112 protein-coding genes, 1 tRNA gene and 1 pseudogene (1 of these 114 only partly in view) are annotated in these 111,180 nt (G+C 63.7%); 59 read left to right on the top strand and 55 right to left on the bottom strand.

Translation table 11 applies throughout. From position 1 onward, the window contains the following. Positions 1-566: the final stretch of a glycosyltransferase family 4 protein gene (locus DTX69_RS07715; protein ID WP_456073057.1), read on the top strand. It extends 694 nt beyond the left edge of the window; 566 of the gene's 1,260 nt are visible here — the last part of the coding sequence; its start codon lies off the left edge, out of view; its stop codon occupies positions 564-566. Positions 567-585: 19 nt separating this feature from the next. Further along, positions 586-2,799: an amylo-alpha-1,6-glucosidase gene (locus DTX69_RS07710; protein ID WP_284735616.1), complete on the top strand. Its 2,214-nt coding sequence runs from the start codon at positions 586-588 to the stop codon at positions 2,797-2,799. On the opposite strand, the gene DTX69_RS07705 is transcribed toward DTX69_RS07710, so the two are convergent. Continuing rightward, complete coding sequence (locus DTX69_RS07705) at positions 2,796-3,239, bottom strand: MerR family transcriptional regulator (protein WP_119300949.1); 444 nt, start codon at positions 3,237-3,239, stop codon at positions 2,796-2,798. The two genes, DTX69_RS07710 and DTX69_RS07705, sit on opposite strands and share 4 nt — an antisense overlap. A 48-nt stretch (positions 3,240-3,287) precedes the next feature. On the opposite strand from DTX69_RS07705, the gene DTX69_RS07700 reads away from it, so the two are divergent. The 4 genes from DTX69_RS07700 to DTX69_RS07690 are packed head-to-tail and all read left to right on the top strand — an operon-like array spanning position 3,288 to position 4,582. Then, entirely contained in the window at positions 3,288-3,653 is a 366-nt protein-coding gene (locus DTX69_RS07700) for a mercuric transporter MerT family protein (protein ID WP_119300948.1), read from the top strand. Between the two features lie 10 nt (positions 3,654-3,663). Then, entirely contained in the window at positions 3,664-3,939 is a 276-nt protein-coding gene (locus tag DTX69_RS30585; RefSeq protein ID WP_284735615.1) for a heavy-metal-associated domain-containing protein, read from the top strand. 3 nt (positions 3,940-3,942) lie between these two features. Continuing rightward, positions 3,943-4,185, top strand: coding sequence for a GDCCVxC domain-containing (seleno)protein (locus DTX69_RS30580; protein WP_284735614.1), 243 nt, complete (start codon positions 3,943-3,945; stop codon positions 4,183-4,185). After that, the gene (locus DTX69_RS07690; protein WP_119300947.1) at positions 4,178-4,582 is read left to right on the top strand and encodes a hypothetical protein; all 405 of its coding nucleotides are present in this window, start codon (positions 4,178-4,180) and stop codon (positions 4,580-4,582) included. The genes DTX69_RS30580 and DTX69_RS07690 overlap by 8 nt, the downstream gene beginning before the upstream one ends. On the opposite strand, the gene betA is transcribed toward DTX69_RS07690, so the two are convergent. The 3 genes from betA to betI form a co-directional block, all read right to left on the bottom strand. Then, the gene (gene betA / locus DTX69_RS07685) at positions 4,579-6,246 is read right to left on the bottom strand and encodes a choline dehydrogenase (protein ID WP_119300946.1); all 1,668 of its coding nucleotides are present in this window, start codon (positions 6,244-6,246) and stop codon (positions 4,579-4,581) included. The genes DTX69_RS07690 and betA overlap by 4 nt on opposite strands. Before the next feature lie 135 nt (positions 6,247-6,381). Continuing rightward, entirely contained in the window at positions 6,382-7,836 is a 1,455-nt protein-coding gene (betB, locus tag DTX69_RS07680) for a betaine-aldehyde dehydrogenase (RefSeq protein WP_119300945.1), read from the bottom strand. Beyond that, positions 7,824-8,429, bottom strand: coding sequence for a choline-binding transcriptional repressor BetI (gene betI / locus DTX69_RS07675; RefSeq protein ID WP_119300944.1), 606 nt, complete (start codon positions 8,427-8,429; stop codon positions 7,824-7,826). Before betI ends, betB begins: the two co-directional genes overlap by 13 nt. A gap of 306 nt (positions 8,430-8,735) precedes the next feature. On the opposite strand from betI, the gene choX reads away from it, so the two are divergent. The 4 genes from choX to DTX69_RS07655 all read left to right on the top strand — a co-directional run bounded on the left by choX (position 8,736) and on the right by DTX69_RS07655 (position 12,668). After that, positions 8,736-9,665 carry a choline ABC transporter substrate-binding protein gene (gene choX / locus DTX69_RS07670; protein WP_119300943.1) on the top strand — a complete coding sequence of 310 codons (930 nt, stop codon included), beginning with the start codon at positions 8,736-8,738 and terminating at the stop codon, positions 9,663-9,665. 145 nt (positions 9,666-9,810) lie between these two features. Beyond that, positions 9,811-10,671: a choline ABC transporter permease subunit gene (gene choW, locus DTX69_RS07665; RefSeq protein WP_119300942.1), complete on the top strand. Its 861-nt coding sequence runs from the start codon at positions 9,811-9,813 to the stop codon at positions 10,669-10,671. 10 nt (positions 10,672-10,681) lie between these two features. Then, positions 10,682-11,911 carry a choline ABC transporter ATP-binding protein gene (gene choV / locus DTX69_RS07660; RefSeq protein WP_119300941.1) on the top strand — a complete coding sequence of 410 codons (1,230 nt, stop codon included), beginning with the start codon at positions 10,682-10,684 and terminating at the stop codon, positions 11,909-11,911. A gap of 61 nt (positions 11,912-11,972) precedes the next feature. After that, positions 11,973-12,668, top strand: a complete 696-nt coding sequence (locus DTX69_RS07655; protein WP_162916871.1) for an HAD family hydrolase — start codon at positions 11,973-11,975, stop codon at positions 12,666-12,668. Between the two features lie 27 nt (positions 12,669-12,695). Here the strand turns inward: DTX69_RS07655 and DTX69_RS07650 are convergent, their stop codons facing one another. Then, complete coding sequence (locus DTX69_RS07650; protein ID WP_162916869.1) at positions 12,696-13,184, bottom strand: Lrp/AsnC family transcriptional regulator; 489 nt, start codon at positions 13,182-13,184, stop codon at positions 12,696-12,698. 129 nt (positions 13,185-13,313) lie between these two features. On the opposite strand from DTX69_RS07650, the gene DTX69_RS07645 reads away from it, so the two are divergent. Then, positions 13,314-13,901, top strand: a complete 588-nt coding sequence (locus tag DTX69_RS07645) for an isochorismatase family protein (RefSeq protein WP_284735640.1) — start codon at positions 13,314-13,316, stop codon at positions 13,899-13,901. Beyond that, positions 13,902-14,471, top strand: coding sequence for a cysteine hydrolase family protein (locus DTX69_RS07640; RefSeq protein WP_119300937.1), 570 nt, complete (start codon positions 13,902-13,904; stop codon positions 14,469-14,471). A gap of 2 nt (positions 14,472-14,473) precedes the next feature. Here the strand turns inward: DTX69_RS07640 and DTX69_RS07635 are convergent, their stop codons facing one another. Genes DTX69_RS07635 through DTX69_RS07625 form a run of 3 tightly spaced genes read right to left on the bottom strand, consistent with a single transcriptional unit; the run spans position 14,474 to position 17,135 of the window. Then, the gene (locus DTX69_RS07635) at positions 14,474-15,370 is read right to left on the bottom strand and encodes a PhzF family phenazine biosynthesis protein (RefSeq protein WP_119300936.1); all 897 of its coding nucleotides are present in this window, start codon (positions 15,368-15,370) and stop codon (positions 14,474-14,476) included. After that, positions 15,370-16,512: an aminotransferase class I/II-fold pyridoxal phosphate-dependent enzyme gene (locus DTX69_RS07630; protein WP_119300935.1), complete on the bottom strand. Its 1,143-nt coding sequence runs from the start codon at positions 16,510-16,512 to the stop codon at positions 15,370-15,372. Before DTX69_RS07630 ends, DTX69_RS07635 begins: the two co-directional genes overlap by 1 nt. Next, positions 16,509-17,135 carry a helix-turn-helix transcriptional regulator gene (locus tag DTX69_RS07625; RefSeq protein WP_119300934.1) on the bottom strand — a complete coding sequence of 209 codons (627 nt, stop codon included), beginning with the start codon at positions 17,133-17,135 and terminating at the stop codon, positions 16,509-16,511. The genes DTX69_RS07630 and DTX69_RS07625 overlap by 4 nt, the downstream gene beginning before the upstream one ends. A gap of 125 nt (positions 17,136-17,260) precedes the next feature. On the opposite strand from DTX69_RS07625, the gene DTX69_RS07620 reads away from it, so the two are divergent. Both DTX69_RS07620 and DTX69_RS07615 read left to right on the top strand, forming a co-directional pair. Further along, positions 17,261-17,842, top strand: coding sequence for a TetR/AcrR family transcriptional regulator (locus tag DTX69_RS07620; protein WP_119300933.1), 582 nt, complete (start codon positions 17,261-17,263; stop codon positions 17,840-17,842). A gap of 29 nt (positions 17,843-17,871) precedes the next feature. Then, positions 17,872-18,597: an oxygen-binding di-iron domain-containing protein gene (locus tag DTX69_RS07615; RefSeq protein WP_119300932.1), complete on the top strand. Its 726-nt coding sequence runs from the start codon at positions 17,872-17,874 to the stop codon at positions 18,595-18,597. A 61-nt stretch (positions 18,598-18,658) separates the two neighbouring features. Here DTX69_RS07615 and DTX69_RS07610 read toward each other — a convergent pair whose 3' ends face one another. The 3 genes from DTX69_RS07610 to bmt are packed head-to-tail and all read right to left on the bottom strand — an operon-like array spanning position 18,659 to position 22,253. Next, entirely contained in the window at positions 18,659-19,399 is a 741-nt protein-coding gene (locus DTX69_RS07610) for an SIR2 family NAD-dependent protein deacylase (protein ID WP_119300931.1), read from the bottom strand. 4 nt (positions 19,400-19,403) lie between these two features. Continuing rightward, positions 19,404-21,164, bottom strand: coding sequence for an arginine--tRNA ligase (gene argS / locus DTX69_RS07605; RefSeq protein ID WP_119300930.1), 1,761 nt, complete (start codon positions 21,162-21,164; stop codon positions 19,404-19,406). A 30-nt stretch (positions 21,165-21,194) separates the two neighbouring features. After that, positions 21,195-22,253 carry a betaine--homocysteine S-methyltransferase gene (bmt, locus tag DTX69_RS07600; protein ID WP_119300929.1) on the bottom strand — a complete coding sequence of 353 codons (1,059 nt, stop codon included), beginning with the start codon at positions 22,251-22,253 and terminating at the stop codon, positions 21,195-21,197. Positions 22,254-22,405: 152 nt separating this feature from the next. Between bmt and DTX69_RS07595 the strand changes: the two genes are divergently transcribed. After that, positions 22,406-23,185: an SDR family oxidoreductase gene (locus DTX69_RS07595; RefSeq protein ID WP_119300928.1), complete on the top strand. Its 780-nt coding sequence runs from the start codon at positions 22,406-22,408 to the stop codon at positions 23,183-23,185. A gap of 72 nt (positions 23,186-23,257) precedes the next feature. Here the strand turns inward: DTX69_RS07595 and DTX69_RS07590 are convergent, their stop codons facing one another. From DTX69_RS07590 to DTX69_RS07570, 5 genes are all read right to left on the bottom strand, one after another. Continuing rightward, positions 23,258-24,175 (bottom strand): glycosyltransferase family 2 protein, encoded by a 918-nt coding sequence (locus tag DTX69_RS07590; protein WP_162916867.1) that lies wholly within the window; start codon positions 24,173-24,175, stop codon positions 23,258-23,260. Positions 24,176-24,448: 273 nt separating this feature from the next. Continuing rightward, positions 24,449-25,627 (bottom strand): aminotransferase class V-fold PLP-dependent enzyme, encoded by a 1,179-nt coding sequence (locus DTX69_RS07585; protein ID WP_119300926.1) that lies wholly within the window; start codon positions 25,625-25,627, stop codon positions 24,449-24,451. A 24-nt stretch (positions 25,628-25,651) separates the two neighbouring features. Continuing rightward, positions 25,652-26,281 carry a LysE family translocator gene (locus DTX69_RS07580; protein ID WP_119300925.1) on the bottom strand — a complete coding sequence of 210 codons (630 nt, stop codon included), beginning with the start codon at positions 26,279-26,281 and terminating at the stop codon, positions 25,652-25,654. Between the two features lie 12 nt (positions 26,282-26,293). Further along, positions 26,294-26,923, bottom strand: coding sequence for a LysE family translocator (locus tag DTX69_RS07575; RefSeq protein WP_119300924.1), 630 nt, complete (start codon positions 26,921-26,923; stop codon positions 26,294-26,296). 8 nt (positions 26,924-26,931) lie between these two features. After that, complete coding sequence (locus DTX69_RS07570; RefSeq protein WP_119300923.1) at positions 26,932-27,561, bottom strand: LysE family translocator; 630 nt, start codon at positions 27,559-27,561, stop codon at positions 26,932-26,934. A gap of 176 nt (positions 27,562-27,737) precedes the next feature. Between DTX69_RS07570 and DTX69_RS07565 the strand changes: the two genes are divergently transcribed. The 7 genes from DTX69_RS07565 to DTX69_RS07535 all read left to right on the top strand — a co-directional run bounded on the left by DTX69_RS07565 (position 27,738) and on the right by DTX69_RS07535 (position 34,202). Continuing rightward, on the top strand, positions 27,738-28,121 hold the full coding sequence (locus tag DTX69_RS07565; RefSeq protein ID WP_162916865.1) for a c-type cytochrome: 384 nt from the start codon (positions 27,738-27,740) through the stop codon (positions 28,119-28,121). 146 nt (positions 28,122-28,267) lie between these two features. Beyond that, positions 28,268-28,588: a ribbon-helix-helix domain-containing protein gene (locus DTX69_RS07560; RefSeq protein WP_119300921.1), complete on the top strand. Its 321-nt coding sequence runs from the start codon at positions 28,268-28,270 to the stop codon at positions 28,586-28,588. A 110-nt stretch (positions 28,589-28,698) separates the two neighbouring features. Beyond that, complete coding sequence (locus tag DTX69_RS07555; RefSeq protein ID WP_119300920.1) at positions 28,699-29,094, top strand: VOC family protein; 396 nt, start codon at positions 28,699-28,701, stop codon at positions 29,092-29,094. A 50-nt stretch (positions 29,095-29,144) separates the two neighbouring features. Beyond that, positions 29,145-29,654: a hypothetical protein gene (locus tag DTX69_RS07550; protein ID WP_162916863.1), complete on the top strand. Its 510-nt coding sequence runs from the start codon at positions 29,145-29,147 to the stop codon at positions 29,652-29,654. Positions 29,655-29,669: 15 nt separating this feature from the next. Then, a complete protein-coding gene (locus tag DTX69_RS07545; RefSeq protein ID WP_119300918.1) occupies positions 29,670-31,241 on the top strand; it encodes a GMC family oxidoreductase in 1,572 nt (523 codons plus the stop codon). Positions 31,242-31,591: 350 nt separating this feature from the next. After that, positions 31,592-32,416, top strand: coding sequence for a sulfotransferase (locus DTX69_RS07540; RefSeq protein WP_162916861.1), 825 nt, complete (start codon positions 31,592-31,594; stop codon positions 32,414-32,416). A 187-nt stretch (positions 32,417-32,603) separates the two neighbouring features. Continuing rightward, positions 32,604-34,202, top strand: a complete 1,599-nt coding sequence (locus tag DTX69_RS07535; RefSeq protein WP_119300916.1) for a lipopolysaccharide biosynthesis protein — start codon at positions 32,604-32,606, stop codon at positions 34,200-34,202. Here DTX69_RS07535 and DTX69_RS07530 read toward each other — a convergent pair whose 3' ends face one another. The 3 genes from DTX69_RS07530 to DTX69_RS07520 all read right to left on the bottom strand — a co-directional run bounded on the left by DTX69_RS07530 (position 34,203) and on the right by DTX69_RS07520 (position 39,337). Next, the gene (locus DTX69_RS07530; RefSeq protein ID WP_119300915.1) at positions 34,203-35,411 is read right to left on the bottom strand and encodes a hypothetical protein; all 1,209 of its coding nucleotides are present in this window, start codon (positions 35,409-35,411) and stop codon (positions 34,203-34,205) included. Between the two features lie 300 nt (positions 35,412-35,711). Continuing rightward, positions 35,712-36,488 (bottom strand): alpha/beta hydrolase, encoded by a 777-nt coding sequence (locus DTX69_RS07525; RefSeq protein WP_162916859.1) that lies wholly within the window; start codon positions 36,486-36,488, stop codon positions 35,712-35,714. A 287-nt stretch (positions 36,489-36,775) separates the two neighbouring features. Further along, positions 36,776-39,337 carry a GcvT family protein gene (locus DTX69_RS07520; RefSeq protein ID WP_119300913.1) on the bottom strand — a complete coding sequence of 854 codons (2,562 nt, stop codon included), beginning with the start codon at positions 39,335-39,337 and terminating at the stop codon, positions 36,776-36,778. Between the two features lie 292 nt (positions 39,338-39,629). Here DTX69_RS07520 and DTX69_RS07515 point away from each other — a divergent pair, with 292 nt between their 5' ends. Beyond that, positions 39,630-41,192 (top strand): trimethylamine methyltransferase family protein, encoded by a 1,563-nt coding sequence (locus DTX69_RS07515; protein WP_119300912.1) that lies wholly within the window; start codon positions 39,630-39,632, stop codon positions 41,190-41,192. A gap of 128 nt (positions 41,193-41,320) precedes the next feature. Further along, the gene (locus tag DTX69_RS07510; protein WP_162916857.1) at positions 41,321-41,941 is read left to right on the top strand and encodes a hypothetical protein; all 621 of its coding nucleotides are present in this window, start codon (positions 41,321-41,323) and stop codon (positions 41,939-41,941) included. A 3-nt stretch (positions 41,942-41,944) separates the two neighbouring features. On the opposite strand, the gene DTX69_RS07505 is transcribed toward DTX69_RS07510, so the two are convergent. Continuing rightward, complete coding sequence (locus DTX69_RS07505) at positions 41,945-44,659, bottom strand: AMP-binding protein (protein ID WP_119300910.1); 2,715 nt, start codon at positions 44,657-44,659, stop codon at positions 41,945-41,947. On the opposite strand from DTX69_RS07505, the gene DTX69_RS07500 reads away from it, so the two are divergent. Together DTX69_RS07500 and DTX69_RS07495 are read left to right on the top strand one after the other, a co-directional pair. Next, positions 44,658-46,016 carry an MFS transporter gene (locus DTX69_RS07500; protein ID WP_119300909.1) on the top strand — a complete coding sequence of 453 codons (1,359 nt, stop codon included), beginning with the start codon at positions 44,658-44,660 and terminating at the stop codon, positions 46,014-46,016. The genes DTX69_RS07505 and DTX69_RS07500 overlap by 2 nt on opposite strands. Positions 46,017-46,104: 88 nt before the next feature. Next, positions 46,105-46,722, top strand: a complete 618-nt coding sequence (locus DTX69_RS07495; RefSeq protein WP_162916855.1) for a hypothetical protein — start codon at positions 46,105-46,107, stop codon at positions 46,720-46,722. Here DTX69_RS07495 and DTX69_RS07490 read toward each other — a convergent pair. Then, the gene (locus DTX69_RS07490; RefSeq protein ID WP_119300907.1) at positions 46,703-47,455 is read right to left on the bottom strand and encodes a substrate-binding periplasmic protein; all 753 of its coding nucleotides are present in this window, start codon (positions 47,453-47,455) and stop codon (positions 46,703-46,705) included. The two genes, DTX69_RS07495 and DTX69_RS07490, sit on opposite strands and share 20 nt — an antisense overlap. 236 nt (positions 47,456-47,691) lie before the next feature. Here DTX69_RS07490 and DTX69_RS07485 point away from each other — a divergent pair, with 236 nt between their 5' ends. Further along, positions 47,692-48,447 (top strand): hypothetical protein, encoded by a 756-nt coding sequence (locus DTX69_RS07485; protein WP_162916853.1) that lies wholly within the window; start codon positions 47,692-47,694, stop codon positions 48,445-48,447. Between the two features lie 6 nt (positions 48,448-48,453). Here the strand turns inward: DTX69_RS07485 and trmFO are convergent, their stop codons facing one another. Further along, positions 48,454-49,824, bottom strand: coding sequence for a methylenetetrahydrofolate--tRNA-(uracil(54)-C(5))-methyltransferase (FADH(2)-oxidizing) TrmFO (gene trmFO / locus DTX69_RS07480; RefSeq protein WP_119300905.1), 1,371 nt, complete (start codon positions 49,822-49,824; stop codon positions 48,454-48,456). Between the two features lie 190 nt (positions 49,825-50,014). On the opposite strand from trmFO, the gene DTX69_RS07475 reads away from it, so the two are divergent. Genes DTX69_RS07475 through DTX69_RS07465 form a run of 3 tightly spaced genes read left to right on the top strand, consistent with a single transcriptional unit; the run spans position 50,015 to position 50,983 of the window. Then, the gene (locus DTX69_RS07475) at positions 50,015-50,413 is read left to right on the top strand and encodes a RidA family protein (protein WP_119300904.1); all 399 of its coding nucleotides are present in this window, start codon (positions 50,015-50,017) and stop codon (positions 50,411-50,413) included. Beyond that, on the top strand, positions 50,413-50,688 hold the full coding sequence (locus DTX69_RS07470) for a PilZ domain-containing protein (RefSeq protein WP_119300903.1): 276 nt from the start codon (positions 50,413-50,415) through the stop codon (positions 50,686-50,688). The genes DTX69_RS07475 and DTX69_RS07470 overlap by 1 nt, the downstream gene beginning before the upstream one ends. Positions 50,689-50,704: 16 nt before the next feature. Beyond that, positions 50,705-50,983: a PilZ domain-containing protein gene (locus tag DTX69_RS07465; RefSeq protein ID WP_162916851.1), complete on the top strand. Its 279-nt coding sequence runs from the start codon at positions 50,705-50,707 to the stop codon at positions 50,981-50,983. On the opposite strand, the gene DTX69_RS07460 is transcribed toward DTX69_RS07465, so the two are convergent. Further along, positions 50,980-52,620, bottom strand: coding sequence for a BCCT family transporter (locus tag DTX69_RS07460; protein ID WP_119300902.1), 1,641 nt, complete (start codon positions 52,618-52,620; stop codon positions 50,980-50,982). The two genes, DTX69_RS07465 and DTX69_RS07460, sit on opposite strands and share 4 nt — an antisense overlap. A gap of 238 nt (positions 52,621-52,858) precedes the next feature. Here DTX69_RS07460 and DTX69_RS07455 point away from each other — a divergent pair, with 238 nt between their 5' ends. Further along, the gene (locus DTX69_RS07455; protein WP_162916849.1) at positions 52,859-53,125 is read left to right on the top strand and encodes a PilZ domain-containing protein; all 267 of its coding nucleotides are present in this window, start codon (positions 52,859-52,861) and stop codon (positions 53,123-53,125) included. Between the two features lie 72 nt (positions 53,126-53,197). After that, a pseudogene (locus DTX69_RS07450) lies at positions 53,198-53,958 on the top strand (IS5 family transposase). A gap of 16 nt (positions 53,959-53,974) precedes the next feature. Here the strand turns inward: DTX69_RS07450 and DTX69_RS07445 are convergent. Both DTX69_RS07445 and DTX69_RS07440 read right to left on the bottom strand, forming a co-directional pair. Continuing rightward, complete coding sequence (locus DTX69_RS07445) at positions 53,975-54,394, bottom strand: GFA family protein (protein ID WP_162916847.1); 420 nt, start codon at positions 54,392-54,394, stop codon at positions 53,975-53,977. Positions 54,395-54,404: 10 nt separating this feature from the next. After that, positions 54,405-54,620, bottom strand: a complete 216-nt coding sequence (locus tag DTX69_RS07440) for a DUF1127 domain-containing protein (protein WP_119300898.1) — start codon at positions 54,618-54,620, stop codon at positions 54,405-54,407. A gap of 108 nt (positions 54,621-54,728) precedes the next feature. On the opposite strand from DTX69_RS07440, the gene gcvA (DTX69_RS07435) reads away from it, so the two are divergent. Next, the gene (gene gcvA / locus DTX69_RS07435) at positions 54,729-55,691 is read left to right on the top strand and encodes a transcriptional regulator GcvA (protein WP_119300897.1); all 963 of its coding nucleotides are present in this window, start codon (positions 54,729-54,731) and stop codon (positions 55,689-55,691) included. A 62-nt stretch (positions 55,692-55,753) separates the two neighbouring features. Here the strand turns inward: gcvA (DTX69_RS07435) and DTX69_RS07430 are convergent, their stop codons facing one another. The 5 genes from DTX69_RS07430 to DTX69_RS07410 form a co-directional block, all read right to left on the bottom strand. Then, on the bottom strand, positions 55,754-56,710 hold the full coding sequence (locus DTX69_RS07430; protein WP_119300896.1) for a DMT family transporter: 957 nt from the start codon (positions 56,708-56,710) through the stop codon (positions 55,754-55,756). 39 nt (positions 56,711-56,749) lie between these two features. Further along, positions 56,750-57,388 (bottom strand): glutathione S-transferase family protein, encoded by a 639-nt coding sequence (locus DTX69_RS07425; RefSeq protein ID WP_162916842.1) that lies wholly within the window; start codon positions 57,386-57,388, stop codon positions 56,750-56,752. A gap of 24 nt (positions 57,389-57,412) precedes the next feature. Further along, positions 57,413-58,336: a nucleoside hydrolase gene (locus DTX69_RS07420; protein ID WP_162916840.1), complete on the bottom strand. Its 924-nt coding sequence runs from the start codon at positions 58,334-58,336 to the stop codon at positions 57,413-57,415. Continuing rightward, positions 58,326-61,247 (bottom strand): excinuclease ABC subunit UvrA, encoded by a 2,922-nt coding sequence (gene uvrA, locus DTX69_RS07415; RefSeq protein ID WP_119300893.1) that lies wholly within the window; start codon positions 61,245-61,247, stop codon positions 58,326-58,328. The genes DTX69_RS07420 and uvrA overlap by 11 nt, the downstream gene beginning before the upstream one ends. 213 nt (positions 61,248-61,460) lie before the next feature. Then, positions 61,461-62,168 carry a hypothetical protein gene (locus DTX69_RS07410; protein WP_162916838.1) on the bottom strand — a complete coding sequence of 236 codons (708 nt, stop codon included), beginning with the start codon at positions 62,166-62,168 and terminating at the stop codon, positions 61,461-61,463. Positions 62,169-62,241: 73 nt separating this feature from the next. On the opposite strand from DTX69_RS07410, the gene DTX69_RS07405 reads away from it, so the two are divergent. Beyond that, positions 62,242-62,511 (top strand): hypothetical protein, encoded by a 270-nt coding sequence (locus tag DTX69_RS07405; protein WP_119300891.1) that lies wholly within the window; start codon positions 62,242-62,244, stop codon positions 62,509-62,511. Positions 62,512-62,515: 4 nt separating this feature from the next. On the opposite strand, the gene DTX69_RS07400 is transcribed toward DTX69_RS07405, so the two are convergent. Both DTX69_RS07400 and DTX69_RS07395 read right to left on the bottom strand, forming a co-directional pair. After that, complete coding sequence (locus tag DTX69_RS07400; RefSeq protein ID WP_284735613.1) at positions 62,516-63,337, bottom strand: IS1 family transposase; 822 nt, start codon at positions 63,335-63,337, stop codon at positions 62,516-62,518. 87 nt (positions 63,338-63,424) lie between these two features. After that, positions 63,425-63,500, bottom strand: a tRNA-Ser gene (locus DTX69_RS07395). Between the two features lie 308 nt (positions 63,501-63,808). On the opposite strand from DTX69_RS07395, the gene DTX69_RS07390 reads away from it, so the two are divergent. Further along, complete coding sequence (locus DTX69_RS07390) at positions 63,809-64,606, top strand: hypothetical protein (protein WP_119300889.1); 798 nt, start codon at positions 63,809-63,811, stop codon at positions 64,604-64,606. On the opposite strand, the gene DTX69_RS07385 is transcribed toward DTX69_RS07390, so the two are convergent. Continuing rightward, a complete protein-coding gene (locus DTX69_RS07385; protein WP_119300888.1) occupies positions 64,603-64,836 on the bottom strand; it encodes a histone H1 in 234 nt (77 codons plus the stop codon). The genes DTX69_RS07390 and DTX69_RS07385 overlap by 4 nt on opposite strands. Before the next feature lie 194 nt (positions 64,837-65,030). Here DTX69_RS07385 and DTX69_RS07380 point away from each other — a divergent pair, with 194 nt between their 5' ends. The 3 genes from DTX69_RS07380 to DTX69_RS07370 all read left to right on the top strand — a co-directional run bounded on the left by DTX69_RS07380 (position 65,031) and on the right by DTX69_RS07370 (position 67,031). Beyond that, positions 65,031-65,855 (top strand): phosphatase PAP2 family protein, encoded by an 825-nt coding sequence (locus DTX69_RS07380; protein ID WP_119300887.1) that lies wholly within the window; start codon positions 65,031-65,033, stop codon positions 65,853-65,855. A 124-nt stretch (positions 65,856-65,979) separates the two neighbouring features. After that, positions 65,980-66,465 carry a single-stranded DNA-binding protein gene (gene ssb / locus DTX69_RS07375; RefSeq protein ID WP_119300886.1) on the top strand — a complete coding sequence of 162 codons (486 nt, stop codon included), beginning with the start codon at positions 65,980-65,982 and terminating at the stop codon, positions 66,463-66,465. Positions 66,466-66,530: 65 nt separating this feature from the next. After that, positions 66,531-67,031, top strand: coding sequence for a GAF domain-containing protein (locus tag DTX69_RS07370; RefSeq protein ID WP_119300885.1), 501 nt, complete (start codon positions 66,531-66,533; stop codon positions 67,029-67,031). Positions 67,032-67,043: 12 nt separating this feature from the next. Here DTX69_RS07370 and DTX69_RS07365 read toward each other — a convergent pair whose 3' ends face one another. From DTX69_RS07365 to DTX69_RS07350, 4 genes are all read right to left on the bottom strand, one after another. After that, a complete protein-coding gene (locus tag DTX69_RS07365; protein ID WP_119300884.1) occupies positions 67,044-68,885 on the bottom strand; it encodes a glycoside hydrolase family 15 protein in 1,842 nt (613 codons plus the stop codon). Further along, positions 68,885-69,934: a glucose 1-dehydrogenase gene (locus tag DTX69_RS07360; RefSeq protein ID WP_119300883.1), complete on the bottom strand. Its 1,050-nt coding sequence runs from the start codon at positions 69,932-69,934 to the stop codon at positions 68,885-68,887. Before DTX69_RS07360 ends, DTX69_RS07365 begins: the two co-directional genes overlap by 1 nt. A 72-nt stretch (positions 69,935-70,006) precedes the next feature. Further along, a complete protein-coding gene (cydB, locus tag DTX69_RS07355; protein ID WP_119300882.1) occupies positions 70,007-71,017 on the bottom strand; it encodes a cytochrome d ubiquinol oxidase subunit II in 1,011 nt (336 codons plus the stop codon). Beyond that, positions 71,014-72,408, bottom strand: a complete 1,395-nt coding sequence (locus DTX69_RS07350; RefSeq protein ID WP_119300881.1) for a cytochrome ubiquinol oxidase subunit I — start codon at positions 72,406-72,408, stop codon at positions 71,014-71,016. The genes cydB and DTX69_RS07350 overlap by 4 nt, the downstream gene beginning before the upstream one ends. A 128-nt stretch (positions 72,409-72,536) precedes the next feature. Here DTX69_RS07350 and DTX69_RS07345 point away from each other — a divergent pair, with 128 nt between their 5' ends. Beyond that, positions 72,537-73,241, top strand: coding sequence for an aspartate/glutamate racemase family protein (locus DTX69_RS07345; protein ID WP_119300880.1), 705 nt, complete (start codon positions 72,537-72,539; stop codon positions 73,239-73,241). A 13-nt stretch (positions 73,242-73,254) separates the two neighbouring features. Further along, positions 73,255-74,127 (top strand): carbon-nitrogen hydrolase family protein, encoded by an 873-nt coding sequence (locus DTX69_RS07340; protein WP_162916837.1) that lies wholly within the window; start codon positions 73,255-73,257, stop codon positions 74,125-74,127. Between the two features lie 700 nt (positions 74,128-74,827). Here DTX69_RS07340 and DTX69_RS07330 read toward each other — a convergent pair. Continuing rightward, positions 74,828-75,064, bottom strand: a complete 237-nt coding sequence (locus tag DTX69_RS07330) for a hypothetical protein (RefSeq protein WP_119300878.1) — start codon at positions 75,062-75,064, stop codon at positions 74,828-74,830. 278 nt (positions 75,065-75,342) lie between these two features. Here DTX69_RS07330 and DTX69_RS07325 point away from each other — a divergent pair, with 278 nt between their 5' ends. The 3 genes from DTX69_RS07325 to DTX69_RS07315 all read left to right on the top strand — a co-directional run bounded on the left by DTX69_RS07325 (position 75,343) and on the right by DTX69_RS07315 (position 77,478). Next, positions 75,343-76,005, top strand: coding sequence for a sensor histidine kinase (locus tag DTX69_RS07325; protein ID WP_162916835.1), 663 nt, complete (start codon positions 75,343-75,345; stop codon positions 76,003-76,005). Positions 76,006-76,273: 268 nt separating this feature from the next. Further along, the gene (locus DTX69_RS07320; protein WP_162916833.1) at positions 76,274-76,903 is read left to right on the top strand and encodes an RNA polymerase sigma factor; all 630 of its coding nucleotides are present in this window, start codon (positions 76,274-76,276) and stop codon (positions 76,901-76,903) included. Further along, complete coding sequence (locus tag DTX69_RS07315) at positions 76,900-77,478, top strand: cupin domain-containing protein (protein ID WP_119300875.1); 579 nt, start codon at positions 76,900-76,902, stop codon at positions 77,476-77,478. The genes DTX69_RS07320 and DTX69_RS07315 overlap by 4 nt, the downstream gene beginning before the upstream one ends. A gap of 360 nt (positions 77,479-77,838) precedes the next feature. Here the strand turns inward: DTX69_RS07315 and DTX69_RS07310 are convergent, their stop codons facing one another. Further along, positions 77,839-79,425: an FAD-dependent oxidoreductase gene (locus DTX69_RS07310; protein WP_119300874.1), complete on the bottom strand. Its 1,587-nt coding sequence runs from the start codon at positions 79,423-79,425 to the stop codon at positions 77,839-77,841. 326 nt (positions 79,426-79,751) lie between these two features. On the opposite strand from DTX69_RS07310, the gene gyrA reads away from it, so the two are divergent. Continuing rightward, entirely contained in the window at positions 79,752-82,496 is a 2,745-nt protein-coding gene (gene gyrA / locus DTX69_RS07305) for a DNA gyrase subunit A (RefSeq protein WP_119300873.1), read from the top strand. A gap of 20 nt (positions 82,497-82,516) precedes the next feature. After that, positions 82,517-83,011 carry a pantetheine-phosphate adenylyltransferase gene (coaD, locus tag DTX69_RS07300; RefSeq protein ID WP_119300872.1) on the top strand — a complete coding sequence of 165 codons (495 nt, stop codon included), beginning with the start codon at positions 82,517-82,519 and terminating at the stop codon, positions 83,009-83,011. Positions 83,012-83,019: 8 nt separating this feature from the next. Here coaD and DTX69_RS07295 read toward each other — a convergent pair whose 3' ends face one another. The 3 genes from DTX69_RS07295 to DTX69_RS07285 are packed head-to-tail and all read right to left on the bottom strand — an operon-like array spanning position 83,020 to position 85,228. Then, the gene (locus tag DTX69_RS07295; protein WP_119300871.1) at positions 83,020-83,409 is read right to left on the bottom strand and encodes a tautomerase family protein; all 390 of its coding nucleotides are present in this window, start codon (positions 83,407-83,409) and stop codon (positions 83,020-83,022) included. Between the two features lie 13 nt (positions 83,410-83,422). Beyond that, positions 83,423-84,661, bottom strand: coding sequence for an aminotransferase class V-fold PLP-dependent enzyme (locus DTX69_RS07290; protein WP_119300870.1), 1,239 nt, complete (start codon positions 84,659-84,661; stop codon positions 83,423-83,425). Between the two features lie 3 nt (positions 84,662-84,664). After that, complete coding sequence (locus tag DTX69_RS07285; RefSeq protein ID WP_284735612.1) at positions 84,665-85,228, bottom strand: RidA family protein; 564 nt, start codon at positions 85,226-85,228, stop codon at positions 84,665-84,667. Between the two features lie 60 nt (positions 85,229-85,288). On the opposite strand from DTX69_RS07285, the gene gcvA (DTX69_RS07280) reads away from it, so the two are divergent. The 9 genes from gcvA (DTX69_RS07280) (at position 85,289) to DTX69_RS07240 (ending at position 94,893) form a co-directional block, all read left to right on the top strand. Next, positions 85,289-86,191: a transcriptional regulator GcvA gene (gcvA, locus tag DTX69_RS07280; protein ID WP_119300869.1), complete on the top strand. Its 903-nt coding sequence runs from the start codon at positions 85,289-85,291 to the stop codon at positions 86,189-86,191. Between the two features lie 74 nt (positions 86,192-86,265). Beyond that, complete coding sequence (locus DTX69_RS07275) at positions 86,266-87,066, top strand: DeoR/GlpR family DNA-binding transcription regulator (protein WP_119300868.1); 801 nt, start codon at positions 86,266-86,268, stop codon at positions 87,064-87,066. A 107-nt stretch (positions 87,067-87,173) separates the two neighbouring features. Further along, positions 87,174-88,724 carry a glycerol-3-phosphate dehydrogenase gene (gene glpD / locus DTX69_RS07270; RefSeq protein WP_119300867.1) on the top strand — a complete coding sequence of 517 codons (1,551 nt, stop codon included), beginning with the start codon at positions 87,174-87,176 and terminating at the stop codon, positions 88,722-88,724. Positions 88,725-88,889: 165 nt separating this feature from the next. Next, positions 88,890-90,623 carry an ABC transporter substrate-binding protein gene (locus DTX69_RS07265; protein WP_119300866.1) on the top strand — a complete coding sequence of 578 codons (1,734 nt, stop codon included), beginning with the start codon at positions 88,890-88,892 and terminating at the stop codon, positions 90,621-90,623. 110 nt (positions 90,624-90,733) lie between these two features. Continuing rightward, complete coding sequence (locus DTX69_RS07260) at positions 90,734-91,819, top strand: ABC transporter ATP-binding protein (RefSeq protein ID WP_119300865.1); 1,086 nt, start codon at positions 90,734-90,736, stop codon at positions 91,817-91,819. Then, positions 91,819-92,886 (top strand): ABC transporter ATP-binding protein, encoded by a 1,068-nt coding sequence (locus DTX69_RS07255; RefSeq protein WP_119300864.1) that lies wholly within the window; start codon positions 91,819-91,821, stop codon positions 92,884-92,886. The genes DTX69_RS07260 and DTX69_RS07255 overlap by 1 nt, the downstream gene beginning before the upstream one ends. 10 nt (positions 92,887-92,896) lie before the next feature. Next, complete coding sequence (locus DTX69_RS07250) at positions 92,897-93,760, top strand: carbohydrate ABC transporter permease (RefSeq protein ID WP_119300863.1); 864 nt, start codon at positions 92,897-92,899, stop codon at positions 93,758-93,760. Continuing rightward, on the top strand, positions 93,760-94,581 hold the full coding sequence (locus DTX69_RS07245; RefSeq protein WP_284735611.1) for a carbohydrate ABC transporter permease: 822 nt from the start codon (positions 93,760-93,762) through the stop codon (positions 94,579-94,581). Before DTX69_RS07250 ends, DTX69_RS07245 begins: the two co-directional genes overlap by 1 nt. Before the next feature lie 18 nt (positions 94,582-94,599). Continuing rightward, on the top strand, positions 94,600-94,893 hold the full coding sequence (locus DTX69_RS07240; protein ID WP_119300862.1) for a DUF2160 domain-containing protein: 294 nt from the start codon (positions 94,600-94,602) through the stop codon (positions 94,891-94,893). A gap of 7 nt (positions 94,894-94,900) precedes the next feature. Here the strand turns inward: DTX69_RS07240 and DTX69_RS07235 are convergent, their stop codons facing one another. Next, on the bottom strand, positions 94,901-95,977 hold the full coding sequence (locus DTX69_RS07235) for a Bug family tripartite tricarboxylate transporter substrate binding protein (RefSeq protein WP_119300861.1): 1,077 nt from the start codon (positions 95,975-95,977) through the stop codon (positions 94,901-94,903). 221 nt (positions 95,978-96,198) lie between these two features. Here DTX69_RS07235 and DTX69_RS07230 point away from each other — a divergent pair, with 221 nt between their 5' ends. Both DTX69_RS07230 and DTX69_RS07225 read left to right on the top strand, forming a co-directional pair. Continuing rightward, positions 96,199-97,146 (top strand): class I SAM-dependent methyltransferase, encoded by a 948-nt coding sequence (locus tag DTX69_RS07230; RefSeq protein ID WP_119300860.1) that lies wholly within the window; start codon positions 96,199-96,201, stop codon positions 97,144-97,146. A gap of 8 nt (positions 97,147-97,154) precedes the next feature. Beyond that, on the top strand, positions 97,155-98,213 hold the full coding sequence (locus DTX69_RS07225) for a hypothetical protein (RefSeq protein ID WP_119300859.1): 1,059 nt from the start codon (positions 97,155-97,157) through the stop codon (positions 98,211-98,213). Here the strand turns inward: DTX69_RS07225 and DTX69_RS07220 are convergent. After that, positions 98,169-100,076: a tripartite tricarboxylate transporter permease gene (locus tag DTX69_RS07220; protein ID WP_162916831.1), complete on the bottom strand. Its 1,908-nt coding sequence runs from the start codon at positions 100,074-100,076 to the stop codon at positions 98,169-98,171. The two genes, DTX69_RS07225 and DTX69_RS07220, sit on opposite strands and share 45 nt — an antisense overlap. A 181-nt stretch (positions 100,077-100,257) precedes the next feature. Next, positions 100,258-100,398, bottom strand: a complete 141-nt coding sequence (locus DTX69_RS30020) for a hypothetical protein (protein ID WP_162916829.1) — start codon at positions 100,396-100,398, stop codon at positions 100,258-100,260. Between the two features lie 75 nt (positions 100,399-100,473). Between DTX69_RS30020 and DTX69_RS07215 the strand changes: the two genes are divergently transcribed. After that, positions 100,474-100,791 carry a hypothetical protein gene (locus DTX69_RS07215; RefSeq protein WP_119300857.1) on the top strand — a complete coding sequence of 106 codons (318 nt, stop codon included), beginning with the start codon at positions 100,474-100,476 and terminating at the stop codon, positions 100,789-100,791. 5 nt (positions 100,792-100,796) lie between these two features. Here DTX69_RS07215 and xth read toward each other — a convergent pair whose 3' ends face one another. Genes xth through DTX69_RS07200 form a run of 3 tightly spaced genes read right to left on the bottom strand, consistent with a single transcriptional unit; the run spans position 100,797 to position 102,408 of the window. Next, entirely contained in the window at positions 100,797-101,567 is a 771-nt protein-coding gene (gene xth / locus DTX69_RS07210; RefSeq protein ID WP_119300856.1) for an exodeoxyribonuclease III, read from the bottom strand. Between the two features lie 9 nt (positions 101,568-101,576). Then, on the bottom strand, positions 101,577-101,987 hold the full coding sequence (locus DTX69_RS07205; RefSeq protein WP_119300855.1) for an ATP dependent DNA ligase: 411 nt from the start codon (positions 101,985-101,987) through the stop codon (positions 101,577-101,579). A gap of 25 nt (positions 101,988-102,012) precedes the next feature. Further along, entirely contained in the window at positions 102,013-102,408 is a 396-nt protein-coding gene (locus DTX69_RS07200) for a hypothetical protein (RefSeq protein WP_119300854.1), read from the bottom strand. A gap of 119 nt (positions 102,409-102,527) precedes the next feature. Between DTX69_RS07200 and DTX69_RS07195 the strand changes: the two genes are divergently transcribed. Next, complete coding sequence (locus tag DTX69_RS07195; protein WP_119300853.1) at positions 102,528-102,713, top strand: entericidin A/B family lipoprotein; 186 nt, start codon at positions 102,528-102,530, stop codon at positions 102,711-102,713. Between the two features lie 317 nt (positions 102,714-103,030). Here the strand turns inward: DTX69_RS07195 and pseI are convergent, their stop codons facing one another. From pseI to DTX69_RS07160, 7 genes are all read right to left on the bottom strand, one after another. Further along, on the bottom strand, positions 103,031-104,083 hold the full coding sequence (gene pseI, locus DTX69_RS07190) for a pseudaminic acid synthase (protein WP_119300852.1): 1,053 nt from the start codon (positions 104,081-104,083) through the stop codon (positions 103,031-103,033). A 10-nt stretch (positions 104,084-104,093) separates the two neighbouring features. After that, positions 104,094-104,660, bottom strand: a complete 567-nt coding sequence (gene pseH / locus DTX69_RS07185) for a UDP-4-amino-4,6-dideoxy-N-acetyl-beta-L-altrosamine N-acetyltransferase (RefSeq protein WP_119300851.1) — start codon at positions 104,658-104,660, stop codon at positions 104,094-104,096. A 7-nt stretch (positions 104,661-104,667) separates the two neighbouring features. Further along, complete coding sequence (gene pseG / locus DTX69_RS07180; protein ID WP_162916827.1) at positions 104,668-105,696, bottom strand: UDP-2,4-diacetamido-2,4,6-trideoxy-beta-L-altropyranose hydrolase; 1,029 nt, start codon at positions 105,694-105,696, stop codon at positions 104,668-104,670. Continuing rightward, on the bottom strand, positions 105,687-106,853 hold the full coding sequence (pseC, locus tag DTX69_RS07175; protein ID WP_119300850.1) for a UDP-4-amino-4,6-dideoxy-N-acetyl-beta-L-altrosamine transaminase: 1,167 nt from the start codon (positions 106,851-106,853) through the stop codon (positions 105,687-105,689). The genes pseG and pseC overlap by 10 nt, the downstream gene beginning before the upstream one ends. After that, positions 106,850-107,860, bottom strand: a complete 1,011-nt coding sequence (pseB, locus tag DTX69_RS07170; protein ID WP_407643976.1) for a UDP-N-acetylglucosamine 4,6-dehydratase (inverting) — start codon at positions 107,858-107,860, stop codon at positions 106,850-106,852. The genes pseC and pseB overlap by 4 nt, the downstream gene beginning before the upstream one ends. 159 nt (positions 107,861-108,019) lie before the next feature. Next, complete coding sequence (locus DTX69_RS07165) at positions 108,020-109,675, bottom strand: aldo/keto reductase (protein WP_162916825.1); 1,656 nt, start codon at positions 109,673-109,675, stop codon at positions 108,020-108,022. Then, complete coding sequence (locus DTX69_RS07160; RefSeq protein WP_119300847.1) at positions 109,672-110,505, bottom strand: SDR family NAD(P)-dependent oxidoreductase; 834 nt, start codon at positions 110,503-110,505, stop codon at positions 109,672-109,674. Before DTX69_RS07160 ends, DTX69_RS07165 begins: the two co-directional genes overlap by 4 nt. Before the next feature lie 173 nt (positions 110,506-110,678). Here DTX69_RS07160 and mscL point away from each other — a divergent pair, with 173 nt between their 5' ends. After that, positions 110,679-111,098, top strand: coding sequence for a large-conductance mechanosensitive channel protein MscL (mscL, locus tag DTX69_RS07155; RefSeq protein WP_119300846.1), 420 nt, complete (start codon positions 110,679-110,681; stop codon positions 111,096-111,098). The last annotated feature ends 82 nt before the right edge of the window (positions 111,099-111,180 follow it).

Here is a 111,180-nt window from a genome sequence, read left to right as displayed (position 1 = left end):
TCCTGGGCCGGATCTCGCCGGAAAAGCGGCCGGACCGCGCGATCGAAATTGCGGCTCTTGCCGGCCTGCCGCTGAAAATCGCTGCCAAAGTCGACAAGGCGGACCAAGCCTACTGGGACGAGGTGATCGCGCCCATGATCCGCGCGCACCCCAATGTCGAGTATATCGGCGAGATCAGCGAGCGGGAGAAGTGCGCCTTCCTTGGCAACGCGCGGGGGCTGCTGTTCCCGATCGACTGGCCGGAGCCGTTCGGGCTCGTCATGATCGAGGCAATGGCCTGCGGAACGCCGGTGATCGCGTTCAAGTGCGGCTCGGTGCCGGAGGTTATTGACGATGGCGTGACCGGGTTCATTGTTAAGTCCCCGGACGAGGCCGTGGCCGCTGTGAAACGCCTGGGCGAAATTGATCGGGCAGCGGTGCGCGCAACCTTCGAACAGCGGTTTACAGTTGAGCGCATGGCGCGTGATTACCTGAATATCTATCGCAGGCTTCCGGGTGTGCGGACGGGGGCGGCTCGTTTGCGTCGCCTGAACGGCGAAGACATCGAACTCGGCGCGGTCGCCTAACGACCGCTGGGAGGTGGATGTGCAATCAGTACACGTCAGTCCCCCGCCACTGGCGGGGGACGCCGGCGCAGGAGTGATTTCGGCGCCGCAATTCTACATTCCGGCGACCACCTCCCTGCAGGAACGCCGGCCGAGAACCCTGAAGCACGGCGACATGTTTGCCGTGTTCGATCATCATGGCGATGCGATCGGCGGGCCAGGAAGCACGGATGGTATCTATTACCAGGACACGCGTTACCTGTCCTGGTTCCAGCTCAGGGTCAGTGGATTGCGGCCGCTGCTGCTCGGCTCCACGCTACGCGGCGACAATGCGACGCTGACCTGCGATCTCACCAACCCGGACATCGATGAGCCGGACAGTCCCCCGCTGGAACACGACCTCGTCCACCTCCGCCGATCCTGTTTCCTGTGGAACGCGACCTGCTATCAGCGCCTGTTGATCCGGAATTTCGACCTGGTGCCGCACGCGTTGCGCATCCAGTTCGTGTTCGCCGCCGATTTCGCCGACATCTTCGAAGCCCGCGGCACCCGGCGGGAACGGCGCGGGACCATACACGGGGTGCAGCTGGCGGGCAGGGTGGCGACCTTGGCCTATACCGGGCTGGACGGGCGAAGACGCCAGACCCAGCTCGTCTTCGACGCGCAGCCGACCCGCCTCACAGCCGATCAAGCCGACTTCACCGTCACCCTCAAGCCCCACGAGACCGCCAGCCTGTTCATCGAGATCCGCTGCGACCCTGACAACGCAGTCGATGGGGCGACCAGCGGTCGTTTCGTCACCGCCATGCGCGATGCACGCCGCGCCCTGCGCCGCTCGTCCGGACGCGCCGCTGCGGTTGCCACCTCCAACGACATCCTCAACGAAGCCCTCAGGCGCGCCGTGTCGGATCTGTACATGCTCATCACGGACACGGAGGAGGGGCCCTATCCCTATGCCGGGATCCCCTGGTTCAGCACGGTCTTCGGCCGGGATGCTTTGATTACCGCGTTCGAGACCTTGTGGTTTGATCCGGAGATCGCCCGCGGCGTGCTGCGCCACCTCGCGGCCAACCAGGCAACCACGATCGACCCGCAGGCCGACGCGGAGCCTGGCAAGATCCTGCACGAGGTCCGGCGCGGCGAGATGGCGGAACTGGGGGAGGTGCCGTTCCGCCGCTACTACGGCAGCATCGATTCAACACCACTCTTCGTGATGTTGGCCGGCGCCTATTTCGAGCGAACGTATGACCTGGCGACAGCGCAAGAGCTCTGGCCGAAGATCGAGGCGGCGCTGGAGTGGATGGACCAGCATGGCGACCGGGATGGCGACGGCTTCCTGGAATACGCCCGCCGTAACGACAAGGGGCTGATCAACCAGGGCTGGAAGGACAGCTACGATTCCGTATTCCATGCCGACGGCGCACTTGCGGTCGGGCCGATTGCCTTGGTGGAGGTGCAGGCATACGCGTATGGCGCCTTGAACGGCGCCGCGCGGATCGCGGCGGCGCTAGGGCATGCCGCGCGCGCCGTGATGCTGGAGAACAAAGCCCAGGCGCTGCAGCAGGCGCTCGACCGCTGCTTCTTCGATGAAGGGCTCGGTACCTATGTGCTGGCTTTGGATGGCGCCAAGAAGCCATGCCGCGTCCGCACCTCCAACGCCGGGCATGTGCTGTTCGCCGGCGCGGCGCTGCCGGAGCGCGCGACCAGCGTCGCAAAGGCGCTCATGGCCACGACCTCCTTCTCCGGCTGGGGAATCCGCACGGTGGATTTTCGTGAAACCCGTTACAACCCGATGAGCTATCACAACGGCTCGGTCTGGCCGCACGACAATGCACTGATCGCGGCCGGCCTTGCGCGGTACGGCCTCCGGCGCGAAGCGGCAGCGATCTTCGAAGGCCTGTTTGCCGCCTCGGTGCACATGGACTTGCGGCGGCTGCCGGAGCTGTTCTGCGGGTTTTCGCGCCAGCGCAACACCGCGCCGACGACATATCCGGTCGCCTGCGTGCCGCAGGCGTGGGCGACCGCGGCGCCGCTATCGCTCATCCAGTCGGTGCTGGGGCTGGGATTCGATTTCGAGCCGCCGCGCATCTCGTTCCATCAGCCGATGATGCCCGACTTCCTGGAAGAGATCGAACTGCGCAAGATCGCGCTCGGCGATGCCTTCGCCGACGTTGCCCTCCGCCGCAGCGGCAATGAGGCTGCGGTGCACCTGCTCAGCCGGCGCGGCAACATCCGTGTGCTGACCGCGGCCTAGCGCTGCGCCGTCGACGACTCTGCATTCAGCCCGTCGAGGATGGGGCATTCGGGGACTGTCTGGCCCGTGCATCGCGCGGCGAGGTCCGACAGAATGCGCTCGAGCCTTTTCAAGTCCCGGACCTTCTCGCGGATCGCCGCGATGTGACGCTGCGCGAGCGCCTCGACCTCGCCGCAGGTGAGGACATGGCCGCCGCCCAGGCCCAATAGCGTGCGCACCTCCTCCAGTGAAAATCCCAGCTCGCGGGCACGGCGAATGAAGACGAGCCGCTGCCGGTGCGCATCGCCATAGAGCCGATGACGCCCAGCACTGCGCGGCGGCGCGGGCAGAAGGCCGATGCGCTCGTAGTAGCGGATGGTCTCGATGTTCACACCGGAGCTCTCGGATAGGGCTCCGATCCCGATCGCGCCGGCTCGCAGTTTCGTGTTCGTTTGCACCATTGGATAAGGCCTTGCATCTGTAGTCGCTACAGATTGTAGCATTCGCCCATGATGCGACGTCAAATCGCCGACAATAGCAAAGACAGCCTGCTCGCGGCCGGCGGACTGGTCGGCGGCATCGGCGCCTCTTCCTGCTGCATACTGCCGCTTGCCTTGGTGCTGGCGGGCGTCAGCGGCGCCTGGATCGGCGGCTTGGCGGCGCTGGCCCCTTACCAGCCGATCTTCCTGGGGATCGGGGCGTTTTCGGTCGGATCGGGATTTTGGCGGGTCTACGGCCGCAGGCGTCGATCGTGTGAAGGACCGCAATGCGGGACACCTGTATCGCGCCGATGGACCAAGACAGGATTATGGCTTGGCGCCGGACTGATCTTGATCGCCGGGACGACCAGCTGGTGGGCGCCATTGCTGACGTAGGATTGTGTCGATGTTGCGTTCTCTGATCCTGCTGCCACTGCTGGTGCTTGCCTCGACGGTGCAGGCGGCCGAACAGACCGTCACTCTGACGGTCGAGAACATGACCTGTGCTCTCTGTCCAGTCACGGTTCGCACCGCGATGGAGGACGTGCCTGGCGTCAAGGACGTCCGGGTCGATTTCGAGAGCAAGACGGCGGTTGTCGTGTTCGACGATCTCGAGGCGAGTGTGGAGGACATCGCGGAGGCATCGCGCTTGGCCGGCTACCCAGCGGCTCCCGAGGAGTGAGCGATGATTGAGCTGCGCTCGACGATCACCTGCCCGGCATGCGGCCACGATGTGATCGAAACCATGCCGACAGACTCCTGCCAGTATTTCTACGAGTGCAGGGGGTGCGGCGCTCTGTTGAAACCGAAGGCGGGGGATTGCTGCGTCTTCTGCTCCTTTGGGTCGCTACCCTGTCCACCCGTGCAGCAGGAGCGCGCCGCTGGGCGATCGGCGGCCGCCTGTTGCGGGTCCGGGTCTCATGGATGAAGGATGCGACGTGCGCCAGGCGCGCAAGGATTGGGTCGGCAACTGGCGTTCGCTCGCAGGCCTGCGGGGAATCCCGGCGGCGGCGATGCTGATCGCCGCGATGCTGGACCCGCTGCTGCGAGCGGTCATCTGGTCGGCGGCGCTGTTGTGGATGGGTGGTGCGTGTCTCGCGAACGCGCGCCGATGCGGCCGCACGCACTGCTCGTTTACCGGGCCGTTCTACCTGGCGATGGCTGCACTGGTGGTCGCCCATGCGTCCGGCGTTGTGCCGATGGGCGAGCAAGGCTGGACGATCCTGGGCGCGGGGACGATTGCCGGCACCATCGTGCTGTGGTGGGGCAGCGAGCGCGTCTGGGGACTGTCCTGGCCGCGCCGCCGACCGGGCGACACTGATTAACGCTGTGCCGTCCGCCAATTGGGGTGGATGAAGACCGGTGCGTTGGACTTCGGCAGCGCCGGTTTGCCCAGGATCATGTCCGAGCATTTCTCCGCCATCATGATGGTCGGCGCATTGAGATTGCCGCTGACGATCGAGGGCATGATCGAGGCGTCGACCACCCGCAGTCCCTGCAGCCCGCGGACCCTGGCCTGCGGATCGACCACCGCCATCTCGTCGGTGCCCATCTTGCAGGTACAGCTGGGGTGATAGGCGCTGTCTCCCCGCTCGCGAATGAAGGCGTCGATCTCCGCGTCGGTCTGAACCTTCGCACCCGGCGCGATCTCTGGCCCGCGATAGGGATCGAAGGCCTTCTGGGCGAAGATTTCGCGAGTCAGTTTGACGGCGTCGCGGAACTCGCGCCGATCGTTCTCGGTCTGCAGATAGTATGGCTGGATGACCGGATGATCCTTCGGGTTCGCGCTCTTCAGCTTGATCCAGCCGCGCGCCTCCTGCCGCATGTTGCCGATATGGACCTGATAGGCATGGCTGGTGCCGGCCTTCCTCCCGTGGTCGTTGACGGTCGAGGGCAGGAAATGGAACTGCAGGTTCGGATGCTCGATGCCCGCTTGGGAGCGGATGAAGCCGCCGGCCTCGAGATGCGCGGAGGTGCAGACGCCCTTGCGGGTCAGGAACCATTGCACGCCGGCCAGCGCCATATTCCATGGCTTCGTGTAGCTATAGAGCGTGATCGGCTTGGTGCAATGCTGCTGGATGTACATCTCCAGATGCTCCTGGAGATTTTGCCCGACGCCAGGCAGGTGATGCTTCACCTCGACCCCGACTTCCTTCAGGTGGTCGGCCGGCCCAATGCCTGACAGCATCAGCAGTTGCGGCGAATTGATCGCCCCGCCGCAGAGGATCACCTCGCGCTCCGCGCGGTAGCGCACGATCCGGCCGTTCTGCGAGAACTCGATGCCGACGGCGCGATCGCCCTCGAGCAACACACGCAAGGCAAAGGCGCTGGTCTCCACCCGCACATTCGGGCGCTGCTCGGCGGGCCGCAGGAATGCGGTGGACGCGGACCAGCGCCGGCCGTTGTGGATCGTCATGTCCATCTTCCCGAAGCCTTCCTGGCGATAGCCATTCATGTCTTCGGTGTAGGCGTAGCCGGCCTGCTGCGCCGCCTCGATGAAAGCCTCGAATAGCGGATTCGCTTGATCGCCGGTATGGACCCAGAGCGGGCCGCTGTCGCCGTGATATGCGTCGCCGCCCTTCTCGCGATGCTCGGCGCGTCTGAAGTAGGGCAGGATCTCCTGGTACGACCAGCCCTCGCAATTCTCCTTGAAGGCCCAGCGGTCGTAGTCCAGCGCATGGCCGCGGATATAGACCATGGCGTTGAGCGAGGAGGAGCCGCCCAGCACGCGCCCGCGCGGCCAGTACATGACCCGGTTGTTCATGTAGGGCTGCGGCTCGGTGTGGTAGTACCAGTTGTACTTGGTGTCCATCAGGTTGTACATGAGCGCGGCGGGCATGTGGATCTTCCAGTTCCACCACGCATCGCGCGGTCCTGCCTCGAGCAAGCACACCTTGTTCGCGGGATCTTCGCTGAGCCGGTACGTCAGCACGCACCCTGCGGATCCACCGCCGACGATCAAGTAATCGAATACGCCGTCAAATTTCATGATCGCACTCTCACTCGTTCTTTCTTCTCCTCCCGAGACGGGGGAGGGTTGGGAGGGGAAAGCGAGCGAAGTCTTTCTCCAACCGAAACGCGGCTTCCCCACCCCAACCCTCCCCAATTGGGGAGGGGTTTACACCTAATACGGCGCCGCGACGTTGCCGCCTTCGACATAGACCGCCTTCAGCTGCGTGTAGTGCTCGATCGCGGCCAGACTGTTCTCGCGGCCGATGCCGGACTGCTTGTTGCCGCCGAACGGCATCTCGATCGGCGTGACGTTGTAGTTGTTGATCCAGCAGGTGCCGGCTTCGAGCTGCGCGATCACGCGGTGCGCGCGCTGGATGTCACGCGTGAAAACGCCTGCAGACAACCCGAACTCGGTCGCATTGGCGCGCTCGATGACCTCGTCCTCGCCTCGGAAGCTCAGAACGGACATCACCGGCCCGAAAATCTCCTCCTTCACAATGGTCATGTCGTCGCGGCACCCGGCGAACACCGTCGGCTCGACGAAGCAGCCCTTGCCGAGCTTGCCGTCGGTCACGCGGTTGCCGCCGATGGTCAGCTTGGCGCCCTCACGCTTGCCGGTCTCGATATAGGTCAGAACCTTGCCCATGTGCTCTTCGCTGATGAGCGCGCCGACATGAGTGTTGGGATCGAGCGGATCGCCGATCCGCATCTTGCCGACCCGCTCCTTGAGCTTGGTGAGAAACGGCGCCAGCAGCGGCTCCTCCACGAACACGCGGGTCGCGTTGGAGCAGATCTCACCCTGGGTATAGAAATTGCCCATGATCGCGGCCGAGACCGCGTTGTCGAGGTCCGCATCCGCGAAGATGATGAGCGGCGACTTGCCGCCCAGCTCCATGGTCACTTTCTTCAGCGTTTCCGCCGCGGCCGCCATCACGCGCTTGCCGGTCGCGACCGAACCGGTGAGCGACACTTTGGCGATACCGGGATGCGTGCTCAGGGCCGCGCCGACGCTGCCGAAACCGTGCACGACGTTGAACACGCCGTCAGGCACGCCGGCTTCCGTGTATATCTCCGCCAGCTTGACCGCCGTCGTGGGCGTCAGGTGCGCCGGCTTGAACACCATGGAATTGCCGCAGGCGAGGGCAGGGCCGGACTTCCAGCACGCGATCTGGATCGGATAGTTCCACGCACCGATGCCGGCGCAGACGCCCAGCGGCTCGCGGCGCGTGTAGGCGAAGGCGGTGCCAAGATCGTAGTGATCGCCATGCAGGGTCGGCGCTGCGCCGGCGAAATACTCAATCGCATCGGCGCCCGACGCAACGTCGACAACCGACGCTTCGGCGATCGGCTTGCCGGTATCGAGCACCTCGAGGCGTGCCAGCGCGTCATTGCGCTCGCGCAGCAGCCGGACCGCGTTCATCAGGACGCGCCCGCGTTGCGCGCCGGTCATGCGCGACCAGGCCTTGAAGCCTTCGCGCGCGCTCTCGACCGCGCGGTCGACGTCGGACTTGCTCGCGACCTGCACCCTGGAGATCACCTCGCCGGTCGCGGGATTGACGTTGTCGAACGTCTCGTTGGAGGTGGCATCGACCAGCCGGCCGTGGATATAGAGCTTCAGCTCGTCCATGGCGTTTCTCCGATCTTGATACTCAAACGATGGGTGATGAATTCGATGGCGGCGCGGCGCGCATCCGCCCCGTCAGGTCCGTGCTGGCTCAAGGCCGCACGCAGCCAGATGCCGTCAATCAGGCAAGCAAGATCACGCGCCACATGTTGCACCTCCGGCTCGCGCAGGAAGGGACGCAGAGCGTGCACCAGGTTGCTGTGCAGGCGCTCAATGATGATGGTCTGGATGCGAGCCAGCCGTGGATGGGTCGGGACCTGGGACCAGAAGGCGAGCCAGGCGCTGACCGCCTCCGGCGTGAATAGTTCCTGCCCCAGATTGCCATCCACCACCGCCATCAACCGATGGGCCGCCGTCTTGGCGGCGCGCAGGCGCCAGACCACGGATGCGCTGAGATTGGCACCGAGCTGGCGCAGGGTGGCCTCGAGCAGCTCGCCCTTGTCCTCGAAATAGTGATGCACGATCCCGGCCGAAACGCCGGCCTTGGCGGCGATCCGCGAGACGCTGGACTCCGCAAAGCCGACGTCGTGGATCGAGGCGATGGTCGCCTCGATTAGTTGCCGTCGCCGGATTTCTTCCATGCCGACTTTGGGCAAAGGTCGCGCCTCGCAAAAGAGTGAGCGCTGCGCGGCTATTTTCGGGGTCCCAATCTCCTATTCTGGAAGGGTTGCCCGGCTGGCGCAGCCTAGTCGGTGTCCACTCTAAGTTTTTTTAAGTTGGTTGATCAACCAAAATAAACTTGGCAGGGCGTCGCAGCTGGGATAGGGTCAAGGCAGGAGCGCCAGAATTCGATCCCGGCGCAGAACCGCGGATCGGGTCAATTCGCCGCCGGACCCTGTGGCGAAGCGATCTGGCAGGGGAGCACCAGGGTCGCAGCAGCAAAGCTTGGGAGGCTTCGAAACATGGTATTGCGCAAAATCCTTCTCGCCAGCGCGCTGGTCGCGGTGAGCGCGGCCGCGGCGCAGGCGGCCGATCCGGAATCCTGCAAGACGGTCCGCATGGCAGATGTGGGCTGGACCGACAACACTGCGCAGAACGGTCTGTTCAAGACCGTCCTGGCGGGCCTCGGTTACGAGACGGAAGACCAGGTGTTGGCCCTTCCGGTCATCATGGAAAGCTTGAAGAACAAGGACCTCGACGTATTCCTCGATAACTGGATGCCATCCAACGCAGCGAACGTGCAGCCTTATCTCGATGAGAAGTCGCTGGAGATGCTGGATGCCAACCTGACCGGCGCCGGCTATGGCCCGGTGGTCCCGGACTATGTCGCCGAAGGCGGCGTGAAAGACGTCAAGGACCTTGGCAAGTTTGCCGACAAGTTCGACAAGAAGTTCTACGGCATCGAGCCCGGCAATGATGGCAACCAAATCGTCCAGGCCAAGATCGATGATCCGGCGAGCGGCTTGCAGGGCTGGGAGCTCGTCGAGTCCTCGGAGCAGGGCATGCTGGCCCAGGCGCAGAAATCCATGAAGAACAAGGAGTGGATCGCGTTCCTGGGTTGGACGCCGCACCCGGTGATGGGCAAGATGAACCTGGTCTACCTGACCGGCTTCGAGAATGACGGTTTCGGTGACGCACAGGTGAAGACGCTGACCCGGGCCGGCTACAGCGCCGAATGCCCGAATGTCGGCAAGCTGCTCAGCAACCTGAAATTCGATCTTGCCATGGAGAGCGCCATCATGGAGGTCATCGATGGTGGCACGGAAGGCGAGAAGGCGGCTGCCGACTGGCTGAAGGCGAACCCGGCTGTGCTCGATAAGTGGCTGGCCGGCGTGACCACGGCAGACGGCCAGGAAGGCCTGCCGGCTGTGAAGGAGAGCCTCGGGCTCTAAGCCTCTTGTTGTTATGGGCGGCTCCGGTCATCGGAGCCGCCCATTGTATTGCCGCCCGCCATCGGGCTACTCATTGCCAAGTCAGGACATCGCACGACTGAGGCCTGCGCAGTAAGGCGGATGCGCGGCCAATGGGGGACGCCGCATGGAGCAGCTCGATAAGCTCGAGAAAACCATCACAGGGCACAAGATACCGATCGGCCAATGGTCGAAGGCCATCATCGAGTGGATGACGGATAACTTCGAGTGGCTGTTCGATGCCATATCGTCGGTCATGAAGAGCGGGATCGACGGCACTGCGAACGGCCTGCTTCTCGTGCCGCCCCTTGTTCTCCTGGTCATGGTCGCCGCGGTGGCGCACCTCCTGCAGCGCAACTGGAAGATCACGCTTTTTGTCTTTCTCGGCCTGCTCTTCATCCTCAATCTCGGGCTTTGGAAGGAGATGGTGCAGACGCTGGTTCTGGTCCTCTACGCCACGCTTGCCTCCCTGATGATCGGGATTCCCATCGGCATCCTCGCCGCACGGCGCAAGACGGTCTGGCACGCCATCGCACCGGTCCTCGACATGATGCAGACCTTGCCGACCTTCGTGTATCTGGTGCCCATGCTCGCGCTGTTCGGGTTGGGCGTCGTACCGGGCCTGTTTGCGACGGTCATCTTCGCGGTGCCGGCGCCGATCCGTCTCACCTATCTTGGCATCAGCCAGGTACCGGTGGCTCTGGTCGAGGCGGGCGAATCCTTCGGCTCCACGCGCTCGCAGCTGCTGTTCAGGGTCAAGCTGCCGGCCGCCTTGCCTACTATCATGGCCGGCATTACCCAGTGCATCATGCTGTCGCTGTCGATGGTGGTCATCGCCGCCCTGGTCGGTGCCGGTGGACTGGGCGCGCCGACGGTACGCGCGCTCGCGACCGGCAACATTCCGCTGGGCACGGAAGCTGGGCTCGCGATCGTCATCCTCGCCATCGCGCTCGACCGCCTCATGAAGCAACGCCAGGTCAAGAAGTGAGGAGGCGGCGATGAGCAGTGCACTAACCGCTGTCCGCTTCGACCACGTCGATGTTGTCTTCGGCCAACGCGCGCAAGAGGCTGTTGGGTTGCTCGACCAGGGCGCGGGCCGCGACAGCATTCTCGACAAGACCGATTGCCTGGTAGCCGTGCACGACGCGTCGGTGTTCGTCAATGAGGGTGAGATCCTGGTGCTGATGGGACTCAGCGGTTCCGGCAAGTCCTCGCTGCTCCGCTGCATCAACGGCCTCAACAGAGTGACGCGCGGCAAGGTTCTGGTGCATGACGGCAATAGCCAGGTCGACGTTGCGACGTGCGATCCGGAGACCCTGCGCCGCCTGCGCCGCAACCGCATCTCCATGGTGTTCCAGCAGTTCGGCCTGATGCCATGGTTGACGGTGCGGGACAACATCGGCTTCGGGCTTGACATCCGCGGCGTCGGCAAGGCCGAGCGCGACCGCATCGTAGACGAGAAGATCAAGCTGGTGCGGCTCGACAAGTTCGCGGACAAATTCAGCCACGAGCTCTCCGGCGGCATGCAGCAGCGCGTTGGCCTCGCGCGCGCGTTCGCGACGGAGGCCGACATTCTCCTGATGGACGAGCCGTTCTCGGCACTTGACCCGCTGATCCGCGAGCATCTGCAGGACGAGCTGATCGAGCTGCAACAGAAGCTGAAGAAGACCATCGTCTTCGTGAGCCACGACCTCGACGAGGCGCTGAAGATCGGTACCCGCATCGCCATCATGGAAGCGGGCCGGGTGGTGCAGTTCGGCGTGCCGGAAGAGATCATCCTCAATCCGGTCAACGACTACGTCCGCCAGTTCGTCGCCTCGATGAACCCGCTGACGGTGCTGAAGGGCGGCACCTTGATGCGCCCGGTTGCGGACTTGGCGCGCGAGCCGGGCGGCAACACCATCCAGCTCGATCGCGCCGGCAAGTGCCGTTGCCAGCTGGACAATCGCGGCAGGCCGATGAATCTCATCGTCAACGGCAAGCCGGGCGAGCTGGTGCCGTATTCAACGGAGCTCAACCTCTCCAAGCTGCCGGACCACGTCATGATCTGCGGCACCGAGCGCACGCCCATGCGCGCCGCCGTGACGGTGCGCTCGCAAACCAAGCGGCCGCTGGTGCTGGTGGGCGACGACGGCGAGTTGCTCGGCGTGGTCGGCGAGCACGAGATCTATCGCGGCATGCTGCGCCAGAGCGAATATGCCCGGGTCGACGGCGCAGGGCCGATGTAGTTCTCTCTCCCCCGTGTCGGGGAGGGGATTTGCAGACGTGAGTGGAGGGCTAGGAGTTTCCATGATTGCCGCCATCCTGTTCGACAAGGACGGGACCCTCTACGACTTCTATCGCACCTGGGGCGCGCTGACCGAGCAGGCTGCGCTGCTGGTCGCCGATGGGGATGAAGTGCGGGCGAGATTCCTGCTCGAGAATTCCGGCAGGGATCCAGTAACCGGCAAATATGCGCCGTCCTCGCCGATCGCCGCCGGCAGCAATCGGGAGATCGTCGAGGTCTGGTGCGGCCTGATCCAGCGTGCCGATGTGGACGAGGTCTATCAGCGCGTGCACGTCATGTTCCTGGAGCATCAGAAGAACGGCGCCGTGCCGGTGCTCGACCTCGATGTCTTCTTCAGCCGATTGAGGGGGCGCGGCCTGCGTCTCGGCGTCGCGACCATGGACAGCGAGCAGGCCGCCCGCGCCGCCATGCTGCGCGCGAAATGCGACCATCACCTCGATTTCATCTGCGGCTTCGACACCGGCCACGGCGTGAAGCCCCTCGGCGGCATGGTGGAAGCCTTCGCGCTTGCGGTGGGCGTGCCAACCTCCGCGCTCGCCGTCGTCGGCGATTCACCGCATGACATGCACATGGCCCGCGCCGGCAAAGCCGGCCGCGCCATCGGCGTGCTCACCGGCGTGTCGCCCAAGGAAGCGCTGCTGGAAGCCGGCGCGCACGAGGTGATCGCGAGCATCGCGGAGCTGGAAAGCGTATTGTGATATCCCGCCTGTGGGCGCCGATCGGGATCACAGATCCGGCACGGACCAGTCCGCGCCGTCCTTGACTGTCACCAACTCAACCTGCGTTTCGACCTTGCGGAACTCGAGGCCAGAGTCGCGCCAGCGCTCGGCGATCTCGTTCCAATCGCCCGGCGCCGCCACCATCAGGCGGATCTGATAGTCGGTCTGGCCAGCGACTTTCCAGGCGTGGATCACTTCGGGCGTGTTGTGGAGCATCTGCTCGAACTTGCGCAGATGGCCTTGGGTATGGCTGGCCAACGCCAGGTTGACCCAGATCGCCAGACGGCGTTGGCCCAGCGCCGGATCTACCACGGCGCGGTAACCCTTGATGATGCCAGCTTCCTCCAGCCGCCGCACCCGGCTGAGCGTACCGCTTGGTGATAGCGAGATCTGCGCGGCGAGCGCGCGATTGGTCAACCGGCCGTCCGCCTGAAGCGCCCTGAGGATCTTTCGATCCATCGCATCAAGTTCGATCTCCGGTGCTTCGTTCCGCACGACCATCACCCCAGACCCCTTACTTTCGAGACCTATGCGCTGCATTCTAGATTAAGAGAAATCCGGTCCGCAAAGCCCGTAGGCGAGGGAGGCAGCATGATTCGCAAATTCGATGGCGATTCCGCATTGGTGGTGGTCGACGTCCAAGAAGGCGTCAATGTTCTGCAGCATTGGGGTGGCCCGACAGGGCGCCGCAACAACCTTGCCGCGGAGCAGAATATCGGTGCTGTGCTCGACGCCTGGCGGCGGCAGGGACTGCCGGTGTATTTTACGGCGCATGATTCGCTCGAGGAAGCCTCTCCGCTGAAGCTGCGGCTGGAGACAGGGCGTTTCATCAAAGGCCTGGAGCCAAGGCCAGGTGAGCCTGTGATCGAAAAATCGGCGAACAGCGCATTCGTGGGCACAGGCCTGGAGGTCGCTCTCCGGCGCCGGCGCATTCATCGGCTGCTCTTCATGGGGTTTTTCACCAACTTCTGCGTCGAGACCTCGGTGCGCATGGCGAACAATATGGGGTTCGACACCTACCTCGCTCATGACGCTTGTGCGACCTGCAATCGTGTCGGGCTGAACGGCGAAGACTATGACCCGGATCTCGTACATGCGCTGAGTATTGCCAGCCTTCACCGGGAGTTCTGCACTGCGATCTCGACCGCCGATGCGATCGCGTTGTCGCGCGCCGACACGCCGCACTTGGAGCGAATTCAAGGGAACGAATAGATGCTTGAGTTCGACAAGCCGGCCGCGCTCTTGCCTATCGACATGCAGCAGGCATTCGACACTCCACCCTGGCCAAGGCGCTGGAACAGGGCCCTGGACCGCAATGGGTTGGCGCTGCTCGCGCTTTGGCGCCGAAGTGACTGGCCGATCGTCCATGTCCGGCACGATTCGATCGAGCCGAACTCCACTCTGCGACCAGGCCTGCCGGGTCACGCATACCGGGACGGCTTCGCGCCGCAGGGCAAGGAGGCGCTGGTGTGCAAGAGCGTCAATGCGGCCTTCATCGGCACCGATCTCGAGCTGCGGCTCAGGCGTCTCGGGATCGAGACAGTCGTCGCGTTCGGCGTCTCCACGGACATCTGCGTATCGACCACGACCCGGGTGGGCGCCAATCTCGGCTTTCGCATGATCGTGGTCGACGATGCGTGCGACTGCTTCGACCTGCCCGATCCAAGGGGAGGCACTATCGCTGCCGAGACGATCCACGCAGCTCATCTGGCCACGCTCGGGTTCGAGTTCGCGACGGTGACCACGACGGAAGAAATTAGCCGATCGCTGCCGAGCCGATGACGCTATGAAACTGTCAGCAGGCCCTGCATGGCCGCCACGCAGTGGCCGCTGACAACTGATGGTGCGACGCGGCCGTTGCGCTTACTGACGAGACCGTTGAGGAGACTGGCGCGGCCAATTTCAACCCCTTGGCGGGCCTTCAGGCGGAAATCGCAATCGGAGCGCGGATCGAGCTGCGCCAGCAGCGCTGTCAAAGACGCAGTGGCGCTGCCGGTCGCGGGGTCTTCGCCGATGCCGTCGTAGGGTGAGAGATTGCGTGCTTGGATGTGTGCGCCCTCGGCAGCCGGCCATTTCACGTAGAGATGAACACCTTCAATGCCATGACTGCCGCGGATCAGATCAAACGCGGGCAGGTGGGCGCGCGCTTTCCCTAAGGCCGCAACATCGCTCACTTCCACAAACATGAACTCAAGGCCGACGGAAGCAGTGATCGGTGGATGCGTGCTGGTGACGATGTCGGAGGCCCGCAAGCCAAGCGCGGCAGCGACTGCGGCAACGCTCGGCGCTTCCTGGGTCGACAAGGTTTGTGGCGCAGTCAGCGACGCGCCGATCGCGCGCTCGCCAACGCGCTCGAGCTGCAGGCGAACTAAGCCAGCCGACTCCTCGAATACCAGATCATCGCCGCGCAGCGGCCTGTCGTTCGCTAAAGCGAAGGCTGCGCCGATATTGGGATGACCGGCGAACGGCACTTCGCTCCGCGGCGTGAAGATGCGCACATGCGCAGTATGCGCGGCATCCTGTGGCTTCAGGATGAAGGCCGTCTCCGACAGGTTGAACTCGCGCGCGATCGCCTGCATGCGCGCGCCGTCCAGCGCATCCGCGTCGAACACGATCGCTGCCGGATTGCCCTGCAGCGGCGCCTCGGCAAACACGTCGACGATCGCATAGCACAGCTGCATCAGGCGGCGGAACGATTCAGACCCAGGAAATGCCGCATCGCGTCGAGCCCAGCCTTGGTCTGGAAGCGCCCGAAACCGATGCGGAAGCGGTCTTTCGGCGTTGGACCGAGACTCGAGTGGTAGATCGAGCTGGGCAGCACGACGATGCCAGCCTCCTCGACCATGCGCTTGGCGAAGGCTTCGACGCCGTCAGCGCCGAGATAGCGCGGATAGGCAACGCAGCCGCCATCGGGGCGGTACCACTCGAACAGGCCGGGATACTCCGCGAAGAATTGTTCGACCGCCTTCAGATTATCACGCACGAGCGCAACATTGCGGCCGACCACTTTCTCGCGCGCCTTGAGCGCGATGATGGCGAGATGCTCGCTCGGACCCGCGTTGCAGATGGAGAGATAATTCTTGATGCGCTCCATCTGCGAGAGCAGGGCGTGGTCCTTCGACAGTACCCAGCCGATGCGCAGGCCTGGCAGTCCGTACGCCTTCGACATCACGCCGAGGGATAGGCCGCGCTCATAGAGCTCGGTCACGGCGGGGAGCTGCCGCGCGGGATTGATCTCCAGTCCGCGATAGACCTCGTCGGAGAACAGCCAAATGCCATGCTTGCGGCAGAGCGCGACCAGCGCATCGAAGCTCGCGCGATCGATGATCTTGCCGGTTGGGTTGTGCGGGAAATTGATCGAGATGAGCTTGGTGTTAGGCCGGATCTTCGCCGCGAGCTCCTCGAGATCGAGATCCCAGTTGCGCTCCGGCCGCAGTGCCACGCCTTCCGTCGCGCACAAGGACAGCGGCACCTGCTCCGCCGATTGGTAGTTCGGCGTGACGACGATCGCGTGATCGTCCTTGGTCAGCAGCGCGTGCATGGCGCAATAGATGCCTTCCTCCGCGCCGGCAAAGGCGAGAACGTCATCGGCCGTGATGCCCTTGTAAGTCGCAGCGACCGTAGCGCGCAGCTTCGGTGTGCCCCAGGTCTCGATGTAGCCCAGCGGCAGCTCCTCCCATGCCGCGCGATCAGCAGGATCGGCCAGCTCCAGCAGCTCCTTGATCGTGAGGGTCTGCGCGTCCGACGGCGTCATGTGCCAGCGTGCGGCAAACTCCCACTTGCCGAGATAGACCTCGAGATTGAAATCGGGAAGCTTGGTCATTGTGCTACCTTCATGCTGGAGGAACGCGCCGCGTTGAGCAGCGTATAGATTGTGGCGCGCGACACGTCGAGCGCGCCGGCGACATGCGGCACGGCATTGCGCGCCTGGAACAGGCCGGCCGCATCGATCTCCGCGATCAGTGCGATGCGCTCCTCGCGATCGAGCGCTTTCAGCGCCTTGCGCTTTCTCTCCAGGAACGCGCGGATGGTGAGATTGATGTGCTCACGCCAGTCCTGGTGGAACATCGCCTCGGGCCGCGGCTCGCTCGGCGCCGCGAAAGCCGAGAGCAGCTTGATCGCCTGGTCGAACAGCGACACGTCGAGGTTGATGCACATCAGGCCGATGCGCTTGCCGTTGGCATCGCGCAGAGTCGCGGTGATGGATTTCAGCCGCGCGCCATCGACATTTGCCTTGTCGTAGGGGCCGAAGACATCGCGATCGAGGTGCAACTCGATGTCGTCGCCCAGCAGCGATTCGTCGCCGGCTTGCCGGTGCGAGAAGGCGTTCCAGATATCGACGATGCGATCGCTGCGTAGGTCATGGATCACCACCTCCGCATGCGGGTCGAGCAGGGCGGCGATGGCCTGGGCGACTGGGCGATGAGCTGCGAACGGGTCGGGCATGCGCGTATGGAGCCGCGATCGTGACGAACTGTCAATACAGACAAATTGTCTCGACCGGTGGCGCTTGACTCCCTTTCGGAGAACAGATATTCAGTGAAATTATGTTCGACGAATTGTAAGCTGATGTGAAACGCAGAGCCTACCAGCTGAAACGGCGCGCCGAGAGCGCGGAGGAGACGCGCCGTCGCCTCGTGCAAGCGACCTTCGAGCTGCACGGCGAGCAGGGGATTGCGGCCACCACCATGAAGCAGATCGCGGAGCGGGCGGGCGTCGGCATCGGCACCGTCTATCACCACTTTCCGACCCTCGACGACACGATCATGGCTTGTGGCCAGATGGTGATGGCGACCTATCCGCCGCCCACCGAAGCGATCTTCGCCGGCGTGCCGACGATGAAGGAGCGGCTGCTGCGTCTGGTGCGCGCGCTGTTCGAATACTACGACAACGTCGCGTTCGATCTGGTGCGCGCGGATGAAGACCGGCTTCCGATCGTGCGCACGTTCGTCGGAGAAGAGCTGCAGCACCGCATCGCGCTGACGCGCGCCGCACTGGCGCCGTTCGCAATCGATCGCGACCTCATCCGGACGTCTGCGGCCTTGCTGGATGTGCGCGTCTGCCGGTCGCTGCAGCAGATAGATCTGACGCGGGATCAGGCGGCCGAAGCCATCGCCGAGATTATTCATGCGCGGCTCGTACGCAAGGATTAGGGCGCGAAGGATTAAGCTGGGAGAGAAGCATGGAAACCAGGATCAATGAGATCGCGGACGGCATCTATCGCCTGTCGACCTTTTTTCCGGATGTGCCGCCGTCCGGCTTCACGTTCAACCAATTCCTGATCAAGGGCGATGAGCCGCTGCTGTTTCATTGCGGCATGCGCGGGATCTTCCCGCTGATCACTGCCGCGGTTGCGAAGGTCGTACCGGTGGAGAGATTGCGCTGGATTTCCTTCGGGCACGTGGAAGCGGATGAATGCGGCGCGATGAACAGCTGGCTTGCGGCGGCACCGTACGCGGAGGTGGCGCACGGCCAGATCGCCTGCATGGTCTCGTTGAATGACCTCGCGGACCGCACGCCGCGCGCATTGGCCGATGGCGAAGTGCTGGATCTCGGCGGCAAGCGCGTGCGCTATATCGACACGCCACACGTGCCGCATTGCTGGGAAGCCGGCGTGGTCTACGAAGAGATGACCGGTACGTTGCTGTGCGGCGATCTCTTGACGCACCTCGGTGACGGCCAGGCTGTCACCGGCAGCGACATCGTCGGCCCCGCGATCGCGGCGGAAGACATGTTCCACGCCACCAGCATCGGGGTCGCCACCGCGCCTACGATCCGCAAACTCGCGGCGTTGAAGCCGCGCACCTTAGGCCTCATGCACGGCTCCTCCTTCAACGGCGACTGCGCCGGCGCGCTTAACGCTTTGGCGGACTACTACGCCAGCGGTTTGCAGAGGATGGCGGCATAGCGAACGCAGTGCCCCTTTCTACGTCATAGTCGTGCCAAGCACCATGACTGAGAGTTGGCCCTCACTCCAGCATCGTCGCTGCAATCGCCGGCAGCGCAACGCCGGCTTTTTCGCGCAGCACGAAATCGGCCAGCTTGCTCAGCGGCGTGAAGTCGGGGTTGATCTCGATCACCGTCGCGCCGTTGGAACCGGCGATGAAAGGCAGCTCGGCCGCGGGATAGACCAGCGTCGAGGTGCCGATGCTGAGGAACAGGTCGCAGTGCGCGGCGGCCTCCTGCGCGCGGCGCAGGGCATTTTCCGGCAAAGCTTCGCCGAACCACACGACGTCGGGGCGCAACAGACCGCCGCAGCGTTCACAGCGTGGCGGCGGCTCCTCCACCGGTTCCCAACTCTCCGCCAGGTGACGGTGCTCGAAGCAGATGGTGCGGCGGATATTGCCGTGCAGCTCGACTAGGTTGCGGCTGCCGGCACGGGCGTGCAGTCCATCGACGTTCTGCGTCACCAGAAAGAATCCCGGCCGCGCCGCTTCGATGCGGGCAAGCGCATGATGGCCGGGATTGGGTTCCACCTTGGCGACGAAGCCGCGGCGCCATTCGTACCACTCCCACACCATGCGCGGGTTGCGCCGGAATGCCTGTGGTGTCGCCAAATCTTCCGGCCGGTATTGGGCCCAGAGTCCGGTCTGCTTGTCGCGGAAGGTAGAAAGGCCGCTCTCGGCGGAGATGCCGGCGCCAGTGAACGCGACGATCCGCTTGGCGACACGCAGGCGATCAATCAGCTCGAACGGAAGATCGATCGCCATCGCATCACATCCGCTCAGGCACCTCGATGCCCAGCAATGACAGCGACAGTTCCAATGCGCGCAAGGTGAGCGCTGCTAGCCCGAGCCGTGAGCGGCGCAGGGCGTCGTTCTGCTCGCTCAAGATATGGAACTGGTTGTAGTAGGTGCTGAAGGTCTGCGCCAAACCGTAGGCGTAGTCCGCGATCCTGTTGGGCGCGCGCTCATCATAGGCGGCCTGGATCGCATCGGGCAGCGCACCGAGCGCGAGAACCAAGTCGCGCTCGCCCGGTTCCGGCGGCAGGATTGTGCCGGGCCTGTCGCCCTGCGCGTCGGCCTTGCGCAGGATCGACTTGATGCGCACGGCGGCGTAGAGCAGATAGGGTCCGGTCTTGCCTTCGAAGCGGACGAAGCGGTCCGGATCGAACACGTAGTTGGCGATGCGGTGATTGCTGAGATCGGCGAATTTCAGCGCCGCGAGGCCGACCTTCTTGGCGATGTCCTTGCGCTCCGCCTCGTCGTAGTCGGTGGCAAGGCCCTGCTCCTTGAGACGATCGAGCGCTGCGCCGGTCATCATGGCGATCAGGTCCTGCAGCTTCATGACGCCGCCTTCGCGGGTCTTGAAAGGCTTGCCGTCCGGGCCGTTCATGGTGCCGAAGCCGAGATGCTCCATCTTCGCCTTGCCGTTGAGGCTGGCCATGATGGCGGCGCGGAACACCTGCTCGAAATGCAGGTGCTGCCGCTGGTCGACGATGTAGAGGATGAGGTCGGGGTTCTGCTCGTTCACCCGGTCGACGATGGTGGCGAGGTCCGTGGTCGAATACATCGCCGCGCCGTCGCGCTTGACCAGGATCAGCGGCGGGATCTCCTTCTTGTCGTCCGGCCGTGCGACCCGGACGATCAGTGCGCCCTGATCCACCTCCGCCAGCCCCATCGCTTTCATCTTCTCAACCATGGGACCGATCAGCGGGTCAACGTGCGCTTCGCCCTTCCACAGATCGAAATGCACGCCGAGCGCGCCATAATCGCGCTTCAGCACCTCGACCGAGATATCGAAGAAATGCTGCCACAAGGCGCGGTAGCCAGGGCGGCCCTGCTGCAGTTCCGCAGTCGCCACACGTGCCCGCTCGTTGCGCGCCGGGTCGGCTTTGCAGGCGGCCGAGGCAGTCGGATAGATCTCTTCGAGTTCCGTGACCGTGACCGGGCTTGCGTTCGGGTATGGGCCTTTGAAGTTCGGATCGAAGTAGGGCAGGTCGGGCCGGCGGATCTCCAGCTCGGAGATCAGCATGCCCATCTGCAGGCCCCAATCGCCCATGTGCACGTCGCCGACGGTGTTGTCGCCGGCGAAGCTGAAGATGCGCCGCAGCGAATCCCCGATGATGGCGGCGCGCAGGTGGCCAACATGCATGGCCTTCGCGATGTTGGCGCCTCCGTAATCGAGCACCACCATCTCCGGCCGCTTGCGCGTGACGGCGAGGCGTTCATCGCCCGCCATCCAGTTCGCGTGCTCCGCAAGCCTTTCGTCGGTCACTGATAGATTGATGAAGCCGGGTCCTGCCAGCGACGTGTCGCGCAGTTGCGGCATGACCTGCAGCTTTGCCATCACCTGCTCGGCGATGGCGCGCGGGTTCTGCTTCGCGGCCTTGGCTGCGGCGAGTGCGCCGTTGCACTGGAACTGGCCGAGATCGGGCCGATTGGAGATGGTCACCCGGCCATACTCGGCCGGCAGGCCCAATTCATCGAACACCCGCGCCACAACCTCAGTGAGCGCGCCGCTTAAAGAAGACATCGAAAGACTCTGATTTTGTAGTTCTTGTCGTCAGAAGTTGGGGTGGCTGTCCGCCCCGTTCGCGCGCTGTCGCCGGCCGCGTCGTCCGCCGCCCGGCTGCTCCGTGCCCAGCGTCGCCGCAGCCTTCGAAGTCAATGGACCAAGGCGCGTCACGATGCTGTCGACCGTCGGCGGATCGTCAGGCTGATGGGAATCCAGCGCGTTGCGGATCGCACGCAGATGATCGGACGAGGTGCCGCAGCAACCACCGACGATCTTCGCGCCGGCATCGCGCACCACCTTGGCGTATTCCGCCATCAGGTCTGGCGTGCCGTTGTAGCGGATGTGGCCTTCCTCGTAGTACGGGATGCCGCAATTGCCCTTTGCCACGATCACGTCGCCGGGCAGCGAGGCCGCCTTCAGCTGCGTGATGGTGACGGCGAGGTCCGGCGCGCCGACGCCGCAATTGGCACCATAGGCGACCGGCTTCGGATCCAACTCGTGCACGAACGCAACGAAGTCGGCGGGCGTCAGGCCCATCATGGTCCGGCCGTTGGTATCAAACGAGCAGGTCGTGACGATCGGCAGGCCTGTCACCGCAGCCCCTTTCACGGCCGCCGTGACTTCCTCCTTGGAGGACATGGTCTCGATCCACAGGACGTCTACGCCCCCTTCGGCCAAGGCGCGCGCCTGCTCCGCGAAGGCGTCTGCGCCGTCCTCAATGCTTAAGGGTCCCAGCGGCTCGTAGAGTTCGCCGGTCGGGCCCATCGAGCCGGCCACGATGATCTCACGGCCCTTTTCTTGGCGAGCCTTGTCGGCGATGCGGCGCGCGATGCGGGCAGCCTCGCGGTTGATCTCGCGCACCCGATCCTGCGCGTTGTGCAGCTTCAGCCGGTAGCGCGTGCCGCCGAAGGAGTTGGTGAGGAAGAGGTCCGCGCCGGCATCGACGAAGGACTGGTGCAGTTGCTCAATCCGCTCCGGCTGCTCGAAATTCCACAGTTCTGGCGCGTCGCCGGTCATCAGCCCAGCCTCGAACAGATTGGTGCCGGTAGCCCCATCCGCCATCAGGTAGGGGCGGCTGTTCAGGAGTTGCTGAAAACGGTCTGACATCGAAGAGCCTGTGGATATCGTTGCTGCATCGCAACCTATGCCGTTCTTCCCAGTCCGGCAAGCGAGAAGGACCTGTGCCCCATGGACTGGCCCAAGTCCTTGACCTAAAAGGATTGGGAGGCGCCGCATGGAGCGCCGGGGAGGGCTGAAACGTGGATCTCGGAATCGCCGGCAAGAAGGCCATCGTCTGCGGCGCCAGCAAGGGGCTGGGCCGGGCCTGCGCGGAAGCACTGGCGCGGGAAGGGGTCAAGGTTACGATTGCCGCGCGCCACCTGGCGCAGCTTGCCGAAACGGCCGAGGACATTCGCCGCGCCACCGGCAGCCGCGTCACGTCGGTGGTGGCGGACGTGACCACGGCAGAGGGCCGGCAGGCGCTGCTCGCCGCGTGCCCCAATCCCGACATCCTCGTGACCAATGCCGGTGGGCCGCCGGCGGGCGACTTCCGGGACTGGAGCGAGTATGAGTGGCACCAAGCGGTGCAGAACAACATGGTGACCCACATCCTGCTGATCAAAGCCGTGGTGGACGGCATGATCGAGCGGCGCTGGGGCCGCATCGTCAATATCACCTCAGCCGCAGTGAAGAGTCCGTATCCATCGCTCGGCCTGTCCAACGGTGCGCGTGCAGGCCTGACCGGCTTTGTCGCCGGCCTGTCGCGCCAGGTCGCGAAGCACAACGTGACCATCAACAACCTGCTGCCCGGCTCGCATGAGACCGAGCGCCTGGTGAAGCTGACCGAGGCCGATGCAAAGGCGCGCAAGATCTCGCTCGACGCCGCGCTCACGGAGGCGAAGGCAGCGGAGGCGAGCGGCCGCTTCGGCACGCCGGAGGAGTTCGGCGCAATCTGCGCCTTCCTATGCAGCCAACACGCCGGGTACATCGTCGGGCAGAATGTCCTGGTGGACGGCGGCACCTATCCAGGGACTTTATAGGCGCTACTCCTCCAGCCGCGCTGCCTCGGCTCCGATAGTGAATCGCGAAGCGGGGTAGTTACCTGACCATCATTAAGAAGCCGCCGAGGTCGATGGCAGCTGGCCCGGGCTGCGTTCATGCTCGCGCCGCCACTGCCGGTCGGCCCACAATCGTCGATCGCCGCCGATGATCTTGTACCAGAGATACCAGAGCGTCGGAGCAAGCCCCGCTCTTGCGACCGCCGTACGCAGGATCTGCCACTTGCGCGGCCTCACCTTGATGTTGGTCATGATGGCGCCAGCGAGGTTGCGGCGGAACACGCGCTCGCCCAACCAACTCCGGTGCTTCTCCAGCGGCCTGGCGAAGACCAACGTTTCCTGCAGATCCGCAGTCCTCTTCTTGTTGGTCATGCTGGCGGGGTCCGACGTGCGTCTCAGGAAAAGCGGTTCGGGCAAATAGGCCATGGGGCGTTGGCGTGCCAGGCGGATATACATGTCCCAATCCGAACCCAACGGCAGCTGCACGTCAAACGGCTCCTCCAGCAGCACGCTCCGTTTACACAAGAAGCCGCTAGGGCCGCAGAACTTGTTACGATAGAGCAGCATCTCGGGCGTGACTTCACGCACCGGGTGAATGGACGCCTTTCCCGTCTCCATATCCTTGAACGCGCACAGACACGCATCGTAGCCTTTCACGGCATTCATCTGCCGTTCAAGCTTGAGTGGCAGCCATTCATCATCATCATCGAGGAAGGCGATAAACTCACCACGCGCGAGCCGGATACCGGTATTCCTGGTGTGCGAAAGCTTGCAGTTCTGCTCTTGCCGGTGGAAACGAATTCCCGCGCCGAACTGCTCGACGACGCTGAAAAGCTCAGTCGGCGAGCAATCGTCGACAATGATCAGCTCGAAGTCGCGGAAGGTTTGCGCCAGTACGCTTTCGATCGCAGACTTTAGGAAGTCTGGGCGGTTGTAGGCAGTGATGACAACGCTGACTTGCGGGACCGTCATGAACCGGTTCCTTTGGAACGCAATCCCGGTCAATACAGACAAATTTTGCATAGCTCTAATGCCCCTGCTCGGGCAAGAAGTATCGCGGCAAAACCCGTGAGCTTTGCGTGAGATTCGCGCTCGCTGCGGAAGGAGCCAAGCTCGCAGTGCAGCATCGCATCGAAAGAGACCGCAGCGTGAGTGAGATTTCTCTAGGCCACTGGCGTGAAGCCCAAAGTGGGCGAGCCAATGGGCCCTCTGCTCAGATTGCTCACGACGGCATTCGGCAGGGCATCACTTGGCGCCGCCCAGGGCCTCGCAGAACCGGCCGATTTCGTCCTCCGTGTTGAAATAGTGCACGGACGCCCGCACCACTTGGCTGAGACCGCGGCGGCCGAAATCGAGCTGGGCGGAGGTCTTGCTGGAGACGGAGACGGCGATATCGGCAGCATCCAAACGGGCCTGAATGTCGCGCGGTTGCTCACCTTCCTTCGTGAAGGTCACGATGCCGGAGCGCACGCGGCCGAGATCCTGGACCTTGACACCCGGCAGCTCCGACAGCGAGGCCCGCAGGCGATCCGCCAGCATGCTCACGCGATCGCGAATCTGATCGAGGCCGAGCGCCAAGGCATAGCCCACCGCCGCGCGCAGGCCGACACGGCCCGCGACATAGCTCTCCCAATTCTCGAAACGGCGCGCGTCGGGTCGGATCTCGAAGTTGCGCGCGTCGGTCCAGTTGGCGGCGTGCAGGTCGATGAAGGGCGGATCGAGCCGATCGATGATGTCCTTCGAGACGTAGAGGAAACCGGTGCCGCGCGGGCCGCGCAGGAACTTGCGCCCGGTGCCGGACAGGAGCTGGCAGCCGATCTTTTCAACGTCGAGCGGCATCTGGCCGACCGACTGGCAGGCATCCAGCAGATAGGTGATGCCGTGCCGCCGCGCGATCTTGCCGACTTCCTCTGCCGGATTGACCAGGCCGCCTTGCGTCGGGACATGGGTGATGGCGATCAGCCTGGTCTTGGGCGTGATCATGCGTTCCATGGCATTGAGATCCAGCTGGCCGCCGGCGTCACTCGGCACCACGTCGATCTCCAGGCCGCGGCGCCTCGCCTGATGCAAGAAGGCGAGGAAGTTGCTGACATACTCCGCCTCGACCGTGAGGATTCGATCGCCTTCCTTCAAGGGCAGCGAGTAGAACGCCATATCCCAGGCGCGGGTGGCGTTCTCGACATAGGCGATCTCCGCGCGATCGCAATTCAGCAGCGTCGCGAACGCGTCGTAGAAATCCTCCAGAATCGGGCAGGCCTGGTCCTCGGCCGCGTAGCCGCCAATGGTCTGCTCCAGAGCCAGATGATCCAGCACTGCCCGATAGACCGGAGTCGGCATCAGGGAGGAGCCGGCATTGTTGAAGTGGATCAGCTTTTCGCAGGCTGGCGTGTCTGCGCGCAGGCGGCCGATGTCGAGCGTTTTCATCGATGGGCCCTCCAACTGTCTTGACTACGCCGCGCGCTTGGCGAGGCCGATCATGCCGCCCATGGCGATCAGAACGCCGCCGGTTGCGCGGTTGATGTTCTTGCGGGCGCGATAGCTGTGGATGAAGCCGCGCACCTGCGCGGCGAGCGTGGCATAGAGCGCGGAGTTGAGTGTGCCGAGGACGACGAAGCACGCTCCCAAGGCGGCCATCTGCGGCAGGAGCGGCCGATCGACGTCGATGAACTGCGGAAAGAAGGCCACATAGAACATGATGCCGGCCGGGTTGAGCGCGGTCACAACAAAGGCCTGCGTCAGCATGCGCCACTTGTCGCGCGCCAGCCGGCCATCGTGGTCCAGGGTCTCCGGCACCGGCGCGCGCCAGGTCTTGATGCCGAGATAAATCAGATAGAAAGCACCGGCGATCTTCAGTGCGTTGAACAACTCGGCGGAGGTCATCAGGAGGGCACCCAAACCGAGCAGGGTCAAGGTGAGCGACGTGATATAGCCGAGCGCCACGCCGGGAACGCTCGCCCAGGCCGAGCGGCGACCGCGGGTCAAGACATAGCTCACGACCAGCGTATCGGTCGGGCCGGGCATGACCAGCAACAAGATAGCGGCCGCGACAAAGGCACCCATGGTGTGGAGTTCAGGCATCCGTCTCTCTTCTCACGCCGCACGCTTCGCCAAGCCCACCAGGCCGCCCATCGCGATCAGGAAGCCGCCGGTCGCCCGGTTCATGTTCTTGCGCGCGCGGTAGCTGCGGACGAAGCGCCGCACCTGGAGTGCCAGCGTCGCATACAGGATCGAGTTGACCGTGCCCATGACGATGAACGTTGCACCGAAGATGGCGACCTGGGTCAGCAGCGGCTTGTCGGCGCTGAGGAACTGCGGGAAGAACGCGACATAGAACACGATGCCGCCGGGATTGAGCGCGGTCGCCACGTAGGTATGCGCCATGATGCGCCAGCCGCCGCGTTTCAGCGGTGCATCCTCTTCGAGCGTTTTCGGTACCGGCGCGCGCCAGGTCTTGATGCCGAGATAGATGAGATAGATCGCGCCGGCAATCTTGAGCGCGTTGAACAGCTCGGCCGAGGCCATCAACACCGCGCCCAAGCCGAGCAGCGAGAGAACGAGCGCGGTCGCATCGCCAAGTGTCACACCCGGCACGCTGGCCCAGGCGGAGCGCCGGCCGCGGGTGAGGGCATAGCTCACCACCACCATGTCGGTGGGGCCAGGCAGGATCAGCAACGCCTCGGCCGCGATGACAAAGGCGATCCAGATGTGAAGGTCGGGCATGGCTGCGCTCACGCCGCCCGGCGGGCGAGGCCGAGAAAGCCGCCCGTCACCAGCAGGATGCCGCCGGCGGCACGGTTCAGGTTCTTGCGCGCGCGATAGCCCTTCAGGAATCGCGTCACTTGTCCGGCCATCAGGGCATAGAGGATCGCGTTGATGGTGGCCATCACCAGGAAGGTCGTGCCGAGCACCAGGACTTGCGGCAGAAGCGGCAGGTCGGTGCTGAGGAACAGCGGGAAGAAGGCGACGTAGAACACAATGCTCTTAGGATTGAGCGCCGTCACTGCATAGGCGTGCGCCGTGATGCGCCACGGTGCGTGTTCCTGCGGCGCGTTCTCGTCCAGCGTCTCCGGCACCGGCGCACGCAGGACCCTGATGCCGAGATAGATGAGGTAGGCGGCGCCCGCCAGCTTCAGGATCGTGAACAACTCGGCCGAGGCAGCGAGCACCGCGCCGAGGCCGGCCAGGGACAGCGCCATTGCCGTGAAGTCGCCGGCGGCGACGCCCGGTACCGTCGCCCAGGCGGAGCGCTTGCCCTGCGCCAGCGCGTAAGAAATGACCAGCAAGACCGTAGGACCCGGGGTGATGAGCAGTGCCTCGGTGGCGGCGACGAATGAAATCCAGGTGTGAAGGTCAGGCATGGCATGACTCCTTGCTGAGAGCGAGCCAGCCATGGCTGGGTCAGGGCACGCAAGGGGGAAATTGTACTGTTACTTTCCGAGGCTGCCGGCTGCGGCACTGTAGTATGCGGCTAACACCGTTTCTCCTTCCCCGCGGCTAGAATCGGCAACGACTCCCATCTCAAAAGAGGATGGTCATGCGGTTCCGGCCGAGTTTGGGTGTGATGCTTTGGCTTGTGATCTTGATGTCTGCAGCATCGGCCGGCCCGGTCGATCTGGCTGCAGCTGAAGCGCAATTCAGGAAATCCTGCGGCACCTGCCATGTCGCGGAAACGGGGGCGGGACCACGCCAGGGACCCAATCTGTTTGGCGTGGTCGGCCGCAAGGCGGGCAGCGTCGACGGGTTCAAGTATTCGCCGGCACTCGTCGCAGGCGGCAGCGGGATCGTGTGGGACGAAGGCATACTGGACCGCTGGCTTGCCGATCCGCAATCGGTTATCCCCGGCGCGGTCATGCTTTACAAGCAGGCCGACCCGGATAAGCGCAAACTCGTTATCGAGTATCTCAAGACGCGGCGCTAACCAATCCGAACCATTCGCCTTGGACTTAGGGCGACTTGATTGCTGGCGGGGAGGGTTTAATCTTTTCCCCAACGCCGGTGCGGGATTGCCCGCCCGCTAGGCCGGCGCAAGCCCGAAAACGGGCTCACCTGGGAGGAGCCGCCGTCATGTGTCATGTGTTCGCCAGCCAAGATCCTGCGATCTATCAAACTATTACCCGCTCCGTGCGGCTGAACGGATTCAGCACCAGCATCCGCCTGGAAGCCCTGTTCTGGTCCATCCTGGACCAGATCGCCAAGCGGGAAGGCATGTCCACCGGCCGCTTCATCAGCACCTTGCATGACGAAGTGCTGGAACTGCGCGGCGAAGTTGGCAACTTCACCTCGCTGCTGCGGGTGACCTGCGCGGTGTTCATCGAGAAGAACCAGGGCATGAATTTGGTCCAGGTTGCCCAGAACGACCTCAGCGAAGAAATGAAGGTCGCGTGACCAATGCTGCACTGCAAAGTGCGGCAAGAACCTGCTCTGTAGTAATCGGATAACACCCGCTCGCGCGCCACGCTCCTAAGCTTACTTTCGGGCCAAGCTTGGGAGAAGCCATGGCAAAGATCATTCACAGCATGATCCGCGTCCGCGACCTGGACGCGTCGATGAAATTCTACGACACGGCATTCGGGCTGAAGCCGGCCGACCGGTTCGACTTTGATGGTTTCACGCTGGTCTATCTGCGCAATCCAGAGAACGATTTCGAGATCGAGCTGACCTGGAATCATGGTCGCGCGGAGCCTTATACGCATGGCGATGGATACGGCCATGTGGCCGTCGCCGTGCCGGACCTCGACGGCGAGCATCGGCACTTCACGGAGAGCGGCCTCAATCCGAATCCGATCAAGGAGTTCCATCGCGACGGTACGCTGATGGCTCGCTTCTTCTTCGTCCAGGATCCCGACGGCTACAAGATCGAGGTTCTGCAGCGGCACGGCCGCTATCGCTGACAAAAGAGATGACCGCGGTGCACGCGGCCGAAACAAGTGGAGGAGACACAATGTCAAAGAGCGTGATGGGGCGTCGCGCCTTCCTGGCGACGACGTCGGGCGCCATCGTCCTAGTGGCCGGCGGCAATCTGGTGATTGGCGGCAACGGCGCCTGGGCGATGTCGACCAAGGCACTGACGGGCGATGAGGCGGCGATGCTGGTGCGCATGGCGCGCGCGACTTATCCGCACGCGATGCTGGATGATACGATCTACGGCAAGGTCATCCATGGGCTGGACGAGAAGGCGGCGAGCGACCCAGCCCTGCTGCGTTCGCTGCAGGAAGGTGCCGCCACGCTCAAGGACAAGAAGTTCGAGACGCTGGACGAGGCTGGCCAGGAAGCGGTGCTGAAGGCGATCGAGAGCTCCGCGCCGTTCCAGACCGTGCGCGGCGAATGCGTCGTCGGCATCTACAACAACCCGGATGTCTGGAAGGTGCTGGGCTACGAAGGGCCATCGGCGGAGCTCGGCGGCTACATCGACCGCGGCTTCGACGACATTGATTGGCTGCAGGACGCCTGAGGGAGGATCGCAATCATGGCCGCGACATTCGAACTGAACGACGACAGCGTGGTGGTGGTGATCGGCTCCGGCGCGGGCGGCGGAACGCTGTCCAACGAGCTGGCGCAGAAGGGCGTGAAGGTCGTGCTGCTGGAGGCAGGCGGTCGGCACGAGATCGAGGATTTCAGCAACGACGAGTGGGGCATGTTCGGCCAGATCTCCTGGCTGGACAAGCGCACCACGTCCGGCAGCTGGCGGGTGGCGAAGGATTTCTCCGGCCTGCCCGCCTGGATCGTGAAGGCGGTCGGCGGATCGACGGTACATTGGGCCGGCGCCTCGCTGCGATTCCAGGAGCATGAGTTCAAGGTGAAGTCGATCTACGGCGACATTCCCGGCGCCAATCTGCTCGACTGGCCGATCTCGCTCGCAGAGATGGAGCCGTACTACGACCGCGCGGAAGACAAGTTGGGTGTCACCGGCACCCATGGTATTCCGCGCCTGCCGGGCAGTAACAACTTCCGCGTCTTTGCCGCCGGCGCCAAGAAGCTCGGCTACAAGGACTTCCACACCGGTAACATGGCGATCAATTCGCAGCCGCGCGACGGACGCGGCGCCTGCCAGCAGATCGGCTTCTGCTTCCAGGGCTGCAAATCCGGCGCGAAATGGTCGACGCTCTATACCGAGATTCCGAAGGGCGAGGCGACCGGCAATCTCGAGGTACGGCCGAGCAGCCAAGCCTTGCAGATCCAGCACAACGCTGCGGGCAAGGTGACCGGCGTGCTCTATGCCGACAAGGACGGCAAGCAGCATGTGCAAAAGGCGCGCGTGGTGGCGGTCGCCGGCAACTCCATCGAGAGTCCGAGGCTGTTGCTCAATTCCGCCTCGGCCAAGTTCCCTGATGGACTCGCGAACTCGTCAGGCCAGGTCGGCAAGAATTACATGCGGCACATGACGGGATCGGTCTATGCGATCTTCGACAAGCCGGTGCGCATGTATCGCGGCACCACCATGGCCGGCATCATCAAGGACGAGGCGGGCAACAAGCCGGAGCGCGGCTTCGTCGGCGGCTACGAGATGGAGACCCTCTCGCTCGGCGTACCGTTCATGGCGGCTTTCCTTGAGCCCGGCGCCTGGGGCCGCGACTTCGCCAGCGCGATGGAAGGCTATGCCAACATGGCCGGCATGTGGCTGGTGGGCGAGGACATGCCGCAGGAGAAGAACGCGATCACGCTGCACCGGGCCGAGAAGGACCAGTACGGCCTGCCGGTGCCGAACGTGCATTTCGACGATCACGCCAATGACATCGCGATGCGCGAGCATGCCTACAAGCAGGGCAGTGCGGTGTATGAGGCCGTGGGCGCAGTGCGGACGTTCAGGACGCCGCCTTATCCCTCCACGCACAATCTCGGCACCAACCGCATGAGCGAGAAGGCGAGCGACGGCGTGGTCAACAAGCACGGCCAGACCCACGACATCGCGAACCTCTTCATCTCCGACGGCAGCCAGTTCACCACCGGCGCGGCGGAAAACCCGACGCTGACCATCGTGGCACTGGCGATCCGGCAGGCGGAATACATCGCCGAGCGGATGGCAAAGAACGAGATCTGACGCAGAGGACTACGCCGTCTCTCCGCCCCAGCCGCACGGCTGGAGCGGAGGCGCGGCATCTCCCGGGTGGGATTACCGACAGGTTTCAGCCGCCCTTGCGAAGGACGCCGGGAACCGCAGCCCGCGACGCGTGTTTTCCCCATTCTTTCCCGTACCTCGGGCATGCGACGATTCCCGTCGCACGATCATGGAACCATTTCGCTCAATGATCGAAGGAAGATGGGGAGCAGGAGAACATGACACATGCGAGCAGCCCATTGTTTGGGCCATCGCCGGGCAGGATCCATGAAGCTGCAATCGGCCCAGCAGCCGATGTTGCTCGCCGTGGAGCGCGCAGGCTGGTTTGCATCGTGAGCGTCGCCCGTACCGGCACCAATCACCTCTCCAAGGTGCTGTCGAACATTCCCGAAATCGAGTCACGGCGCGAGCTGTTCAATCCGTCCCGCATCTGGCGCATGGATCCTCCTGAACTCGAGGAGTTTTCGCGGCGCCTCGGGCGGCCGCTGACGTGCGCTCCGGATAATCAGCAGACGGTCGACGCGGTTCGACGGAATCCTGGCTTGACGTTGGAGTGTCTGCTGGACCTGATGCCGCCGGAAAAGCGCATCCTGACGTTCAAGGTCTTCGTGAATCAACTCTCCGTCCGCCAAGTGAATAAGGCAATCATCAGTAGGTCCGATTCCATCATCGTCTTCATCCGGCGGCGCCCAATCGACGTCTACGTCTCTCAGCGCAAGGCGGCGCGTCTCAACCAGTGGACCAAGGTCGACACGACGGACATGAAGGTGAGCATCGATCCTCGCCACTTCCTGAAGTGGAGCCGGCGGTGCAACGACTGGTACCGGCGATTGGAAGCTGTTTGCTGGGCGATGGGCAAACCGTTTTATCAACTGACCTATGAAACCGATCTCGCAGCGTCGCCTCTCACCGTCGCTGGTCGTTTCTGCGCGATCCTCGAGGATTGTGGCCTTGGCCCGTTCACCTTGCCGCCTGACGATCCTGCGCTTGGCATGACACGGCAGGATCGGAACAAGGACGTCTCGGATCGGGTCGCGAACTGGCCGGAATTCAAGCGCTACCTGACGGAGAAAGGCTTGCTGGAGAGGGCGTTCGAACCGATCCCGCAGTTTCATCCCACGAAATGGGACCGGCTCTGGCGACGGCTCGTGGCCTGATCAAACGGTCGTCCGCGTGGTCGCCGCAAGGCAGAGCGTGAAGCGCCGGCGCTTCCCGTTGCATCTCTGTGACATCGGAGCAGATCGGCAACCTGCTTATCCTTAGAATCCTTGTTCGGCACCACGGATACTTCCCGGTCGGGGAGCGATCTGGTAACAGGGGCGCGCGCCAGGGCCGTGGCGGGGGATGGCGCGGACAACTATCAAGGTCGATCCGTTCATGACTATCCTCTCGGGCAAGCCACCAGTCCCGCAGAAACTAAAAAGGCGCACCGAACTGAGGAACCCGATCGACCCGCTGGACGACCAGCCGGCTACTTACGACGATACCCTGAGGAAGAAGACGCGCTGGTCCATCCTGTGGACCGTGCTGCGAATCCTGTCCGACCAGGTGTTCGCATTCATCGTCTTTGTGGTCCTTGCGCGCCTGCTGTCACCTGCGGACTTCGGCATCTATGCGATTGCGCAGGCGGTGGCTGAAATCGGCCGTGCCATTGCGATCGGCGGCATGGTGCAGAACATTCCACGGGCCAAGAAGCTTACGCCCGCCTTGGCGGATACGGTCTTCTGGACCAACCTGACTTCGTCGCTGGTCCTGGCGTTTGCGATCCTGCTGCTCGCGCCGCCGATCATGAACATGCTGGAACTGTCCCATGCCACCGGGCCGGTGCAAGGGCTGGGTTTCGTGCTGCCGATTGCCGCGCTCGGTGCGACGCACATGTCGCTGCGGCTTCGCGAATTCGGACACAAGTCGCTGGCTCTGCGCTCCGTGATCAGTGGAACGATCGGCGGCGCCGCGGGCATCGCGGCGGCGGTCACGGGCTTTGGCATCTGGGCGCTGGTGGTGCAGCGCCTCGTGACCGAGGCGACCAACACGCTGGTGTCATGGCAAGCCTATCCGTGGGTGCCCGGCCGCAACTTCTCGAAGGAGCAGCTCCGTGCCACGTGGGCATTCGGCTTCAACATCGCCGTGCAGCAGATCCTGAGTCTGCTGCCGCGCAGGGCCATGGACCTGATTCTCGGCTCGATGATCGGTGCAGCCGCGGTCGGCCTTAATCGCACGGCGCGGCGCACCAACGAACTGGTCCTGCACGGCACCGTCAACCCCTTCACGGTGGTGGCGCTGCAGACCCTGTCGCGCCTGCAAAGCGACAGCACCGAACTGATCAAGGCCTATCGCTGGATGGTCTCGAAGAGCGCCATGCTCAGCTGCCCGGCCTTGGTGGGCCTCGGCGTGCTGGCGCCAGAGGCGGTTCCGGCCCTCTTCGGCGACAAGTGGGAAGTCTCAGGAAAGATCGTCCAGATCTTCTCATTCATGGTCGTGCCATACGCGCTCAACAGCTTCACCTCGCCGGTGTTGATGGCGCTCGGCCGCGGCGCGACGCTGCGCACCTTCGCGCTCTTCCAGTTGATCACAACGATCATCTTCGCATTGGCTGCGGCGCCGTTCGGGCTGCTTGCGGTGGCAGCGGCCACCGTGCTGCGGGCCTATCTGGCGCTGCCGTTTCAGCTGTGGATGCTACGGAGCGCTTCCGGCCTGAAACCTCAGGACGCGCTCAGCGCGATCGCCAGGCCGCTGCTGGCGTCGCTCATGATGGGTGCCGTCGTCTGGGTGCTCATGGCCGTGCTTCAGCCGCAGTTCGAGAGGGCCCTCGTGCCGCTCGTCCTCTGTGTCATAACGGGAATGGCTGTGTATGGCGTCCTGATCTACGCGATCTCGGAAGAGGCGCGCAAGATGGCCCACGGCCAGCTGAAGGCGGTCCGCGCCCGCTTTCGGAAGGCGTAGCTATTTTTTCTGCACCTGAGGCGCGCGCTGCTCTGCCTTGATGACGACGGGTCGTCCGAGCAGCGGCCGCATTCGAGCGGCGACGCGACGTCCAAACGTGCGGGCCGGCAGCATAAGGCGATTCTTCGCGATCGCCAGCCGCAGGCTCGACAGCCATGGCCCGCTTGCGCCGTTCTTCCTGGCGGCAGCCATGATCTCGTTCAGGAAGGCGAGCTGAACCTGGTTGCGCGCCGTCAGCCTCAGTATTTCCATGTCGGTCGGCCGACGGTCGAAGCAGAGCGGCTCCTGCTTATTCGCAAGGAAATTCAGCTTCGTCCGGATGCACTTCTCGCAAACGCCGCAATTCCCACCGGTCTTCGGGCCTTCCCAGCAGACGCGGAGCTTGGCGGCAACGTCGGGGTAGTCGCAGATCAGGCGGACACGCTCCGTCCGCGTGAAGCCGCCGCCTTCGGTATGTAACTGAAAGCCGCCGCCGGACAGCAGGTGATTGGTGACCGGGTTCGAGCCCCAGGGAACGGCGAGCTGCGAATAATCCTCGCCGGCACCGCAGACACCGACATTGGCAAGCCCGCGGAACTGGAGCAGGCAGGCGCTGAGCGCGGCGTGATACTCCATCAGCCAATCTCTGGACAGATGAGCGCGCCAGTTCGTGCGTACGGTGACCAGCGGAATTCCGAGCGGGCCCATCATGTCGGAGATGCTGCCGTGCGCGCGGTCGAAAGCGCTCTGGTTGTCCAGCGGCAGGTCGAATCCCCACACGAGCATGGCGCAGACGGGTCGCGCCGTGCGCAAGCCGGCACGGCCGGCATGGTGCCTCAGAAGCGCGAATGTTCCATCGACGCCGCCGGAGAAGGCGAAGACGCCGCGCCGGCTCGGCGATTGCTGCGCCGGCAGAATCTGGTCCGCGGTGATCTGGACGGGCCGGTGCGTCGACCGCCACATCGCCCATGCCTCCTGGAACTCCTCCAGATTGCGCAGCAGCTCCGCCGTGACGGGGCCTTCGACATGCACCGGAATTCCCTCGCGCATGGCGGCGTAGATCGCCGCCACGACGGCGAAGTCATAGACCTCCAACGGAGGCGGCAGGACGTCGCCGGACACATGGTAGAAGACGCGGCGCGAACCGGCGGGCGAGCTGTAGGAAGCGGTGCGCACGACCGCACTGGCATCGCGTTCTTCGTGCACTGAAATGCGCAGGGTGTTGATCATTGTTCCCGGACCTCGGCCACACATGTTTTCCCGCGTCTAAGGCGCGGACCATGAGGTAGCAGATTCCAGAGTGTGGAAGTTGCGTAAGGTAAGAAATACCGACGCCCGCTCGACATCCCGATTGCGATACCAGTGCGATGCGCCCAGGTGGAGGGACAAAGCGGTGACATGGCGCCAAATAAGAGCTCCGGTATTGCGACGGGGGCGATTTCATTGGCTGTCATATTGGAGCGAGCTATGCGCGCAACGGTGCGTTCTCCGGATTCAAAGAGCTCGCGGGCGCCACGGCCGCGGGCAATGCTAGTTCAAGAACCTGAAGACAATGTCGAGACGCTCCTCCGCTCGCGGACTTTCATCCAATCCCGGATGCGAGAACCCCGGCAATACCTGAACTTGCATGTGACGCTTGAGAGCGGCGGCGCGAAGCTCGGACGACTGCTCCGGCGTCACAATAGGATCGGCACTGCCGCTCAAGACAAGAGTTGGCTCGGGAGCTGCGCCGATGTTGTTGATTGGATCAAGCGATTCAGGACACATTGCGATCCACGGCAATTCCGAAGGGACGCCATCCAGGACCAGCGCGTCAATCCTGATCGCGTCGTCGTCCAACGCGGCAAGTGTCACAATGCCGCCAAAAGACATTGCGTAGACGGCAATGCGTGGATGGCCCACGTTTCGGATGAACGCCAACAGCCTTTTGTAGTCTTCGATAATGGCGGTCGAGTATGGCGAGCCGTCTGAATCGCCATACCCCCTATAATCGAACACGTACGATGTCCTGCCTCGATCAGCAAAGAACGCCACAACCGTGTACAGCTGGTCGGCAAGCATGGCGTTCCCGGGCGCCACCAGCACCGCAGGCTGCTCATCTGGTGCTGTGACGGACGCAGAGAATGCCCGATAGCCACGCAGATGCGCGCCGTCGGCACCGGTCACGACTTGATCTTCAAATATAATCCCGGCAGCGGCCTTGTTTGGCCTTCCACCTGAATTTGCAAGGTCTCGCCATTCGTCAAACAGCAGTTCCTCCATCCAGCCCCAGCACATTGGCTTCTCCAACGAGCTGCGGTCGGCCATGGCCTCCGGGACCGCTGGTGAAAATAGCAGAGCTGCGAATAGCAAAGCTCGGCAGCAGTGCCGGCGCCACCTCGGCACCATCTGCTGGAGTCTGCCGGTCATTGGGGAACTCCCGCCGAATTTGAACGTGAGTCTACATCAGCAGTTGAGACTGTCCACAAAGTGAGCGGCGGTCGCGTACGCGTGTTCCACTTCCAAAGGTCAGGCAGAAACCGTTGAAGCGTGGTTCACGCGGCTGGCAAACTTCAGCGAGTGGCCAGAGACGGCCGGCTCACATCGGGCGGAGATCACGTCCGCGGCTTCAAATTCTCCGGATCGTAGAGCGGCTTGTAGCCGACTCCCGCGACTTCGACCGGGTAGATCTCGCCGAAATACTCCACGATCAGCTTGCGGCCTTCCTGGCAGTACGACCAGGGGAGGTAGGCCAGCGCGATGTTCTTGCCGATGGTCGGACCATAGGCGACCGAGGTAGTGAAGGAGTGGCGGCCGAGTTCGTCGGTTAGCGTTTCCTTCGTCTCCGGATCCATCACCGGCATGGTGCCGACGGGGTAGCGGGCGACGCCCTTGGAATCGATGTTGCTGGTCATCACCAGCGTGCACAACATCGCCGGCTGGTGCTTGCGGGCGCGATGCTCCAGGTGCTTGGCCTTGCCGCGGAAGTCGGCCTCCTTGACCTTCGGGCGCTGGAGATCGGCCTCGAGCAGGTTGTACTCGGTGAGGAGATCCGCATTCTGCAAGCGCAGGCTCTTCTCCATCCGGCGGCTGTTGGCGTAGGTCTCGACGCCGAACGCCATCACGCCGGTCGAACGGAGCGCGTCCCAGATGGCGAGACCGTCCTCGTAGCGCATGTGCAGTTCCCAACCCTGCTCGCCGACATAGGAGATGCGAAAGGCGGTCACATTCTTACCGGCGATCTTGATCGGCTTGATCGAGGCGAAGGGGAAGTTCTCGTGCGTCAGGCCGTTCGGATCCTCCACGACCTTCTGCAGCGTCACCCGCGCGTTCGGGCCCCAGAGGCCGATGGTGACGTATTTCTCGCTCACGTCGGTGACGGTGACGTTGAAGCCCTTGTCCTGCGCCACCCGCTGCACGTAGCGCAGGTCGCGCGGGCCGGCGTCGGCGCCGTCGACTACGCGGCAGCGATCGGCCATGCGGAACACGGTGAGGTCGGCGCGTACCATGCCCTCGTCATCGAGGAAGTGGGTGTAGATGCCTTTGCCGATATTGGCATCGCCGCCGATCTTGGCAGCGCAGATCCACTCCATCAGCGCGACGTGGTCCGGTCCTTCAACGTCGAACATGTAGAAGTGCGACAGGTTCACGATGCCGCAATCCTCGCTCATGGCAAGGTGCTCGGCGTTGGAGACGCGCCAGAAGTGGCGGTTGTCCCACTCGTTCTCGCGCACCGGCACGCGGTTGCCGTATTTCTTCAGCAGGTGCTCGTTGGCGGCGTAGCCGTGGGCGCGCTCCCAGCCGCCGAGCTCCATGAAATAGCCACCGAGCTCCTTCTCGCGGTCGTAGAAGGGCGAGCGCTTGACGTCGCGGCCGGTCGCATAGGGCTCGCGCGGATGGACGGCGGGATTGTAGATCTTCTGCGCGGCCTCGCCGCAGCGGCCCTCGATGAAGGCCTCTTTCAGCTGGTGCGGATAGAACCGTGCATAGTCGATCTTGGCGTGGTCGATGTTGGTGCGCCCGTCGGTCATCCAGTCGGCGACCAGCTTGGCCATGCCCGGCGCGTCCTTGACCCAGATGGCGACGGAATACCACAGCCCGCGCACCTTCTGGCTCTCGCCGATCGCCGGGCCGCCGTCGGCCGTCACCTGCAGGAGGCCGTTGAACGAACGCTGCTCGTTATAGCCGAGCTCGCCCAGGATCGGCGTCAGCTCGATGGCGCGCTCCAGCGGCGTCAGGATGTGTTCCATGTCGAGGTCGCGCTGCGAGGGCGACAAGCGTGCCTGTTCCTTTTCGAGGATGTCGCGCGGATGGCACAGGCGCGGGTTCGTCTCCTCGTAATAGCCCCATTCGATCATGCCGCCTTCGGACGTGGTCGGATCGCCGGTGTCGCGCATGTAGGCGGAGTTGCCCTGGTCGCGCAGCAGCGGCCAGCCGATCTCCTTGCCGGTGCCCGCGAACTCGGTGTACGGACCGAAGAAGGTGAGGGGATGATCGACCGGCATGACCGGCAGGTCCTCGCCCGCCATTTCGGCGATCAAGCGGCCCCACAGGCCGGCGCAGACCACCACGTAATCGGCCTGGATGGTGCCGCGGTCGGTCACCACGGCCTTGATGCGGCCGTTCTCGATGACCAGCGACTTGGCTGGGGTATTGGCGAAGGCCTTGAGCTTGCCGGACGCCGTCGCCTGGTCAATCAGCTTGCCGGCGACGGTTTGCGAGCGCGGGATGACGAGGCCGGCATCGGGATCCCACAGGCCGCCCTGGACCACGCTCTCTTCGATGAGCGGAAACTTCTTCTTGATCTCGGCCGGACCGATCAAACGCGCGCGTGTGCCGAAGGCCTTGGCCGACGCCACCTTGCGCTTGATCTCATCCATGCGCGCATCGTCGCCGACGCGCGCGACCTCCAGGCCGCCGATGCGCTCGTAGTGACCCAGCTTCTCGTAGAAATCGATGGAGTAGAGCGTGGTCCAGCAGGACAGGAAGTCGTGGCTAGTGGTGTAGCAGAAGTCGGAGGCGTGGGCGGTCGATCCGATGTCAGTCGGGAGGCCGGACTTGTCGATGCCGACGATATCGCTCCATCCGCGCTCGACCAGGTGATGGGCGACCGCCGCGCCGACGATCCCGCCCAAGCCGATGATGACGACCTTTGCCTTCTCCGGAAACTCTGCCATTGCCCGCGACCCAGAAGTGGTATTGCCGGCCGACTATAGGGCGGTGTGGCGGCGCGATTGCCGCCTGATTGCGACATCAGCAAAATGCGGCGCGACACTGCCCCTGTGCCGGGTCGGCCTGCATAACTATCGGAAATCGGCCTGTTTTGCACTCGCGCAAGCGGCGCGAAATGGGTATCGCCTGTCGCTGATCCGCTAGAGGAAACCCGCCCCGGGTGACGAAATGGCGGCATTTCCGGCCGGAGCCTAACAAGGCTGCCGGTATGTGTTTTCGTCACAAAGAGGCAGGTCCATGGCCATCGCAGACTCCAGCGCGGAACAAGGCGGCGGTCGCCGCAGTCGCGGCGGCGCCGAGGCGCGGCGCCAGGCACGCAACAAGCCGAAGCTGGTGCAGAACCCCTTCATCTCTCGCCGCATCCCGATCTACGAGGTGCTGAGCGAGGAGGGGCTGCAAATCATCGAGAGCAATGCCGACACCATCCTGCAGGAGGTCGGCATCGAGTTCCGCGATGAGCCGGAAGCGCTCGAGCTGTGGCAGCAGGCAGGCGCCGATGTGAAGGGCACGCGCATCCGCTTCCCGAAGGGCCTGCCGCGCTCGATCATCCAGAAATCCGCGCCGCGCGAGTACGTGCAGCACGCGCGCAACTCCGAGCGGAACGTCACGATCGGTGGCAACAACACGGTGTTCGCGCCGGTCTATGGCCCGCCTTTCATCCGTAACCTCGACGACGGCCGCCGTTATGCGACCATCGAGGACTTCCGCAACTTCGTGAAGCTCGCCTACATGTCGCCCGCAATCCATCATTCGGGCGGCACGGTGTGCGAGCCGGTGGACCTGCCGGTGAACAAGCGTCACCTCGACATGGTCTATTCGCACATCAAGTATTCGGACAAGCCGTTCATGGGCTCGGTGACGGCGCCCGAGCGCGCGGCCGACACGGTCGAAATGGCAAAGATCGTGTTCGGCGCCGACTTCCTGGAGAAAAACACCGTCATCACCAGCCTGATCAACGCCAATTCGCCGATGGTGTGGGACGGCACGATGCTGGGCGCGATGAAGGTCTATGCCCGCGCCAACCAGGCTTCGATCACGACGCCGTTCATTCTCTCGGGTGCGATGAGCCCGGTGACGGCAGCGGGCACGCTTGCGCAGGTGCTGGCGGAGGTGCTGGCCGGTGCCGGCACATCGCAGCTCTATCGGCCGGGCGCGCCGGTGATCTTCGGCGTGTTCGCGAGCTCGATCTCCATGCAATCGGGCGCGCCGACCTTCGGCACGCCGGAGCCGACGCTGGTGTCGTTCGCGGCGGCGCAGCTCGCGCGGCGCCTGGGCATTCCGTTCCGCACCGGCGGCTCGCTCTGTGCCTCCAAGGTGCCGGACGCGCAGGCGGCCTACGAGAGCGCGCAGACCCTGCTGCCGACCCTGCTCGCCAACACCAACTTCGTGCTGCACGGCGCGGGCTGGCTGGAAGGCGGCCTCGCCTCCGGCTATGAGAAGTTCGTGATGGATGCCGACCAGCTCGGCATGATGCAAGTGCTGGCGAAGGGCGTGGACCTCTCCGAGAACGGCCAGGCGCTCGACGCCATCCGCGAAGTCGGCCCGGGCAGCCACTTCCTCGGCTGCTCGCACACCCAGGCGAATTTCGAAACCGCCTTCTATCGCTCGGCCATCGCCGACAACAACAGCTTCGAGCAGTGGGAAGCGGAAGGAAGGCAGGACGCCGCCCAGCGCGCCAACAAGCTCTATAAGAAGATGCTGGCCGAATACGAAGCACCCGCGCTCGATCCCGCGATCGACGAGGCGCTGCAGGCGTTCATGGCCGAGAAGAAGGCAGCGGTCCCGGATAGCAACGTCTAGGAGCCGCCCCGTCTCGCTGGCGTCCATGCACGTTTCTGTTGAACGAATATCTCCCGTTCACTACGCTTGACGCTCACTTCTGAGTGGGGGAGGTCAGCGTGCGGTCAATCCTGGTGTCCGTTGTTGTCTTGTTCCTGGCCGCCGCATGCTCGGCGACGGGCGGCATGACGCCTGCTCGGCAGGCTGGCAGCACGACCACGGCAGCAGCCAATATCGATCCCGCAGCGATGACGCCGGAATACATCGCGTCCTTGCCGCGAGATCAGGCGACGGCAGCCATCGATTCGATGGTCGATCGCTACCTTGACTTGGCGATCGGGCGCTGTCCTAACCGTGCCGATGCCTGCCTCAACGAGCAATTCAAGACGTCCTTCGACCAAACTGGCCAGCTGGCGCCGCTTTGCAAGGTGAATGGGCTCGGGTCAGAGTACAAGCTTTGCCTCATGGTCGCCGCCGAAACCGTTCCGCTAGTGAAAGCCGCGGGCGGCAACTTGGCCACTGATGTCAATTGGGCCAATATCGATGGCGCGAACAACGAGGCGAGAGAGCTGTTCGCTCGCTGGCTCGAGGATACCTGCCGTGGGCAGATTGCCTGTTTCAGCGAGGCGCAGACAGCGACTTCGCTGGGTTTGTCATCAACTGTTGCGCAGTCTTGTCGGGTCCATCGGCGGTTACTCGACCGGCTCGACTGCGTCAGCGACGCGCTGAGCGCGGCCGTATATCAGCGGGCCATCAAGTCTCTGTCCTAGTCGTCACACGTTCACGTGCCCGAGTGCTGCGACCTCCTTCTGCAGCGCATTGGCAATGCGTGCGTGACGGTTTGCGCCTTCGCCGCGCTCGGCGAGTTCATCGGCGCTGATCGGCAAGCCGAAGCGGATCGTCACCTTGTGAGGGCGTGGCAGCGTTCGTGAGCGGGGCCAAGCTTCGTAGGTGCCGCTGATATGGACGGGCACGGCCTTGGCGCCGGTACGTTCCAGAACCAGCGCGATGCCGGGGAGGAACTCGCTGAGCTCGCCGGTCGGGGAGCGGCGACCTTCGGGGAACCAGACCAAGCGGGTCTTGGTCCGCAATGCGGTGTCGACCAGATCCAGCGCGGCGGCCGGATCGCGGTCGGGATCGATCGGCAGCACGCTCGCGGTGCGGCTGACGAGGCGCATGATCGGGCCGGCCAGCATGATGCCGGACCAGCCGACCCAGCAGGTCCGCTGCAGTTCGCGCAGATTCAAGGCAGCCGCCAGCAGAATGGGATCGAGAAAACTGACATGGTTCGGCGTCAGGACGATGCGATCCTCGCCGGGCAACTTGTCCCTGCCGATCACCTGCAGGCGGAACATGAGCCGCGCCATCCCCTTATCGATGCCGTAGAGAATGAGGCCAAGGAGCTTGTGGCCGAGACCGATCGGCCGGACCCATTGCGCGGCATCTGGCGCCGGTTCCGTCGGCGCGGTGGGCGCGCCCCGCAGCTGCGCGGCTTCGTTCAGCAGATCGCGGATCGACAGGATCCGGCTGATCGCGGCCTCGTTGAACCTGACTCCGAAATGCTCCTGAAGCTCGAGCGTGAGCTCGATCCATTGCAAGGAGTCGACGCCGAGATCGAGTTGCGGGCTGGTATCGGGTGTGAGCGTCTGATCCGGATAGCGGGCGACCAGCCAATCCCAGATCGGCTTGGTGTCGGGGCGGGCCAGCAGCTCCCTGTCTTCCGCTGCCAGTTCGACCTGCGGCTTCTGGCGCTTCCCGGCCTTGGCCTGCTCATAGATGGTGGGCAGCAGATGCCGCTTCAGCTTGCCGAGCTGCGTGCGCGGCAGCGCCTCCCTGGTAACGGCATAACCGGTAATCCTTTCATGCGGCCGCAGCGTTGCGGTCGCATGCTCGATCTCCTCGCGCAACATGGCATCGAGCCGCGTCGCGCCGCGCGTGCGGATCGCTTCGGGATTCGGGACGACCAGCGCGACCAGCGCGTTCTTGTGCTGCAGGATCGCCATTTCCTTGATGAAGAGAATGTCGGCGTAGTGCCCCTCGATATCCTCGGGGAACAGCTTCTTGCCGCCGGGCAGCACCAGCGTCTCGTTGACGCGGCCGACGATGTGGAGATAGCCATCCTCATCCACGAAGCCGAGATCCTTGGTGCGGAACCAGCCAGGCTCGACGAACGCCTCCGCATTCGCTTCGGGATTGTCGAGATAGCCGGAGAAGACGCTCGGGCCCGAGGCGATGATCTCGCCGAATTCGCTGCCTTCCACCGGTACGGTGCGCAGCTGGACACCGGGGATCGGCCTGCCTTCCGATCCGATGCGCGCATTGTGCGGTGCGTTGAAGGTGAGAATGGGCGCCGTTTCCGTGAGGCCATAGCCCGTCAGCACGCGCCACCCCAGCCCCTCCAGTGTCCAGGCGATTTCTGGATCCAGCTTCGCCCCGCCGGAGCTCAACACGCGGAGCTTGCCGCCGAACTCGCGATGCAAAGGCGCGAACAGCGCTCGGCCGACGCGCAAGCCGAGCCTGCGGCTCAGCCACGTGGACAGCGACAGCAAGTTCCTGAAGGCGCTGCGCGCGAGCCAGCCGCGCCGCTTCATCCGCGCCTCGATGCCGTTGATCATCGCGGCATAGAGGCCAGGCACGCCAAGGATCGCCGAGACCGCGGCGGTGCGCGCAGCCTGCAGGATCTGCGGGCCGGTAGCACCACCGGGAAGGACCAGCGTTGCGCCGATGCTGAGGCTGGTGAGCATGCCGACCGTAAACGGATAGGTGTGATGCAGCGGCAGCGGCAGGAGCACGCGATCGCCCGCGCGGATCAGGTTCGCCTGCATCAGGGCATTCACGTTGGACAGGAACTGGCTGTGGGTCAGCGGTACCGCCTTCGGCGTGCCGGTCGTGCCGGACGTGAACAGAAGCGAGGCGAGGTGGTCCGGCCGAACCGCGGGCAAGGCCACGTCGCGCGCATCCTCGAACAACACCGTCCAGCTCGTGATCTTGCCCTCGGCGCGATCGGGATCGTCGAGGACATGGACGGCATCGGCGCCATCGCTCCAGGACTTCGGCAAGTTTTCCAGCGCAGCCTTGCTGGTGAATAGCCGACGGCATTTGCTGCGCGTCAGCATGCCCTCGAGCTCGGAAGCGGCGCTGTGATAGTCCAGCGGGACGGCGGTTGCGCCCGATGCGATGATCCCGAAATAGGCGGCGATCCAGGCGGGCGAGTTCGGCGCCAGGATGGCGATGCGTTCCTCCGGCTCAAGGCCGGCGCTGCGCAGCCGCGCCGCGATCTTTGCCGCCGTGTCGGCCAGCCAGCTGTAGGTCGTGACCTCCGGCTCGCCTTCCTGGTCGACAATGACCGCAGGCTCTTCATTCTGGCGCCAGCGGCCGATCAGATCGACCAGCGTGCGCAGTTCGCCGGCCGGCTGTCGCCGGACCTGAGCCGAAGCTGCCCGTGGGAGACTTGCTACCGGTTGATCGCTAAGATGGCGATTCGGCATGGTCGCGTCGTCCACCTATCTGCGGAGGGAGCCCGATCGCTTGGTGTCTGTACCCAAGACTATCACCGTGAAGCCGGTCCGCGGAAACAGAACCGCGATCATCGCCTGGTGTCTGTTCGACTGGGCGAATTCCGCTTTTCCAACAATCATCGTCACGTTCCTGTTCAGCGCCTATTTCACCACGGCGGTCGCCGCCAACCCGGAGCTCGGCACGGCGCTGTGGGGGCAGGTGAACAGCGTGATGGCGCTGGTAGCCGCCGCGCTGGCGCCGATCCTGGGTGCCATCGCCGACCAGGGCGGCCGCCGGAAACCGTGGCTGCTCGCCCTCAGCGTGATCTGCATGCTGGCGACGGCCAGCCTCTGGTTCGTGCGGCCCGAGGAATCGAGCGTCGCCTTCGCGCTGGTCGCGTTCACCATCGCCGGGCTCGGCTTCGAACTCGGCCTCGTCTTCTACAATGCGATGCTGCCGGAGCTTGCTCCGCCGGACAGCGTCGGCCGCATCTCGGGCTGGGGCTGGGGCATTGGCTACTTTGGCGGTCTCACCTGCCTTGCCCTCAGCCTGGTCTTGTTCGTTCAGCCGGACCCGTCGCCCTTCGGCCTCGACCGTGAGACTGCGGAGCATGTGCGTGTTGCTGGCCCGCTGACGGCAGCCTGGTTTGCATTGTTCGCGCTGCCGCTGTTCCTGCTGGTGCCGGACCGGACCGGCACCGGATTGCCGTGGGGACAGGCTGTGCGCCGTGGCCTCGGCACGCTCATCGCCACCTTCCGGCAGCTGCGCGCCCATCGCAATATCGCGATCTTCCTGCTGGGGAAGATGATCTATACCGACGGGCTCAACACGCTGTTCGCCTTCGGCGGGATCTATGCGGCCGGAACCTTCGGCATGTCATTCGATGAGATCCTGCTGTTTGCCATCGCCTTGAATGTCTCCTCCGGCCTTGGCGCGATCGCGTTCGCGTGGCTGGACGATTGGTTCGGCGCCAAGCCGACGATCCTTGCAGCGCTGACCGGCATGACCCTGCTGGGCGCTGCCATCCTGTTCGTGGATTCGAAGCTCGCGTTCACCGCGCTTGCCGTTGGGCTGGGCCTGTTCTTCGGTCCGGCGCAGGCTTCCAGTCGATCGCTGATGTCGCGCCTCGCCCCGCCCGAAAGCCGCGCCGAGTTCTTCGGCCTGTTCGCTTTGGCGGGTCGCATCACCGCGTTCCTTGGCCCGGCACTGGTCGGTTGGGTGACCTTCGCGGCTGGGAGCCAGCGCGCGGGCATGGCCACCATCTTGCCGTTTTTCGTCATCGGCGGCTTGCTGCTGCTGTTCGTGAAGGAACCGCGCGGGAGCAGCGCGGCATCCGCCACGGCTTGAAGTACGCCGCGCGTTTCGCGCTATATAGGGACGTTTCCCATTCGCCTTCGGTACGCCCGACGTGACACGCGCTCTCCTGTTTCTCTTGATGGCTCACTTATTTTCGGCCTGTCAGTCCGGCGATCCTGCTCCTTCACCCGAAACCGCCAGCGGCGGGGTCACGCCCGAATACGTCGCCTCCCTGCCGCCGGAGCAATCGCGAGCGGTGGTCAACGAACTCTCCAACCAGGTGGTCGTGGCGGAGACCGAAGCCTGCAACGACAATCCCGACGTCGACTGGAGCGCCTGCGTGAGCACGCGGATGCTGGTGGCCTTCGATCGCTACGGATTTCTGGCAAGCCACTGCCGCGACAAGCCCGACCACAAGGCGCTCCGCGACTGCGTGCAGTTCGGCCGATCGGGAGTGGATTGGGTGCTCGCGCTCGGTGGGAACCCGGATACCGACTTCGACTGGTCACAGCCTCAGCAGTCGCACGACCAGGCCCTCAAGGAGCTGAATGATATGTTGACCGAGGCCTGCGAGGGCAAGCCCGAGGAACGGGGCAATTCCTGCTTCACCAGCCTGAGCGCCAAGCTCCTGGGCTTGAGCGGCGTGGTGGCGCAGCACTGCGCCGCACGGGCGACGCAGGAGCAACGCGGCGCCTGCATCATCGACGCGCACGACGCGGCGATGTACCAGGCGGCGCTTACGGTGCTTTCGGGATGACGGACCCCGACTGGGCAAGGGCATCGTTGATGCGGGCGATGAGTTCCAGTGGCGTTGCCCTGGAGCACATGAGGTGACGCAACTCCCCGTCCGGCGCGTCGCTCAGGCGCACAGTGCGCAGCGACGCGCCGAGCGCGGGCTTCGTGCCGAGCAGGTCTTGCGCCTCCTCTGGAGCCATGATCGCATAATCGACCCGCGCCTGGGCGACCATGCCGAGCAGCAGCTCATTGCTGCCGGATGAGGTCTCGGCACGCGGTTGAAGCGCCTTGATCCATCCGTCGATCGCCGCGCCATAGGAATAGCCGGTCTTGACAATCAGCATGCGCGCGGCGTCGCGGAAGTTGTCCTGCAGGGACATGCCGTCGGAGAAGCGCACATCATTCCTGCGCGCGACGATAATCGTAGGCTGGTCTTGATAGATCGGTTCGCTGAACAGGGCGAAGCTTTCGCGCTCCGGACGCTTGAACCAGCCCAGACCGCAGACCGGCTCCTTCGCGCGCTTGATCTCCTCTGTCTGGCGGGCGGGCGGCATTTCACTCCAATCGGCGCCGATCCCAGCCTTTGCCAAGGCGGCCGCCACTGGATCGACCAGAATACCGGTCACGTGGTCTCCGGACTCCTGCAGGGCATAGGGCGGTCGAACGTGAAAGAGAATCGTGATGCGGGACTGGTCCGCCGCGGCCGGGAAGGCAACGAGCGCCATCAAACCCATGATTGCGTGGCGCCAGAGCATCAGCGGAACCCGAAGGGAGCAGATCGTTTGCGGAGAAAGTTGCCGGAACTATCCTACTTTCTCGTTAAGCCAGGTCGCTAAGCAAGCGGCGCCGTATCAGGCGGCTTTGGCGATCCTGAATCGCTCACATTTTGCGCACGGCCCGTGAAACGCCACCGATACTCGGCACGATTGATGGTTGCAGATCCCTTGGCTAGCCTGCAGACTGCACCGGGATTCTTGGGTGGGGCGTCTGGATGAGGTGGGTCAAAACCTTGTTCGCGGTATGTTGCGGTTCGCTTGTGCTGGTCGGCTGCCAACAGGCGGGAAGCAGCACGAGTCACGGAGCGGTAAACCAGGCGCCGGCAGCCCAGGAGACTGACGCCCTAGCCCAGGCATTGATGAATGCTCATTCCGCGACATCTGCTGCCAAAGTGATCAGCCCCGATGGCGACGTCGATGGAGCCGTGGATGCCGACACCTACATGCCGAGCGAGCCTTTCAAGGCCGAGCGCGACAGGCAGGCGCTCGAACTCATGGACCGACTGATGAGTGCGTGCATCCGTGCCAGGGGCCACGAAGGCTTGGTCGCATGCTACCACGAACGATTGCTCGCAGGGTTCGACCAAGGAGGGTTGGCAAGAAGCCGTTGCCCCCTGCAGCAGGACATGAAAGCGGACGCCGATTGCATCATAGTGGGCGTGGCCGGCTATAAGGTCGCTGAGAAGGCCGGCCAGGATGCCCTGGCAGCTTTCGATTGGACCGATCCGGCGAGCTCGGCTGATCAAGCCATGCGGCAGCTTGTGCTGATGAAGATCCGGGAATGCCTTGGCAGCGGTTCGGCGAGCGATCCGCAGGAGTGCGTTGTCGAAGGTGTGATCAAAGCCTTGGACCTGACCGAGGACGATATCCAGCCCTGTGCGCCCCTGCGTGATCAGGACTACGAGTATGGCCGCTGCATTTCAGATGCTTTCGGGCTCAAATATATGAAAACAGGAATTGCGCGCATGTAGGCCGCGCTAGCCGGCCTGCTGTCCTAGCCAACCGCTGAGATCGCTGAGCGCACGGCGGGACATCAGCGGCTTGCGCTGGGCCTTCCACTCGCGGATTTCGCCGCGCGTGAGGCCCTCCGGCTCGGCCAATGTGGGGAACAGCCCGAAATTGATGTTCATCGGCTGAAAGCTGGCGCTGTTGGCGTTCACCGTGATGTGCCGCAGCAGCGCGCCGAGCGCGGTGGTGGCGGGCGGTGGAACCACGGCGACGCCGAGGCGTTCGGCGGCGGCGAAGCGGCCGGCCAACAGGCCGATCGCGGCGCTCTCCACATAACCTTCGACACCGGTGATCTGGCCGGCGAAGCGCAGGCGCGGCATCGCCTTCATGCGCAGCTTCTCGTCGAGCAGCTTGGGGGAATTGATGAAGGTGTTGCGGTGCAGGCCGCCGAGGCGCGCGAACTCGGCGCGCTCCAGACCGGGAATGGTGCGGAAAATGCGCACCTGCTCGCCGTGCTTCAGCTTGGTCTGGAAGCCGACCATATTGTAGAGCGTGCCCAGCGCATTGTCCTGGCGCAGCTGCACGACCGCGTAGGGCCGCCGGCCCGTGCGCGGATCGGAGAGGCCGACCGGCTTCATCGGGCCGAAGCGCAAGGTGGCCGGTCCGCGCTCCGCCATCACCTCGATCGGCAGGCAGCCTTCGAAATAGGGCGTGCTGGTCTCCCACTCCTTGAACGCGGCCTTCTCGCCGGTCAGCAGCGCATCGATGAATGCGAGATAGTCCGGCTTCTCCAGCGGGCAGTTGATGTAGTCGCCGCCGGTTCCGCCCTCGTCATAGCGTGATTGCAGCCACGCTTTCTCCATGTCGATGGTCTCGCGATAGACGATCGGCGCAATCGCATCGAAGAAGCTGAGCGCATCCTCGCCGCTCAGGCGCCGGATCGCTTCGGACAAGGCAGGCGAGGTGAGGGGGCCGGTGGCGATGATGACGCTGTCCCACTCATCCGGCGGCAGGCCCGCGACCTCGCTGCGCTGGATCTCCACCAGGGGATGAGACTGCAGCCGCTCGGTCACGGCGCGCGCAAAACCGTCGCGGTCGACCGCCAAGGCGCCGCCGGCCGGCAGCCGGTGCGCGTCGGCGGAGGCGAGGATCAGAGACCCCGCGCGGCGCATCTCCTCGTGCAGCAGGCCGACGGCGTTGTTCTCCGCATCGTCAGAGCGCAGGGAGTTCGAGCAGACCAGCTCGGCGCAGTTCTCGGTCTGGTGCGCCTCGGTCGCGCGCTGCGGGCGCATCTCGTGCAGCACCACCGGGACGCCGGCCTGGGCCAGGTGCCAGGCGGCTTCGCTGCCGGCCAGGCCGGCGCCAATGACATGGACGGGAGCGGGACGAGAAGCGTTCATGGGGGTCAGATAATGGGTTCAGCGGGCCGCCTCAAGTCCCGTGATTGCAACGGCTTGACGGCTGTCCGGCCACCATTCGCGGCAAAGGCAACGGAAAATTCAGTCTTTTGTAACCAATTGCACGCATGACAATGGACAAGTGGGACGAATCTGCCAATCATTCGGACGTGAGAAGGGGACACGGGCACCCATGCTGCAGCGCCTGAACCCAGCCAGCGTAGCGGCGCCGTTCAGCCGATATTCCCATGCGGTCATCGCACCGCAGGGTTATCGCTGGCTGTACATATCGGGCCAGGTGGGCTGCGACCGCGACCGCAAGATCGCCGACGGGTTCGAAGCGCAGGCGGAGCGGGCCTTCCACAACTTGATCGCCTGCATCCGGGAGTCAGGCTTTGACGTGCAGGACCTGGTGAAAGTGACGGTGCTGTTGACCAGGGGCAGCGACATCGCCGCCTACCGCGAGATTCGCGACCGCATGCTGGGATCTGTGGAACCGGCCAGCACCTTGATGATCGTCGCGGGATTGGCTGCGCCGGAATTGTTGATTGAAGTCGAGGGAGTGGCGGCGCGGGCCGCCGAGAACACGTAATGAATCCTGAACGCGATCCGTTTGCCGACCGCCGTTCCTCCGTCCGCAAGAAAGTGTTGCGGGCGGCCAGGGTCTTCTTCAACGACAAGCAGAGCCTGCTCGATTGCACAATCCTCGACTTGTCGGACGGCGGCGCCAAGCTGGAATTCGCCAGCCGGCAGATGCTGCCCCGCACCTTCGACCTCCAGATGCAGAACGGCGCGATCTACCGGTGCGAAGTGCGCTGGGCGAAGGACAATTTCTTCGGCGTCCGGTTCCTGGACGACGACGAGTAACTCCGAGGCGGGCGCCGTGACCGAAGATCAAGGCAGCCCCCAATCCTCCCGCCGCTCCCAGGACCGGCGAACCATCCTCAAGGGCGCGAAGGTCGTCTTCAACAACGGCAAAGGCGTGATGGTGTGCCGCGTGCGCGATCTTTCGCAAGGCGGGGCGCGGCTGGAATTCCCGCCGCGCCAAGCCCTGCCTGACAAGTTCGAGCTTCACGTCGCCGGCCAGCCGGTGCGCCTGTGCGAGCGACGCTGGACGCGCAACAACATTGTCGGCGTCCGGTTCGTCGGGCCGGACAGCTAAGTGGCCGGCTGGCGCGCCGGACGCGGCTCCGAACGCAATCCCTTCACCACCGCATAACAGGCAAGCAGCAGCACGATCGTGAAGGGGAAGCCGGTGGAGACCGAAGCGGCCTGCAGGGCCGCGAGGCCGCCGCCGACCAGAAGCGCGATCGCCACCAAGCCCTCGAAGGTCGCCCAGAACACCCGCTGCGTGACGGGCGCGTCGATCTTGCCCCCGGCGGTGATCGTGTCGATCACCAGCGATCCGGAGTCCGAGGAGGTGACGAAGAACACGATCACGAGCACGATGCCGACGACGGACGTGATGGCCGCCAGCGGCAAGCTCTCCAGCATCACGAAGAGCTTCAGCTCCAGGGCCGCGTCGGCCAGCTGGGTCAGACCAAGGTCGACCACCTGCGTGATCGCGGTACCGCCAAAAGCCGTCATCCAGAGCACGGAGACAAGCGAGGGCACGATCAGTACCGCCGTGAGGAGCTGGCGTACCGTGCGCCCACGGCTGACGCGCGCAATGAACATCCCGACAAAAGGCGACCAGGATATCCACCAGGCCCAATAGAACGCCGTCCAGCCTTGGGAGAAGTTCGCGTCTGATCGTCCGAACGGATTGGAAAGCGGCGCCAGGTACTCGATGTATGCCGCAAGGTTCAAGAAGAAGCCGGACAGAATCGCGATTGTTGGGCCGGCGATGATGACGAAGAGCAGCAGCACCACAGCCAGCACCATATTGATTTCCGACAGCCGCTTCACGCCGGCATCAAGGCCGGCGACGACCGAGAACAGGGCAATGGCGGTGATGCCGATGATGAGCAGCACCTTTGTCGTATTGTCCGCAGAAATGCCGAACAGATGGTTCAGGCCCGCGGCGGCTTGCTCCGCACCAAGGCCCAGCGAGGTCGCGAGACCGAACAGCGTTGCGAACACAGCCAGGATATCGACGATGTGTCCGGGCCAACCCCAGACCCGCTCGCCGAGGATCGGATGGAGTATCGAGCGAATGGTGAGCGGCAGCCCCTTGTTGTAGCAGAAGAGGGCAAGTGACAATGCCACGATGCCGTAGATGGCCCAGGGGTGCAGACCCCAGTGAAAGATCGTGGCGGCCATGCCGAGCCGGCGGGCCTCTTCCGGGTTACCGGGCGCGCCGGCCAACGGGGCCCAGCTGTCGGGCTGCCCAGCTTCCGCCGCGACGGAGGAGGAGAAGTGGGAAATGGGCTCTGCGACCCCGAAGAACATGAGCCCGATGCCCATGCCGGCGGCAAACAGCATCGCAAACCAGGCGGCGTAGGAATAGTCCGGCTTTGCCGCCGTCCCACCGAGCCTCACCTTGCCGAGCGGAGAGACGATCAAAAAGAGGCAGAGAAGGACGAAGATGTTGCCCGACAGCAAGAAGAACCAGTCGAGGGCGGCGGTCAGCCAGTCGCGCAAGCCTTCGAACCACACTTGCGCCTGATCCTGCAGAATCAGCGTGAGGACGACGAAGAGGACGATCACGCCCCCGGCGATCACGAAAACAGGATTGTGGATATCCAGCGCGACCGGCCCGATCTTGGTGCGGATGTTGTCTTGGCCGATGGCATACTCGGTTTCGATCTGCCCGGCTTCTCCCGCCGGACGGGGAACGGAAGTGTCGCTGCTTGGCATTTCGCTTTTCCTCCCAAAATTGTGTTGTTTGCCCCTTGTTCACAAGGCCCAATGGTTGTTGGAATTATTGCTCTTGGGCCATAGAACATTAGCTCCGAACGCCGTCGCGTTGCCCCTGAGTCGCGCTTTTCGGCTGCGGAGGTGACTGAATTCACACTGGAACTTCTCTCGAAACTATCTTCGGAGCGACACTATCCGTAGCCGGTTGACCGGGCGGGTCCATTATCTGGTGGTCAAAATGACTGATGAGCCGTCCAATTCTTCAGGTGAGCGCCGCGGCGATACCCGCCGGACCGCACTGCAGAGCGCGCGCATCGTTGGCAAGGACGGCACCACGGTCGAGTGCCGGCTGCGCAACATATCGGAAGGCGGCGCGCGGCTCGAGCTCGCAGGCCCGCAGCTGCTGCCTCATACGTTCGAGCTGTATATCGCCGACCTGCCTGCGCGCAAGTGCAGCCTGCGCTGGGCCAAGGGCAATCTGATCGGCGTGCAGTTCGTCGACTAGGGCTGAAACCCAATAAATGTGTTGCGGCTAGAATCGGTTGCTGATTCTCTGCGGTCAAGGAGAGCAGAGAAGATGCGATCGAACCTGTTTTGGCTGAGTGACGAACAATGGCGGCAGATTGAGCCGCACCTGCCGACCGACGTGCGCGGCAAGGAACGTGTGGATGACCGGCGGGTGATCAGCGGCATCCTGTACGTCCTGCGGAGCGGCTGTCGTTGGAAGGATTGCCCGCCGGAGTATGGCCCGCCAACGACGATCTACAATCGGTTCGTCCGCTGGGCTGAGCGCGGTGTCTGGGAGATGCTGTTTCGCGAGCTTGCCGCTCGCGGTCGCTGTGAGGAGATCCAGATGATCGACAGCACGCACGTTAAGGCGCATCGCTCGGCCTCGGGTGGAAAAGGGGGGAGCAGAAACAGGCGATCGGCCGCTCGCGCGGCGGACGCAACACGAAAATCCACGCAATCGCAGATGCTAAGGGCCGTCTTCTTTCCATCCTGCTGACCGCTGGCCAGGCGCATGACTGCCCGCCCGCCACGCGCCTGATCCGCCGAACCAGCGCGGCCAAGAAGCTCCTCGGCGACACGGCCTATGACAGCGCAGAGTTGCGCCCGTGGTTGCAAAAGCGAGGCACCAAAACCGTCATTCCCAACAAGGCGAACCGCAAGCAGCCGTTCAGCTTCGACAAGAAGACCTACCGACAACGCCATCGCATCGAGAACGCCTTCTGCCGCCTCAAGGACTTCCGGCGTATCGCGACCCGCTACGACAGGCTGGCCCGAAACTTCCTCGCCTCGGTCTGCCTCGTTGCTGCTATCGTATGGTGGATTTTATGAGTCTCGACCCTAGACGCTACCCGCCTGCGCCGCGGTCGTATTGCGGCAGGCCGTCCGTCAGCCTGATCCAGGGTAATTTCTCCGCCACATGGCTATGGAATTGCGGTGCCAGATCGCGTGCGCGTTCGATGAGCGCGGCATAGAGGTGAGTCTCATCCGGCCAGCGATCACTTTCGTATGCGATGGGGCTGCCGCAATGCGAACAGAACAGCCTTCGGACACCCGGAGATGAAGCATAGGCGCTGGGTTCTGCGCCCGTGAAGCGGCATGCGCCTCTCGCCACGCCCACCCAGGTCGTAAGAGGTGAGGCGGTCGCCCGCCGGCAGCTCTCGCAGTGACAATGGCCGCACCAGATTTCTGGGCCGCGATACTCGAAGGTCACGCGGCCGCACAGGCAACGTCCCTTTGTCCCATCCATGGCGTCCCTCTCACTCATCCAAGTGCTTCTAGGCAAGCATATCATCGACGACGTGATCGATCTCATGGCGTTCGATACCGGCGTCGCGCAGCATGCGCGGATTCAGGCGGCGCAGCTCATTGATCGCGGTGCGTCGTCGCCAAGGTTTGGTCATCCAACGATAGAAGCGGCGCAAAAGAGGGCCGACACGTGCCAGGCGGTTCTTGGCCCCTGAGTTGGCTCGCACTCGGAGCGCGCGATCCATGTTCAAGTTTCACTTTCGAACAGAAGCTCTCCATGTGATAGTCATCTGCGAAAACATCGATCGTCAAACGAAACGATCTTGGGCAAACGACAAGGTAGACTTGAATATATGATTGCGCGATTGCCGAGCTTGAGCGCGTTCTCTACCTTCGAGGCGGCGGCGCGCCATCAAAGCTTCACGCGCGCGGCGGAGGAGCTGCGCGTCACACCTGCGGCAGTGAGCTATGTTGTGCGCGAGCTTGAAGCACAGCTGAAGGTCAAGTTGTTCCATCGCACGAAGCGCGCGGTGCGGCTGACGCAGGCGGGCGAGATCTTGAACGTGACGGTGAGCAGCGCGATCGAGAGCATCGGGCACGCATTGGAACGCGTGCGCAGCTTGGACGGTCATCCGGTAGTCAAAGTGACGACCACACCGGGTATCGCGATGAAATGGCTCGTGCCGCGATTGAACGGCTTCCTGGAGAAGTTCCCGGATGTCGACGTGCGCGTCGACATGTCTCATCGCCCCGTGGATCTCATGCGCGAGGACATGGACATCGCGATCCGTTTCGGGACGGGACAATATCCCGGATTGCAGGTCGAACGTTTGCTATCGGACAAGATCTTCCCGATCTGCAGCCCGAAAATGCTGAAAGGTCCGCGGCCACTTCGCCATCCGCGCGACTTGCGTCACTTTACGCTCATCCATGTCGACTGGCAGGCGCAGGGTGCAACTTGGCCGACGTGGCAGATGTGGATGACGGCGGCCGGCATAACAGGCATCGATACGACGCGGGGAATCCACTTCGACCAGGGCGTCATGGCGATCCAGGCCGCCATCGATGGCCAAGGCGTCGCACTTGGCGATTCCAGCCTGACGGGCACGGACCTAGCGCAGGGCAGGCTGGTGCGGCCGTTCGCGCTCGCGCTCGATGCACCGGCGCGGTTTGCCTATTGGATCGTCGTGCCGCCGCATACGGCAGAGCGCCCGCTGGTAAACGCCTTTCGCGACTGGTTGCGGTCCGAGGCTGCGATGATGGAACAGGCAAAGCCCAAGCCGAGCGACCGACAGCGCGCGCAGCGATCAGGCTAAGCAGGCTGCGCGATGCCCTCTGCCCTCAGCGCGCTCGCGATCGCTAAACGTCAGAAAACCCGTTACGTCGTAGCGGACTCCTTCGCTGGTGGCGCTCTCCTCAAAGGCGGTGCGGCGACGAGCAGGCCGGCCGCCGTGATCAAGATCATTCCGACGATTGTCAGCAGATCAGGTTTCTCGGCGAAGAAGACGAATCCCCAGACGGCTGCCGAGACCAGATAGCCATAGTCAAAAGTCGCAACGATGGACGGCGCGGCGATCTGATAGGCGCGCGCGACGCCAACGAAGTAGGCAGCCGAGAGCGCGCCGAGGAGTGCCATCACGCCCCACTCCCGTAGACCCATTGGCCCCCAATCGCCGAGCAGAAATGAAAATGCTGCCTTCGTCCCAGTGTCGAGGCCAATGAGACTGAGCACGGCAGTGGCGATCACCCCGGTCACGAGAAACGAACCGTGAAGAGCGAGCGCCAGGCTAAGTGGCGCTTCCTCCTGGCATTTGCTTCGAGTGAGAACCATGGCGAGGGCATAGAAAGCAGCCGCCATCAACGGCAGTATTGTAAACCACGAAAAGGCATCGGTGCCGGGCCTCAGGATTGCCACCACGCCCAAAAACCCCAGCAGGACACCACCCCATTGTCGCCTGGTAACCGGTTCGCCAATCAGCAGGCCCGACAGCAGCGCAATCATGATCGGGCCGGTATAGACGGCCACCGCCGCCACCGACAGCTTGAGCACCGGAAGCGCGGCGTAGAACGCAAGCCACGTAAGGACCAGCAGAGCGGTCCGAATGAGGGCCCATTTTGGCGAGCGGGGTTTGACACCGACACGCGCTGCGCGCGCGAGCACGACGATGATGGGGATCGCGAAGAGCGAGCGGGCGGCAAAGACCTGCCAGACCGTCAGATCCGCACTGACGAGTTTCACCAGGGCATCGGCGAAAGCCATGGTCACAACGGACACCAGGATCAGACCGATCCCTTGAGCCGTGCGATCGAGCCTTACCTGGCCCCTGTGTGCCATGGCCTATCCCCCGTCAGACCGTTCCGGCTTTCGCGGCGGCTAGACCAGTTGCTCGATGCCCTCTGCCTTCAGCATGCGCGCATAGCCCGGCCGTGCCATGACGGCACGGATCAGCGTGTTGATCTGCGGGTTGGTATGCACCGGCGCTGCCATCGCGCGGGTCCAACGCGCCAGCATCACGGCATAGTAGTCGCAGGCATAAAGCTTGGCACCACACAGATAGGGTCCGGACTTGGCGAGCTGCTCGTCGAGGAAGCGGAACATGTCCGCCACGCGCCGCTCGGCCTTATGCTTGACCGCGGCCTGCAGGTCGACGCCGTCGACGAAGTGCTCGGCATGCCACCAATGCATCAACGCTTCCTGCACCGTGTTGGTGAGATACGCCATCCACTGCAGGAAGGGCGCGCGATCCGCGCTGCCGATCTCTGGCGCGAAGCCCGCTTCCGGATGGCGCTCGGCGAGGAGCAAGCAGATGGCGGCGGATTCGTACATGACCTTGTCGCCGTCATAGATCAGCGTCGGCACGCGGGCGTGCGGATTGAGCTTGAGATAATCCCGGCTGTGCTGCTCGCCTTTCGCGGTATCGACCCTGACCAACTCGTAAGGCACGCCGATGTCTTCCAGCATCGCGTGCGGTGCCATCGCGGCACTCCCGGGCGACCAATAGAGCTTGTACATGCTGTTGTTTCCCATGGCTCGTTTCTAGAGCGCCGCCAGCCGTTCCAGCAGGACGGTACGGACGCGGTCGGCGTGGCAGGTGGCGGCGACGCGGACTTGGCCGTCGCCATCGCTCAATCGAAAGCGGGTCTGACCGGCGGTTTCGCCTTCGCTGACGTCGATCTCCAACGCGGCGCTGCGCAGCTCGAACAGCTCCGGCATCAGCAGCGCCAGGATGGTCAGCGGATCGTAGAGCGCGGCAGTCGGCCTCGCAAAAGAGCGGAGATAGAAATCCAGCATGCCGGCAGCGGCGACGGTGCAGGGGCGGCTGACGGCGCGCAGCAGGTCGATCCAGAGCGCATCGACGCTCGCCTGCCGCGCCACTTCCAAAGGCGCCCAGATCATCGGGCGTCCGGCTTTCAGCACAATGTCCGCGGCCACCGGGTCGACATGGATGTTGAATTCGGCGAAACGGGTGGCGTTGCCGCCTTCGGGCTCGAGCGTGCCTCCCATCACCGCGATCTCGCGGATGGCATTGGCGATGGCGGGCTTGCGCTGCAAGGCCAAGGCGAGGTTGGTCTGTGGGCCGATCAGGACTAGGGTCATGCTGTCGGCTGCGGCATCGCTCAGCAATGCGATCAGCGCATCAACGGCAGCGGTGCTGAATTCTGTGCGCGACGGCGCCGGCAGATCGATATCGCCCAATCCATTCTGCCCGTGGATGTCCTCGATCGTGGTCCAGCTGCCGCGGAGCGGCCGGTCGGCGCCGCGATGGACCGGAATGCTCACGCGGCCCGCCAACTCGGTCAGCTGCAGCGCATTGCGCGTGGTGCGGTTGATGCCGACATTGCCGGCGACAGTGGTGATGGCGCGGATATCGAACTCAGGCGACGCGCAGGCCAGGAAAATGGCAAGCGCATCGTCGATCCCGGGATCGGTGTCGATGATGATGGAGCGCTTAGCGGCCACGGGTGCCGGACCGCCGCGCGCCGCGCCGGGGCACAAGATAGGGCGCCAGGTATTTGCCGGTGTAGGAGGCCGCCGTATCTGCCACCGTCTCCGGCGTGCCGGCCGCCACCACGCGGCCACCCTTGTCGCCGCCTTCCGGGCCGAGATCGACGATCCAGTCTGCCGTCTTGATGACCTCCAGATTGTGCTCGATCACGATCACCGTGTTGCCCTGGTCGACCAGCTGGTGCAACACCTCCAGCAGCTTGCGCACGTCCTCGAAATGGAGGCCGGTGGTCGGCTCGTCCAGGATGTAGAGCGTGCGGCCCGTGGCACGCCGCGACAGCTCCTTGGCCAGCTTTACGCGCTGCGCTTCGCCGCCGGAGAGGGTGGTGGCCGCTTGGCCGACATGGATGTAGCCGAGGCCGACCTGCTGCAGCATCGCCAGCTTGTCGCGGATCGCCGGGACAGCGCGGAAGAACTCGACGCCCTCCTCGACCGTCATCTCAAGGACGTCCGCGATCGACTTGCCTTTGAAGGTTATTTCCAGGGTCTCGCGGTTGTAGCGCTTGCCCTTGCACTGGTCGCACTGAACATAAACGTCGGGCAGGAAGTGCATCTCGATCTTGATGACGCCGTCGCCCTCGCAGGCTTCGCAGCGCCCGCCCTTCACGTTGAAGGAGAAGCGGCCGGGCTTGTAGCCGCGGGCCTGCGCCTCTGGAAGGCCGGCAAACCAGTCGCGGATCGGTGTGAAGGCGCCGGTATAGGTCGCGGGGTTGGAGCGCGGCGTACGGCCAATCGGCGACTGGTCGATGTCGATGACCTTGTCGAGATACTCGATGCCCTCGATCCGGTCGTGATCGCCCGGATGGGTGCGCGCATCGTGCAGGCGGCGGGCAAGGGCGTTGTAGAGCGTCTCGATGATCAGCGTGGACTTGCCGCCACCGGACACACCCGTCACGCAGGTGAAGACGCCGAGCGGGATGTCGACCGAGATGTTCTTCAGATTGTTGTGGCGCGCGCCGACGATGCGGAGCTTCGCCTCGTTGCCGAAGCCCGGACGGCGCTCGCCCGGCACAGGTATCTCGCGCCGGCCGCTCAGATACTGCGCGGTCAGGCCGTCGGAGCGCATCACCTCCGTCGGGGTGCCTTTCGCAACGACTTCGCCACCATGGATGCCGGCGGCTGGTCCCATGTCGATCAGGTAATCGGCATGGCGGATCGCGTCTTCGTCATGCTCCACCACCAGGACCGTGTTGCCGAGATCGCGTAGCCTCTGCAGCGTTGCGAGCAGCCGGTCGTTGTCGCGCTGATGGAGGCCGATGGAAGGCTCGTCCAGCACATAGAGCACCCCGGTGAGGCCGGAGCCGATCTGCGACGCCAAGCGGATGCGCTGGCTTTCGCCGCCCGACAAGGTCGCGGAGGCGCGGCTGAGGGTCAGGTATTCCAGGCCGACGCTGTTGAGGAACCCCAGGCGCTCGTTGATCTCCTTGAGGATGCGCTGGGCAATATCCTTCTGCTTGGACGTGAGCTTGCCGCTCAGCGCCTGGAACCACTCGGCGGCCTGCAGGATGGAGAATTCCGTCACCTGCGCGATGTTGAGCCCGTTGATCTTGACTGCCAGGGCTTCCGGCTTCAGGCGCTGGCCGGTGCAGGCCTCGCACGGCGAGGTGGCCTGGTACCGGCTCAGCTCGTCGCGGATCCACGAGGAATCCGTCTCGCGGAACCGCCGCTCCATGTTGGTGATGACGCCTTCGAACGGCTTGGTGGTCTTGTAGCTGCGCACGCCGTCGTCGAAGCTCATGGTGATCGCTTCGTCGCCGGAGCCGAACAGGATGATGTCGCGGATCTTCTTCGGCAGCTCCTGCCATTGCAGGGTCAGGCTGATCTTGTAGTGCCTGGCGAGGCTTTCCAGTGCCTGCATGTAATATTGTGAGGAGGAATTGGCCCAGGGCGCGATCGCCCCCCCGCGCAGGCTCTTCTTCTCGTCCGGCACCACCAGCTCGGGATCGAAATAGAGCTTGCTGCCCAAGCCGTCGCAGACCGGGCAGGCGCCGAACGGGTTGTTGAAGGAGAACAGGCGCGGCTCGATCTCGTCGATGGTGAAGCCGCTGACCGGACAAGCGAAGCGCGAGGAGAAGATGATGCGCTCGCCCTTGTCGGCCGGGTCGACGAACAGCAGGCCTTCGCTGAGGCTGAGGGCGGTTTCGACGCTGTCAGCCAATCGGGTTCCCAAATCAGGTTTCACCGCCAGGCGGTCGACCACAACCTCGATATCGTGCTTCAGCTTCTTGTTGAGCGCCGGCGCCTCGCCGATCTCATAGAGCTTGCCGTCGACCCGTACACGCTGGAAGCCGCGCTTCTGCAGGTCCATGAGCTCTTTCTTGTATTCGCCCTTGCGGCCGCGGACGATCGGCGCCAGCAGATAGATGCGCGTGCCTTCCGGCAGCGTCAGGATGCGGTCCACCATCTGGCTGACGGTCTGGCTCTCGATCGGCAGGCCGGTCGCCGGCGAATAGGGGATGCCGATGCGCGCGAACAACAGGCGCAGGTAGTCGTAGATCTCCGTCACCGTGCCGACGGTCGACCGTGGGTTCTTGGAGGTGGTCTTCTGCTCGATCGAGATGGCGGGCGACAGGCCTTCGATCGATTCCACGTCCGGCTTCTGCATCAGCTCCAGGAACTGGCGCGCATAGGCCGAGAGCGATTCGACATAACGTCGCTGGCCCTCGGCATAGATCGTGTCGAAGGCGAGCGAGGATTTGCCGGAACCGGAAAGGCCGGTGATGACGGTCAGAGTCTGGCGCGGGATATCAACGTCGATGTCCTTGAGGTTGTGCTCCTTGGCCCCGCGCACGGAAATGGATCCGTGCGACCAGAGGTCCGCGCCGCTCGCATTTGTCCTGTTCGACCGATCGCCCGCCGTCGCCATGTGTGCCTGTTTCCTTCCGGGAGAAGAGCGACTATCCCGGATTCCACCGGGCTGTAAAGCGCCATAAATGCAATGCTGGAAGGCGCTGATCCTATGCGCTTTTCGGCGATCGGAAGCACCCGATTGTGCACTCTAAGCCAGCGTGGTGACAAAAACTGGCAGTGTCTCAGTTTGAAAAATACTGAGGCTTGACAAGGGTATGTACAGCGACCCTCAGTTTCTGTATATTGCCAGGGCAGGATCGAAGCTGGCAGGCGGTTCGATGTCTTGCCACAGAGCCGCCGCCGTTCGACAACTGGCTTCCATGTTGGCGAGGTCTCGGCGGTAGTTGGTTGGCGAGCACACAAGCTCCTGCCTATGGGAATGGAACACTTGGCAATGATCCGGGGACGATCTCTCCCCATCGCCAATCACAGAATTTCCGACATGCTCATGGAGCAGCATGGCCGAGTAGGTCATCGCCTGTGTCATTCGCGCCTTAATGGCTTCAGACTTCGGCGTGTCACCCTTGGCGAGGTCGACGGCGATAGCTCCGCGCAGCGGCGCTCCTCTCGGTCGGTTTACGCGCACCAGCACGGTAGGCTGAATGCTGACCCTCACGCCATGAATGATGTGAGGATGGGCAAGCGGGGCACGCTCAATAACCAACCCGGCAATGGGCAGCGCATTCAAGCTCGCTTCAAATTGGTCAAGGCTCCGCAATGCGTAGATCGCGTTATCGCGCCGTTGGGGGCTCTCGGCAGTATCCCTCTCTGTCTCAATCATTGCGCGGCAACGGGCCAATACCGATCGATCCCGAACGGGGCTAGCGAGGAAACTGGATACAGCTTGGTGCAACTTGGAGTAAATGAGCGAGCGACTGATGCGTTCGTACTTCAGGTTGCGACGCATTGTTTCGCGCTGCTTGTCGTCCGCGACCATGTATTCGCCAAGTTCAAGCAACGTGAATCGAGGGCGCCTATTAACACGCCAAATCTTGCCTGGGGGCACTGCCATGAAACACCTACTATTCTCTGCCAGAACACCTGACGGGAAAGAGGTCTGCGTCGCGCCGGTCTCGATAGATGCCTTTGAGGCGAACCACGCCCAGTCGCTCGGTGATGACACCGGCTACTTCATCTACGAATTCGACGCGGTGAGGCCCTCATCCGGAATCGAAATTCTCGCTAAAGCTGTATCATACGATGCAGCCCTTCGTCTAATCGATATCTACCTGATGGCGCGAGACGGTGTCCGGCGGCCGATGGCGATGGCGGCTGAGTGATCTCTTAAGCGAGGGCGGCAATCTCCTCCAGAGACCAGACGTGTTGCGCAACGCCCGCAGCCATCGCTGGAGTGATTCGCAGCGTCTTATGAATGCGGCCGAAGTTGTAATACATGAAGTGCAGCGCGATCGCGTGCGCGTGGTTTTCGATCTTCTTTGAGAACGCATTGGTCAACCGAGTGAAGCGCCGCATCGACATGCGCATGTTGAGGTTCTGCCGCTCAACATAGCTGGTCGAAATGTGCTTCGGATCTGGATTACCAATCATCGGCTGCTTGCGAGCGCCTGTGCAGACCATCGGGCTGTAACGCTTCTCGACTTCCCATGGCTTGCCGTAAATCTTGACCAGCATCGAATAGTCGATGTCGCCGCCGAAAGCGCCGTCAACCGCGTCCAGATAGGCCTTGTGGCCGTCTGACGTGAGCTGCACGCGATTGGTGAGGCGGCGCGCCAGGTCGTCCATGAACGTCAAAGCGCACTCCGCATCGCGGCTGCCGACGTGCCAAGTCGGAACGATCTTCGTGTCAGCGCAGATCGCGGTCCACGTCCACACGTCGCCAGCGTTATCAGGAGCGGACTTGGCGCCAGCAACGTTCTTCGCCTTCGCATAGACGAACGACCAAATCTCATCGACCTGCACGCGATTGCAGGGCAGTTTGCGCAGCGTCTTGTCCTGATACTCGGCAGCGGCGCGGCCCACATCGACCAGCAGCTTGGTCACAGTATTGATTGAAACATCAGCGAGGCGGGAAGCGGCGCGGAGGCTGTTGCCCTCGACCAGAAGGCCGATGATCTGTGCGCGCTTGCTGATGTCCAGTCTGTTCATACTGAACAATATGCTTGAGCGGTCGCGCATTTTCAAGGGGATTCACAAAAAAAGGACCAGGGGATATACTCCCCTGGTCACCGTGGATGGCGCGCTTGGCCCGACTCGAACGGGCATCTGGGACTTAGTAGGAACCTGCTCTATCCTGTTGAGCTACAAGCGCTAATTCCGGTGCCGATTAGGGGCCGCTACCTTTCCTTCCACGGAGCCGGGTAGCGGCCCTGCTGTTTTTCATCGCCCCACATGCCGCTCGGCAGGACATGCAGGGCTCTTACCCTCCTCGACATCGTCGCCTCCATGCGCGCGAATAGCCGACTCGCCGTCGGCTGCATTAGTTAATGCAGGTGAAATGGCATCGTCAAGGGCATTATGCGGCGTGTTTGCGGAGTCCGCATAAACTAAGTTGACTATGTTTGCGGTTTTCCTTATGTTCCAGCCATCAAAGTGGCGCGCCCGCAGAGGAGTTAATCCATGGCTGACACAACGACATCGCCAATCCGCGACGAAGATATAAAGGAACTTGTCGGGGACGGCGGCAAGCGGGAACGGTCCTCAATCGAGTTCCCATACATGGCATTGCCGGATGCAATCCAGGTCGCCGATGGAGTCCACAAAACGTCCGGCGGAGGACTCTGCCAGCACGACCAGTTGGCGGCGAAACTCGGATTAAGCATGAACAGCAGCGGGTATCGAGTTCGGCTAGCGACTGCCCGCATGTTTGATCTGATCGAATCGGACCGCTCTGGAGGTGGCGTTAAGCTTACTCAGCTAGGCCACGCAGTCTTAGACTCAGCCCAAGAGCGTGAAGCCAAGGCCAAGGCATTCTTGGCCGTGGAGCTTTATGAAAAGCTCTACAACTACTATCGCGGCAAGGTATTGCCCCCGGCCTCAGCCCTCGAACGCGAGATGGCATCAATGGGGGTTGCCCCTAAGCAGACTGACCGGGCGCGACAGGCCTTTGAGCGATCAGCCGAGGCGGCTGGTTTCTTCGAAATGGGTCGTGATCGGCTCATCATGCCGAGTGGAATTGGAGAAGCTCCCCGATCAGAGCGTGATGATGCTGGCAGTAAGAACGGTGGAGGCGACGATGGTGGGGACAAGCCAGATCCATTGATCGGAGCGCTGATTCAAAAACTACCCAAGGCCGGGTCTGACTGGTCCGTGCAGGAGCGCGTTATGTGGTTGCAGATGATGTCAATGGCGTTCCAGATGGCCTATGGCCAGAAAGACCAGATCGAAATTAAGTCTGTCGAAAAATCCGGCAGCTAATCTTTCTTCCAGCGCGCCGCCGCTGCCTTCTTAGCGATCTCCGCGCGCTGCTCTTTGGTCAGCGCCTTCTTCCTGGCCTTGCCGCCCTTAAGGCCCCCTAGGCGACCAAGAGCGACCGCAGCCGGGTTTTTCCCGTCCTCGGTCTTGTCCTCGATCTCGCCCGTCGCCAAGTCCACAATGAACTTGGCGAGCTGGCTGGGATCACGCGGGCGCTTCGGTTTCTTTGCCATACCCTGAAGCTAGGCACGCATCCGTGACCGGTCAAGCATGGCAAGGTTGTGGAAAATTCAAACTGAGACACTGCCCAAAAACTGGCAGGACGGGGGAGAGACCGGAACCAGATGCACCCGTCCAGCACTATGGTCGGGATACAATCACTCGCTTCCCCGCAGGGACGCAGCGGTTGCGTGGAGGACTGCCTGTCATGCCGAAGGCGGTGGCTTCAGCGGCAAGGTGGTGGTGCAGGATTGGCCGGTGCGCCCTCCTTGCGTTTGGGCTCGGCGCGTGCGCGACGACGAGCGATCGATCGTTCTGGGGCGCGGACGCCACGATTGCGCCGGGCTGGGACCGCTTGGGCCGCGCCGCCGTGGACGCCGCAAAGGACCCGTTCACGTGGGCTCCAGCGGTCGGCGCCGCTGCGCTGCAGATTGGCGACCTCGACAACGAGATCGCCGACTGGGCGAATGAGGAGACGCCGCTCTTCGGCTCGCGCGGGACCGCGTCCGATGCCAGTGACTGGCTGCGCAATGCCAGCGTGGCGATCTATGCGGGAACCGGCCTTGGTGCGCCGGCACCACGCGGCGGCTGGCTGGGCGCAAAAGCCAAGGGTTTTGCCGTCGGCGCGGCCGCGGTCGGGACCACGATCGGGGCAACCACTCTCCTGAAGGAGGTATCGGACCGGGAGCGCCCCCTGGGCCAGGACGACGGCAGCTTTGTATCGGGCCACGCCAGTTTGACCTCGGCCAGCGCTCGCCTCACCTCCGAAGTCTTGCGCTATTACGATATGTCGCAAGGCGCACGGATCGCCGCCAACACCGGCCTTGCGAGCCTAGCCCTGACAACCGGGTGGGCGCGCGTCGAAGCGGGCGAGCATCATCCGGCCGACGTGCTGGCAGGCGCAGCGCTGGGAAACTTCCTGGCCGTCTTCGCTACCGAAGCATTCTTGCGGGATTCCCTCGGGGAGTCGGTGATGCTCCAAGCATTTGCCCGCCGTGACGGGGTCAAGGTCGGCCTGTCGATCACCTTCTGAAAAGGACAATGGGTGCTGAAGCCTCTGCAAGTGCGCGGGCGGCAAGCGTGCTTGTTGCCTTTGCGTTCTCGCGCCAGGAATGCTACAGGTGCGCTTTCATCGATCCGAGACAGGCAGGGAAGCTATGGCTGGCAGCGTCAACAAGGTCATTCTGGTCGGCAATCTGGGCCGCGATCCGGAAATCCGCTCGACCCAGGACGGGACGCGGGTCGCCAACCTGTCCCTGGCAACCTCGGAAAGCTGGCGCGACAAGAACAGCGGGGAGCGGCGCGAGCGCACGGAATGGCACCGCGTCGTGGTCTTCAACGACCGCCTTGTGGATATCTGCGAGCGGTTCCTCAAGAAGGGTAGCAAGATCTATCTCGAGGGCGCCCTGCAGACTCGCAAATGGACGGACCAGTCCGGCCAGGAGAAATACACGACCGAGGTGGTACTGCAGAAATTCCGCGGCGAGCTGACCATGCTCGATGGCCGCGGCGGCAGCGCCGGTGCCGGGCCCGAGGAAGATGCCGGCGGCTTCAGCGACACCAACGCGGGCGGCCCCGGCCGCATGGGCCGCGCCCCAGCCGGCGCCGGCGGCGGCGACCTGGACGACGATATTCCGTTCTAGGGCTTCAACCGGGAACCGCATATCTCGCGTCCCGGCGAGGCGAGAACCTGCTGAGGACGATTGCAGTGTTCGAGGCGAAGGCAATCAAGGCCGACGACAAGGCTGCATTCTATCGCGAGTTGATACAGCAACTCGGCGGCCTCCTCAGCGACGAGCGCGATGCGATCGCCAATGCCGCGAACACCGCGGCGCTTCTGTTCACGACGCTCCCCGATCTGAACTGGGCCGGCTTCTACTTCCTGAAGTCTCCGACCGAGCTTGTCCTGGGGCCGTTCCAGGGCAAGCCCGCCTGCGTCCGCATCGCGGTCGGTCGCGGCGTGTGCGGCACAGCGGTTGCGCAGCGCCGGTCGATGCTGGTCGAAGATGTGCACGCTTTTGCCGACCACATCGCCTGCGACGCCGCCTCTCGCTCGGAGCTTGTGGTGCCGCTCATGCGAGGCGATCGCATCCTCGGCGTCATCGACCTCGACAGTCCGCTGCCGGCGCGCTTCGACCGCGACGATCAGCGCGGTATCGAGGCAGTCGCCGAGATCTACGTCGAAGCCAGCGACGACCTCCCCGGATAACGATATTCCGTTCTACCCGGCTGTGCTTTCCTTCGGCGGCTCATCCTCGGCGCGCTGGCGCGTCGGCCCCTCGGTGCGGGTAAGGTTGAGCGCGCTGTTGATCAGTGCGACATGGGAGAACGCCTGGGGGAAGTTGCCGATCTGGCGGCGCGCGCCGGTATCATACTCCTCCGCCAGGAGCCCGACGTCGTTGCGCAATGCCAGCAACCGTTCGAACAGCTCGGTTGCCTCATCGCGCCGGCCCTGCAGCACGAGATTGTCCACCAGCCAGAAGCTGCAGGCGAGGAAGACGCCTTCCACCGGCGGCAGGCCGTCGTCCATCTCCACCGTGTCATAGCGGCGGACGAAGCCGCCATCGAGCAGGCGCTGCTGGATCGCCGCCACCGTGCCGATCATGCGAGGGTCGTCGTGCGGCAGGAAACCGACGAGCGGCATGAGCAGGAGGCTGGCATCGAGCTGTTTCGAGCCGTAGGCCTGCACGAAGCTGTTCTGCGCTGGATCGAAGGCGTTGCGGCATACGTCCTGATGAATCTCATCCCGAAGCCGGCGCCACTTGTTGCAAAGCGCGTCCTCCGGCTCCTCGGTCTCCAGCGACTTCACGGCGCGGTCGAATGCGACCCAGCACATCACCTTGGAGAAGGTGAAATGCTGCGGGTCGCCGCGCGTCTCCCAGATACCCTCGTCCGGCCGGCGCCATGCCTCCTCCAGGTGGCGGACCAGGGCCAGCTGCATGCCCCAGGCCGTCTTGTCGCGCTTCAGCTTGCCCTGGCGGCCCTGATAGAGCGCGTCCATCACCTCGCCATAGACGTCGAGCTGCAGCTGATCGGCAGCGGCATTGCCGATGCGAACGGGCTTCGAGTTCTCGTAGCCGGGCAACCACGGGATCTCCCATTCCGGCAGGCGCCGTTCGCCGCCGATGCCGTACATGATCTGCATCTGCTCCGGCGTGCCGGCGACGGCGCGCAGCAGCCAGCGGCGCCATTCCTGCGCCTCCTCGTAGTAGCCGGTTTGCATCAGCGCGATCAGGGTGAGGGTGGCGTCGCGCAGCCAGCAGTAACGGTAGTCCCAGTTTCTGACACCGCCCAGCTTCTCGGGCAGAGAGGTGGTGGGCGCGGCGACGATGCCGCCGGTCGGCCGATAGGTGAGGGCTTTCAATGTGATAAGCGAGCGCTGCACGGCCTCGCTCCACGGTCCGCCGTAGTTGCAATGCGACGACCAAGTGCGCCAGGTTCGTACTGTCTCGTCCCGGGATCGCACGGCGTCGATCGCCGCCGGCAGTGGCAGATGCGAGGCCTCGTGTGTCAACACGAAGGGAATGACATCGCCCTCTTTGGCGGTAAACTCCGCAACCGTGTGCTTGTTGTGGCCGCGCAGTTCGACCGGCGCGTGCAGGATGACGCGGTCGGGGCCGGCCACTGCGCTGATGCCGGAGCCATCGGGCAGCTTCTCGACCCAGGGTACCGCGCTGCCGTAATCGAAACGCAGGACCAGGTCCATCTTCATGGCGACCGTGCCGCGCTTTCCGACCACCAGGCGCACGAGGTCGGAGATGTCGTGGTCGTCCTCCTCCACCCGCGGCGGCATGAAGTCGACCAGAGTTACCTCGCCATGGTCGGTGACGAAGGTGGTCTCCAAGACCAGCGTGTTTTCCACGTAGGCCCGTGCGACCTTGGTGGGGCTTTGGGCCGGCGCGATCAACCAGCGGCCATGGTCCGGCGTGCCCAGCAGCGCGGCGAAGCAGGCGCCGGAATCGAAACGTGGCCAGCACAGCCAGTCAATCGAGCCGTCGCGCGCCACCAGGGCGACGGTCTCGCAATCTCCGATCAATGCATAGTCTTCGATCTTGGACGCCATCAGCCCATCGCGAAATCGATCACGATCTTAACGTCATCGCCGCCGCGCTTGAACGCCTCCGCCCACGAAGACAACGGCACGCGGCGCGTGATCATCATGCGCAGCCAGCCCTGGTCGGCGGCAGCGAGCGCATCGGCCGCCATCGCATAATGGCGGCGGTTGGCATTGACGGTCCCGAACACCACATCGTTTTCCAGGACCATCGTTCGGCCAAGCACATCGCCATCGATTTGAACCGTGCGCTGCCCGCTGGAAATACCGGCCAGGCACACGATGCCGACGGGGCTGGTGATTTCCAGGGCGGCGATGACGATGCTGGGCGCGCCCGTGCACTCGATCACAACGTCGGGCCGCGGATCAATCCGTGCTAGATCGCCGACGCGGTAGCGCGCTCCGAGCCGCTCGGCCAACTTCGGCTTGATGCCGGTGTCGACGCGGTCGAAGAGCGTCACATCCAGCCCACGCTGCAGGCCCATCATGGCGGCGAGCAGTCCGACTGGTCCCGCGCCGGTGACGAGCACTGTCCTAGGTTTCCAGATCGCGCGCGTGGCGATCCGCTCGATATGATCCCAGGCCTTCGCCACGATGCTCGTCGGCTCGAGCAGCACGCCGGTATCGCGCAGGCCACGGTCGACCTTGACGGCGTAGCCGGGATCGATCGCGAAATATTCCGCTGCATAGCCCTGCGCACCCTTGATTCCATGTTCCGTGTAGAGGCCGTTGCGGCACATATCCCATTCGCCCGCCGCGCAGTTGGGGCAGGGGACCGGATCGGGCCGGCGGACGATTCCGACGATCAGGTCACCAGCCGAAAAGCCGCTGCCTGTTGGCGCGGAGACGACTTCCGCCAGTGACTCGTGGCCGATGATGAGATGCTCGGTGCCCTCCGGTGCCTCGCCATATTTGCCGTCGATGATCTCGTGATCAGTGCCGCATACGCCGATCGCGAGGGTGCGGGCAAGAAGCTGGTTCTCGCCTGGGACCGGCGCATTGAACTCGGTTAATGCCAAAGAACCTGGCTGATGGGGAACGACGGCGAGGGCCCGCATAGATGGTTCTCCGGTGCGTTCGCGACGCGTGCGCTGTTTGAACCGCACCGCGTGGTCAAAGTTCCCCGATCGCTAGTGATACCCCCCATCCCCGCGCACCTTGCCGCGGAATACCCAGTACGACCAGCCGGTGTAGACCAGGATCACCGGCAGCAGGAACAAGGTGCCGACTAGCAGGAACGCCTGGGTGCGCGCCGACGAGGCGGCCTCCCACAGATCGTAGTGATAGGGCACGATCATCGGCCACAGGCTGATGGCGATACCGATGTAGGAGAGCGCGAACAGGAGCACGGCACCGATGAAACTGCCGGCTTCGGACTTGCCGTTCAACGCGCGCCAGGTGCCGAAAGCGCTCACCGCCGTTGCGATCGGGACGGGTGAGAGGAAAGCGATGTTCGGCCAAGAGAACCAGCGGCGCGCGATATCCTCGTTCATCAGCGGCGTCCAGATGCTGACCACCGCGATCGCAATCAGCACCGCGATGAGGCAGACCTTGCCGTGGCGGCGCGCGGCGGCCTGGATCTCGCCCTCGGTCTTGAGGATCAGCCAACCGGCGCCGAGCAGCCCATAGCCGAACATCAGCGCGATCGCCGTCATCAGCGAGAACGGCGTGATGAAGTCGAGCGCCGAACCGGTGAAATGCCTTCCTTCGACCTCGAAGCCCTGGATGAAGGCGCCGAGCATCATGCCCTGCGCAAAGGTCGCGATCGCGGAGCCGTAGCAGAAACCGTGATCCCAGAAGCTGCGGTGCGGCGAATCGCGGAAGCGGAACTCGAACGCCACGCCGCGGAACACGAGCGCCAGCAGCATGGCCAGGATCGGGAAATAGAGCGCCGGGATGATGATGGCGAAGGCGAGCGGAAAAGCCGCCAACAGTCCCACGCCGCCCAACACCAGCCAGGTCTCGTTGCCGTCCCACACCGGCGCGATCGAGTTCATGACGATGTTGCGCGTCTCTACATCGGGCGCCAGGCCATAGAGCATGCCGACACCGAGATCGAACCCGTCCAGCAGCACGTAGAAGAAGATCCCGGCGCCAAGGATCAGCGTCCAGATCGGCACGAAATCCAGGACGGGCGTCACGAGCTTTCCCCTTCCGACTGGATCTGGATTCTGGTCGGTCGTTCGGGACGGCCGCTTTCGATGGGGGAATCGGATTCGATGGAATCCGGCCCCTTGCGCACGAAGTTCGCCATCACCATCACACCGGCCGGGAAGATGATGAGATAGACAACGACATAGCCCAGCAATGAGATCAACACCTCGGCACCGGACAGCGACGGCGGCACCGAATCTGCCGTGCGCATCAATCCGTAGATGGTCCAGGGCTGACGGCCGACTTCGGTTGTCGTCCAGCCGGCAAGCACGGCAATAAAGCTGAGCGGCGCCATCAGGAAACACGCGCGCTGGAACCAGGCCGTATCGAACAGTCTGCCACGGAAACGCAGCCACCAGCTCACGATCACCACCGCCAGCATCAGCAGCCCGATCCCGACCATGATGCGGAAAGCGAAGAAGGGAATTGCGACAGGCGGCCGGTCCTCCCGCGGCCAGTCTTTCAATCCCTTGATCTCGCCATCCCAGCTGTGCGTCACGATCAGGCTGGCAAGATAGGGAACGTCGACTTCGAACCGGTTGGTCTCGCTGGCTTCGTCGGGAATCGCGAACAAGGTGAGGGGGACGCTGCGCGCCGTCTCCCAGCGCGCCTCGATCGCAGCCAGCTTCGCCGGCTGATGATCGCGGGTGTTGAGGCCATGGAAATCGCCGATCAGGATCTGCAGCGGCACCAGCAGGCTCAGCAGCCACAGCGTCATGGACATCATGATGCGCGCCTCGGCTGCGAAGCGGCCGCTCCGCAGCAGCCAGGCGGCGACAGCGACCACCGCAAAGGCGGTCGTCACATAGAACGCGGTCACCGTATGGGCCAGCCGGTACGGAAAGGATGGATTGAAGATGATCTCGATCCAGTCGCGCGGTACGAAACGACCCTCGACGATGTCGTATCCCGCCGGGGTGTGCATCCAGCTGTTGGCCGCCAGGATCCAGAAGGAGGAGAACAAGGTTCCCAGCGCCACCATCAGCGCCGCCGTGAAGTGCGCCCACGGAGGGACCAGCTTGCGTCCGAACAGCAGGACACCGAGGAACGCGGCTTCCAGGAAGAACGCAGTCAGACCCTCATACGCGAGCAGCGGGCCCAGGATGTCCGCCGTGGCGTCGGAAAAGCGGCTCCAGTTGGTGCCGAACTGGAACGGCATGATGACGCCCGAGACCACGCCCATGCCGAAGGATACGGAGAAGATCTTGATCCAGAACATCGAGATCCGGAGATAGATCTCGCGACCGGTGAACAGGTGGATCCCCTCCAACACCGCAATGTACGACGCGAGGCCAACCGTGAAAGCGGGCAGCAGGATGTGCCATGCGACGACCCAGGCGAATTGCAGGCGAGAGAGGAAGACCGGATCGAGTTCCATGGCGCGTATCCTGTGGAGCTGTTCGCGGCTTGCGTAGGTTGACCCCGTTGCGACGACATTTCAATTGGTACAGTGTGGAGCGCGAAGCGGCATTTGCGCGCATTGTGGGCAGCGACTAGAGTGGCGCGATGAAATCCACACCGGAACACATCGGGATCGTCGCCTGTTCCGCCGAAGGTGCGGCGCTCTGCTACACGACGATCTGCGTCGAGGGGGCGCAGCTGCTCGGTTCGCATGCGCATCCGGAGGTCTCGATGCACACGCCGTCTTTGGCGGAATACGTGGCGTGCCTCGATCGCGGCGACCTGCGCGGCGTGGCGGATCTCATGCTCGTCTCCGCCGAAAAGCTCGAGAAGATCGGCGCCGATTTCCTGATCTGCCCCGACAACACGATCCATCAGGCGATGCCGCTGGTGGCGCCGCACTCGCCGTTGCCGTGGCTGCACATCGCCGAAGTGGTGGCGAGGGAAGCGGTCGCGCGCGGCTTCAAGCGCCTCGGCATTACCGGCACGCGCTGGCTGGTGGACAGCGCGGTCTATCCGGAGAAACTGGCGGCGCATAGTCTCGACCATCTGCGGCCGTCTGATGACGAGCGCGCGGAATGCAACCGCATCATCATGGAGGAACTGGTCTACGACGTCTTCAAGTCGGACTCCGTCGCCTATTTCCAGCAGGTCATTGCGCGGATGAAGGAGCAGGGGTGCGATGCCGTCATCCTCGGCTGCACCGAAATCTCGCTGATCATCAGCGATGCGAACTCCCCGCTGCCGACACTCGATTCCACACGCCTGCTCGCCCGCGCCGCGCTGCAGCGCGCCGCTGCCGCCGCCTAGATCGCCTGCCTGCATGAGCACAGTGACCATTGCGCTGGCACAGACGCCCGTGGGCGCCGATGTCACGTGCAACGCGCGGCACATCAAGGCGATGATGCGCAAAGCCAAGGCAGCAGGCGCCGATCTGGTGCAGGTCACGGAAGGCGCGCTCTCCGGCTATGGCCGGAAGGTGCTAACTCCCTTCGAGCAATGGCAGGCGAATGATTGGGCACAGCTGCGGCACGAGTCGCGTGCGATCGCGAGCCTGGCTGGGGAACTACGGCTCTGGGTGCTGGTCGGCAGTGTCCATCCACTGGAAAATGGCGGCCGCCCGCATAACTGCCTCTATCTGATCGGACCGGACGGCACGCTGCGGACCCGCTACGACAAACGCTTCTGCTCTCGCAACGAGCTGACGGGCTGGTACATTCCGGGGGCTGAACCGGTTGTGTTTGAGATCAACGGTGTACGGTTCGGTTTCGCCATCTGTCTGGAGGTGCGCTTCCCGGAGGTGTTCGACGAGTACCGGCGGCTTGGGGTCCATGGCGTGCTGGTGTCTACGTTCACCGCAGCACGCAACGACGCGGAGGATGCGAAACAGGACAACATCTTCGCCGTCACGGCCCAGGCACATGCGGCCAACAACTGCTATTGGGTCAGCCTGGTGACTCCTAGCAATCCGTTCCAGGGACCGGTCACACAGCTGATCGACCCGCTGGGCAACGTTGTTGCGAAGAGCAGCCGCCATCGCAGCGACCTCGTGCTCGGCCGCATCGAGATCGGCGAGAGGAGCCTGTGGCACAAGATCGCGTGGGGAAGGGCGTGGCGGGACTCCGCGCGCAGTGGAGAGATTTATCGCGAGCGTCGTATCGACACGCCACGATCAAGGGACCGACAGAGCTTCTAGCCCGGCGCAGTGCCCGCAGCGGAAACTTCGCCGGTGCGACGGTCTTCGCCGCCACGATCATTGCGCGGATGAAGGAGCAGGGGGGCGATGCCGTCATCCTCGGCTGCACCGAAATCCCGCTGATCATCAGCGATGCGACATCCCCGCGCAGACACTCGATTCCACACGCCTGCTCGCTCGTGCCGCCTTGCGCCGCGCGGTCGAGAGCGCCGCGGCCTAAATTGCTCAGGTCGGCATTCTTGCGCAATGCTCGGCACGTCAAGCGGATGATCGCAACGCCAAAGCGGCGGGCGCCGATGTGGTCCCGTTCAGCGACTTTCTCGGCTAGGGCAGCTAAGTATTGACGCCTTTCGATTTGTGGCGGCGCCGGCCCAGATGAGACCATCTGGACACGACATGACAGGCCCTTCTGCTCTCATATTGAGCGCCTACTGGTTCAGGCCTGGTGACGCCGAGCAATCCGTTCCCGGGGCTCATCACACAGCACCGCTCGCAATGTGGTCGCGAAAGCCAACCGACATTGCAGAACGTTGCGCTCGGCCGGTCGGCATCGGCGAGGGCAGCCTGCGGCAGAAGATCGCGCTTGGCGGGGAGTGGCGCAAGTCCGCGCGCGCCGAGACCTGCCGCGAACGGCGGGTCAGCATGCCGCGAAACCGAAACCGTCATTCGTAGCTTCGAGCGTCAGATGGCACAGTCGTGCTTACTTGCCGGTCCGGCGATTGCCTCGTGGCTGCGCGGCGACGACGCTGAAGTCCTTTGATTTGGTGGCGCCGTCCGCCGCATGGAATCCTTCCGCAGCCAGACCGCGCTTCAGAAGTTCGCGCACGGCGGCGGCTCGGCTCGGCATCCGCGCCTGAAAGCGCCAGTCGTCCACAACCTTCAACTCCTCCCCCGTCAGCATGATCTGCAGCCGTTCTCCACGCGAGAGATCGCCCATAGTTCACCTCCGGAAATTCCTCAGTTGCAGAATATAGCGCCCGCTCAAAAGGCGTCAAGTAAGCGGAAAGCGCTATCTACTCATTTATCTCTCTTGACCTATCAGTCTGGATTGACGGCTATAGAGGCAAATGCGCATAAGTAGTTAAACAGTATTCTTGTGGTAGAATCGCTTCTGATACAGAAGTCTCCTAATATAGAAGGAAGTAATAGTTGCTTAATTTTTAAATTATGCCATGCTGCCAGCTCTCAATCTCGACCATTATCTGGGAGCAAGCGATGGCAGTCCCGACTTTGGCCTATTCGAGGCCAGATTTTGCAGCCGGGGCCCATCACCGGGTGGCCAACAGCCTTGCCCTTTTGGCGAGCATCGTACGGATGCAAGCCTCAGCGTTCGGCAAGAGACCGGACATGGTGAGCTGCGATGAGGTCCGAACCGTCCTAGAGGAGCTTGGCAATCGCGTTCATACAATCGCCCGATTGCACGGTCGCTTGGCAGCCGGACCTCCGGACGGAGCCGTCGCGCTTGGCGATTATCTGCGCGATGTTGCCGCTGCTGTTGTCTCGGCACTCTCTGCCGCCGGGCAGGTCCGCCTGCGCTTCGCGTGCGAGAAGGATTGCCTGGTAGCGCCCGAGCGCGCCTTGCCGCTCGGCCTGATCGTCGCCGAACTGGTCACGAATGCCGTCAAATACGCCCATCCAGCAGGCGTTGCAGGGGAGATTTCCGTGGCATGCGGTGTAGCTGATGACCAGACCGTCACGATCGAAGTCTCGGACGATGGGATCGGTCTTCCCGAAGGCTTTGATCCGATGAAGAACGGCAACCTCGGTCTGCAACTCGTGCGCTGCCTCGCGTCGGAGCTGGCTGCTCGTATCAGTTTCGCGCATGACCCGCTTGGAACATCTTTTGAACTGAAAATGCCTACGGAGACGGTGGTTTGATGTTTGGCTCAGTGACATCGCCTGCGGTGCCAGCTTGGAGAATAATGATGATCAACAAGAGCTATCACTCCCATTTCACGGATAGCAACGATCGAATTCAGATCTGCGAGCGGCTCGAGTGTCCCAATGATGTCACGGCCGTCTTGAAGGTCGAGGAGTTGCTGGCAGCATCAAAATACAAAACTGCAGAATTGTGGCAGAGCGCCCGACTAGTCGGGAAATGGAGTGCCAACCCAGCCGGTACGACCTGAAGGTGGACGTGTCTAGCATGGCCAAGGAACCTACACAGAAGACGCCGGCAACACTCGGCGACGTGCTGTACGCCAAGTCCAAACCTCCGATACTGGAGCAGGACTGGGCAAAGCTCGTCCGTTCGATTGCCGCGGGTGACCAGCTCGCGCTGCATGCGCTCTACGAGATGGCCCATCGGCCCGTTTTCACTTTGATCATGCGGATCACAGCCAACCGGGAAACCGCTGAGGAGCTCACGGTTGACGTCTTCCATGACGTCTGGCGGCGCGCGTCGGGTTACGATGCGGCGAACGGTACCGTGCTCGGCTGGATTATGAATCAGGCGCGCTCGCGGGCGATCGACCGTCTGCGCTTCGAGAGCAGAAAGAAGCGCAGCCGCGACGGCGACGTTCAGCCGCTGGCAGAGGTGACTGCCGATCCGCGCGACGTGCTGGAGTTGCGAGAGCAGGGGGACTCGCTGCGTGCAGCATTGGCAGCGCTCACGCGGGACGAGCGCCAGGCGATCGAAACGACGTTCTTCGCCGGGCTTACGCATGCTGAAGCCGCGGCGCGGCTGAAGCAGCCGCTCGGCACCGTCAAGACGCGCATTCGTTCAGGGCTGCATAAGCTGCGGCACACCCTGAGCGCGGAAGCGGGGAAGCCATGAGTACGTCCCATGGGAACCGCTGCGGGCAGAGCGAGGTGACGTGCGCGTATGCCCTGCAAGCCCTGCCTGCGGGCGAGATTACGGCGGCCGAAGCCCACATCGCCGCGTGCCCGGATTGCCAGCGCGAGCTGGAGGGTCTCCGCCCGGTGGTCGATCGGTTCGTCTCCTGGCCCACCGACGTGCTGCGTCCGACCACATCGCTACAAGCGCGGCTTGCGCTCCGCATCGCCGATGAGACGGGAGAGCAGCCGGTGCTGCCATCGGGACGGCAGTGGTCCGAGCCGGACTGGGAGCAGGTTGCGCCCGGCATTGAATGCAAGCTGCTCGCGACCGATCCGGACCGGCACCGGGTCAGCATGCTGGTGCGGCTGGCGCCCGGGGCGAGCTACCCGGCGCATACCCATGCCGGCGTGGAGGAGCTGCATCTCCTCGACGGCGAGCTGTGGATCGACGAGCGCAAGCTCTTCCCCGGCGACTACAACTATGGTGCGCCCGGCGCGGGCGACGAGCGCGTCTGGAGCGAGACCGGCTGCACCTGCGTTCTCATCACCAGCACCAAGGATACTCTTCGCTGAGGGACGTGTTCGTTCGCTCTGTCACCACCTCGGACCAATCCAAAAGCGAGCGTTTGATAATTTAAGGGGCATACAAGGCGCGCATTCCCCTGCGTTGGGCATCGATATTTCGGCAGCGGTCATATCGCCGCCAGCCGGGGCGCGAGAACGCCGCCTGGCCGAGGAGATCAAGAAGCTTGAAAGGCTCCGCGCGGCGAGGCTAACACGCAAATTGCAAGATTCACGTGCTGGTCGAAGACCCTGCCGCCCAGGATAGCTGAACGCGGGCGGCTCCGAGGATGACCGATTCAGAGGCGGGCGGTAAAGGTCCCCGGGCCGGCGCCACGAGCCCAACGCCAGATGAACCCCAAACAGCAGCACCTAACTGGTGGCGCTGACCTGAGGCTTCGTTTGCTCGAGCTCCGCCTCGGCCAGCCCCTTGTTCGCCGGTCCGTTCACCACATGGCCCAGCGCATGGAAGCGCGACCCGTGGCATGGGCAATCCCAGGTCTTTTCGCCGCTGTTCCAATGCACGATACAGCCAAGATGCGGGCAGGTGGCGGAATGAATGTGCAGCTGCCCCACCGGGTCGCGGTAGACCGCGAGCTTCTTCAATCCCTGACGCACGATGGCGCCTTCACCGGAGCGGATGTCCGAGATCTGGTCCACCTCGCTGGTGGTGGCATGGTCGACATAGTGTCCGGCGACTTTCAGGTTCTCGCGAGCGAAAGTGCCGGCTGACTGCAGCGTCCTGCGCGATGGATCGTAGAGGTTGGCCCAAGGATTGGAGCGACCTTCGATCAGATCCGGGATCAGCATGCCAGCGATGGTGCCGTGGGTCATGCCGTTGCCGCTATCGCCGGTCGCGATCAGCAGGTTGGTCTCGCTGCCGGGATTGACGCCGATAAAGCCGAGCGCGTCCACCGGCTCCATGATCTGGCCGGACCAGCGATGGGGGTAGTCGCGCACTTGCGGAAAGCGTTCGCGGGTCCACTCCATCAGGCGGTTGTGGCGGTCTTCCATATCGTCCGCTTCGCCGGTGCGATGATCTTCGCCGCCCACGATCAGATAGTCGAAGCCGGCTTCACCCCGCTGCAAACGAACGTAGTGGTAGGGATCGAGCGTGTCCCAGAGCAGCAGGTGCGGCACGCTTTCTTCGGCGACGCGGCCGGCGACGACGTAGGTGCGGTAGGCGGCCTGCTTGGTGTGCATGGTGACGCGGTCGATCACCGGGGTGTTGGTGGCGATCACCACGGCGTCAGCGGTGACAACCGGACCATTGGCGGTGATAACGCGCGCCGGGCGTCCTGGCTCGACGGCCGTCACATGGGTGCCGTCGTGGAGCCAGGCGCCGCTCTTGGTTGCGGCAAGCACCAGGCCGCGCAGGTACTCGAGGATGTGGAACTGAGCCTGGTGCGGAAACCGAATGGCACGGCCGAAATCGAACGAGGTGATCGGGACGCGCTGGACCAGCTCCGCTTCTTCGAGGCCAGCGCGACGCGCCGCGTTGAGCTCGTCCAGTAGGAACTCTGGATTGCCTTCCGGCTGGAACAGATAGCCATCCAGGCGCTCGAAGTCACAGTCGATGCCTTCGGTCGTAACGATGCGCTCGATCTCGTCAACCGCGGCCGCGTGGCTTTCGGCGGCGAGGCGCGCGCCATCCTGGCCGTGCAGACGCTCGAGCTCGACAAACCGGTCGTCAAGCGCGCTGCAGAGGTGCGCGGTGGTGCGGCAGCTTTCGCCGCCGGCGATTGGTCCGTCTTCCAGAACCATGATCTTTCGCCCCGGCCGCGCCATGCGGTAGGCGATGGTCAAGCCGGCAATGCCGGCACCGACGATGCACACATCGGTGCGCACATCGCCCGCCAACGCATCGCGCGAGGGGATCTTTGCAGCCGACATCCAAAGCGAGCGGCATGCGCCGTTGTCGGTTGCGAATTCGTCCTGGCGATGGTTCTGGTTCGACATGGCGGCCCTCCTGGCGCGAAAGCGTGCCTAGAAGAACAGGTGGCAAAGGGGGCACGTTGCGCCCTTTGGGTGCGCATCACTGACGCGGCGCCGTGATGTGCGGTGCCGGAATCGCCCCCAGTTTCGGCCTTCCGAGGGCGCCCGAAGGCGAGGTCTTGCGGCTTCTGCGTTGACTCAAAAATTTCGGTCGTAAATGATTGAAATCACAGGGTGTTTTTGCGGCTGCGAAAGGTTGTTTCAGCGGTTCGAATCTGCTATCAACCGGTGGCCGGACTTAAGGGCGATTCCTGCCCCTTCGCCAGCCCCAAAAATCGAGTTCAAGTGCAGTGAACGACACACCCAACACGCCCAGATTCGACATCGCGCCGGTTCCCATCGAAGACGAGATGCGGCGCTCTTATCTCGATTACGCGATGAGCGTGATCGTCAGCCGCGCGCTGCCCGATGTGCGCGACGGCTTGAAGCCGGTTCATCGCCGCATCCTCTACGGCATGTACGAGGGCGGCTTCGGCTCCAGTGGCGGCACCAAGAAATCCGCTCGCGCCGTCGGCGAGATCATGGGTAAGTACCATCCGCACGGCGACCAGTCGATCTACGACGCGCTGGTGCGCATGGCGCAGGATTTCTCCATGCGCGTCACGCTCATCGAGGGGCAGGGGAATTTCGGCTCCATGGACGGCGATCCGCCGGCGGCCATGCGCTACACCGAGGCCAAGTTGAACCGGGCGGCCGAGGCGCTGCTCGACGATCTCGAAAACGAGACCGTCGATTTCCAGCCGAACTACGACGACAAGTCCAAGGAGCCGACCGTCCTGCCGGCGCGCTTCCCCAATCTGCTGGTGAACGGCGCGGGCGGTATCGCCGTTGGCATGGCGACCAACATTCCGACACACAACCTGTCGGAAACCATTGATGCGTGCGTGGCGTACCTGGAGAACCCGGACATTACCATCGATCAGCTGATCGAGTATCTGCCGGGACCGGACTTCCCGACCGGCGGCATCATCCTGGGGCGCAACGGCATCCGCGAGGCCTACCACACCGGCCGCGGCTCCATCGTCATGCGCGGCCGCACCCATATCGAGGACATGCGCGATCGCGAAGCCATCGTGGTCACGGAGATCCCGTACCAGCAGAACAAGTCGCGCATGATCGCGCGCATGGCCGAGGTGGTGAAGGAGAAGTTGATCGACGGTATCTCGCACATCCGCGACGAGAGCAACCGCGAAGGCGTGCGCGTCGTCGTCGAGCTGAAGCGCGACGCGATGGCCGATGTCGTGCTCAATCAACTCTACCAGTTCACCACGCTGCAGACCAGCTTCGGCGTCAACGCGCTGGCGCTCAACCGGGGCAAGCCGGAGCTGTTGAACCTGAAGCAGATCATCGCTGCGTTCATCGAGTTCCGCGAAGAGGTCATCAATCGCCGCTCTGCGTTCCTGCTGCGCAGGACGCGCGAGCAGGCCCACAACTTGATGGGTCTGGCGGTGGCGGTGGCGAACATCGACGAGATTATCACCCTGATCCGGCGCGCTCCGGACCCCCAGACCGCGAAAGAGCAGATGCTGGCGCGGCGCTGGCCAGCGGAATCGGTCATCGACCTGATCAAGCTGATCGACGACCCTGCGAACCTGGAGGAGGTCGCGCGCGCCTATCAACTGTCCGAGGCGCAGGCCAAGGCGATCCTCGATCTGCGCTTGCAGCGCTTGACCGGCCTGGAGCGCGACAAGATCGCCGGCGACCTGCGCGAGATGGCAGCCAAGATCACCTATAACCTGGAGATCCTGGACAGCCGGCCAAAGCGGCTTGATCTTCTGCGCACCGAGCTGTTGGAGATGAAGGAGAAGTTCGGCTCGCCGCGCATGACGGAGATTCAGGACCTGGAGTTCGAGGCCGATATCGAGGCCCTGATCCAGCGCGAGGATATGGTCGTGACCGTCACCCACGGTGGCTACATCAAGCGCGTGCCGCTCTCCACCTATCGCTCGCAGCGCCGGGGCGGTCGCGGCCGTGCCGGCATGGCGACGCGCGACGAGGATTTCGTCAGCCAGGTGTTCGTCGCGGATACCCTGACGCCCATGCTGTTCTTCTCCACCCGCGGCATGGTCTACAAGTCGAAGGTCTACCGCCTGCCGCTCGGCAATCCGCAGGCGCGCGGCAAGGCTCTGGTCAACCTGCTACCGCTGGAGGAGGGCGAGACTATCTCTACTGTCATGCCCTTGCCGGAGGATGAATCGACCTGGGCGCAGAGCCAGATCATATTCGCGACGGCCAGCGGCTACGTTCGCCGCAACGAGCTCAGCGACTTCGTCGATGTGAAGGCGAACGGCAAGATCGCCATGAAGCTGGAGGACGGCGACCGGCTGATCGGCGTCGGCGTCTGCAACGAGGCCAACGACATCCTGCTCGCCGCGCGCAGTGGAAAGGCGATCCGCTTCGCGGTCGGCGACGTGCGCGTATTCACCAGCCGCGATTCCATCGGCGTGCGCGGCATCAGGCTGGAGGAAGGCGATCGCGTCGTCTCGATGTCCGTGCTGGGCCACGTGGATATCGAGCTCGAGGAGCGCGACGCCTATCTGCGCTATGCCGTCGCCAAGCGCCGTGCGCTGGGCGAGGAGGCGGAGGCGGAGGAGGGCACCGAGCCGACGGCAGTCGTCCTGCCACAAGAGCGGCTCAATGAGCTCGAGATCCGCGAGGAGTTCATCCTGACCGTGACCGCCAAGGGCTTCGGTAAGCGGACCTCGGCCTACGAGTACCGCGTCATCGGCCGCGGCGGGCAGGGCGTTGCCAACATCGAGGTGTCGCAACGCAATGGACCGGTGGTCGCCTCGTTCCCGGTGGGCGACGATGACCAGATCATGTTGGTGACCAACCGCGGGCAGCTCATCCGCTGCCCGGTCCATGACATCCGCATCGCCCGGCGCCAGACCCAGGGCGTCACCATCTTCCGCGTCGCAGAGGACGAGGAAGTGGTGGCGGTGGCGCATCTTAGCGACCTGGGCGAAGACGAGGGCGGCAACGGCGGCGAGGATGCGCCGGATGGCGACGTACCGGCAGGCAACGGCGGAAAATAACGCCAACAGGAGGGGCGTAGATGACAGGCAAGCGGATCGGCATCTATCCGGGCACGTTCGACCCAGTTACCTACGGCCATGTCGATATCATTCGCCGCGCCGCCAAGCTGGTGGACAAACTGATCGTCGCGGTGTCGGTGAATGCCGGCAAGGGGCCGCTTTTCACGGTCGAGGAGCGCGCGGCCCTTCTGAAGGGGGAGATCGCCGACACCAAGAACGGCCTGTCCAACTCCATTGAGGTCGTGTCCTTCGACAGTCTGCTGATGCATTTCGCCGAGCAGATGAAGGCCGGCGTCATCATCCGCGGCCTGCGGGCCGTGTCGGATTTCGAATACGAGTTCCAGATGACCGGCATGAACGCTCGCCTCAATCCGGAGATCGAGACCGTGTTCCTGATGGCCGCGGAGCGCAGCCAGTTCATCTCCTCCCGGTTCGTGAAGGAGATCCACAAGCTCGGTGGCGATGTCAGCCAGTTCGTCTCGCCCCGCGTAGTCGAGGCGCTGAAGCGGAAATAGCCTGGAGCTCAACCCGGGTCGGCATACTGCGCTTCACCGTTCCCGAACGACCAGTTCTCCTTGGCAACCTCGACAAGGCCGATGAAGACATCTTCACGCCGCAACCCGATGCGCTGGTGCAACCCGTCGGCGACGGCCCGGTAGAACTGCTTCTTTTGCTCCACCGTCCGTCCCTGGTTCAGGAACAGCTGGATGATGATGCAATCCTTCGTGCGCCTGATCCCAAGGTAGCCCTCGTCCGCGATGTGACTGTCAGGGGCATGCTCCGTAAAGATCTGGAACCGATCGTCCTTGGGGACCTTGAGCGTTTCGATCATCGCATCGTAGATGACATCGCCGATGGCGCGGCGATAGTCGGCAGACTTGCCGGCGACAAGGCTAATTCGAGCGAGGGGCATGAAGTCTCTCCCATCAAGTTGCGCCTGCGGCGCGCGGTCGGTCGACGGAGCGTAGCGGTCCGTCGGTGTTCTTGGCTATCGCGGCGACTGTGGAGACCAAGCGGTCGATCTCGGCCTCGGTATTGATATAGCTGACCGAAGCACGCACGATCTCGCGCAGGTTGCGTGCAGTCATGTCGAGTGGCGTGTAAGGCACACCATTGGCACCGACTGTGATCCGGTCCTGGGCAAGTCTCGTTCGGACGTCCTGCGCGCCGAGCCCGTCGACGGTGAAGGACACCAGTCCCGATTGTACCGCGCCGAGGTCGCGCACGGTCACGCCGGGAATCGCGCGCAAACCCCCACGCAGGGATTCGGCAAGGCTCCCGATGCGCGCGCCGATCGGCTCGATCCCGATCGACCGAGCTTGCTTCAGCGCGGCGCCTAGCCCGAGCAGCAACGCCACGGAACCTTCAATGGTCTCGAACAGGCGTGCATCCTGGCGGCGAACCGGACCGTGCTCGCTCCATGGCCCCGACTGGACGTCAAGGAAGGGCGGCTCGAGACGTTCGAGCAAGGTCCGGCGCACATAGAGCAACGCCGTACCGCGCGGCCCGCGCAGATACTTGCGGCCCGCTCCTTTCAGCATGTCGCAACCGATTGTCTCGACGTCGATGGGAATCTGCCCGACTGCCTGGCCCGCATCGACGAAGTACGGAACGCCTACGGCCCGCGCGATACGGCCGATCGCGACGGCATCATTGATCAGACCGCCATTCGCCGGCAGCCAGGTCAATGAGATCAGCCGGACCCGGTCGTCGATCAGCCGGGCAAGGGCCTCCGGGTCGGCGCTGCCATCCTGTCGGACCGGTATGGCTTCTACGCTCGCGCCGGCACGATCCGCCGCCGCGCGCATGGTCGCCAGGTTTCCGCCCCATTCCTGTCGGCCGACCAGGATCCGCTCGCCGCGCGCAAGCTTCGGCAATGCCGCGAAGACGAGACCGAAGGCCGCCGATCCGCTCGACGTGAACGCGATCTCATCCGGCTTGGCGCCCAACAGTGCCGCGGCGTCCGCACGTGCGGCGGCAACTCCTTCGGCGGCGCCGGTTGCCGCTTCCATCGCACCGTAGAGGGCCTCGCGCTCGAGATGATCCACAACGGCTGCGAGCGTGGCCCTGGTCGGCAGCGACGCGCCGGAGTGATTGAAGTGGGCACCGATGGCGCAGCCCGGCGTTTGGGCGCGCAGCGCCTCGACATCCATGGCGACCTGCATGGGCTAGACCTCCGTCAGCTCGATGATGGCGTCGACTTCGACCAACGCCCCGTGCGGCAAGGAAGCCACGCCCACCGCAGCCCGGGCATGCTTGCCGGCCTCTCCGAACACGGCCGCGATGAGGTCGGACGCGCCGTTCGCGACATCCAGCTGCCGCGTGAATTCAGGTGTTGATGCGACGAATACGCCGAGCCTCGCCACGCGGCGAACGGCCGAGACGCGGTCGTTTGTCACCGCTACAATTTGTGCCAGTACATTGAGGCAGGCGGCTTGCGCAGCCTGCCGGCCTTGCTCGACATCGAAGTCGGCCCCTATGCGGCCGGCATAACCGGATCCGTGCACATGCGAACCGATTTGCCCGGCAACGAACAACAGATTGCCCACGCGGACGGTGGAAACGTAGTTGCCGGCCGGTGCGGCCACTTGTGGCAACTGACGGCCGAGGGCCGCGACTTTCTGAGTGATTGATCCAGTCATGATAAACCCGCTTCTTTTTTCGGAAAATGGCAGCCACTGAGGGCGTCTGACCAATTCAAATGTCAGCCGCGAGCGATCGATCTGGCTCATGTGTGGGGTGGCCTATATGATGGCGGCCCGACGGACTTGAACAGGTTTCGGTGTCGCTCAGTGCGCTCTTCGCGGACATTGCCGCCTTTGCAGGCCCTGCGCGCGTTCGAGGCGGTCGCGCGCCTATCGAGCTTTCGGCGCGCCGGCGAAGAGCTCCTGATCACGCAGAGCGCAGTCAGTCACCAGATCCGCGAACTCGAACAGAATCTGGGAGCCAAGCTTTTCGTCCGAAAGGCGCGGAGCATCGAGCTCACGGCGCAAGGACAGGGCTACTTCGACAGCGTCCAGCAGGCATTCGACCTGATCCGCTCTGGAACCATCGCTCTCCGTCGTCACGCCAAGAAGGAGCAGGTGAGGGTCAGCCTCTTGCCGTCGTTCGCCGCGAACTGGCTGGTGCCGCGGCTGGCGCGGTTCACCACGGCTCATCCCGATATCGACCTTATTCTCGATCCCACCCTGCGGCTGGCGGATTTCGGCAGCGACGAGGCCGACCTCGCGATCCGATATGGCGATGGTTCGTGGCAAGGGTCTGAGAACCGCCTGTTGATGACCGAAAGTCTGACCCCGGTACTCAGTCCCGCGCTGCTGGAACGAGGACCGAAGTTGTCCGAGCCGAGGGATGTTCTCAATCACACGCTCCTGTTGCCGGCGCGCCCGTACGACTGGGAGGTCTGGGCGGAGGCAAACGCCGTCGACCTGCGTGCGGCGCAAACGATCAAGCTCTCGGACTACAACGTCGTCCTGCAGGCGGCCCTCGATGGCCAAGGAATCGCGATCGGGCGGCTGCTCTTGATCGCGGATCGAATTCGCAGCGGCGCACTGGTGCAACCCTACGAGGTCGTCAGCTCGCCGCGGGCGGGGCACTGGCTTGTGACGCCGAAGCGTCTGCAGCCGACCGAAGCGGCGACGGCGTTCATCGAATGGCTCACCGGCGAGGCAGCAAGCACCGAGGCCGGCCGCTGAGCGAGATGGGGCCGCGCGCCCCTGTGGTGCTTTCGCGCCGCCTTGTGCTAGCCTGCCGAATTGAGGGGAGCAAGATGCAGGATTTCAGCCATCGGCAGAACGAGATTCTCGCGCTGGCGCGTTCGGCGGGGCGGGTCAGCGTCGATGATCTCGCGGTGCGCTTCAACGTTACGCCGCAGACCATCCGCAAGGACCTGAATGATCTGTGCGACCGCCGCCTGCTGAACCGCATTCATGGCGGCGCCGTGGTCGCCTCCGGCATCGAGAACCTCGCCTACGAGGCGCGGCGCTTCATTGCAGCGGAAGAGAAGCGGGCGATCGGCAAGGCCGCCGCCGCCCTCATTCCGAACCAGAGCTCGCTCTTCATCAACATCGGCACCACCACGGAAGAGGTGGCGGCCAACCTGATGGGGCATGAGGAATTGTTGGTCATCACCAACAACCTCAATGTCGCGATGCTGCTGTATCGCCACCCGACCATCGAGGTGATCGTGGCCGGCGGCGTGGTCCGGCGCACCGACGGGGCGGTGGTAGGTTCGAGCGCGGTCGACCTGATTCGGCAATTCAAAGTCGACACCGCCGTCATCGGCGCCTCCGCGATCGACGAGGACGGGGCGCTGCTCGATTTCGATTATCGCGAAGTGAAAGTCAGCCAGGCGATCATCGAAAATGCGCGCAAGGTGATCCTGGTAGCGGATCGGCTGAAGTTGGAGCGAGCCGCTCCGGTGAAGATCGCACATCTCTCGCAAATTCATACGTTTATCACGGATTCCTTGACGTCCAACGAGCTCCGCGACCTGTGTGCAACGCACAATGTCCAGGTCATCGAGACCGGCAGCCCGGGCGGATTCGAAGCCGAAAACTCAGCAGCCTGACCTTCATTTCTTTCGAATGAACCCTATTGCGAACCTAAAAAGGTTCATCTAGGGTTCGGTTCCGAAATGATGCGAAAGAAAAAAGATGCATCGGGTCAGGGGGCGAGTTGGTGGGCACAGTTGACGTTGCCATCATCGGCGGCGGGATCAACGGAACCGGGATCGCGCGGGATGCAGCGGGGCGGGGCCTGTCCGTCTATCTTTGCGAGCAGGCTGATCTAGCGAGCGGCACGTCGTCCGCCTCCACCAAGCTGATCCATGGCGGCCTGCGCTACCTGGAATATTACGAATTCCGTCTGGTGCGCGAGGCGCTGCAGGAGCGCGAGGTTCTGTGGCGCGTGGCACCGCACATCATCTGGCCGCTGCGCTTCGTGCTGCCGCATCATCGCGGCTTGAGGCCGGCTTGGCTGCTGCGGCTCGGCCTCTTCCTCTATGATCACCTCGGCGGGCGCCAGCTGCTGCCCGGGACGCGCACGCTCGATCTGCGCTCCGATCCGACCGGTAAGCCGCTGAAGCCCGGCGACTTCACCAAGAGCTTCGAATATTCCGATTGCTGGGTTGATGACGCGCGGCTGGTGGTGCTGAACGCGGCCGATGCCGCACGGCGCGGGGCCGAGATCCACACCCGCACGCGCGCCATTGCGGCCGAGCGACGCGGCGACCACTGGCTGTTGGCGACCGAGCATGTGGAGAGCGGCCATCGCGCAGAGATCAAGGCGCGGACTCTGGTCAATGCCGCCGGCCCGTGGGTTGCCCGCACCCTGTCCGACGTGGCGAAAGTGGAGACCAAGGCGCGCATCCGGCTGGTGCAGGGCTCACACATCGTGGTGCCGAAGCTGTTCGACCACGACCGCTGCTACATATTCCAGAATACCGACGGCCGGATCGTGTTCGCGATTCCGTACGAGCAGGACTTCACGCTGATCGGCACCACCGACCAGGACTACGAAGGGGAGCTCGACAGCATCCGCATCACGGCAGAAGAGACCGCGTACCTCTGCAGTCTTGCGAACGGTTATTTCGCGCGGCAGATCACGCCCAAGGAAGTGGTATGGAGCTATTCCGGCGTGCGGCCGCTCTATGACGATGGCGCGAGCGCTGCCCAGGCGGCAACACGCGATTATGTCCTGGCCATTGATGCGGAGAACAATCAGCCGGCGCTGCTGTCGGTGTTCGGCGGCAAGATCACGACCTATCGGAGGCTGGCGGAGCACGCGCTGGAAAAACTGTCCCCTTTTCTAGGAGCGAACGCGGCGCAGAACAAGCGATGGACCGGGCGCGAGCCGCTGCCCGGCGGCGAATTCCCGGTCGATCGCGTCGCGGCGCAGGTCGACCAGCTCATGAGCCGTTATGGCTTTCTGGCACGCCCGCATGCGGCGCGCTTAGTGCGGATGTATGGCACGCGCGCCAAGGATGTGCTGGGTGCGGCGAAATCGGCTGCGGATCTGGGGCGCGATTTCGGCGCGACCCTGACCGAGGCGGAGATCGACTATCTGATGCGCGAGGAGTGGGCCGAGCGCGCCGAGGATGTGCTGTGGCGCCGCAGCAAGCTGGGCCTCAGGCTCAGCGCGGAACAGGCGGCCGCCGTGGAGGACGCTATGCAGGCGCGCCGGCGCAATACCGCACCGCTGCAGGCCTCGGCGGGAGGGCGGCCTTGAAACGAAATCTGGATCGCACCGGAGTTGGCCAGAGAGCTGGCAAATCGGTCCGTGCCGGGTGCGAGCACGGATCGCATGTAGGAACGTACCAAACGCATATCGACCGGATCTGTGCGCACTGGTCGAGCGCGAAACAGCAAAGGCGCACTCAAGGAGGAAGCGATCATGGCGATACGTAGAACCGTGTCGTTGGCTGTCCTGATGCTGGCGTCGGGAATGACACCGGCGGTCGCGGACATGGCGGCGGCGGAAAAGTGGGTCGACAACGAGTTCCAGCCTTCGACGCTGTCGAAAGCCGAGCAGATGAAGGAGATGGAATGGTTCATCAACGCGGCGAAGCCGCTCCAGGGCATGGAAGTCAACGTGCTATCGGAGACCATCCCGACGCACGAATATGAATCCAAGGTCCTGACTAAGGCGTTCGAGGAGATCACGGGCATCAAGGTCAACCACCAGCTGCTCGGAGAGGGCGAAGTCGTGCAGGCGGTCCAGACACAGATGCAGACCAACCGCAACCTGTATGACGCCTACATCAACGACTCCGACCTGATCGGCACCCATTCCCGCCTGCAGAGCGCGGTCAACCTGACCGACTGGATGGCGGGCGAGGGCAAGGACGTCACCAATCCGGGACTCGACATCGACGACTTCATCGGCAAGTCGTTCACCACCGGTCCGGACGGCAAGTTGTGGCAGCTGCCCGACCAGCAGTTCGCCAACCTGTACTGGTTCCGCAAGGACTGGTTTGACCGCAAGGATCTACAAGCCGCGTTCAAGAAGAAGTATGGGTACGATCTCGGCGTGCCGGTGAACTGGTCGGCCTACGAGGACATCGCGGAATTCTTCACCAACGACGTGAAGGAGATCGACGGCGTCCGCGTCTATGGCCACATGGATTACGGCAAGCGCGCGCCCGACCTCGGCTGGCGCATGACCGACGCGTGGCTGTCGATGGCCGGCGCAGGCTCACCAGGCCTGCCGAACGGACGCCCGATCGACGAGTGGGGCATCCGCATGGAAGAAGGCTCCTGCAACCCAGCGGGCGCTTCCGTAAGCCGCGGCGGTGAGACCAACGGGCCGGCCGCGGTGTATGCCATCGCGAAGTGGGATGAGTGGCTGCGGAAATACGCGCCTCCGGGTGCTGCCGACTACGACTTCTATCAGTCGCTGCCGGCCCTCAGCCAAGGCAACGTGGCCCAGCAGATCTTCTGGTATACCGCCTTCACCGCGTCGATGGTGGCCCCGAAGTCTGAAGGCAACAACACCGTGGACGACACCGGCAAGCCGCTGTGGCGGATGGCGCCATCGCCACACGGTGCCTACTGGAAGGACGGCCAGAAGCTCGGCTATCAGGACGCCGGCTCCTGGACACTGTTCAAGTCGACCCCGCTCGAGAACCGCAAGGCGGCCTGGCTCTATGCCCAGTTCGTCACCTCGAAGACGGTCGATGTGAAGAAGAGCCATGTCGGCCTGACCATCATTCGTGACAGCACCATCAATCATGAATCCTTCACCGAGCGTGCGCCCAATCTCGGCGGTCTGGTCGAGTTCTACCGCTCGCCCGACCGCGTGAACTGGACGCCAACCGGTGTCAACGTCCCCGATTACCCGAAGCTGGCACAGCTCTGGTGGCAGCAGATCGGTGACGTGAACTCCGGCGCCTTCACGCCGCAGGAAGCGATGGATCGTCTGGCTGGCGAAATGGACCAGGTCATGTCCCGCATGCAGGCGGCCGACGAGGCCAACAAGACCTACGGCGGCTGCGGTCCACGCCTCAACGAGGAGAAGGATCCCTCCGAGTGGCTCGGCAAGCCGAACGGCCCGCATGCCAAGGTCGAAGAGAAGCCCAAAGGCGAGACCATCGCCTATGACGAGCTGATCAAGCGGTGGGCCAAGTAACGGACTCCGCTGATCGAGTGTGCTAGTGTCCTGAACGGCGCCCCGGGGGCTGCGGCCCTCGGGGACTGCCGGCAGGGAGCAAGAACTCAAATAACAAATATGCAGCTGGTATGACCCTGGAACTACGGCAGGTGACGAAGAGCGTCGGTGGGAGCGTGCATATCCACGAGACCAACCTGACGCTGGAAGAGGGGACCTTCAACGTCCTGCTCGGCACCACGCTCGCCGGCAAGACGACCCTGATGCAATTGATGGCCGGGCTCGACAAGCCGAGCAGCGGCGAAATCCGGTTCCGCGACCGGAACGTCACCGGCGTTGCCGTGCAGAAGCGCAACGTCTCGATGGTCTATCAGCAGTTCATCAACTATCCGCATCTGACCGTCTACGAGAACATCGCCTCGCCGCTGCGCGTGATCGGTATGGACGGTGTCAAGATCAAGGAGCGCGTGGGCAAGGTCGCGGAATTGCTGCGCCTGACGCCGATGCTCCAGCGCAAGCCGGCCGAGCTGTCGGGTGGCCAGCAGCAGCGCACGGCGATCGCGCGCGCTTTAGTCAAGGATTCCGATATCATCCTGCTCGACGAGCCGCTGGCAAACCTGGACTACAAGCTGCGCGAGGAGTTGCGCGACGAGCTGCCGCGTCTGTTCCACGACCGCCACTGCATCGTGGCCTATGCCACCACCGAGCCGGCAGAGGCTTTGCTGTTCGGCGGCAACACCGCGACCCTGCACGAGGGGCGCGTGACGCAGTTCGGCCCGACGGCGGAGATCTACCGGCAACCCGCAGACCTGCTCAGCGCGCAGGTGTTCTCCGACCCGCCGATCAACACGGCACCGGTCACCAAGGCGAATGGGCGCATCCAACTTGACGACGGCACGAGCTGGCCGACGCCGCCAGCGATGGCGAACGCGCCGGACGGGCCCTACACGCTTGCGATCCGCGCGCACCACATCACGCCGTTTCCGCAGAACGGCTCGGCGGTGAATGTCGATGGCCGCGTGCTGGTGACGGAGCTCAGCGGCTCCGAAAGCGTGCTGCATTTCGATCGCGGCGGCCGCACCTGGATCTCGCAATCGCACGGCATACATCCGTACGAGGTCGGGCGGACAGCAAAGCTCTATGTGGATGTCGATCGCTCGTTCCTCTTCGGCCAGGACGGACGGCTGGTCGGCGGTGTTTCTGGGGGACGCGTCTAATGGCGAAGATCACCCTCGACCGGCTGCGCCATAGCTACATGCCGAACCCGCAGGGCGCGGAGGACTGGGCGCTGAAGGAGATGACGCAGGAGCTCGAGGACGGAGGCGCCTATGCGCTGCTCGGTCCGTCTGGCTGCGGCAAGACCACGCTCTTGAATTTGATCTCCGGCCTGCTGCGGCCGACGGTGGGGCGCATTCTGTTCGACGATGCCGACGTGACGGGAGCAACACCGGAGCAGCGCAACATCGCACAGGTGTTCCAGTTCCCGGTCATCTACGACACGATGACGGTGTACGACAATCTCGCGTTCCCGCTGCGCAACCGCGGCGTTCCGGCCGCCGAGATCGACAAGCGGGTGCGCGAGGTCGGGGCGATGCTGGATCTCGGCCACATGCTGAAAAAGCGCGCGTCCGGCCTGACTGCCGACGGCAAGCAGAAGATCTCGCTTGGTCGCGGCCTGGTGCGTTCGGACGTCAATGTCATCATGTTCGACGAGCCGCTGACGGTGATCGACCCGCATCTCAAGTGGGTGCTGCGCTCGAAGCTCAAGGAGCTGCATCATCGCATCAGGCGCACGATGATCTATGTGACGCACGACCAGACCGAAGCGCTGACCTTCGCGGACCAGGTCGTGGTCATGAACAACGGCGAAGTGGTGCAGGTCGGCACGCCGGTCGATCTGTTCGAGCGGCCGGCTCACACCTTCGTCGGCCACTTCATCGGCTCGCCCGGCATGAATGTGCTGCCGTGCAGCCTCGATGGCGGGCGGGTCGACTTCATGGGCCAGCCGGTTGAGACCCTGGGCACGGTGCAGGCCTCCTCGGGCAACGGCAAGCTCGAGCTCGGCGTACGGCCGGAGTTCACGCGGTTCGATTCCATCGGCATCCCGGTGGAGATCGTGAAGGCCGCCGATGTCGGCCGTTTCCGCATCGTCGAGACGCGCCACCGCGAACACCGCATCAGGCTGCTGGTGCCGGAAGGCCAGCCGATGCCCAGCGGGCATGCGTATGTCCGGTTCGATCCCAAGCATACCCACGTCTATCGCGACGGCTGGCTGGTGAACTGAGAGACAGGCGATGTACAAACAACTCAATCAAAAGGCCTGGTTCCTGGTTGCGCCCGTGGTGGCCTTGGTGGCGTTCAACGCCATCATTCCGCTGATGACGGTGGTCAACTTCTCCGTCCAGGAGACCTTCGGCGACAACGTGTTCTTCTGGGCCGGCGTGGATTGGTTCGAGCAGGTCCTGCATTCGAGCCGCTTCCATGACGCCTTGCTGCGCCAGATCCTGTTCACCGCCATCATCCTGCTCATCGAGGTGCCGCTCGGCCTCATCGTCGCGCTCGCCATGCCGCGCAAGGGACCGTGGGTGTCGGTCTGCCTGGTCACCATGGCTCTGCCGCTGCTCATCCCCTGGAACGTGGTCGGCGCGATGTGGAACATCTTCGCGCTGCCCGAGATCGGCCTGATGGGCAAGGGCCTGCGCAGCCTCGGGTTCGACTTCAACTACACGCGCCAGCCGCTGACCGCGTGGTTCACCGTCGTCCTGATGGATGTATGGCACTGGACCTCGCTGGTCGTGCTCCTGTGCTATGCGGGCCTGGTCTCCATCCCCAACGACTATTACCAGGCAGCGAAGATCGACGGCGCGAGCGCCTGGTCGGTGTTCCGCTACATCCAGCTGCCGAAGCTGAAGCGCGTGCTGACCATCGCGATCCTGCTGCGCTTCATGGATTCCTTCATGATCTATACCGAGGTCGTGGTGCTGACCGGCGGCGGGCCGGGGAACTCGACCACGTTCCTCTCGATCGATCTGGTGAAGATGGCGCTCGGGCAATTCGATCTCGGCCCGGCGGCGGCCATGTCGCTGATCTACTTCCTGATAATCCTGCTGCTGAGCTGGCTGTTCTACACGGTCATGACGCGGAACGAGGCACGGTGATGCACCCCGAACGACGCACATTCATACGCAAGCGCGCGCTCATTCCGGCGATCTACATCATCTTCCTGATGCTGCCGATCTACTGGCTGGTCACGATGTCGTTCAAGACGACGAACGAGATCCTGGGCGGCTTCACGCCCTGGCCGGTCAACTTCACTCTGGCGAACTACGTGAAGATCTTCACGGATTCGACTTGGTATTCCGGCTACATCAATTCGCTCACCTTCGTGATTGCCAACACGATTCTGTCGGTGGTCGTAGCTTTGCCGGCCGCCTATGCCTTCTCGCGCTACCGGTTCCTCGGCGACAAGCATCTGTTCTTCTGGCTGCTGACTAACCGCATGGCGCCGCCGGCCGTGTTCGCGCTGCCGTTCCTGCAGCTCTATTCAGCGGTCGGGCTGTTCGACACGCCGTGGGCCGTGGCGCTCGCGCACACCTTGTTCAACGTGCCGCTGGCCGTGTGGATTCTCGAGGGCTTCATGTCGGGCGTGCCGAAGGAGTTGGACGAGACCGCCTATGTTGATGGCTATCCCTTCTGGCGCTTCTTCCTGAAGATATTCATCCCGACCATTGCGGCCGGCATCGGCGTCGCCTGCTTCTTCTGCTTCATGTTCTCGTGGGTGGAGCTGCTGCTGGCCAAGACGCTGACCTCGGTGGCGGCGAAGCCCATTGTGGCCACCATGACGCGAACCGCCAGCACTTCGGGCTACGAGCTCGGGCTGCTGGCGGCGGCCGGCACGCTCACCATCGTGCCGGGGGCGTTCGTGATCTATTTCGTGCGCAACTACATCGCCAAGGGCTTCGCCCTCGGGCGCGTCTAATCCTGCGGAGAACACAAGATGGAAGGCACATCGATCATCGCCTGGATGGCCTGGACCTGGCCGACCGCCGCCTTCTTCGCTTTCATCGCGCTGTGCCTGATCGCAATGTCGGTGTGGGAGGTCTACTCACCCGGTGGCGCGCCGCGGCACGGCATCCTCGGCCTCGACACCACGCGCGGCGATCGCCTCTTCATTTCCCTGCTGGGCAGCGCCTTCATCTTCCTGGCGTGGCTGGGCCTGTTCGGCACGCCGCTCTGGGCGCCGCTCGGGATCTCGCTGGTCTACGCGTTCGTCGTGTTCCGCTGGGTGTAGCGGCGCGTCAGCTCTGATGGCAGGCGGCGTCCTCGCCGTCGGCCAGCGCCTTGCCGCAGTCCAGGGTGGATTTCAGAAACGCACGCGTGCGCTCCATGTCGGCAAGCGCCCCATCGACCAGCCCGGCCAGTTCGGTTCCCGTCATAGGATCAAGCGTAAAATCCAGCCTGTTGAGATCAGCCTCGAACGCGGAAAGCGCAATCGTCTCCTCGAACAGCGCCTGCCAATCGGCAAGGATCGCCGGGTCCGTGCCCGGCGGGGCCGCGAACCAGCGCGAGGCGCGCGCGGTTGCCTCGTTGAGCGCCACGATCGGCGCATAGGCGGGGCGGTCGGCGACCAGGTCGGCGAACAGCGGCCGTGATCGGAATCGCTCAGGAACCGGACCGCTGTCCATGCGCAGGATCACGTCGACCCCAGGCGTCTCAAGCAGTTGCTGGCCAGCCGGGTAGGTGTCGACTGTCAGCATGACCTCGCCGTGGAGCACTGCCATTTCCCGTTCCACGGACTTGTAGCCCGGTACCGGCTTGATGCGCGTGCCCAGGACGGCGTTGGTCCACAGGGCCTGGTAGTAGATCGCGCCGCTGGTCGAACGCACCGACATCGAGGATGGCGCTTGTTTCGCTCGCAGTTCCTCCAGATTGGCAAAGTCGGCACCGGGTCCCTTCACCAGCAGATAGGTCTCGGACGTGAGCTTGCCCAGCCAGCTCCATTGGCGCAGGTCGAAGGCCACGCCCTCCACGCCCAGCAACTGGCCGGAGATCAGCGCCGGCGAGCAGGTGAGGATCATGCTGCCGTCCGTGGGGCCCGTCTGCAGGATCTTCGCACCCAGCATGCCGCTCGCCTGGGTCACGTTCTTGATCTCGAAGCGGAGGCCGGGCACCAGCGTCTCCATGTGCCGCGCCAGGGTGCGCCCGCACAGGTCGAACCCGCCGCCGACCTCCGCGCCGATCATCATCGTCACGGTCCGGTCAACAAGGTGGGGAAAGGTCCGGTCTGCGCGCACGCCGCGCGCAAATCCGCCGATGCCGATGAAGGCGGCACTGCCCGCCAGGAAGTGGCGCCGCGTTCGTCGGACGCTGGACATGCCGCTGCACTGTCGAATTTTCCTGGACTCGCGCATGTTCCCCCCGGAGCGCTGGCGCGGCTTAGGACCCAAATCGGGTACCCGCGCAGCCACCATCATCCTCCACACCGACGCGCCATTTCAAGCCCGTGTGTGTGAAGTTGCGAGATTGGAGCCCGAATCCCCTCGATTGCGAGGCGGCTTCCGCTATACTCCAGCAATCACGTTCGGGGGCCGAAATAATGCACGGTTATGCCGAGAGTCCCAGCCGGCTGTCAGTGTTCTTGGCGCCGCTGATGGAGAAGCAGCGCCTGATCGACGAGATCGCGGAGCCGGTCGGGGTGAGCGCGCCGATCGCGTTCGAGACGGCACAGCGGCTGTGCGACGACGGTCAGGGCGGAGACTGCCGAGCCTATCATTCTGTCTGGCAGTATCTCCGCCATTCCGGCGCTTGGCAGTCGATCCGCAACGACGGCGCGCTGTTCGTGGCGGCCGCCGAGCAGCTTGCGCGCGAGGGGCGTCTCAATCGCGGCTTGATCAGCGGCGCGGCGGACTACTCGATGCTGGCCCACGTCGCGCACGGCGCGGGTCGCGGGGAGTCGCGGCTGGTCATCGACGTGGTTGACCAGTGCGAGACTGCGCTCCGCATGAACGAATGGTATGCGGCGGAGCGTGGGCTGATCGTCGGGACATTCAAATCGACGGCTTTGTCCTTCGCGCCGGAGCATCAATACGACCTCGTCTGCACCCATTCGTTCCTCACCTGGCAGCCGTTCGCCGACCGGCCGCTTCTGTTCCGGAAGTGGGCCGATTGGCTGCGGCCGGGCGGCCGACTCTGCTTCTCCGACCGGGTGTCATCGATCGACACGCCCTATGACCCAGCGGCGCGGAAAGAGCGGCTCGAGCGCCTGATCGCCGATGCACTTGGACGCCTGGCGGAACAGGGGACAAGGCTACCGTGTTCGGAGGCCGAGTTCGCCGACCTCATCCGCAAGTTCGGCCTGCGGTTCCACCAGGACCAACCGGCAATGCCGAAGGAGATGGTCGAGGCATGGGCCGCCGAAGCGGGCCTCGAGACCGACCTCGCGCTGCCGATCGCGGAAGTGCTGCCCGGCGCGAGTACTCCATCGTTCCTCTCCCAGGCTCGGTCGGACCGCGTGCGCATGTGGTTCGAGTTCAGCCGGCCGTAGCAGCGCCAATGCTCTACTACGTCACACGCGAGCAGCACGCCTATACGATCGACCGGCTGCTCGGGTCGTTCAAGAATTCGTGGCTGCCGCGCCCCGCCATGCAGCGCCTGTCGTACGAGACGCTGTTCGCACTGAAACGCGCGCCGATCGGCAACTATGTCTTCACTGACATCGACCGGCTGAGCGGTTACGAGATCGATGCCGCGAGCGAAATCGTGAAGAGTGTCGTGCGCGCCGCGCCCGGAGTGCTGATTTCCAACCCGCCCAATCGCGTGCTCAACCGCTATGGGCTGCTGCGCCGCCTGTATGAAGCCGGCATCAACAGCTTCAATGTCTGGCGCCTGGACGAGGGCCGCATGCCGACGGCCTACCCGGTCTTCATCCGCCGCGAGCAGGACGCGCTGGGCGCGGAGAGTCCCTTGCTGCACAACGAGGCGGAATACCGCGCCGCGGTTGCTTCCCTGCTGGCCTCCGGCAAGGGCCTCACGGGCCGGGTGGCCGTGCAATATGTCCGGGCCACCGGGCCGGATGGCATGCACCGGAAATACGGCGCCTTCTGCCTGCGCGGCCTTGTCGTGCCGCAACACCTGATGATCTCCGAGTCCTGGGTCGTGAAGCGCGACATGGCCGACGCGGCGGCCGAGCTTTCGGAGGAAGAGGAGGGGTACGTCACGAGCAATCCGCACGCGGATAGAGTCCGCGAGATCTTCCGGCTGGCCCAGATCGATTTCGGGCGCATGGACTACGGGCTGGTCGACGGCCGGATGGAGGTGTTCGAGATCAACACCAATCCCAGCTTCCCGCGCGCGCGGATCACCCAGGACCGCACCATGATCCGGCGCAGGATCGTGATCGAGGGAGTCGTCGCCGGCTTCGACGCCATGAACGCGGGTGAGCACGAGCACGGCCTAGTCCGCTTCCGCACGCCGAAGCCGAAACTTCATCGCTTGCGCAACCGGCCGTGGACGCGGCGGCTCAAGGACATGGTCACATGGTGCCGCTGGCAGGCCGCGGAACTGTCATCACAGCCGGTCGAACAACGGAAGCCGCAGCCAAAGACCGAATAGCAGCCACAGCACGACTGCGACTGTGCCGCCCACCAGGATCGCTCGTACCGGTGTCGAGCGCTGCTCGACATACGCATGCAGGCCGGCGTAAAGGCCGCCCGCGGCCAGCATGCCCCCGAACGGGATCAGTCCCATATAGAGCGCGAGGATCGATATGGCCCGCCATGGCACTGGGCGCACTCCACGATCGGCCTTGGTCTTGATCGCGGCAGTCACGCACTTCAGAACCAGTGTGGCAGTGAGGAGCGCGCCGGCGACTCCGGCAAGCAATGGCATGGCGCGCGCCTCGAGCGGGTAGCCGAGGGAGATCGCGGCCGCCGCGGCGAACACCAGGCAGAGAATGCCCGCCAATACGCCCTCGCCGGTCGAAAGGTTGCCACGGGCGGCCGAGGATCGCCACTTGAATGCCGCGAGCAGAATGACGGCCAGAGCGGCGATCAGCACCAGGCTTGGCCAGCGTGCGAGCGCGCCCCAATCGTAGAGTGTGATGGTCTTGACCAGGTTGATCTCCGCGAGCTGCCCCATGATGAAGCCCAGCAGAAAGGGCGCGCGCGGCCAATCCAGAGTGGCGAGCGCGCAGCCCAGGAGCGAGATCGCGAACAAGGTCCCGATCGGCCACCAGCCGGTCTGCTCGATCAGCGTGCCGGTTATCACCACTGCCATGATGATGGGTGCGAGGATGTCGATCCGCAGATAGGCGAGCCGGCCCACCACGGGCAGGACAGCAATGAAAAACAGCACGGCGATCAGGTTCGACCACAGGATGGTCCAGCCGATCAGCACCACCAGGTCGGGATGGTTGTCCGTCAACATCGGACCCATCGGGATGCCCAGGATGGCGAACGCGGCCATGATCAGGGCCATGGTCGCCGTGCTGGGCAGGCCGAACGCAACCGTCGGCAGGAAGGCGCCGCCTTCCTTCGAGTTGTTCGCGGTCTCCGGCGCGATCACGCCTTCAATCGCGCCGTGGCCGAAACGCGATTTGTCCTTGGCGAATTGCACGGCATGTCCATAGCCCAGCCAGCTCGCGATCTCCGCGCCGAGGCCGGGCGTCATGCCGATCACGATGCCGATGAACGTGGTGCGCAGGGTGAGCCACCGGTGGCGCCAAGTCTCCGCCATGCCGCGGAACAGCCCGCCATAGGTGCAGCCGGTGGCAGCGTCGCGCGCATTCAGGCGCGAGGTCTTGTGACGTGCCAGATCGAGCAGTTCCGGAATGGCGAACAGGCCGGCGACCAGGATCAGGATATCGAGCCCGTCCCATAGGGCGAGCTGCCCGAACACGAAGCGCGGCGTGCCGGTCGCATGATCCATCCCCATCGTGCCGGCGAGCAGGCCCAACGCCGCCATCGCCAGCCCCTTGAACGGCGAGCCGTGGCTGAGCGTTGAAACGGCGGAGAGTCCGATCAAGGCCAGCAGCAGATATTCGGGCGCGCCTAACTGTCGGCCGATGGCGGTGAAGACCGGAAGCAGCAGGAAATAGGCGATAGCGCCGCCGATCCCACCGATGCCCGACGCGGCCATGCTTGCGCCGAGCGCTTCCGCGGCCCTACCGCTCTTCGCAAGGGGGAATCCGTCCAGCACGGTCGCCGCCTCGGCGGCGCCGCCGGGCACGCCGAACAGGATGCTGGGGATGGATCCGCCGGTGTGGATGACCGCGTGCATCGACAGGATGAGGACAAGGCCGATGGCCGGCTCCATGCTGAACAGCATGGGCATCAGCAGCAGGATGCCCATCTTGGCACCGAGCCCCGGCGCGGCGCCGAACACCATGCCTATGGTCATGCCGATGAGCATCGCGCCGAACAAGGCGGGGTCGATGAAGACCGTGACGGCGGATGAGAGAATATCGGGTAAACTCACGCGACGCCTCGCGGCGCGCGGTTTGTATACAGCATAGCTTTGTAACCCCCGTTTCGGAACGCGGCCCCGTCCCATGCACGCGTGGAAGTCTAGGGCCGTCCTAGTGTAATCGCAATTTCCGCGCCGCATTTGGGAGAAATGGCGTTCGCGAGGAACAATTTTCCTAATCCCTCAGCTGGCGTCAGAAAGACAAGGCGGTATTGGTTACGCCCAGCGCATTGCCGGTCGGGAAGCTGCGGGCGCGCAGCGTCGCATCAATGACGTGATAACCGGCTACAAAAATGGCGCACTGGCGTTGCTCGGCCCCTCTACGCTCGTGCATCCGCCTCATTGCAACGCCACCGCGGGCTAATTGTTTTCTTACGCCCTCACGCACAGGCCGGAAGGCTACGATCGCATGGTTGCAATCAGCCCATCGCTCGTTGATGCGGATTTGCTGAGTGCGTTCTTGCGCGATGTGGATGGAAATGTCCGTACCGCCTTGATCTGCTGGGGTATCGTGCTCAGCGCCTTCATCGTTCTCCGCGTTCCGCGTGAGGTGCTGCTCGGCTGCATGATCGCCGCCATGGCGACCGTTGGCCTTGCTGCCACGGTTGTCGACTTGGCGCCGGAGCGCGCAGTTGCCAGTGCTTCTAAGCCGGAGCCTGCCCCGGCCAAGAACGGCGCGCCCATGCCGCTGAGAGGCCTTGCGGCGGCCCCGCACAATCGGCAGTGATCCCGTCATTCGAGAACGGTCCAGACCGGTGCATGGTCACTGGCGCCTTCCCAGCCTCTGACGTCCTTGTCCACGCCTGCGGCCTTCAGCCGGCCGGCAATGCTGGGGCTGAGCAGGATGTGATCGATGCGCAGCCCGGCGTTCCGCCGCCACCGATCGCGTTTGTAATCCCAGAAAGTGTAGATGCGCTCGCCGGGATGAAGGGCGCGCACGGAATCGGTCCAGCCTTGCTTGAGCAGGCGTTTGAAGGCCGCACGGCTTTCCGGCTGCAGCAGTGCGTCATTGTCCCATGACTTGCTCGGATAGATATCGAGGTCGGTGGGGACGACATTGTAGTCACCGGCCAGAATGATCGGCTGCTTGCTGCGCTTGAGCGAGGCGGCGTGATTGATCAGCCGCTCGAACCAGGCCAGCTTGTAGTCGAACTTGGGACCTGGCTGTGGGTTGCCGTTGGGCAGGTAGATCGAGGCAATGAGGATGCCGTTGACGGCGGCCTCGATATAGCGGCTCTGCCGATCGCCCGGATCTCCCGGCAGGGCCAGGCGGGTGAGGACCGGCTGGCTCTTGTGCGCCAGGATCGCGACGCCGTTCCAGGCCTTCTCTCCCCGATGCACCGACAGGTATCCGGCGTGTCTGATCGCATCTGTGGGGAAGGAACCGTGCAGCGTCTTCAGCTCTTGAAGACACACGACATCCGGCTTTGCTTTCTTCAGCCAAGCGAGCAGGACGGGAAGCCGCCGCTGGATGTTATTGATGTTGAAGCTGGCGATTTTCAAGGACAGCGTCTAGGCTGGCGGCACGATCCAGTTCGCACGGCGGAACGCCGGTCGTTCTGCCACCGCGCGCAAGGATGCGTTCTTGATCGTCCGATCGCGGTTCCAGGAGTCAAATTCGATCTCCGCCACGACCTCTGGCGTGATCCAATGGTGCGTATGGTCGCGATGCGTCGGTGGCTCGTCCACAAAAAGGCTGGTCTCGACCTCGCTTTCGCGCAAGCGGGGCTCCAGAAAATTCATCGTGAGGCCATCGGGGTTGGTTTTCACTTCGCCGATGTAGGTGAGCTTCCGGCGTCGTCCTTCCCGTACGCCGAGGAGCAGGCTGACGAAGTCGCCGCGCCGCTGCGACCAGCCGCCTACAAAAGCGTGCCGGATGCCTTGCTCGCTCCGCTCATTTCGTCCACGCGATGGCTTGCGCATAACCGTGTCGGGCAGGTGACCTCGATCAATGCTGGGTCATGCCTGATAGATCTTCGGTCATGGCTGTACCCAGCGCGTCGACAACATTCACCGAATCCCGAAGGGACGCAATGCTTTCCGACGGAATGGCGACGAAGAGATGGAGCCCTTCATCCAGCAGCAGCTCGAGACCGAAGCTGCCATCCTCGAAGGAAACCACGCCTACGCCCGTCAGTTGCAGCGGTTGGCTCAGGAACTCATCTGAATCACTGGGAAACGCCCGCGCTGCCTGCAGCAGCGAAGTAATCAGAGCCCCGAGGATGCCGCGGTGGAGGGCGAGATGCAGCGGGCGCTGCTTTGCCGAGAAGTCAATGTGGACAACATCTTGGTGGCGCTTTGGGCGAACGCCACTGATACCGGTGATCGTGGTTCGGTCCGTCATGGCTACCTCTCCAGGAATCGCGAACAGCGGACGGTCAGAGCCGTAGCGCGTACCAGGTGGAACGTTCGGAGCACCTCCGATGTTCCGCTATCGAGCCTCCTGAAGATGGAGCAAAAGCTATGCATGACCCATTCATTAACCGCAGCCTCCTGTTAGCTGGTTTGGTCTTCCTCGCCGTGCCTCTGACGGCCTGCAACACGATCGAGGGAGCAGGTGAAGACGTGGAGAACGTAGGCGAGGCCGGTGCAGAGGTCGGCGAAGAGGCCGGTGAGGAGATCGGCGAAGAGGCGGGAGAAATCGACTAGAGCAGAGGATGTTGCGAATGGGTGAGAATCGGTCAGTCGCAGTTGGAGCTTTACCAGAGGCTCTTTGGGGCGATTGATGGCCAGAGCCGGATCTCAAATACTTCCTCGAAGGATCTCGCTTCTTGCCCTTCGGGAACGCCACGGAAGTCACCAGCTCCCCGGGGGATGTGTTGCGAGGTCTGCGATGATCTCCCAGCATTGTGGTCGGGCAGCCATTGCTTCTGCAAGCGATGGACGTAGCACATTCGCACCCGTCCGTAGACGCTTTGCAGTATCGAGAGCTGTGAGGCAAATCTCTGCTTCGCAGAGGCCGTGGTCTAAAGTAGATCCCACGACAGCGGCGTGCCGCGCGGGGCGTCGCGGTTGATGCGGCGGCCGAGCACGCGGTCCAGGTCGCCGGGCGGCAGGCCAAGACCGGGGCGGATGGCGCGCACATTGTCCTTGGTCAGCACGTCACCAGCCTTGAGGTCGGCAACGATGTAGAGCGAGCGGCGGTAGACCAGTGACTTGCGCTCCACCTCGGTCGGGCCGTACGAAACGCCGCCCATCGCCTCGACCGCGCGCTTGGTCTCCACGACCAGTGCGGCCAGCTCTTCCGGCTCCAGCGAGAAGGCCGAATCGACGCCGCCATCGGCGCGTCGCAGCGTCACGTGCTTCTCGATCGCCACAGCGCCCAGCGCTGCGCTGGCTACGGCTGCCCCGATCCCCATGGTGTGATCGGAGAGGCCCACATGGCAGCCGAACAGCTCGCGCATATGCGGGATCGTGTTGAGGTTGGAGTTCTCCGGGCTCGCCGGATAGGCGCTGGTGCACTTGAGCAGGACGAGATCCTGGGCACCGGCTTCGCGTGCCGCCTGCACCGTCGCGCCGAGCTCGGCCACCGAAGCAAGGCCCGTCGAAATGATCATGGGCTTGCCGGTCGAGGCGACCTTGCGGACCAGCGGGATGTCGATGTTCTCGAATGAGGCGATCTTGTAGCAGGGCACGCCGAGGTCTTCGAGGAAGTCGACTGCGGTCGCATCGAACGGTGTGCTGAATCCGATCATGCCGATTTGCCGGCAACGTTCGAAGATCGGCCTATGCCATGCCCATGGCGTGTGGGCCTGCTCATAGAGCTTGTAGAGCGATGTGCCGTTCCACAGGCTGTTGGGGTCGGAAATGAAGAACTCCCGCTCTGAGAGGTCGATGGTCATGGTGTCGGCGGTGTAGGTCTGCAGCTTCAGTGCGTGCGCACCGGCCTTTGCCGCCATCTCGACGATCTCGAGCGCACGGTCGAGCGAGCCGTTATGGTTGCCCGACATCTCCGCGATGACGAGGGGCGGCCGGCCGGCCCCGAGCACGAAGGATCCGATTTTCAAGTCACGAAGCATGCGGACTTCCTCAGGCAAGTGTTTCCGGCAAGGGCCAGCGGCGACTGAGCTTGGCCTCGATCAGCGGCTTCTGGACGTCCCATTCGGTCCGCAGGATGGACAGAACCACGACATCCACGAATTGATCGCCGCGGCGTATGTGGCTGCGCAGCAGGCCCTCGCGCACGAAGCCGAAGCGGAGATGCATCTGCCAGATCTTCAGGTTGGTCTCGATGACCTCGCAGCACAGCTTGTTGAGCTGCAGAACCTCGAATACGTAGCGCAGCACCCAGTATTCCACGAATGCGCCCACGCCGCGGCCCATGGCATCCTGGTCACCCAGATAGAACGCCCACGAGCAGCGCTGATTGTGCGCATCGATGGCATAGACGCTGGCGAGCCCGATGCCCTTGCCATCCAGCTCAATGATCCAGTAGCGCGCGTCTTCGCGGACGAGGGCGCGCGCAAACCACTTGTCATGCTCATCCTGGCTGATCTCGTGGTTGGTATACATGTACTCCGCAACATGCGGTGCGTTCCGCCAACGCAGGATCTGATCTTTGTCAGCGGGGGCAATTGGACGAAGTGCTACGCTCATATCGACCTCATGCGCTCGCAAACTCAAGCAGGCACTTATTGACACGTTCGGCGCCTTGCCCATCTACCAGCGGCATGCCCAACTCAGCCATCTTCGAACGCCCCTCGTGGTCCGACAGAAATCTCGACAGAGCGGCTCGGATATCATTGGCGGTCAGATCCGATCCGCGGCCAATGTAGTCGATGGCACCGAGTTTGCTCAAATATTGCGACGTCGGAACCTGATTCTCTGCGACCGCGATCACGAGCGACGGCAGGCCGAGGCAGAAGCGCTCCCAGGTCGTGGAGCCGCCGGCCCCGATGAAAGCGCCCGCCGCGCACATCAACTCGGCCATCCTGTTGGTGCCGGTATGGACCACCATGCCCGGATGACGTGATGCCAGTTCGACGATCTCCCGACCATGCGGATTGCTTGGACCAATCACCACGTCGACGGGCGAGGTGGGCGGGAGGAGTTCGCCAAGGATGCTGAGGACACGCGCCGTTTCGTTGGTGCTGTCAACGCCGCCGAAACTGACGAGCCACCGCGATACAGGACCGGCTGATCGGGCGACACGGCTCCTGAACTCGGCGAACTCCGGCCGCAGGAGGGCATAGGGCGGCCCGATCAGTTGACGGCAATGCCGGGGGACCCTGGCGGCATAGCGGTGTTCGACGCCCTCATAGAGATTCTGGTCCAGCAGAAGGTCGCAGTCATGATCGCGGTCAGCCAGGTCATCGATGATGAATATCTTGCCGGTGTGTGGCCGGATCGCGCCTTCCCATCGTTTGTCGAGGGAATAGTGATCGACGACGACCCATTCGGGTCGAAGGCTCGACAAATGCTGTGCGCTCGCTCCAGCATCGTCCGCGCCGGCGATGATCCCGGTTTCGAACCCGCGTGATCGGATCAGCTCGATCAGGTGCCCAGGCTGTTCGCGGCATAGAAAAATGGCGGCGGGGCCGTGGCGGCGGAGTGCCTCGGCCAGGGTCAGGCAACGCATCACATGACCGGTGCCGATATCTCGGGACGCATCAACGCGAAAGGCTACGCGCACCGCAGGCTCGTCTTGAGGGCATCGACCACTTGGTCCTGCTCTGCATTCGACATGGCCGGATAGAGCGGCAGGCTCAGCGCTTCCTCGTAGTAGCGCTCGGCCTCCGGGCAATCGCCGGGCTTAAAGCCGAGGGCGCGGTAGTAGGGCTGCAGGTGCACGGGAATATAGTGCACTTGCACGCCGATACCGGCAGCGCGCATGGAATCATAGACTTGGCGCCGCGTCTTGCCGGTCCGCTTGGGATCGATGCGGATCACATAGAGATGCCAGGCACTCTCCTCCAGCACATCGATCAACGGGCGCGTCACAGGCACATCGGCCAGCAGCCGCTCATATCGGGCGACCAACTCGCGTCGCCGCCGCAGGAACTCATAGAGCCGCCGCAGCTGGCTCAAGCCCAGCGCGGCCTGCATGTCGGTCAGGCGGTAGTTCAACCCAAGCTCGATCTGCTCGTAATACCAGCCGCCCTCGTCCTTGTTGGACATGAGCTGCTGGTCTTTGGTGATGCCATGGGTGCGCAGGCGCGCCATGCGATCCGCCAGCGCGGCGTCACGCGTGGTAGCAAGGCCGCCTTCCGCCGTCGTGACAATCTTCACCGGATGGAAGCTGAAGACTGCGATATCAGACGAGCGACAGGAACCGACCGGCTCGCCCTGGTGCGTGGCACCTACGCTGTGCGAGGCATCTTCGATCACCCGGAAACCGTAATCCTTGGCGAGCGTCCAGATCGCCTCCTGGTCGGGGGCCCGGCCACTGAAATGCACCGGAATGACGGCCTTCGGCAGGCGGCCTGCAATCATCGCGGCCTTGCGGAGTTTGTGTTCGAGGGCCGGGACGCTGATGTTGTAGGTCGTGGGATCGATGTCGACAAAATCGACGTCCGCGCCGCACAGGCGTGCGCAGTTGGCAGAGGCCACGAACGTGTTCGGAACCGTCCACACCACGTCGCCCGGACCCACGTCGATGGCGAGGCAGGCGATGTGCAAGGCCGAGGTCGCGCTGTTCGCCGCGACCGCGTGCGGCGCATGGCAGAGATCGGCAAGGGCCGCTTCGAGCTTTCCGACCGCCGGCCCCTGTGTCAGCCAGTCGGACCGCAATGTATCGACGACGGCCTGGATGTCCGCATCATCGATCCACTGCCTGCCGTAAGGGATCATACGGTCTCCTCAAGCAGCCGACGGATTTCGGCGACGGTGAGGAAGTGTGGATTGGTACCCGAGCTGTACTCGAAATCTTCCACCACCGGCTTCGACGTTTCGCCGAGATTACTGACCGAGTAGTCGACCTGGAAGGTTATGTTGATCGACGGCTTGATCACGTAGTGGGCCGGGAACTCCACCGTCAAATGATAGTCGTCGCGCGGGCACATCACCTCGTGCAGCTTCTCGCCCGGCCGGATGCCGATCACCTTGTGCGGCAGGCCGGGCGCGATCGCCTCGCCCAGGTCGGTGATGCGCGAGGAAGGGATCTTCGGCACGAAGATCTCGCCGCCATGCATGCGCTTGAAGTTCTCGAACACGAAATCGACGCCCTGCTGTAGCGTAATCCAGAACCGCGTCATGCGTACGTCGGTAATCGGCAGCTCCTTGGCGTTCTGGGCGAGCAGGTTGCGGAAGAACGGCACGACCGAGCCGCGCGACCCGACGACATTGCCGTACCGCACCACCGCAAACCGCGTACGGTGACCACCGGCGATATTGTTGGCGGCGACGAACAGCTTGTCGGAGGCTAGCTTGGAAGCGCCATAGAGGTTGATCGGATTGGCCGCCTTGTCGGTCGATAGTGCGATGATCTTCTCAACCTCATTGTCGATCGCGGCCTGGATCACGTTCTCCGCGCCGCCGACATTGGTCTTCAAACACTCGAGCGGGTTGTACTCCGCCACCGGCACATGTTTGAGCGCCGCGGCATGCACGACGTAGTCGACGCCGTGCAAGGCCTGGTGGAGCCGTGGCAGATCGCGCACATCGCCGATGAAATAGCGCATGCAGCTGTCATTGAAGACCTGCGCCATCTCATATTGCTTCAGCTCGTCACGCGAATAGACGATCACGCGCCGCGGCTTGTAGCGCTTGAGCAGCGTCTCCACGAATTTCTTACCGAACGACCCGGTGCCGCCGGTGATCAGAACCGATTTGCCGTCAAACATGTCTTGCTGTGCCAAAGAATCTCCGACCCGAGTCCGGTCGCCCGCGCCACCCTGGCGCGGCCATTGCAATAATGTTGCCCAGCCGATCTGTCCAGCGATGGATTGCGGCCGGATCGCATCATTGCTGGTTAAGCTATTGATTGGAAACAATTCATGCCGTGGCGGCGAAGCGACTCAGCGTCGCGGCCACAGCGCGGGGTTCAGCAGTTCCTCCGGCAAGGGGTAGGGCAGGGACGATACGGCCACAGCCGCCTCGTCCGACGTCAGGGCCGGCGTCCGGAACAGGCGGATGTTCTCCGCCATCTGCGCGGCCGTCTCGGCACCCACCACGACGCCAGCCAGCCAAGGCTGTGCGCGGGCATAGGCGAAGCACAAATCCGCCACGCTTTCGCGCCCCAGCGCCGCCACCGCTGTCTTCATGCCGGTAATGCAGCGGCCCGCCAGATCGACGTCTGCAGTGGGCCACTGGTACGCATCCTCGATGGTGAGCAGGCCCTGCAGCAGCGCCGAGCGGCCATGCAGGATGACGTCCGGACGCGCGGCGATTGCGTGCTGGATCTCCGGCTCCAGCCAGCGGCGGTCGAGAATGTTGAACGGGATCTGCACCAGCCCGACCTCCGGATCCTGGAGCAGCACCGACAGATCCTCCGGCCGATAGATCGAGGCGCCGATGCGGCCGATCTTGCCCTCGGCCTTCAGCGACAGCAGCGTCTGCCAGACCGCGCCACCCGAGCCTTGATAATGCTCGAAGCGGTGCAGCAGCACGGCCTCGAGCCGGGGGCGCTCCAGAAGCCAGAGGGACCGATCGACGGCTACATGGACGCGTTGAGCCGCTTCATGGGCGGGCGGCTGGCCGTCCAGCACATTGGGCGGCAGCTTGGTCACGATGGAGAGCGGACTCGCTGGTGTCAGGGCCGATCCGATCCGGTGCTCGCTGTCGCCATAGCCGGCGGCGGTGTCGAGATGCGTGACGCCGTGCCGTTCCGCCAAGTCAAGGATCGCATGCAGTTCCTCGTCGCTCGGCTTACCGGCGCGGTTGGCAATGCCATAGGCCATGCCGAACTGCGCGCCGCCGAGCACCAAGCTCGCTTGCAATTCGCCGGCCGCAATCCGTGCCGGCACGAAGGGCTGCGCGCGCTCCGACCAGCGCGCGAGGCGGCGGCACAGCTCCTGCCAGGGCGCCGCAACCGGATCCGCCAAGCCGGAGAGTGCAGCGGTAACGTTACGATAATCATCCAACGTATCGATCGTGCAGCGCAGATGTGACAAGTCGAGTTCGCCCACGCGCGGAATGGACGGCGCATGCCGGCCACACCGCCGGATGATCCAGGGCGTGACGTGCTCGCGATCATGGCTGTCCCGCGTGGTACGGTCGGCTTGCCGCAGCAGACTGACACGCATGGCTTCACCGGAAAGGCCGTAGGGGAGACCATCCGAACCACCGGAAAAGCCGGCATAGCCCGCTGCGCTCTGTTCCGACGCCTCCATCAAGCGGCGAATGAAGTCGCCATCCGAGAATACGTTGTCGGAGGTGAGGCGTACGCAAATGTCGTCGTCGTCGAGGTCCGCGGTGGCGGCGATGAAGCGTGCCAGAACGTCATCCAGCGGCCCGCGTAGATGGCGGACATCATGGGCCTTCAGCGTCTGCGCCAAACGATCGTCGCTGGCGTCGTCGGATGTGGCGATGATGGTCTCAATGCCATCGCGTGCGGCCCGCCTGGCTGCCAGCACGACAATCGGCAAGCAACAGAGCGGCAGCAGCACCTTGCCCGGCAGGCGGTTTGAGCTGGTGCGCGCCTGCAGGACGACGCGGGAACGCCGTGCGCTCACCACGCGGTCCAGCCGCCATCCACCGGCAGGTTGGCGCCGGTGACGAACCGAGCGGCGGCGCTCGCCAGGAAGACGACGGCGCCCGCCAGATCCTCCGGCTTGCCCAGCCGCCCGAGCGGCACCTTCTGGGTCAGGGCCGCCGCAAAGGCGGGATCGCGCTGCTGCGCCGCCTCCGGCGGGAAGGCGCCGGGGCTGATGGAATTGACCCGGATCCCCTCCGGCGCGAGATGGACAGCCGCGTAACGCGTATATTGCAGCAGGGCAGCCTTGGCGGCGCCGTAATGCGGCGGATTGTTCATGCCGGACTTGCCGTAGACCCGCGGATCCGGGCTCACCATGCCGTACATCGACGCGATGTTGATCACCGAGGCATCGCCGCCGGTGTGGACCGCTTTGAGCAGCAGGCCGTGGGCGGCATTGACTAGCTCGGCAGCCGCTCCGACCGCAATCTCAACGGCATTTACGTAATCGCTGATCTTGCTGTCAGCCATCACGCCAGGGCGCCCCGTGTAGGCGTTGTTGACCAGCACGTCGAGCTTGCCATGGCGCTTCTTCAAGTTGGCGACCAGCGATTTGATGTCCTGCGCCATAGTGACGTCGCTTGCGATCGCCTCCGCCGAGAGGCCGCGCCCGGTCAGCTGCTGTGCCAGCTTGGCAAGCGTGGCTTGCGTCCGGCCTATGATGCAGACATGGCCCCCGGCTTCGGCCAGAGCCGCGGACATCGCGGCGCCCAAATGGCCGGCCCCGCCGGTCACCAGGCACACCTTGCCGTCGAGGCGGAACAGCGCCTTGCGGGCTTGAGAGAATGAAGGCTGATCGGCGGAATTCATGAAGTTGCCGATACCGGCGATTCGATCACGCGTCCAGAGGATTGGCGACCGCCAGCATGGCGACTTCCGCCCATTCCATCAAGAGACGGCCGTAACTCCCTCAAATCGCTTGCGACTGGACCGCGAACGCACTCAAACTAGAGGTCCGCAGCGATTTCAGGGGATGGGATGCCATGTGGAAGGAATTCAGGGAATTTGCCGTGCGTGGCAACGTCATCGACCTTGCCGTCGGCATCATCATCGGCGTGGCCTTCACCACGGTCGTGAATTCGCTGGTCAACGACATCATCATGCCGCCGATCGGCTTCATCATGAACGGCATCGATTTTTCAAACTTCTTCATCGTGTTGAAGGGCGATGATTATCCGTCGTTGCAGGCCGCCAAGGACGCCGGCGCCGTCACGATTAACTACGGTGTATTCCTGAACGCCATCATCAATTTCGTGATCGTGGCCTTTGCGGTCTTCATCCTGGTGAAGCAAGTGAACCGGCTCCGGAAGCAGCAGGCGGCGGCACCCGCAGCGCCGCCGGCGCCGACCACCAGCGAGAAGCTGTTGACGGAGATCCGCGACCTGTTGAAGGCGGGCCGCTGAGCCGCCGGCAGTGCCTCGGCTTGAGGTTCGGCCCGGTTCCGACATCTCAAGATGGGTCAAGAAAACGGGCGTTGGAGCCCCA

This window comes from Dongia deserti, from assembly GCF_003574735.1.
In the GTDB taxonomy this organism is placed as follows: Bacteria; Pseudomonadota; Alphaproteobacteria; order Dongiales; family Dongiaceae; genus Dongia_A; species Dongia_A deserti.
The sequence above is the reverse complement of the archived record's forward strand: the minus strand, read 5'-3'. Positions and strand labels throughout refer to the sequence as shown.

Excerpts from the sequence above, each read along its gene's own strand:
- DTX69_RS07705 (WP_119300949.1), bottom strand. The coding sequence starts at position 3,239 with ATGGTGCAAACGAACACGAAACTGCGAGCCGGCGCGATCGGGATCGGA.
- DTX69_RS07700 (WP_119300948.1), top strand. The coding sequence starts at position 3,288 with ATGATGCGACGTCAAATCGCCGACAATAGCAAAGACAGCCTGCTCGCG.
- DTX69_RS30585 (WP_284735615.1), top strand. The coding sequence starts at position 3,664 with ATGTTGCGTTCTCTGATCCTGCTGCCACTGCTGGTGCTTGCCTCGACG.
- DTX69_RS30580 (WP_284735614.1), top strand. The coding sequence starts at position 3,943 with ATGATTGAGCTGCGCTCGACGATCACCTGCCCGGCATGCGGCCACGAT.
- DTX69_RS07690 (WP_119300947.1), top strand. The coding sequence starts at position 4,178 with ATGGATGAAGGATGCGACGTGCGCCAGGCGCGCAAGGATTGGGTCGGC.
- betA (WP_119300946.1), bottom strand. The coding sequence starts at position 6,246 with ATGAAATTTGACGGCGTATTCGATTACTTGATCGTCGGCGGTGGATCC.
- betB (WP_119300945.1), bottom strand. The coding sequence starts at position 7,836 with ATGGACGAGCTGAAGCTCTATATCCACGGCCGGCTGGTCGATGCCACC.
- choX (WP_119300943.1), top strand. The coding sequence starts at position 8,736 with ATGGTATTGCGCAAAATCCTTCTCGCCAGCGCGCTGGTCGCGGTGAGC.
- choW (WP_119300942.1), top strand. The coding sequence starts at position 9,811 with ATGGAGCAGCTCGATAAGCTCGAGAAAACCATCACAGGGCACAAGATA.
- choV (WP_119300941.1), top strand. The coding sequence starts at position 10,682 with ATGAGCAGTGCACTAACCGCTGTCCGCTTCGACCACGTCGATGTTGTC.
- DTX69_RS07655 (WP_162916871.1), top strand. The coding sequence starts at position 11,973 with ATGATTGCCGCCATCCTGTTCGACAAGGACGGGACCCTCTACGACTTC.
- DTX69_RS07640 (WP_119300937.1), top strand. The coding sequence starts at position 13,902 with ATGCTTGAGTTCGACAAGCCGGCCGCGCTCTTGCCTATCGACATGCAG.
- DTX69_RS07635 (WP_119300936.1), bottom strand. The coding sequence starts at position 15,370 with ATGCAGCTGTGCTATGCGATCGTCGACGTGTTTGCCGAGGCGCCGCTG.
- DTX69_RS07630 (WP_119300935.1), bottom strand. The coding sequence starts at position 16,512 with ATGACCAAGCTTCCCGATTTCAATCTCGAGGTCTATCTCGGCAAGTGG.
- DTX69_RS07625 (WP_119300934.1), bottom strand. The coding sequence starts at position 17,135 with ATGCCCGACCCGTTCGCAGCTCATCGCCCAGTCGCCCAGGCCATCGCC.
- DTX69_RS07615 (WP_119300932.1), top strand. The coding sequence starts at position 17,872 with ATGGAAACCAGGATCAATGAGATCGCGGACGGCATCTATCGCCTGTCG.
- DTX69_RS07610 (WP_119300931.1), bottom strand. The coding sequence starts at position 19,399 with ATGGCGATCGATCTTCCGTTCGAGCTGATTGATCGCCTGCGTGTCGCC.
- argS (WP_119300930.1), bottom strand. The coding sequence starts at position 21,164 with ATGTCTTCTTTAAGCGGCGCGCTCACTGAGGTTGTGGCGCGGGTGTTC.
- bmt (WP_119300929.1), bottom strand. The coding sequence starts at position 22,253 with ATGTCAGACCGTTTTCAGCAACTCCTGAACAGCCGCCCCTACCTGATG.
- DTX69_RS07590 (WP_162916867.1), bottom strand. The coding sequence starts at position 24,175 with ATGACGGTCCCGCAAGTCAGCGTTGTCATCACTGCCTACAACCGCCCA.
- DTX69_RS07585 (WP_119300926.1), bottom strand. The coding sequence starts at position 25,627 with ATGAAAACGCTCGACATCGGCCGCCTGCGCGCAGACACGCCAGCCTGC.
- DTX69_RS07580 (WP_119300925.1), bottom strand. The coding sequence starts at position 26,281 with ATGCCTGAACTCCACACCATGGGTGCCTTTGTCGCGGCCGCTATCTTG.
- DTX69_RS07575 (WP_119300924.1), bottom strand. The coding sequence starts at position 26,923 with ATGCCCGACCTTCACATCTGGATCGCCTTTGTCATCGCGGCCGAGGCG.
- DTX69_RS07570 (WP_119300923.1), bottom strand. The coding sequence starts at position 27,561 with ATGCCTGACCTTCACACCTGGATTTCATTCGTCGCCGCCACCGAGGCA.
- DTX69_RS07565 (WP_162916865.1), top strand. The coding sequence starts at position 27,738 with ATGCGGTTCCGGCCGAGTTTGGGTGTGATGCTTTGGCTTGTGATCTTG.
- DTX69_RS07560 (WP_119300921.1), top strand. The coding sequence starts at position 28,268 with ATGTGTCATGTGTTCGCCAGCCAAGATCCTGCGATCTATCAAACTATT.
- DTX69_RS07555 (WP_119300920.1), top strand. The coding sequence starts at position 28,699 with ATGGCAAAGATCATTCACAGCATGATCCGCGTCCGCGACCTGGACGCG.
- DTX69_RS07550 (WP_162916863.1), top strand. The coding sequence starts at position 29,145 with ATGTCAAAGAGCGTGATGGGGCGTCGCGCCTTCCTGGCGACGACGTCG.
- DTX69_RS07545 (WP_119300918.1), top strand. The coding sequence starts at position 29,670 with ATGGCCGCGACATTCGAACTGAACGACGACAGCGTGGTGGTGGTGATC.
- DTX69_RS07535 (WP_119300916.1), top strand. The coding sequence starts at position 32,604 with ATGGCGCGGACAACTATCAAGGTCGATCCGTTCATGACTATCCTCTCG.
- DTX69_RS07530 (WP_119300915.1), bottom strand. The coding sequence starts at position 35,411 with ATGATCAACACCCTGCGCATTTCAGTGCACGAAGAACGCGATGCCAGT.
- DTX69_RS07525 (WP_162916859.1), bottom strand. The coding sequence starts at position 36,488 with ATGGCCGACCGCAGCTCGTTGGAGAAGCCAATGTGCTGGGGCTGGATG.
- DTX69_RS07520 (WP_119300913.1), bottom strand. The coding sequence starts at position 39,337 with ATGGCAGAGTTTCCGGAGAAGGCAAAGGTCGTCATCATCGGCTTGGGC.
- DTX69_RS07515 (WP_119300912.1), top strand. The coding sequence starts at position 39,630 with ATGGCCATCGCAGACTCCAGCGCGGAACAAGGCGGCGGTCGCCGCAGT.
- DTX69_RS07500 (WP_119300909.1), top strand. The coding sequence starts at position 44,658 with ATGGTCGCGTCGTCCACCTATCTGCGGAGGGAGCCCGATCGCTTGGTG.
- DTX69_RS07505 (WP_119300910.1), bottom strand. The coding sequence starts at position 44,659 with ATGCCGAATCGCCATCTTAGCGATCAACCGGTAGCAAGTCTCCCACGG.
- DTX69_RS07495 (WP_162916855.1), top strand. The coding sequence starts at position 46,105 with ATGGCTCACTTATTTTCGGCCTGTCAGTCCGGCGATCCTGCTCCTTCA.
- DTX69_RS07490 (WP_119300907.1), bottom strand. The coding sequence starts at position 47,455 with ATGCTCTGGCGCCACGCAATCATGGGTTTGATGGCGCTCGTTGCCTTC.
- DTX69_RS07485 (WP_162916853.1), top strand. The coding sequence starts at position 47,692 with ATGAGGTGGGTCAAAACCTTGTTCGCGGTATGTTGCGGTTCGCTTGTG.
- trmFO (WP_119300905.1), bottom strand. The coding sequence starts at position 49,824 with ATGAACGCTTCTCGTCCCGCTCCCGTCCATGTCATTGGCGCCGGCCTG.
- DTX69_RS07475 (WP_119300904.1), top strand. The coding sequence starts at position 50,015 with ATGCTGCAGCGCCTGAACCCAGCCAGCGTAGCGGCGCCGTTCAGCCGA.
- DTX69_RS07470 (WP_119300903.1), top strand. The coding sequence starts at position 50,413 with ATGAATCCTGAACGCGATCCGTTTGCCGACCGCCGTTCCTCCGTCCGC.
- DTX69_RS07460 (WP_119300902.1), bottom strand. The coding sequence starts at position 52,620 with ATGCCAAGCAGCGACACTTCCGTTCCCCGTCCGGCGGGAGAAGCCGGG.
- DTX69_RS07455 (WP_162916849.1), top strand. The coding sequence starts at position 52,859 with ATGACTGATGAGCCGTCCAATTCTTCAGGTGAGCGCCGCGGCGATACC.
- DTX69_RS07445 (WP_162916847.1), bottom strand. The coding sequence starts at position 54,394 with ATGAGTGAGAGGGACGCCATGGATGGGACAAAGGGACGTTGCCTGTGC.
- DTX69_RS07440 (WP_119300898.1), bottom strand. The coding sequence starts at position 54,620 with ATGGATCGCGCGCTCCGAGTGCGAGCCAACTCAGGGGCCAAGAACCGC.
- gcvA (WP_119300897.1), top strand. The coding sequence starts at position 54,729 with ATGATTGCGCGATTGCCGAGCTTGAGCGCGTTCTCTACCTTCGAGGCG.
- DTX69_RS07430 (WP_119300896.1), bottom strand. The coding sequence starts at position 56,710 with ATGGCACACAGGGGCCAGGTAAGGCTCGATCGCACGGCTCAAGGGATC.
- DTX69_RS07425 (WP_162916842.1), bottom strand. The coding sequence starts at position 57,388 with ATGTACAAGCTCTATTGGTCGCCCGGGAGTGCCGCGATGGCACCGCAC.
- uvrA (WP_119300893.1), bottom strand. The coding sequence starts at position 61,247 with ATGGCGACGGCGGGCGATCGGTCGAACAGGACAAATGCGAGCGGCGCG.
- DTX69_RS07410 (WP_162916838.1), bottom strand. The coding sequence starts at position 62,168 with ATGGTCGCGGACGACAAGCAGCGCGAAACAATGCGTCGCAACCTGAAG.
- DTX69_RS07405 (WP_119300891.1), top strand. The coding sequence starts at position 62,242 with ATGAAACACCTACTATTCTCTGCCAGAACACCTGACGGGAAAGAGGTC.
- DTX69_RS07400 (WP_284735613.1), bottom strand. The coding sequence starts at position 63,337 with ATGAACAGACTGGACATCAGCAAGCGCGCACAGATCATCGGCCTTCTG.
- DTX69_RS07390 (WP_119300889.1), top strand. The coding sequence starts at position 63,809 with ATGGCTGACACAACGACATCGCCAATCCGCGACGAAGATATAAAGGAA.
- DTX69_RS07385 (WP_119300888.1), bottom strand. The coding sequence starts at position 64,836 with ATGGCAAAGAAACCGAAGCGCCCGCGTGATCCCAGCCAGCTCGCCAAG.
- DTX69_RS07380 (WP_119300887.1), top strand. The coding sequence starts at position 65,031 with ATGCCGAAGGCGGTGGCTTCAGCGGCAAGGTGGTGGTGCAGGATTGGC.
- ssb (WP_119300886.1), top strand. The coding sequence starts at position 65,980 with ATGGCTGGCAGCGTCAACAAGGTCATTCTGGTCGGCAATCTGGGCCGC.
- DTX69_RS07365 (WP_119300884.1), bottom strand. The coding sequence starts at position 68,885 with ATGGCGTCCAAGATCGAAGACTATGCATTGATCGGAGATTGCGAGACC.
- DTX69_RS07360 (WP_119300883.1), bottom strand. The coding sequence starts at position 69,934 with ATGCGGGCCCTCGCCGTCGTTCCCCATCAGCCAGGTTCTTTGGCATTA.
- DTX69_RS07350 (WP_119300881.1), bottom strand. The coding sequence starts at position 72,408 with ATGGAACTCGATCCGGTCTTCCTCTCTCGCCTGCAATTCGCCTGGGTC.
- DTX69_RS07345 (WP_119300880.1), top strand. The coding sequence starts at position 72,537 with ATGAAATCCACACCGGAACACATCGGGATCGTCGCCTGTTCCGCCGAA.
- DTX69_RS07340 (WP_162916837.1), top strand. The coding sequence starts at position 73,255 with ATGAGCACAGTGACCATTGCGCTGGCACAGACGCCCGTGGGCGCCGAT.
- DTX69_RS07330 (WP_119300878.1), bottom strand. The coding sequence starts at position 75,064 with ATGGGCGATCTCTCGCGTGGAGAACGGCTGCAGATCATGCTGACGGGG.
- DTX69_RS07325 (WP_162916835.1), top strand. The coding sequence starts at position 75,343 with ATGGCAGTCCCGACTTTGGCCTATTCGAGGCCAGATTTTGCAGCCGGG.
- DTX69_RS07320 (WP_162916833.1), top strand. The coding sequence starts at position 76,274 with ATGGCCAAGGAACCTACACAGAAGACGCCGGCAACACTCGGCGACGTG.
- DTX69_RS07315 (WP_119300875.1), top strand. The coding sequence starts at position 76,900 with ATGAGTACGTCCCATGGGAACCGCTGCGGGCAGAGCGAGGTGACGTGC.
- DTX69_RS07310 (WP_119300874.1), bottom strand. The coding sequence starts at position 79,425 with ATGTCGAACCAGAACCATCGCCAGGACGAATTCGCAACCGACAACGGC.
- coaD (WP_119300872.1), top strand. The coding sequence starts at position 82,517 with ATGACAGGCAAGCGGATCGGCATCTATCCGGGCACGTTCGACCCAGTT.
- DTX69_RS07295 (WP_119300871.1), bottom strand. The coding sequence starts at position 83,409 with ATGCCCCTCGCTCGAATTAGCCTTGTCGCCGGCAAGTCTGCCGACTAT.
- DTX69_RS07290 (WP_119300870.1), bottom strand. The coding sequence starts at position 84,661 with ATGCAGGTCGCCATGGATGTCGAGGCGCTGCGCGCCCAAACGCCGGGC.
- DTX69_RS07285 (WP_284735612.1), bottom strand. The coding sequence starts at position 85,228 with ATGAGCCAGATCGATCGCTCGCGGCTGACATTTGAATTGGTCAGACGC.
- DTX69_RS07275 (WP_119300868.1), top strand. The coding sequence starts at position 86,266 with ATGCAGGATTTCAGCCATCGGCAGAACGAGATTCTCGCGCTGGCGCGT.
- DTX69_RS07265 (WP_119300866.1), top strand. The coding sequence starts at position 88,890 with ATGGCGATACGTAGAACCGTGTCGTTGGCTGTCCTGATGCTGGCGTCG.
- DTX69_RS07260 (WP_119300865.1), top strand. The coding sequence starts at position 90,734 with ATGACCCTGGAACTACGGCAGGTGACGAAGAGCGTCGGTGGGAGCGTG.
- DTX69_RS07255 (WP_119300864.1), top strand. The coding sequence starts at position 91,819 with ATGGCGAAGATCACCCTCGACCGGCTGCGCCATAGCTACATGCCGAAC.
- DTX69_RS07250 (WP_119300863.1), top strand. The coding sequence starts at position 92,897 with ATGTACAAACAACTCAATCAAAAGGCCTGGTTCCTGGTTGCGCCCGTG.
- DTX69_RS07245 (WP_284735611.1), top strand. The coding sequence starts at position 93,760 with ATGCACCCCGAACGACGCACATTCATACGCAAGCGCGCGCTCATTCCG.
- DTX69_RS07240 (WP_119300862.1), top strand. The coding sequence starts at position 94,600 with ATGGAAGGCACATCGATCATCGCCTGGATGGCCTGGACCTGGCCGACC.
- DTX69_RS07235 (WP_119300861.1), bottom strand. The coding sequence starts at position 95,977 with ATGTCCAGCGTCCGACGAACGCGGCGCCACTTCCTGGCGGGCAGTGCC.
- DTX69_RS07230 (WP_119300860.1), top strand. The coding sequence starts at position 96,199 with ATGCACGGTTATGCCGAGAGTCCCAGCCGGCTGTCAGTGTTCTTGGCG.
- DTX69_RS07225 (WP_119300859.1), top strand. The coding sequence starts at position 97,155 with ATGCTCTACTACGTCACACGCGAGCAGCACGCCTATACGATCGACCGG.
- DTX69_RS30020 (WP_162916829.1), bottom strand. The coding sequence starts at position 100,398 with ATGCACGAGCGTAGAGGGGCCGAGCAACGCCAGTGCGCCATTTTTGTA.
- DTX69_RS07215 (WP_119300857.1), top strand. The coding sequence starts at position 100,474 with ATGGTTGCAATCAGCCCATCGCTCGTTGATGCGGATTTGCTGAGTGCG.
- DTX69_RS07205 (WP_119300855.1), bottom strand. The coding sequence starts at position 101,987 with ATGCGCAAGCCATCGCGTGGACGAAATGAGCGGAGCGAGCAAGGCATC.
- DTX69_RS07200 (WP_119300854.1), bottom strand. The coding sequence starts at position 102,408 with ATGACGGACCGAACCACGATCACCGGTATCAGTGGCGTTCGCCCAAAG.
- DTX69_RS07195 (WP_119300853.1), top strand. The coding sequence starts at position 102,528 with ATGCATGACCCATTCATTAACCGCAGCCTCCTGTTAGCTGGTTTGGTC.
- pseI (WP_119300852.1), bottom strand. The coding sequence starts at position 104,083 with ATGCTTCGTGACTTGAAAATCGGATCCTTCGTGCTCGGGGCCGGCCGG.
- pseH (WP_119300851.1), bottom strand. The coding sequence starts at position 104,660 with ATGAGCGTAGCACTTCGTCCAATTGCCCCCGCTGACAAAGATCAGATC.
- pseC (WP_119300850.1), bottom strand. The coding sequence starts at position 106,853 with ATGATCCCTTACGGCAGGCAGTGGATCGATGATGCGGACATCCAGGCC.
- DTX69_RS07160 (WP_119300847.1), bottom strand. The coding sequence starts at position 110,505 with ATGAATTCCGCCGATCAGCCTTCATTCTCTCAAGCCCGCAAGGCGCTG.
- mscL (WP_119300846.1), top strand. The coding sequence starts at position 110,679 with ATGTGGAAGGAATTCAGGGAATTTGCCGTGCGTGGCAACGTCATCGAC.